At 44.5% G+C, this 115,343-nt stretch carries 87 protein-coding genes (1 of these 87 cut by a window edge); 44 read left to right on the top strand and 43 right to left on the bottom strand.

Features of this window, described 5'->3' with window-relative positions:
• The 8 genes from treY to QE390_RS23450 form a co-directional block, all read right to left on the bottom strand.
• Window positions 1–3,047, bottom strand: partial view of a malto-oligosyltrehalose synthase gene (treY, locus tag QE390_RS23485; protein ID WP_307144155.1) — the 5' portion only. 1,060 nt of this gene lie to the left of the window's left edge; the window shows 3,047 of its 4,107 coding nt (coding positions 1–3,047); its start codon is at window positions 3,045–3,047; the stop codon falls past the left edge of the window.
• A complete protein-coding gene (gene treZ, locus QE390_RS23480; RefSeq protein ID WP_307144154.1) occupies window positions 3,040–4,881 on the bottom strand; it encodes a malto-oligosyltrehalose trehalohydrolase in 1,842 nt (613 codons plus the stop codon). Before treZ (QE390_RS23480) ends, treY begins: the two co-directional genes overlap by 8 nt.
• A 2-nt stretch (window positions 4,882–4,883) precedes the next feature.
• Window positions 4,884–7,010, bottom strand: coding sequence for a glycogen debranching protein GlgX (glgX, locus tag QE390_RS23475; RefSeq protein ID WP_307144153.1), 2,127 nt, complete (start codon window positions 7,008–7,010; stop codon window positions 4,884–4,886).
• Window positions 7,011–7,194: 184 nt separating this feature from the next.
• Window positions 7,195–9,054, bottom strand: a complete 1,860-nt coding sequence (treZ, locus tag QE390_RS23470) for a malto-oligosyltrehalose trehalohydrolase (protein ID WP_307144152.1) — start codon at window positions 9,052–9,054, stop codon at window positions 7,195–7,197.
• Window positions 9,055–9,108: 54 nt separating this feature from the next.
• On the bottom strand, window positions 9,109–10,740 hold the full coding sequence (locus tag QE390_RS23465; RefSeq protein WP_307144151.1) for an alpha-amylase family glycosyl hydrolase: 1,632 nt from the start codon (window positions 10,738–10,740) through the stop codon (window positions 9,109–9,111).
• Window positions 10,741–10,778: 38 nt separating this feature from the next.
• The gene (locus QE390_RS23460) at window positions 10,779–11,477 is read right to left on the bottom strand and encodes a YetF domain-containing protein (protein WP_106635958.1); all 699 of its coding nucleotides are present in this window, start codon (window positions 11,475–11,477) and stop codon (window positions 10,779–10,781) included.
• 9 nt (window positions 11,478–11,486) lie between these two features.
• The gene (locus QE390_RS23455) at window positions 11,487–12,179 is read right to left on the bottom strand and encodes a DUF421 domain-containing protein (protein ID WP_106635957.1); all 693 of its coding nucleotides are present in this window, start codon (window positions 12,177–12,179) and stop codon (window positions 11,487–11,489) included.
• A 257-nt stretch (window positions 12,180–12,436) separates the two neighbouring features.
• Window positions 12,437–14,560 carry an alpha-amylase family protein gene (locus QE390_RS23450; RefSeq protein ID WP_307144150.1) on the bottom strand — a complete coding sequence of 708 codons (2,124 nt, stop codon included), beginning with the start codon at window positions 14,558–14,560 and terminating at the stop codon, window positions 12,437–12,439.
• A gap of 184 nt (window positions 14,561–14,744) precedes the next feature.
• Here QE390_RS23450 and QE390_RS23445 point away from each other — a divergent pair, with 184 nt between their 5' ends.
• A complete protein-coding gene (locus QE390_RS23445; RefSeq protein ID WP_106635956.1) occupies window positions 14,745–16,520 on the top strand; it encodes a glycoside hydrolase family 15 protein in 1,776 nt (591 codons plus the stop codon).
• An 82-nt stretch (window positions 16,521–16,602) separates the two neighbouring features.
• Here the strand turns inward: QE390_RS23445 and QE390_RS23440 are convergent, their stop codons facing one another.
• Window positions 16,603–16,902: a hypothetical protein gene (locus QE390_RS23440; RefSeq protein WP_106635955.1), complete on the bottom strand. Its 300-nt coding sequence runs from the start codon at window positions 16,900–16,902 to the stop codon at window positions 16,603–16,605.
• A 162-nt stretch (window positions 16,903–17,064) separates the two neighbouring features.
• On the opposite strand from QE390_RS23440, the gene QE390_RS23435 reads away from it, so the two are divergent.
• From QE390_RS23435 to cysS, 8 genes are all read left to right on the top strand, one after another.
• Window positions 17,065–17,544: a DinB family protein gene (locus QE390_RS23435; RefSeq protein ID WP_307144149.1), complete on the top strand. Its 480-nt coding sequence runs from the start codon at window positions 17,065–17,067 to the stop codon at window positions 17,542–17,544.
• Window positions 17,545–18,050: 506 nt separating this feature from the next.
• The gene (locus tag QE390_RS23430) at window positions 18,051–19,256 is read left to right on the top strand and encodes a GTP-binding protein (RefSeq protein WP_307144148.1); all 1,206 of its coding nucleotides are present in this window, start codon (window positions 18,051–18,053) and stop codon (window positions 19,254–19,256) included.
• Between the two features lie 62 nt (window positions 19,257–19,318).
• Window positions 19,319–19,840, top strand: a complete 522-nt coding sequence (gene dcd, locus QE390_RS23425) for a dCTP deaminase (protein WP_106638202.1) — start codon at window positions 19,319–19,321, stop codon at window positions 19,838–19,840.
• A gap of 12 nt (window positions 19,841–19,852) precedes the next feature.
• A complete protein-coding gene (locus QE390_RS23420) occupies window positions 19,853–20,266 on the top strand; it encodes a Fur family transcriptional regulator (protein WP_106638201.1) in 414 nt (137 codons plus the stop codon).
• Window positions 20,267–20,356: 90 nt separating this feature from the next.
• On the top strand, window positions 20,357–21,337 hold the full coding sequence (locus QE390_RS23415) for a GTP-binding protein (RefSeq protein WP_198555319.1): 981 nt from the start codon (window positions 20,357–20,359) through the stop codon (window positions 21,335–21,337).
• Window positions 21,330–21,728: a phosphoribosyl-AMP cyclohydrolase gene (locus tag QE390_RS23410; protein WP_106638199.1), complete on the top strand. Its 399-nt coding sequence runs from the start codon at window positions 21,330–21,332 to the stop codon at window positions 21,726–21,728. Before QE390_RS23415 ends, QE390_RS23410 begins: the two co-directional genes overlap by 8 nt.
• Before the next feature lie 7 nt (window positions 21,729–21,735).
• Entirely contained in the window at window positions 21,736–22,398 is a 663-nt protein-coding gene (folE, locus tag QE390_RS23405) for a GTP cyclohydrolase I FolE (RefSeq protein ID WP_307144147.1), read from the top strand.
• Window positions 22,399–22,404: 6 nt separating this feature from the next.
• A complete protein-coding gene (gene cysS / locus QE390_RS23400) occupies window positions 22,405–23,889 on the top strand; it encodes a cysteine--tRNA ligase (RefSeq protein WP_307144146.1) in 1,485 nt (494 codons plus the stop codon).
• 45 nt (window positions 23,890–23,934) lie between these two features.
• Here the strand turns inward: cysS and QE390_RS23395 are convergent, their stop codons facing one another.
• On the bottom strand, window positions 23,935–25,323 hold the full coding sequence (locus QE390_RS23395; protein ID WP_106638197.1) for an alkaline phosphatase: 1,389 nt from the start codon (window positions 25,321–25,323) through the stop codon (window positions 23,935–23,937).
• Window positions 25,324–26,126: 803 nt separating this feature from the next.
• Between QE390_RS23395 and QE390_RS23390 the strand changes: the two genes are divergently transcribed.
• The 3 genes from QE390_RS23390 (at window position 26,127) to QE390_RS23380 (ending at window position 29,584) form a co-directional block, all read left to right on the top strand.
• Window positions 26,127–26,894: a hypothetical protein gene (locus QE390_RS23390; RefSeq protein WP_307144145.1), complete on the top strand. Its 768-nt coding sequence runs from the start codon at window positions 26,127–26,129 to the stop codon at window positions 26,892–26,894.
• Between the two features lie 581 nt (window positions 26,895–27,475).
• Window positions 27,476–28,063, top strand: coding sequence for a hypothetical protein (locus QE390_RS23385; protein WP_307144144.1), 588 nt, complete (start codon window positions 27,476–27,478; stop codon window positions 28,061–28,063).
• A 192-nt stretch (window positions 28,064–28,255) separates the two neighbouring features.
• Window positions 28,256–29,584: a T9SS type A sorting domain-containing protein gene (locus QE390_RS23380; RefSeq protein WP_307144143.1), complete on the top strand. Its 1,329-nt coding sequence runs from the start codon at window positions 28,256–28,258 to the stop codon at window positions 29,582–29,584.
• A 176-nt stretch (window positions 29,585–29,760) separates the two neighbouring features.
• On the opposite strand, the gene QE390_RS23375 is transcribed toward QE390_RS23380, so the two are convergent.
• The 7 genes from QE390_RS23375 to QE390_RS23350 form a co-directional block, all read right to left on the bottom strand.
• The gene (locus QE390_RS23375; RefSeq protein ID WP_106638194.1) at window positions 29,761–30,186 is read right to left on the bottom strand and encodes a response regulator; all 426 of its coding nucleotides are present in this window, start codon (window positions 30,184–30,186) and stop codon (window positions 29,761–29,763) included.
• A gap of 557 nt (window positions 30,187–30,743) precedes the next feature.
• Window positions 30,744–31,163: a response regulator gene (locus tag QE390_RS23370; protein ID WP_106638193.1), complete on the bottom strand. Its 420-nt coding sequence runs from the start codon at window positions 31,161–31,163 to the stop codon at window positions 30,744–30,746.
• A gap of 230 nt (window positions 31,164–31,393) precedes the next feature.
• Window positions 31,394–31,840, bottom strand: coding sequence for a DUF2490 domain-containing protein (locus QE390_RS24800; protein WP_373424574.1), 447 nt, complete (start codon window positions 31,838–31,840; stop codon window positions 31,394–31,396).
• 48 nt (window positions 31,841–31,888) lie between these two features.
• Complete coding sequence (locus tag QE390_RS24795) at window positions 31,889–32,188, bottom strand: hypothetical protein (RefSeq protein WP_373424572.1); 300 nt, start codon at window positions 32,186–32,188, stop codon at window positions 31,889–31,891.
• Window positions 32,189–32,326: 138 nt separating this feature from the next.
• Complete coding sequence (locus QE390_RS23360) at window positions 32,327–34,720, bottom strand: GH92 family glycosyl hydrolase (protein ID WP_307144142.1); 2,394 nt, start codon at window positions 34,718–34,720, stop codon at window positions 32,327–32,329.
• 646 nt (window positions 34,721–35,366) lie between these two features.
• Window positions 35,367–36,116, bottom strand: coding sequence for an OBAP family protein (locus QE390_RS23355; protein WP_307144141.1), 750 nt, complete (start codon window positions 36,114–36,116; stop codon window positions 35,367–35,369).
• Between the two features lie 186 nt (window positions 36,117–36,302).
• Window positions 36,303–36,932, bottom strand: coding sequence for a response regulator transcription factor (locus QE390_RS23350; protein ID WP_307144140.1), 630 nt, complete (start codon window positions 36,930–36,932; stop codon window positions 36,303–36,305).
• Between the two features lie 368 nt (window positions 36,933–37,300).
• Here QE390_RS23350 and QE390_RS23345 point away from each other — a divergent pair, with 368 nt between their 5' ends.
• Entirely contained in the window at window positions 37,301–38,302 is a 1,002-nt protein-coding gene (locus QE390_RS23345; protein WP_307144139.1) for a glycosyltransferase family 9 protein, read from the top strand.
• Between the two features lie 155 nt (window positions 38,303–38,457).
• Complete coding sequence (locus QE390_RS23340) at window positions 38,458–39,591, top strand: hypothetical protein (RefSeq protein WP_307144138.1); 1,134 nt, start codon at window positions 38,458–38,460, stop codon at window positions 39,589–39,591.
• 109 nt (window positions 39,592–39,700) lie between these two features.
• Here QE390_RS23340 and QE390_RS23335 read toward each other — a convergent pair whose 3' ends face one another.
• The 7 genes from QE390_RS23335 to QE390_RS23305 form a co-directional block, all read right to left on the bottom strand.
• Window positions 39,701–40,306, bottom strand: coding sequence for a fasciclin domain-containing protein (locus QE390_RS23335; protein WP_307144137.1), 606 nt, complete (start codon window positions 40,304–40,306; stop codon window positions 39,701–39,703).
• Window positions 40,307–40,329: 23 nt separating this feature from the next.
• Window positions 40,330–41,067, bottom strand: coding sequence for an SDR family oxidoreductase (locus tag QE390_RS23330; RefSeq protein ID WP_307144136.1), 738 nt, complete (start codon window positions 41,065–41,067; stop codon window positions 40,330–40,332).
• Between the two features lie 13 nt (window positions 41,068–41,080).
• Window positions 41,081–43,300, bottom strand: a complete 2,220-nt coding sequence (locus tag QE390_RS23325) for a hypothetical protein (RefSeq protein WP_307144135.1) — start codon at window positions 43,298–43,300, stop codon at window positions 41,081–41,083.
• Between the two features lie 78 nt (window positions 43,301–43,378).
• The gene (locus QE390_RS23320; protein WP_307144134.1) at window positions 43,379–43,675 is read right to left on the bottom strand and encodes a hypothetical protein; all 297 of its coding nucleotides are present in this window, start codon (window positions 43,673–43,675) and stop codon (window positions 43,379–43,381) included.
• A gap of 56 nt (window positions 43,676–43,731) precedes the next feature.
• Complete coding sequence (locus QE390_RS23315) at window positions 43,732–44,646, bottom strand: zinc-binding dehydrogenase (RefSeq protein ID WP_307144133.1); 915 nt, start codon at window positions 44,644–44,646, stop codon at window positions 43,732–43,734.
• A gap of 19 nt (window positions 44,647–44,665) precedes the next feature.
• A complete protein-coding gene (locus QE390_RS23310; RefSeq protein WP_307144132.1) occupies window positions 44,666–44,905 on the bottom strand; it encodes an alcohol dehydrogenase catalytic domain-containing protein in 240 nt (79 codons plus the stop codon).
• Window positions 44,886–45,674: an SRPBCC family protein gene (locus QE390_RS23305; RefSeq protein ID WP_307144131.1), complete on the bottom strand. Its 789-nt coding sequence runs from the start codon at window positions 45,672–45,674 to the stop codon at window positions 44,886–44,888. The genes QE390_RS23310 and QE390_RS23305 overlap by 20 nt, the downstream gene beginning before the upstream one ends.
• 525 nt (window positions 45,675–46,199) lie before the next feature.
• Between QE390_RS23305 and QE390_RS23300 the strand changes: the two genes are divergently transcribed.
• A complete protein-coding gene (locus QE390_RS23300) occupies window positions 46,200–47,075 on the top strand; it encodes a manganese catalase family protein (protein ID WP_106638181.1) in 876 nt (291 codons plus the stop codon).
• A gap of 89 nt (window positions 47,076–47,164) precedes the next feature.
• Here the strand turns inward: QE390_RS23300 and QE390_RS23295 are convergent, their stop codons facing one another.
• From QE390_RS23295 to QE390_RS23275, 5 genes are all read right to left on the bottom strand, one after another.
• Window positions 47,165–48,157, bottom strand: a complete 993-nt coding sequence (locus tag QE390_RS23295; protein WP_307144130.1) for a glycosyltransferase family 9 protein — start codon at window positions 48,155–48,157, stop codon at window positions 47,165–47,167.
• Between the two features lie 89 nt (window positions 48,158–48,246).
• On the bottom strand, window positions 48,247–49,299 hold the full coding sequence (locus tag QE390_RS23290; RefSeq protein WP_307144129.1) for a zinc-binding dehydrogenase: 1,053 nt from the start codon (window positions 49,297–49,299) through the stop codon (window positions 48,247–48,249).
• Window positions 49,300–49,993: 694 nt separating this feature from the next.
• Window positions 49,994–51,556, bottom strand: a complete 1,563-nt coding sequence (locus QE390_RS23285) for an FAD-dependent oxidoreductase (protein ID WP_307144128.1) — start codon at window positions 51,554–51,556, stop codon at window positions 49,994–49,996.
• Between the two features lie 83 nt (window positions 51,557–51,639).
• Window positions 51,640–52,347 (bottom strand): hypothetical protein, encoded by a 708-nt coding sequence (locus tag QE390_RS23280; RefSeq protein WP_307144127.1) that lies wholly within the window; start codon window positions 52,345–52,347, stop codon window positions 51,640–51,642.
• Window positions 52,348–52,354: 7 nt separating this feature from the next.
• Window positions 52,355–53,020 (bottom strand): DUF6766 family protein, encoded by a 666-nt coding sequence (locus QE390_RS23275; protein ID WP_307144126.1) that lies wholly within the window; start codon window positions 53,018–53,020, stop codon window positions 52,355–52,357.
• 869 nt (window positions 53,021–53,889) lie between these two features.
• Between QE390_RS23275 and QE390_RS23270 the strand changes: the two genes are divergently transcribed.
• Window positions 53,890–54,156, top strand: coding sequence for a hypothetical protein (locus tag QE390_RS23270; protein WP_106638175.1), 267 nt, complete (start codon window positions 53,890–53,892; stop codon window positions 54,154–54,156).
• A 356-nt stretch (window positions 54,157–54,512) separates the two neighbouring features.
• On the opposite strand, the gene QE390_RS23265 is transcribed toward QE390_RS23270, so the two are convergent.
• Together QE390_RS23265 and QE390_RS23260 are read right to left on the bottom strand one after the other, a co-directional pair.
• Entirely contained in the window at window positions 54,513–56,975 is a 2,463-nt protein-coding gene (locus QE390_RS23265; RefSeq protein WP_307144125.1) for a PAS domain S-box protein, read from the bottom strand.
• Window positions 56,976–57,284: 309 nt separating this feature from the next.
• The gene (locus tag QE390_RS23260; protein ID WP_307144124.1) at window positions 57,285–62,414 is read right to left on the bottom strand and encodes a PAS domain S-box protein; all 5,130 of its coding nucleotides are present in this window, start codon (window positions 62,412–62,414) and stop codon (window positions 57,285–57,287) included.
• Between the two features lie 675 nt (window positions 62,415–63,089).
• On the opposite strand from QE390_RS23260, the gene QE390_RS23255 reads away from it, so the two are divergent.
• The 6 genes from QE390_RS23255 to QE390_RS23230 all read left to right on the top strand — a co-directional run bounded on the left by QE390_RS23255 (window position 63,090) and on the right by QE390_RS23230 (window position 68,193).
• Window positions 63,090–63,866, top strand: coding sequence for an SDR family oxidoreductase (locus QE390_RS23255; RefSeq protein ID WP_307144123.1), 777 nt, complete (start codon window positions 63,090–63,092; stop codon window positions 63,864–63,866).
• 25 nt (window positions 63,867–63,891) lie between these two features.
• The gene (locus QE390_RS23250) at window positions 63,892–64,236 is read left to right on the top strand and encodes a DoxX family protein (protein WP_307144122.1); all 345 of its coding nucleotides are present in this window, start codon (window positions 63,892–63,894) and stop codon (window positions 64,234–64,236) included.
• A 14-nt stretch (window positions 64,237–64,250) separates the two neighbouring features.
• Complete coding sequence (locus QE390_RS23245; RefSeq protein WP_307144121.1) at window positions 64,251–65,159, top strand: AraC family transcriptional regulator; 909 nt, start codon at window positions 64,251–64,253, stop codon at window positions 65,157–65,159.
• A 244-nt stretch (window positions 65,160–65,403) separates the two neighbouring features.
• The gene (locus QE390_RS23240; protein ID WP_307144120.1) at window positions 65,404–65,991 is read left to right on the top strand and encodes a Crp/Fnr family transcriptional regulator; all 588 of its coding nucleotides are present in this window, start codon (window positions 65,404–65,406) and stop codon (window positions 65,989–65,991) included.
• 106 nt (window positions 65,992–66,097) lie between these two features.
• Complete coding sequence (locus QE390_RS23235) at window positions 66,098–66,802, top strand: hypothetical protein (protein ID WP_307144119.1); 705 nt, start codon at window positions 66,098–66,100, stop codon at window positions 66,800–66,802.
• Between the two features lie 161 nt (window positions 66,803–66,963).
• Window positions 66,964–68,193: a multidrug effflux MFS transporter gene (locus QE390_RS23230; RefSeq protein ID WP_307144118.1), complete on the top strand. Its 1,230-nt coding sequence runs from the start codon at window positions 66,964–66,966 to the stop codon at window positions 68,191–68,193.
• 57 nt (window positions 68,194–68,250) lie between these two features.
• On the opposite strand, the gene QE390_RS23225 is transcribed toward QE390_RS23230, so the two are convergent.
• From QE390_RS23225 to QE390_RS23195, 7 genes are all read right to left on the bottom strand, one after another.
• Complete coding sequence (locus QE390_RS23225) at window positions 68,251–69,192, bottom strand: L-histidine N(alpha)-methyltransferase (RefSeq protein ID WP_307144117.1); 942 nt, start codon at window positions 69,190–69,192, stop codon at window positions 68,251–68,253.
• A gap of 126 nt (window positions 69,193–69,318) precedes the next feature.
• On the bottom strand, window positions 69,319–70,485 hold the full coding sequence (gene egtB, locus QE390_RS23220) for an ergothioneine biosynthesis protein EgtB (protein WP_307144116.1): 1,167 nt from the start codon (window positions 70,483–70,485) through the stop codon (window positions 69,319–69,321).
• Entirely contained in the window at window positions 70,457–72,028 is a 1,572-nt protein-coding gene (locus tag QE390_RS23215) for an ABC transporter permease/substrate-binding protein (RefSeq protein ID WP_307144115.1), read from the bottom strand. The genes egtB and QE390_RS23215 overlap by 29 nt, the downstream gene beginning before the upstream one ends.
• On the bottom strand, window positions 72,028–72,978 hold the full coding sequence (locus tag QE390_RS23210; protein WP_307144114.1) for an ABC transporter ATP-binding protein: 951 nt from the start codon (window positions 72,976–72,978) through the stop codon (window positions 72,028–72,030). The genes QE390_RS23215 and QE390_RS23210 overlap by 1 nt, the downstream gene beginning before the upstream one ends.
• Entirely contained in the window at window positions 72,975–74,357 is a 1,383-nt protein-coding gene (locus QE390_RS23205; protein WP_307144113.1) for a mercuric reductase, read from the bottom strand. Before QE390_RS23205 ends, QE390_RS23210 begins: the two co-directional genes overlap by 4 nt.
• 51 nt (window positions 74,358–74,408) lie before the next feature.
• Window positions 74,409–74,690 (bottom strand): DUF427 domain-containing protein, encoded by a 282-nt coding sequence (locus QE390_RS23200; RefSeq protein ID WP_307144112.1) that lies wholly within the window; start codon window positions 74,688–74,690, stop codon window positions 74,409–74,411.
• Window positions 74,691–74,905: 215 nt separating this feature from the next.
• The gene (locus tag QE390_RS23195; RefSeq protein ID WP_307144111.1) at window positions 74,906–76,018 is read right to left on the bottom strand and encodes an NAD(P)/FAD-dependent oxidoreductase; all 1,113 of its coding nucleotides are present in this window, start codon (window positions 76,016–76,018) and stop codon (window positions 74,906–74,908) included.
• A gap of 94 nt (window positions 76,019–76,112) precedes the next feature.
• On the opposite strand from QE390_RS23195, the gene QE390_RS23190 reads away from it, so the two are divergent.
• Window positions 76,113–77,078 (top strand): AraC family transcriptional regulator, encoded by a 966-nt coding sequence (locus tag QE390_RS23190; RefSeq protein WP_307144110.1) that lies wholly within the window; start codon window positions 76,113–76,115, stop codon window positions 77,076–77,078.
• A 49-nt stretch (window positions 77,079–77,127) separates the two neighbouring features.
• On the opposite strand, the gene QE390_RS23185 is transcribed toward QE390_RS23190, so the two are convergent.
• Together QE390_RS23185 and QE390_RS23180 are read right to left on the bottom strand one after the other, a co-directional pair.
• The gene (locus QE390_RS23185) at window positions 77,128–79,554 is read right to left on the bottom strand and encodes a TonB-dependent receptor domain-containing protein (RefSeq protein WP_307144109.1); all 2,427 of its coding nucleotides are present in this window, start codon (window positions 79,552–79,554) and stop codon (window positions 77,128–77,130) included.
• Window positions 79,555–80,994: 1,440 nt separating this feature from the next.
• Complete coding sequence (locus QE390_RS23180) at window positions 80,995–85,212, bottom strand: hybrid sensor histidine kinase/response regulator transcription factor (protein ID WP_307144108.1); 4,218 nt, start codon at window positions 85,210–85,212, stop codon at window positions 80,995–80,997.
• 181 nt (window positions 85,213–85,393) lie between these two features.
• Here QE390_RS23180 and QE390_RS23175 point away from each other — a divergent pair, with 181 nt between their 5' ends.
• The 15 genes from QE390_RS23175 to QE390_RS23105 all read left to right on the top strand — a co-directional run bounded on the left by QE390_RS23175 (window position 85,394) and on the right by QE390_RS23105 (window position 104,333).
• Window positions 85,394–87,313, top strand: coding sequence for a family 43 glycosylhydrolase (locus QE390_RS23175; RefSeq protein WP_307144107.1), 1,920 nt, complete (start codon window positions 85,394–85,396; stop codon window positions 87,311–87,313).
• A 282-nt stretch (window positions 87,314–87,595) separates the two neighbouring features.
• Entirely contained in the window at window positions 87,596–90,616 is a 3,021-nt protein-coding gene (locus tag QE390_RS23170) for a TonB-dependent receptor (RefSeq protein ID WP_307144106.1), read from the top strand.
• Between the two features lie 24 nt (window positions 90,617–90,640).
• Entirely contained in the window at window positions 90,641–92,278 is a 1,638-nt protein-coding gene (locus QE390_RS23165; protein WP_307144105.1) for a RagB/SusD family nutrient uptake outer membrane protein, read from the top strand.
• Between the two features lie 489 nt (window positions 92,279–92,767).
• Window positions 92,768–95,107: a glycoside hydrolase family 127 protein gene (locus tag QE390_RS23160; protein ID WP_307144104.1), complete on the top strand. Its 2,340-nt coding sequence runs from the start codon at window positions 92,768–92,770 to the stop codon at window positions 95,105–95,107.
• Window positions 95,108–95,118: 11 nt separating this feature from the next.
• Window positions 95,119–96,300, top strand: a complete 1,182-nt coding sequence (locus QE390_RS23155; RefSeq protein ID WP_307144103.1) for a glycoside hydrolase family 88 protein — start codon at window positions 95,119–95,121, stop codon at window positions 96,298–96,300.
• 511 nt (window positions 96,301–96,811) lie between these two features.
• Window positions 96,812–96,943, top strand: coding sequence for a hypothetical protein (locus QE390_RS23150; RefSeq protein WP_307144102.1), 132 nt, complete (start codon window positions 96,812–96,814; stop codon window positions 96,941–96,943).
• A 15-nt stretch (window positions 96,944–96,958) separates the two neighbouring features.
• The gene (locus QE390_RS23145) at window positions 96,959–97,528 is read left to right on the top strand and encodes an SDR family NAD(P)-dependent oxidoreductase (RefSeq protein ID WP_307144101.1); all 570 of its coding nucleotides are present in this window, start codon (window positions 96,959–96,961) and stop codon (window positions 97,526–97,528) included.
• 1,462 nt (window positions 97,529–98,990) lie between these two features.
• A complete protein-coding gene (locus QE390_RS23140; RefSeq protein WP_307144100.1) occupies window positions 98,991–99,359 on the top strand; it encodes an AraC family transcriptional regulator in 369 nt (122 codons plus the stop codon).
• A 91-nt stretch (window positions 99,360–99,450) separates the two neighbouring features.
• Window positions 99,451–100,206 carry an SDR family oxidoreductase gene (locus tag QE390_RS23135; RefSeq protein ID WP_307144099.1) on the top strand — a complete coding sequence of 252 codons (756 nt, stop codon included), beginning with the start codon at window positions 99,451–99,453 and terminating at the stop codon, window positions 100,204–100,206.
• A 75-nt stretch (window positions 100,207–100,281) separates the two neighbouring features.
• Entirely contained in the window at window positions 100,282–100,635 is a 354-nt protein-coding gene (locus QE390_RS23130) for a DoxX family protein (RefSeq protein ID WP_307144098.1), read from the top strand.
• Window positions 100,632–101,078 (top strand): hypothetical protein, encoded by a 447-nt coding sequence (locus QE390_RS23125; protein ID WP_307144097.1) that lies wholly within the window; start codon window positions 100,632–100,634, stop codon window positions 101,076–101,078. Before QE390_RS23130 ends, QE390_RS23125 begins: the two co-directional genes overlap by 4 nt.
• A 236-nt stretch (window positions 101,079–101,314) precedes the next feature.
• Window positions 101,315–101,749 (top strand): ion channel, encoded by a 435-nt coding sequence (locus QE390_RS23120; protein WP_307144096.1) that lies wholly within the window; start codon window positions 101,315–101,317, stop codon window positions 101,747–101,749.
• Window positions 101,750–102,766, top strand: a complete 1,017-nt coding sequence (locus tag QE390_RS23115) for a bestrophin family protein (RefSeq protein ID WP_307144095.1) — start codon at window positions 101,750–101,752, stop codon at window positions 102,764–102,766.
• Between the two features lie 32 nt (window positions 102,767–102,798).
• Window positions 102,799–103,536, top strand: coding sequence for a hypothetical protein (locus QE390_RS23110; RefSeq protein ID WP_307144094.1), 738 nt, complete (start codon window positions 102,799–102,801; stop codon window positions 103,534–103,536).
• Window positions 103,537–103,871: 335 nt separating this feature from the next.
• Window positions 103,872–104,333: a GyrI-like domain-containing protein gene (locus QE390_RS23105; protein ID WP_307144093.1), complete on the top strand. Its 462-nt coding sequence runs from the start codon at window positions 103,872–103,874 to the stop codon at window positions 104,331–104,333.
• A 78-nt stretch (window positions 104,334–104,411) separates the two neighbouring features.
• On the opposite strand, the gene QE390_RS23100 is transcribed toward QE390_RS23105, so the two are convergent.
• Entirely contained in the window at window positions 104,412–105,281 is an 870-nt protein-coding gene (locus QE390_RS23100) for a sugar phosphate isomerase/epimerase (protein WP_307144092.1), read from the bottom strand.
• A gap of 283 nt (window positions 105,282–105,564) precedes the next feature.
• Here QE390_RS23100 and QE390_RS23095 point away from each other — a divergent pair, with 283 nt between their 5' ends.
• Window positions 105,565–106,482, top strand: a complete 918-nt coding sequence (locus tag QE390_RS23095) for a cation diffusion facilitator family transporter (protein ID WP_307144091.1) — start codon at window positions 105,565–105,567, stop codon at window positions 106,480–106,482.
• 55 nt (window positions 106,483–106,537) lie between these two features.
• Here QE390_RS23095 and purL read toward each other — a convergent pair whose 3' ends face one another.
• The gene (gene purL / locus QE390_RS23090; protein ID WP_307144090.1) at window positions 106,538–110,194 is read right to left on the bottom strand and encodes a phosphoribosylformylglycinamidine synthase; all 3,657 of its coding nucleotides are present in this window, start codon (window positions 110,192–110,194) and stop codon (window positions 106,538–106,540) included.
• Between the two features lie 781 nt (window positions 110,195–110,975).
• Between purL and QE390_RS23085 the strand changes: the two genes are divergently transcribed.
• Complete coding sequence (locus tag QE390_RS23085) at window positions 110,976–111,683, top strand: class I SAM-dependent methyltransferase (RefSeq protein ID WP_307144089.1); 708 nt, start codon at window positions 110,976–110,978, stop codon at window positions 111,681–111,683.
• A 198-nt stretch (window positions 111,684–111,881) separates the two neighbouring features.
• Window positions 111,882–112,340 carry a hypothetical protein gene (locus QE390_RS23080; protein ID WP_106636001.1) on the top strand — a complete coding sequence of 153 codons (459 nt, stop codon included), beginning with the start codon at window positions 111,882–111,884 and terminating at the stop codon, window positions 112,338–112,340.
• Between the two features lie 432 nt (window positions 112,341–112,772).
• Here QE390_RS23080 and QE390_RS23075 read toward each other — a convergent pair whose 3' ends face one another.
• Window positions 112,773–113,141, bottom strand: a complete 369-nt coding sequence (locus QE390_RS23075) for a hypothetical protein (RefSeq protein WP_307144088.1) — start codon at window positions 113,139–113,141, stop codon at window positions 112,773–112,775.
• A gap of 124 nt (window positions 113,142–113,265) precedes the next feature.
• Between QE390_RS23075 and QE390_RS23070 the strand changes: the two genes are divergently transcribed.
• The 3 genes from QE390_RS23070 (at window position 113,266) to QE390_RS23060 (ending at window position 115,257) form a co-directional block, all read left to right on the top strand.
• Complete coding sequence (locus tag QE390_RS23070) at window positions 113,266–113,841, top strand: Crp/Fnr family transcriptional regulator (RefSeq protein WP_307144087.1); 576 nt, start codon at window positions 113,266–113,268, stop codon at window positions 113,839–113,841.
• 83 nt (window positions 113,842–113,924) lie between these two features.
• The gene (locus tag QE390_RS23065; protein WP_307144086.1) at window positions 113,925–114,287 is read left to right on the top strand and encodes a DoxX family protein; all 363 of its coding nucleotides are present in this window, start codon (window positions 113,925–113,927) and stop codon (window positions 114,285–114,287) included.
• 1 nt (window position 114,288) lies between these two features.
• Window positions 114,289–115,257: a zinc-binding alcohol dehydrogenase family protein gene (locus QE390_RS23060; RefSeq protein ID WP_307144085.1), complete on the top strand. Its 969-nt coding sequence runs from the start codon at window positions 114,289–114,291 to the stop codon at window positions 115,255–115,257.
• Window positions 115,258–115,343: the final 86 nt, after the last annotated feature.

Here is a 115,343-nt window from a genome sequence, read left to right as displayed (position 1 = left end):
TACAGCACAAAATCATCCAGCCATTCGGCTTCGTTTTGGCAAAAATTTTCAAACTCTCGTTTCAGTAAAGGCCGTTTTTGGTACTGGGCATAGGCCTGTTCCAGCAATTGATGCTTCAATGCCAGAGCCTGCTCAAAATCCGCCTCGGGCGTTTCCATAATTCGGTATTCCGATAAATCACCCAATAAGCCCTCGGCCTGTAATAGCTCAGGGCTAATCAGCATGGGGTTACCGGCCCGGCTGGAAATGGAACTGTACGGCGAAAAACCCTGGTCTGCTCCGGTTGGGTTAAGCGGTAATAACTGCCAGTACGTCTGTTTACTCTTGCTCAGAAAATCAGCGAATTTATACGCCTCAGGTCCTAAATCGCCTACCCCGAAAGCAGAGGGCAATGAAGTGACTGCCAATAATAACCCCGCCGAACGATCCCGAATGTCGGGCTGACCTTTGAGTAAGGCCAGCGGTAACTCACTGAATAAATCCTGAACGAGCCACTCAGAAGTGAGGGACGCCGAACCCAGCAGGTTTTGCCAGTTTTGAGGAGCGTCTTCGGGAATAATCACGCGGGTGTCTTTCCAGTCAATTTCCAGTACTTCATGAATGGAGCCAATCTGAGCCGCGTGCAGCGGAACCGCCACGACGTACCAGTTTTGCTTGTACCGACGGGCAAAAGCCAGCACGTGATCCTTGTAGGTACCTTCAACTGTTAAGGGCAGATAAAGTCCCTCGGTGAAAGTATCGACGTTTTCTTTGCGTTCCTGAAATAACGCATGCGTTAACCAAAGCTTGATTTGGCCCGAATAGCGGTGCTGCCATAAAGCCCGCCAATCGAGCGACTCGATGTCATTCAGGTATTGTTCCCGTAATGAATAGTCAACCGGACGGCGGTTATCAGGATCTACCAGACTTAAATCCCAAAGTTCCGTTCCCTGATATACGTCAGGAACACCGGGCGAAGTGAATTTCAGTAAGGTTTGCGAAAGTGAATTGACAATGCCCCAATCGCAAACGCTGCGATGAAATCCTTCGAAGGTCTTATAAAAATCGCTGGATTTGTTGAGTAAGGAAGACGCAAAATCCTTGGCTGCCTGCTCGTAATTTTCATTCGGTTGCGTCCAGCCAGAATTCACTTTTCCTTCCCGCAGAGCCTTAGGTAAGTATTCGTGCAAACGGTTTTCGAAATCATCTTCGTCCTGACCGGGCATGGGATGAGCTCCTACAACTGTCTGGTAAATCAGGTATTGATCGTTCGGTTCCAGTTTCGTTTGCGGGTGCATAGAAAACCAGTTACTAACGGTTTCAATCCATAGTTCTGGCAAATCCGTCAGGGCGTTGAGTCTGGCCCGTACATCTTCCCCGCGTTTCGTATCGTGGGTTGAGGTACCATTCAAGGACAGGGGCCAATGTTCCTGCCGATCCTGCATTAACTCGTGGTAGTGTTCGGAGGTAATCCCAAATTCCTCAACCGAATCACCCACTTCATTATGCCCGATGAAACGGGTATAGGTATACAACAACGTGTCTTCCACACCTTTCGCCATGAGAGGCCCGGAGAACTGCATGCAGCGTTGGTAAAAAGGCAACGCTTCTTCCAGGGCCAACGTCTTTTCGAAGGCACTAATCGAGGTTTTTTTCTCGGGATACTTTTTACGAATAGCCTTGAAAATTTCTTTGTTGGCTTGCTGTTCTTCTTCCCCCAGCGGCCAGGCATTTCCGTAATAGCGATATACCGGGCAATGAATGAGGTAAAGAGCAATGCTGTCTTTCAATGCCTCTTTTTCTAGCATCGGCAAGTTCAGGCTCTCATACAAACGCACCAGGTTATCCAGTTCCCCGCCCATGTGGTCGAGGAGGATCATGGCTTTTTTCTGGTGAATCTGTTCCTGCGTAAGCGTCTGATCACCCGTGAGCCGTTGGTAATACTTCGTAAAAGGTTTCTCAGCGGCCTTATTCGTGAACAGATTATTGACGTATGAAAGAAAATCATACCCCGTATTTCCCTGAATTGGCCAGCTTTCATTCAGTTTTTCGCCGGGTTCCAGAATTTTCTCAACGGTAATGTACGTTTTCGGTCCGGCTAAATCCCGAAGTTGTTCGAGGTAACTGCTGGGGTCATACAAGCCATCGATGTGGTCAATGCGTAAGCCCTGAAAAACACCCGTATCTACCAGTGTTTGAATGTATTTATGAAAATGCTCAAAAACTTCAGGCTTCTGAATATTCAAACAGATCAAACCATTTACCGTAAAAAAGCGGCGGAAGTTGATTTGCTTATCTGTTTCGGCATAATGACAAAGTCGAAAGAACTGGTTTTTAGCCAGTTCTAGCAACTGTTCCTTTGACTGGTTAATCTTTTTCAACTGGGCTTCAATGGCGGCCACGAGCTCTCCATCTTCCTGCAAAGGCTGAAGTAATAATTCACTCAACTGAACGCCATACAAACCATTGTCCGTAATGTCTTCGAGTTTTTGGAGCGAATCAAGTAACGTTTTTGCCGCCGGAATCTTCTCCAGAATACTGGCGTAACTGGCAGGATTAACCGGGAATTCTGATTCGTCGTATAAATTCCAAACCAGTTGACCTCGGCGATAGGCCAATTGCAACTGATTTTCCTGGATTACCTTTTCCAGCGTATCGCCCAGAAAGGGGGCCATGATCTGCCCGGGACTTACCGGGTTGTCCCAGTCAATGTCGAAAAAATCGGCATAGACCGAACGTTTGCCTTTTTGAAATACGTCCCAGATCCAGAGGTTAGCCGGGCTATAGGCCATGTGGTTCGGCACAATATCCTGTAACCACTGGAAACCTTCTTCGTGAATTTCCTGAGAAATGCGTTCAAAATCTGCTTCATTACCGATTTCCGGGTTAATGCGATGCGGATTGAGCCCGTCGTACCCGTGCGTGCTGCCGGGTGTGGATTCAAAAATGGGCGAAGCATAAATCGTGCTAACGCCCAGTTTTTTCAGGTAAGGAATAATCGCTTCGAATTCTTTCAGCGAAAAGTCCTTATGAAACTGAAAGCGGTACGTGGCGATGGGGTTATTCATGGGAATAAATTAAAATCGATTCGGGTTGAAGAGTTAATTCGCTACGGGCCTGAAGTTCATCGGGAGAAGCTTTCTCGCCACCCCATTGAGGGTCCGCAGAATCAAGACATTTTTTCCAAATGGGAGCCTGATCAGAAACGGTAATGACGTAAGGATCAGAAGAAAAATTCATGCAAATCAAAAGCTGTTGCGGACCTTCCCAGCGACGCACGACGATGACATCTTTGGCTTCGTCGACCGTAACCTCCATATTCCGTCGATCTGCTTTGCGAATCAGGGCATGGTCCTTGCGAATCTGGATGAGCTGCTTGTAATAGTTGTAAAGCGTGTGATGAATGTGATCCTGCTGTAAGCCCCACTCAAGTTTAGACTGATCGAACGTATCCTGAATGGTAGGGTCGGGGGCTTCTCCTTCGCCATGAAAGGCTGCGAACTCCCGCTTTCTTCCTTCGCGAACCGCCGTTGAAAGTTCCGGGTCGGTATGATCGGTAAAGTAGAGGAAGGGCCGGGATTCTGCCCATTCTTCGCCCATGAATAGCAAGGGTAAAAATGGACTTGTGATTACGGAGCCAGCCATTAACTTCAGCATCTCGAAATTCGTCAACTGACTCGACCGATCTCCATTCATGCGGTTTCCGATGTGATCGTGGTTTTGAGAAAAAACCACGAACTGATGACTCGGGAACGGGTCCGTTGGGGTACCAAACGTTTTATTTCTTCGGAAGGTGTATTCTCCTGTGTGTACGTAAGCATTCTGGTAGGCTTTGGCAAAGGCTGCCGTTCCGTCCATGTCGGCGTAATAGCCCGTACGCTCGCCTCCGGCTGATACCCGAAGGGCATGATGAAATTCATCACTCCACTGGGCGTCCATGCCGTAACCTCCCTTTTCAAACGAGTTAATGAACCGCGTATCGTTTAACTCCATCTCTACGATCAGGTAATGATTTCGGCCCGTTTGCTGGGAAAGCTCATTCACGTATTGCTTGATTTCTTTCAGAATATGCACCGGACTAAAATCCCGAATGGCATGAACCGCATCAAGCCTTAACCCATCGATATGAAAATCGCGGAACCACATCAATGCGTTTTCGATGAAGTAGTCGCGAACGCCATCGCTCCATTCATCATCGAAATTGATAGCTTCGCCCCAAGGCGTCAGGTATTGCTTGGTAAAGTAAGGGCCGTATAAAGAGAAGTAGTTTCCATCTGGCCCCATGTGGTTATAGACTACGTCCAAAACGACGGCAATGCCTTTTTCGTGACAGGCATTAACCAAATGCTTTAAGCCTTCAGCTCCACCGTAAGAATCCTGAACGGCAAAGGGATATACTCCATCATAACCCCAGTTCCGTTTACCAGGAAATTGAGCAACCGGCATCAATTCAATGGCCGTTATGCCTAAATCAACCAGGTAATCCAGTTTGGATTCAACGCCAGCAAAGGTGCCTGCTTCTGAAAACGTACCGACGTGAAGTTCGTAGAAAATGTAATCTTCGAGGTTTGGGTTTTTCCAGGACTGGTCGGTCCAGTCATACGAGCCAATGTCGAGAGCTCTGGAAGATCCGTGGACGCCGTAAGGCTGGCTGATGGAAGCCGGATCGGGAACGTGGCGACCGTCGTTGAGAACAAACTGATATAAATCGCCAGGTTTTAATTCAGGGGTGGTTAATTCCCAATAGCCAAATTTATCTTTCTGTAACGGATACATCGTCCGTGTTTGGTCCAGATAAATTTCTACTGATTCAAGCAGGGGGGCCCACACCACAATGTGGGCCTCTCCTGCCTGATTGAAATTCACCCCAAGGCTGCGAGCACTCAGGTCTATTTCTTTCATGGTTAATGAGTCGAAAGCGGGCTTTTCAGTACAACGACTGATCGGCCTTCTACGGTTATCTTTTCTCCGTTATCGTATTTTTCTCCATTCTCATCGACGTAGTTGTTGTAGCTATCCACCACTTTCACCCAGTTACCGCCCCATTTTTTTGATGGAATCTGGTATTCAATGGGTTCATAGTGAGCGTTGAAAAGCACGTAAAAACTGTCGTCAAGAATTCGTTCACCTTTGTCACTGACCGACTTAATAGCGTGACCACTCAAATACACGCCCAGTGATTTAGCGTAACCGTTTTGCCAGTCTTCATCACTCATTTCGTTGCCGTCGGGCAGGAACCAAGCAATATCCTCGCGATCTGTTCCCTGAACGGGCTGACCTTTAAACCAGCCTCTACGGCAGAATACGGGGTGATCCTGGCTAAACTTGATGATTTTCTTGGTGTATTCCAGCAGGTCCACATCCTGGTTATCCCAGTGGAGCCAGGAAATTTCGTTGTCCTGGCAGTAGGCGTTGTTGTTACCTCCCTGCGTACGGCCAAACTCATCCCCAGCCACCAACATCGCTACCCCTTGCGAGAGGAAAAGCGTGGTCAGGAAATTACGTTTTTGCTGTTGACGTAACTTATTGATTTCTTCGTCATCCGTTGGGCCTTCAACGCCACAGTTCCAGGAGCGGTTATGGCTTTCTCCGTCATTATTATCCTCACCATTGGCTTCGTTATGTTTGTCATTGTAACAAACCAGATCGTTGAGGGTAAAGCCGTCATGAGCGGTAATGAAGTTGATACTTGCCGTTGGGCTGCGGTAATCTTCACGGTATAAATCAGGGCTGCCCAGGAAGCGGCTGGCAAATTCGCCGAGCTTACTGTCTGCACCTCTCCAGTAATCACGCACGCAATCCCGGTACATGCCATTCCATTCGGCCCAGCCGGGAGGGAACTTACCCACCTGATAACCGCCTTCACCTACATCCCAGGGTTCTGCGATGAGTTTTGACTGCGAGATGATAGGGTCTTGATAGATGACGTCAAAGAAAGAATTCAGTTTATCAACGTCGTGTAAACCACGAGCCAGCGTTGAGGCTAAATCAAAGCGGAACCCATCTACGTGCATCTCCTGAACCCAGTAACGAAGGCTGTCCATGATTAAACGCAGAACGTTAGGTTGCATCACGTTGAGCGTATTACCCGTACCCGTGTAATCATTGTAGTAACGACCTTCGTGCAAACGGTAATAAGCCGCATTGTCGATACCTTTGAACGAGAGCGTTGGACCTTTTTCGTTACCTTCTGCCGTATGGTTATATACGACGTCAAGAATTACTTCAATGCCGGCCTTGTGAAGCTCTTTCACCATCGTTTTGAACTCGGTAACCTGCTCGCCGCGTACCCCTGAACTGGAGTATTCTGCGTCAGGAGAGAAGAACCCGATGGAGTTATAACCCCAGTAATTCTTCAGCCCTTTTTCAATCAGATGGCTGTCGTTAATGAACGAGTGAATGGGCATTAACTCTACCGCGGTGACACCCAGTTCTTTCAGGTATTTGATGGTAACAGGATGTCCCAGGGCTGCGTAAGTACCCCGGATTTCTTCGGGAATTTCGGGATGTAACTGCGTAAAGCCTTTTACGTGCGTTTCGTAAACAATCGTGTGGTTGTAAGGAATCTTGGGGAACGTATCGTCTTCCCAGTCGAAATTCGTGTCAATAACCACTGATTTAGGCACGTAAGGAGCACTGTCACTCTCACTGAAAGTCAGGTCTTCTTCGCCCATTTGGTACGAGAAAAGTGACTCGTTCCATTCGACGGTACCCGCTAAAGCCTTCGTATAGGGATCGATTAATAATTTGTTACGATTGAATCGGTGACCGTTTTCAGGTTCATAGGGACCGTCTACCCGATAGCCGTACAATTGTCCGGGTTTTAGTCCTGGAATGTAAACGTGCCAGATGTGATAGGCTCGTTCCAGTAAAGGAATGGTAGTAGTTTCAGACTGACCAGAAATTTCATCAAACAGACATAAATCAATTGCTGTGGCATTTTCTGCAAAAATGGCAAAGTTTACACCTTCACCATCATATGTTGCCCCTAGCGGAAAAGGAGAGCCAGGGTAAGTAGTAGTGGACTTCATTCGTTGGGTTTCGTATAGTTTAAGTTGACTATAAGATTAGCCTTGTTTGGTTGATTACGTTATAACAGGCATTTCCTAAGTACACTTTATTAGTTAAAAAACTAGTGGCAATAACCGCGTCAATCATAATTGTAGAAAATTGAGGAAAAATGGGTATGACCTCAGCGAACTTACCAAAAAGTTTCTAGTTTGTTTCTAGGGATTCACCCATGTATACTGCCACGCTCCAGGGTAATAATTGTATTGACGTATTAGCATATACGTTTTCTGGGAAAGTCTTTTCATGCGTGGATTCACTAAAACGAGTTTCGTAGGAGTGAACAAGCAAATCCCATTGTTCGCATCTATGCGGAACCTTTGCCTCTACTTGCTGATCGGACAGATTAAAAAAGGCAGTCAGGTAATGCGTACCCGATGAATTCTGACGAATTAACACAAAGCCAGATTCATCAATGGTTTGTACCTGGGTAGAACTCCGGCTGAAGTTTTGAAGAATGGGCTGGGTTTTACGAAGCTGAATCAGAGCCTGATACCACTCAAGCATTTGCTGATGTTTCCCTTCTTTTCGCTGATCCCAGTTCAATACCGAATCCTGAAAGGTTTTTTCATCCTGAGGATCGGGCGGTACTTGCTGTTTCCCTTCATTGAATGATTTGAAGTCTTCTTTACGACCCTTCTGTACCATTTCAATTAATTCCGGCTTGGAATGACTGATGAAGTATAAAAAAGGCGTTTGGGCGGCATATTCCTCGCCCATGAACAACATCGGAACGCAGGGGCTCAGCATCATGGCGGCAGCGGCTACTTTGAGTCGATCTGCACTTAGTAACATCGACAATCGTTCGCCGAGGAGTCGGTTTCCCGCCTGATCGTGGTTATCAATAAACGCGATAAACTGGTGCCCGGGTAAACTAACGGAGGAGGCTCCAAATCTTCGTTTGCGGACCTTATTGAATTCTCCACTGTGCACAAAACCATCGGTATAGGCTTTGGCTAGCTGGTCCATCCGGCCAAAATCAGGGTAACGTTTCAGTCCTTCTTTTTCATCAATGATGGAATAGAGGGAATGATGAAAATCGTCAAACCACTGAGCCGTGAAGCCCCAGCCACCCGTATCTACCGATTTTAATACTTTCGGGTCATTCAAATCACTTTCGGCAATGAGTACAACCAATCGACCCAGGCGTAGCTCCAGTTCATGAACTTTCTCGTGAAGCAATTGCCAGAAGTTAACCGCACTTTGATCGAAAATAGTGTGAATGGCGTCAAATCGCAGGCCATCTACGTGGAATTCTTCAATCCAGTATAGGGCATTCAAAATAAAGAATTCTTTGACGGCATCACTCCAGGCACCGTCCAGATTCATGGCTCCTCCCCAGGGCGTACAGTATTTGTCGGTGTGGTAAGGGCCAAATTCTTCCAGGTAATTTCCTTCGGGACCCACGTGATTATACACCACATCGAGGTAGACGGCAATGCCTTCCGCGTGGCAGGCATCCACCAGTTTTTTGAAACCCTCCGGCCCGCCGTACGTATTTTGAACGGCATACAGAAACACGCCGTCATACCCCCAATTGCGACCGCCAGGGAATTGGGCGATGGGCATAATCTCGATGGCATTAACGCCAAAAGCTTTTAATTCTTTCAGTCGTGGGATAATGGCTTCGAAGGTGCCTTCCGGCGTAAAGGTACCAACGTGTAATTCATACAGAATCACCTCCGGAAAAGGCACCCCTTTCCAGGTTTGATCCTGCCATTGGTAAGTACGATGGTTAATGACTTCGGAAGGACCATGAACGCCTTCGGGCTGAAATTGAGAAGCAGGATCGGGGTAATGATGCTTATTTTCAGGACGGAAAAAGTAACGGGCACCGGGTTCAATTTCCGAAAGAGTGAGCTCAAAATAACCAGATCGGGATTTAGTCATGGGCAGAATTTCTTCTTTCGGATGCACTAACTCCAGCATCATCTGCTCTTTCTCGGGAGCCCAGACCGTAAAGGTACACGAGCCATTGCCTTGATAATGAGAGCCTACTTTTTTCATAGGAAACAGTTGAAGAATTGATTATGGTAAGGTAAAGGAATAAAAAGTAAGGCGTTAATGTAAACGAATAATAATTCCCTGATCGCCGCTGAGAGCAAAGTAGCTGTCTACCTCCTGTCCTTCTTCTTCGGGAAGGGTGGAGAGGACGATGGTTCCCTTAAACGCATCGTGTTCGGGTTTGAAATAAGCGGGGCGGTGTGTCAGGTTTAGTACGATCAGAAAAGCCGGAGCATTTTCATGCGTTCGCTTATAGGCCAGAATCTGTTGATCTGAATAAACCGGAATGTAATCACCAGCGGTAAAAGAAAGTTCTTTCTGTCGCAGGTCAATCAGTCTTTTATAGAGGGTTAACATGGAGAAAGGGTTGTCTTTCTCTGATTCCACATTTAGACGTCGATAGGTACTGGAAAGCCGAAGCCAGGGTTTTTCGGAACTAAATCCAGCGTAGGTGGAGGCATTCCACTGCATCGGCGTTCGGGCAGGATCCCGGCTGAGGTTTTTATCGGGCATGTTCAGCCCTTGTGGGTCCTGTACTTCTGAAAACGGAATCGGAACATCCTGCATACCAATTTCGTCTCCGTAATAAATGGTCGGTGTACCCCGTAACGTCAGCAGTAACAACGCCGCTACCCGAGCCTGTTGCAAGCCTACGCGGCTGGTAATGCGGGGTTGATCGTGGTTCCCCAGCACCCAGTTTGGCCAGCCGTATTCGGGTAAGGCTCCTTCGTACTGACTGATGGCTGCCGCCAATTGAGTAGCATTCCAGGGGAGGTTAAGGAGCTGGAAGTTAAAGGGTAAATGGGCTCCCGAGCCGTTTTCCCCGTAATAAGTCACCAGTTTATGAACGGGCAGATAGATTTCACCGATCATCATTCGCTCCTCGTAAGCGTCCAGTACTTCCCGCATCTGGCGAACGATGTCGTGTACTTCGGGCTGGTCGGTAGAGTACACCGCTAATAACTGATCGACCGTAGCCTGATGCGGCTGATAGTCAGGGTTAATCGGATTATTACGGAAATGAGCGTCCTTCACCATGTGCCACATCACATCTACCCGAAAGCCGTCAATGCCTTTTTTCAGCCAGTAGTGCATGACATTCATCATGGCTTCCCGCACCTCGGGGTTTCGCCAGTTCAGATCAGGCTGTTCTTTTAAAAACGCGTGGTAGTAATACTGCTGAGTGGTTTCGTCCCATTCCCAGGCGGTGCCCCCGAACATAGCAAGCCAGTTATTCGGTTCCGAACCATCGGGTAATGCATCTTTCCAGATGTACCAGTCGCGTTTGGGGTTATCTCGGGAAGATTTCGATTCCAGAAACCAGGGGTGCTGATCAGAAGTATGATTAGGGACAAGGTCAAGAATCAGTTTCATACCCCGCCGGTGCACTTCTTCCAGTAATTGGTCAAAATCGTCCATTGATCCAAAAATGGGATGAATTCCCTGGTAATCAGATATGTCGTAGCCATAGTCGGCCATCGGTGAAGGATAAATAGGGGAAAGCCATACGGCCTGGATACCCAGCCATTTTAAATAATCCAGCCGATTAATGACACCTTGCAAATCACCAATTCCGTCGGCATTGCTATCCTGAAAAGAGCGGGGATAGATTTGGTAAATTATACCCGATTGCCACCATAGTTGCTGACTTTTCACTTGAGATTGGGAGGCCATTCCGTACGGAGTCATTTCATTCAAAGGTTGTTTTGAGCCTTATCGTAAAAAAACTATTCTTCCGTCTCGATGGGTGGTAACCAGTTCTGATCTCCACACTGGGGACATTTATCTTCCGTAGTAGATTTCTCGGGCATGTGGTTCCCGCAGTTTTTACACACCATAATGTCCTCTGATTTTTTCTGCTCATCTACTAACTTTTTGTCCCAGTTAGGGATTACGGAAAGCCCAGGAATGGGAGGCTCTTCCTTAATCAGCGTAAACTTGCCGTTTGCTTCCAGATAGAGTCGTCGAACCTGACCCAGATGTAAAAGCCCTTCCGAGCGAAGTTGGGCAAAGAGGCGTTCGCGGGTAATGCGACTTCTTCTCATCTGCTCCAGATTTAGGATGCCATTCTGTACCAGAATATCGATTTCATCCTGCGTAATGGCTTCAAAGCGTTCATTACGCGAAGCAATTCGGGCAATTAGCCGTTGCCCCAATACGATGATAATGGCGATGGCCACCGCCGGTAACAAGCCCCGGTCCGGGGATAACACCGGCATACCGATAGCCGCAGCCAGGGAGGTCAGGGCTGCCATTTCGTTACGGTTCATCTGAGAAGCCATTCGCCGACCCATGAAACGCATGGATACCATGAGCAGCAGGTACGTGAAAGCCATGCGGAGCAGGATTTCGAAAAAATAATCCACGGGCAGCTCGCCCATCAGAATCCGCATCCAGTCGGTAATGTGTATATCTTCGGGTTTCATGGCGAAAGTCTATAAAACGGCATCTGCCCAATCGCTGGATTGGCAGGTGGGGCAAGGGTTGGATTTCTCTGATTTAGGCACACTCTGTCCACAAAAGCTACAGGCAACGGTATCATCCAGCACGTTCTGAATGTTGTGTATTTCTTCGTCGGCTACATTGGGAGGTAAGGTAGACAGACCGGGTAGGGCTTCTTTTCGCTCATAAATGCTGAATAAACCCGAAGCTTCGAGGTACACCCGTTTCGCCTGTCCCAGATTATACACACTTTTTCGGCGAAGTTCCGTAAAAAGCTGTTGCCGGGAAACGCGGTTGCCCGCCAGGCTATCCACCTGAATAACCCCGTCAATCACCAGAACGCTCACCGTGCCCTGCATGATTTTTTCGATCTTCTTGTTATTAAACCCCCAGAGAGTCGTCAGCCGTTGATACACCAGAGCACAGATCATGGCAAATATTCCCAGGGCAATTCCCCGATCTGGAGCCTGCATGGAGGGAGAGATGATGGCCCCTGTAGTTAGCATTACGGCCATTTCCGTGATGGAAAGTTGCCCATTCATGCGTTTCCCGAGAAAACGCATGATGATCAATAAGAAGAGGTAAATGAATAAAGTACGGAACAGTACTTCAATGAAGAATTCTGGTGGGGCCATTCCCCAGAGAATTCGTTCCCAGTCGCTTAGATGAATCTCATCCTTTTTCATAGATAGTGCGGGCCGCCCGTGTGGGAGCAGAGCGGATGCTAAAAAAAAGGATGCCTATTTTATTGAGGCAGGTTGATGTACTATTATTTAATATGTTAACTTACTGATTACTAGTTAATTAAAGAAAACAATTTTCTATTACCTATTTTTTATGATAACCTCCGTCGCTATTGGGGTATAATAAGGTAAGTACTGCTTGTACTATTCAGCCTTCAACCTTTGTGTAAAAAGTCCCCCGAACAACCGGGGGACTTTTGTTATTTTGTGAGGATAATACCCGTAAATGCCTCTAGTTCAGGTAACACAAATTGAACGGTATCATTTGTATACGTAAAAGGAATGGCCTTACTTTTTCCAAGTTGCTGGATTTTGGAAGGTTTGAAAGATGCCTTTAGGCGGAACGTCAGATTTCGGACGGGTAAAGGTTCGAAGTAGGTATTTCCGCTGAAACCCGTCAGGTTAACCAGGTGTAAAATCAGCCCGTCCGTCGTTTTTTTGGTGAGAGCCGCAGGGGTGTTTTCCGTAAATTCCTGAAGTATCACTTCAACCCGATCTGGAGCATTGGTTTGGATAGCCTTACTCAAATGAGGGTCTAAATGATCAATAAGATCGAGTAAAATGTTTTTATGCTCCTGATAACCGTGCAGGTAATAGAGTCTTCCCAGGTTAACAGGTAACAGAGCATTGACGGCTTTTCCGTAAGGATGTAACCCTAAAGCGTAATAACCCGTAGAATCGTGGCCGCCAATGATTTCGGGTGGACCTGGGCGACCTTTAGCGAGTATGGGTAATTGTTTTTGCGTCTGTTCCGTCCAATCGTATTTTCCCAGATTGAACTTCCACATGATCATTTTCTGACCCGCCAGCCGCCTGAACATGGGTTGATGAACGGGAGTGAGGTAATAACCGCTTCCTTCGGTTTCCATCTGAGTCGTTTTCGCTCCAAATAATTCCCTTAGTGCTTCCGGGTGATCGGATAAACTCCGGTTCGTAGCCACTAAATGAGTGCCGTTGCGACTGAGTTCTTTTAGCACTTCCACCGAGGCGGCGGGCAAAAAGGTAATATCTGGCAAAAGGATCAAGGCATATTTCTTCAAATCTTCCGCTCGCTTCTGAAGCTGAGCATCCTCGATGATGTCATAAGACAAATGGGCTTCCTTCAGCATGAGCTGAATGCCCCGATACTCCTGCATGGGTAAGCCGCTGGGCCAGGAGCCCGGTGCAATCAGAGCAATTTTGGCGGTGGTTTTATACCTTCCAAAGTACTTTTCATGGGCTTTATGAAACCCGTAGACTTCCCGTATTACTTTATAGTTTCGCTCGTCTTCATAATCCTGCATATCGCCCATCATACTTAAATCGAGTCCTGACCCATTGGCGATGTTTTCATACAATCGAATCCTTACCTCGTTGGGCTCCACCGCATTATACCGCGATTGAAACGAAATCTGCTGGATACTGGCATTACTGATGGTGTGATGGGGAAAGGTATGAATAGCGTTATTCACATTATCAGAAGCGGAGTAAGGCCAATAAGGCAGGCTATTCGTCTGTGATTCATGGCGGATGATGTCTACATACTCATCCATATACGTGCAAAGAGCTACGTTTTCATTTTTGGATTTGATCAGCTCATGCAGGCGTTTGGTCCAGTCTTCAACGGTGTATTGCTTAAAGGCTAAATACTTCTGAAAAACCGGATCGGTCTTGTCCTCTTTCGTGGGCAGGGCGAGCCCTTTACTGTACTCCGCAAATCGTTTCTGGTCGTGCTCATTCTGATCAATGCCATGATATACCCCTTCGTAAGGATTATTCACCTGGTAACCCGGCATGTTCAGGAAAATTCCGTCGATGGGAAACGTATCCAGTACTTCCGCAATAATATCAAACGCCTTTTGCTGGACGTAAGGAGCATTGATCGAAACTACTACCATGTCCGTATTGTACACCCGCTCGCCTTTGGGAGAAAGGTAACACCAGTCTGGGTGAGCCTTGAAAATGCTTTCGTGAATACGACTAAAATCAAACCGAACCATAACCTTAATACCGGCAAGGTGACATTGGTCAATGATGTCTTTCATTACCGTTTCTGAACGCAGGTACGGGTTACGGTAATGAAAATCCAGTTGCGTGGGATAGAAAGCCATGATGCCGCCGATGTTAATAATCAACGTATTGGCGAAGCAGCGTTTCAGGTCAGCAACGACAGAATCGGCGTTCAAAGTGGCCGCCTCGGTGGCGGGTAAATTGAACTGAATGGTGCGAAGATTATTGATTTTCCACCAGGGGAAATCGGCAGGCCAGCTCTTCGGCGATTGAGCCATTAAGGCACTGGCCGTAAGTAGTATGGCCAGTACGGAGGTAATAAATCGACACATCATAAATCAGATTTAGAGAGAAGTTACGAAGGTAAAGGAAGGACTGCATTTCAGGGGATTTTCCTGAGAAAAGGAAATTAGAATTCAATGAGAATACCCAAAAACGGGGGGAGCTCGCATGATCCTTTTAAAGGAATAAACACTCAATAATTAACCCACCCGGTTAACGACCCATTTATTCATCCCTATGACGCAAGCTACTATTGATCAATATGGCGTGATTGGTAATATGAATACCGCCGCTCTGGTCTCCCACTACGGATCTATCGACTTTTTGTGTTTGCCCCGCTTTGATTCACCCTCGGTTTTTACGGCCATGCTGGATGCCGAAAAAGGGGGAAATTTCTCGATCATCCCAACCCTGAATGACCTATCTTATAAACAGATTTACTTAACGGATACGGCGATTTTAGTAACCCGATTTTTTTCGGATTATGGCATTGCGGAAGTAGCCGATTTCATGCCCGTCCACGAGGAAGGTTCCCGGATGACTCTGATTCGGAAAGTAACCGCCGTGCGGGGTAATGTAGAATTCAAACTTACCTGTCGGCCCCGCTTTAACTATTCCCAGAGCGAGCATCGTACTGAGTTCGTTGAAAAAGGAGTGAAGTTTACGGCAGAAAATGATCAGATTCTTCATCTCTACAGTGACATTGAGATGAAGCTTGAAGAAAATGATGTAATTACCCTTTTTACACTCAAAGAAGGTGAAACGCAGTGTTTTATCCTTTGCGATGGAAACGATGAAATCACGGATGGAGTAACGGATTTCTGTAAAAGCCATTACGATGATACCCACCATTTCTGGAAAGAATGGACGCAGAAATGTACATACAAAGGTCGCTGGCGGGAAATGGTCATTCGGTCAGCCATTACATTGAAGCTTCTTTCTTCGCATCAGTACGGCTCGGTTGTGGCTGCTCCTACGTTTGCCCTGCCCGAAACGCTGGGCGGTGAGCGAAATTGGGATTACCGCTACTGCTGGATTCGGGATTCTGCCTTTACCATGTTTGCTTTCCTTCGGCTGGGGTTCATCGACGAAGCCCGCACGTTTATGCATTGGGTGGAAACGCATTGCCTTGACGAACCGTTGCAACTGATGTATAAGGTGGATGGAACACGGCCTGATGATGAAGTGGAGCTCAAGCATTTCAAAGGATACAAGGATTCAAAACCTGTATTGATTGGAAATGGAGCCGTAGATCAGAAGCAAATGGATATTTATGGAGAATTAATCGACACGATTTATCTTTTCAATAAATATGGCGGACACTTAACCTACGAATTCTGGCAAAAACTATCGGTTGAAGTCGAATACGTATGTGACCATTGGCAAACGCCCGATCATGGCATGTGGGAAATTCGTGGCAAGGAGCGGGAGTTTCTACACTCTTTTATGATGTGTTGGGTAGCCTTAGACCGGGCTATTAAAATTGGCGAAGAACGTTCGTTTCCCTACCCGCGTGAAAAGTGGTATCACACCCGTAATGAAATCTACGATTACGTGTATAATGAATTCTGGTCGGAAGAAAAGCAGTCATTCGTGCAGTATAAAGGCGGCCATGAACTGGATGCTTCCGTTTTATTAATGCCAGCGGTTCAGTTTATTACTTCGAATGAGCCGCGTTGGCAGAAAACGCTTCAGGCCATTGAGCGAGAGTTAAAACTGGATGTTCTGATTTACCGCTATAACAATGCAGAATCGAACATTGACGGTCTGGACGGAGAAGAAGGAACCTTTACGATGTGTTCGTTCTGGTTTGTCGAATGTCTGGCTAAAGGCGGACAAGTAGAGCGGGCCAGTAACTTCTTCGAGAAGATTCTCGGTTATTCCAACAGCTTGGGTCTGTTCTCGGAGCAGATCAGTAAACGGGGCGAGCAGTTAGGCAATTACCCGCAGGCACTCACGCACTTGGCTCTGATTACCGCCGCCATCGAACTGGATCGCGTTATGACAGAATAGCCAATCTTCAGGCTGAGCTACTTCAAGTTAGTAGCTCAGCCCTATTTTTTGGTTCATTGATGAGTAGGGTAGGAGGGTTAACCTATTCTGCTTTTTTGAATTCCTCTAGAGCTTTCCGCAATTCATGATTATCCCGTGAAAGCGATTCAACCTGTGATTTAAGAAAAGCAATCTGGTGGAGAAGGGCATCAACCGTACGATCAGTTTCCTGCCAGGGTGCAGCTGTATCCAATGTATCCGCCTGATGCGAATAAGCCCGGCAGGTAGACGAACAGAATTTGGCGGTTGACCGAGAAGCAAAGAACGGCGTTCCACACCATTGACAGGTCTTCTCGAATACTTTAGCGTTATGTTTAAAACCTTCTCTTGATAAACGTGGCATAGTACGATCAGTTGAGGTAAAAATCTGGCGTAAATATAAATAGTTTTTGTAACGTTATTGTTACGTTATAATAATTATTTACAAATTTTTAGCAATTACGCTCATCTTATTGGTATATCTATTTATAACATATATTATTTCTAATCCTTATCTACTATTCCTATGAATTATAGCCCTGAATATATCCTTAACAATCTCATAGATAATCTGGAAGGAAGTAATGCTCATGTTACTTTTGAGGATGCAGTTGCGAATCTAAATCCGGTCTATCGTACAAAAATCTACGGTGAATTGCCTTATAGTATCTGGCAATTGGTAGAACATATTCGCATTACTCAGTGGGATATTGTAGAATTCAGTACTTCTTCGGCTCACCAGTCGCCCCAATGGCCGGAAGAGTACTGGCCCAATCCTACACCAGAAATCAGCGAACAGCAGTGGCAAACCTCGCTTCAGCAAATCAAGGATGACCGGAGTCGATTTATCGATCTCTTGAGAGCCAATCGCAATCATCTGTTTACTGCCTTTCCTTACGGTGACGGCCAGCATCTGTTCAAAGAGGCCGTATTAATCATTGATCATACCTCTTATCACACGGGAGAAATCCTGCTTCTCAGAAGGCTGTTCAACGATTGGGCTTAGCTATTCCTACTATTTACGATAGCAGGAGCACTGTTGTTTTACTTAACATAATTAAAGTTTTATGATAGAATGAAGACTACTGAATTTAGTATAAATAACTATCAAGTTATGCTTATAGACATGAAAATGAAAGTGGACAAGAGTATGATCTTAAAGCCCATTTTTTCAGAAGTTTTATAACTTAGTAATTAAATGGTTAGTAGAGTTGGCCCTCTTGATTAGTAAGGATACCTTGATTGTAAGCTGGGAACTGTACCACGGCTGCCTCAAGGGAATTTCCTGTTTCTACATCCCCTTACACGCACCCTTGGAGCCTGACTAATAGACTTACAACCCGATAGTTAACCCCAATAATTCACCAATCAATCTTTAACCATAGGTACTCTTTACTTAAAAGTACGGCTATAAGGGTGTTACTTTTCGTCATATTTGCAACATTGTTGCATTTAATCTTATATTTGCAACAACGTTGCATTTAATAAGTCGAGCGAAAAATTGCTGATCCGATGAGAAAACTTCCTGTTACCGTTTTAAGTGGCTTTTTAGGAGCCGGAAAAACCAGTTTGCTGAATTACATTCTTCATCACAAACATGGGTTAAAGGTGGCCGTGATTGTCAATGACATGAGCGAGGTGAACGTAGATGCCCAGACGGTGGCTTCGCAAAATGCCCTTTCGCGGACCGAAGAGAAGCTGGTGGAAATGTCAAATGGCTGCATTTGCTGTACACTTCGGGAAGATTTGATGATTGAAGTGGAGAAGCTGGCCCGTGAAGAGCGGTTTGATTATTTGCTGATTGAATCCACTGGGATTTCTGAGCCTTTACCCGTAGCTCAGACTTTTAGCTACGTGGATGACCAGATGGGAATCGATCTATCCCAATACAGTAAGCTAGACACGCTGGTGACGGTAGTAGATGCCTTCAATTTTGCCAAAGACTTTGGCTCAATCGATACCGTTCGGAGTCGGAAGCTGAATCAGGACGACCCGGAAGATACGCGTACAATTGTGAACCTGTTGACCGATCAGATTGAATTTGCGAACGTGATTGTCCTGAATAAAACGGATTTGGTAAGCCCCGAACGGCTGGGTGAATTGAAGGCTATTTTACATAAACTCAATCCACAGGCCCGAATTGTGGAAGCTAGCTTCGGACACGTCGAACCCGAACAAATCCTGAATACCGGACTGTTTAATTTCGAAGAGTCGGCGGAATCAGAGAACTGGATTGCAGAGCTGGAAAAGGGTCACCATACGCCCGAAACGGAGGAATACGGCATCAGCTCGTTCGTTTTCCGGGATTCGAGGCCTCTGCATCCGCAGCGGTTCTGGGACTATATTTCCGAAGAATGGCCTGCGGGAGTCATTCGGTCGAAAGGCTTATTCTGGCTGGCTTCACGTCCGACGAAGGCTCTGAGCTGGGGACAGGCGGGGGGATCGCTGCGAGCGGAACCCGCAGGAACCTGGTGGGCGGCCATTCCCGAAAAAGAACGTTTGTATTACCCAGCTTATCTGGAAAATGAGCTACTCATTCGCAAACGCTGGCATCCTGAGTTTGGGGATCGCATGAACGAACTGGTGATTATTGGGCAGGACTTACCCAAAGAGCAAATCATCCGGGAGCTGGAAAGCTGCCTTTGCACCGCGGCAGAAATTCGGCAAATGGAAGCAGGTGTTCGTTTTAGGGATCCTTTCCCAAAATGGGAAGAGTAATAGATACCTTGGATAGTAGCTGAAGCTGATTTAGCTACTATCCACTTATAAATAAAGAGCTTATGATTTTAAGTGGGTTAAGTATTAAGGAGAAGATGGGTAGTGAGATTTTCATTGAACCCTTCGATGAACACAAGTTAAACCCCAATAGCTACAATCTATCGCTTCATTCAGAATTACTAGTGTATGAAGAGCAGGTTCTGGATATGAAAAAGGTCAATGCTTATCATTCATTAACCATTCCAGCGGAAGGATTTATTTTAGAGCCACACCGATTGTATTTAGGACGAACCATTGAGCGAACACGAACTCAAGGTTTGGTCCCCATGCTAGAGGGACGTTCTTCGATAGGTAGGTTAGGTCTCTTTGTGCACATCACGGCGGGCTTTGGGGATGTAGGATTTGACGGCTACTGGACGCTTGAAATGTTTTGCGTTCAACCCATTCGGATTTATTCCGGCATTGATATCTGTCAAATTTATTATCACGAAATAACTACCCCCTTTGAACCTTATCAAAGTGGAAAATACCAGAGCAATCAAGGCATCCAGGCCAGTTTACTTTATCAGGACTTTGTCAGCTAAGCTCGTTTACTAATGGTATCTTGTAAGTCTTTGCTAGAAGAAAAGGGAATCAAACCTACGCAGAACCGACAAAAAGTATTGGATTGCTTTATATCTACTAATAAAGGTTTTTCCAATACGGATCTGTTTAAATCATTCGAATTAAAAATGGATCGGGTAAGCGTTTATCGGTGCTTACAGGATTTACTAGAGGCGGGACTACTTCAATGCATCATTGATTTTGAAGGTATTCGCATCTACTACTACGAAACACGGTCCGAGAAAGATCGTTTACAACCTCATTTTAAATGTAAAGCCTGTCAGCAAATTAGCAGTCTACCCGAGCTTCCTTCCAGTTACCGTCAGTTATTGGATGGGTTTAAAATTGAAGAAGCACAGTTTCTTCTGGAGGGGACGTGTCAGCAGTGTCAGCAAAAGCACGTATAGGTAACAAAAAGTAACTTCATTTTTGTAAATCATTAGTAATCTTCAATCTTTTAAGTACGCTTGATCATGCATCAAGCGTCAGTGTTATGTATGTCAAATAAACCACGTATCCAAGTATATATATTAACTGGTTTTCTTGGCTCGGGGAAAACAACCATACTGAATCACTTACTCTCTTCTTTAAAAGGATCTCGTGTTACTGTCATTGAAAACGAATTTGGAGACATCTCTATTGATGGGAGCTTGATTAATCAACAACTTAGTCAAGTTGTTGAATTAAGTAACGGCTGTATTTGCTGTTCCCTCGATGAAGATCTATATGATGTTCTCACTGAATTAGCTCAGTCGGAGTTGCCGTCGGAGAATTTATTTATCGAAACGACGGGTATTGCGGATCCTGGAAATGTAGCGTCTATCTTTAAACGGGAAGATGTTAGTAAAGTTTTTGAGTTAAAAAGAGTCCTTTGTGTAATTGATGCGGAGACGGTAGAAGATTATCTAAAGCAAACTAGCGAATTACACCGTCAAATCATTGGTTCAGATGTATTGATTATCAATAAAATAGGTTTAGTTGATCCCACGTACCTCTCCTCTTTACAAAAGATTTTAAATTCCATGAATCCCTTTGCGGATTTTGTTACCACAGAAGATGGCCAGTTTAATTTTGAATTACTGGAGAAGTCGCAAACAAGAATCGTTATACCTAAGCCAAAATGGTCTTTATTAGGAAGGTTTTCTCATCAAATCAGCACGACCTCTTTTAGTACACTTTTAGCCTTCGACGAACGGGAGCTGCTGCATGCTTTGACGGTAACCCTGATGTTGTATTACAAACAAGTATACCGAATTAAAGGATTTGTTCAAGTTAAAGGCCGCTCGGAAAAGTTTTTATTACAGTCGACGGGTCAGCGTCTAACCTTAGAGGCGATAGGCTCTTGGGATTCAGATCAACGGCTTTCGCAAATGGTTTTTATTGGAATTGGGTTACAACATCAAACCATTGAACGCATTTTAAGGCCAACCTTTGCTAACGGACTAACAAAAACTGATGTTAAGTTAGAAAATGAATAATGATCTATTGGAAGAATCCCAGGAACTGGATTTACAGTTTGAAAAACGGGATGGTCTCTTACCCGTAGTGATTCAGGAAACGACTACTGGTCAAATCTTAATGATGGCCTGGGTCAATAAAGAAGCTTTTTCCTATACGCTTACTCATCGAAAAGCAGCTTTTTGGAGTACATCTCGGCAAATGCTCTGGGTAAAAGGGGAAACCTCGGGAAATACTTTGCACGTAGATCATATCCTGATTGATTGTGATCAGGACGCACTCGTCTATCAGGTAACGTTAGACGAGGGTGGGGTCTGCCATACCTTTAATCGATTGGGTCAAAACCGAAAAGCGTGTTTTTATCGGAACCTTTGTTTAGATACGCATCGACTTTACTTTTTAGAAGAATAATGGACGCATGAATAAAGAAAAAGAAGTCTATGAATTAGAGGGGGAGTTGCACCGGATGCACTCGATTCGTACCCCCCTTCGTCCTGATGCTTTCGAAAAATCCGATACGAGCAAAATCGAAGCTATTGAAGGACATTTTAAAGCGATTATGGAAGAGCTTGGATTGGATCTTACCGATGATAGTTTAAAAGGTACACCTTACCGAGTCGCTAAAATGTACGTAAAAGAGCTATTCTACGGCCTGAATCCTACGTGCAAACCTTCCGTTTCAATTTTTCATAATTCGTATGGCTATGAAAAAATGCTTATCGAGCGGGATATTACCTTTCATTCGGCCTGTGAACACCACTTCATGCCCATTATCGGGAAAGCTCATGTCGGCTACATAGCCGGGCCCCACGTAATCGGCCTTTCCAAAATTAATCGTTTGGTGGATTATTATGCCCGCCGACCCCAGGTACAAGAACGATTATGCTTGCAAATTTTTACGGAGTTAAAGGATATTCTACAAACCGAGAACGTGATCGTAGTCGTCGAAGCTGAGCATTTATGCGTTTCAACGCGGGGTGTAAAAGATGCAACTAGTCGCACCATTACCCTCGAATTTGGGGGGCAATTCAAACAGCAGGCAATTCGGAAAGAGTTTTTTCAACTTATTGATTCGGTGTAAAAAGATATGGAATCGGAATTGGTGATTTACAATAGTCTAAGTCGAAAAAAAGAACGGTTTATTCCTTTACTGCCTGGTAAGGTGGGTATGTACGTCTGTGGTCCAACCGTATACGGCGATCCTCATTTGGGACATGCCCGCTCCGCTATTACTTTCGACACTGTTTACCGTTACCTCACTTACCTAGGATATCAGGTTCGTTACGTGCGTAACATCACTGATGTAGGTCATTTGGAAGATGAACAGGCGGAACAAGGAGAAGATAAAATTCTCAAACGTGCCCGTCTCGAAGCACTTGAACCCATGGAGGTAGCACAGCGATACACGAATAGCTATCGAAAGGCGATGCGATCTTTGAATGTAACGGAGCCCTCCATTGAGCCCGTAGCCTCTGGACATATCCTTGAACAAATTCAAATTATAAAAGAAATTCTAGCAAATGGATTTGCTTATGAGGTAGAAGGCTCTGTTTATTTTGATCTACATGCTTACACTCATATCTATCCCTACGGTCAGTTGACAGGAAGAAACATAGAAGAAGCACGAAACGGATCTCGAAATTTATCAAATCAACAGGAGAAAAAACATCCTGCCGATTTTGCTCTCTGGAAAAAAGCAGGACCTGAACACCTTATGAAATGGGAATCTCCCTGGAGTTGGGGGTTCCCAGGTTGGCATATTGAATGTACCGCCATGAGTACTAAATATTTAGGACTTCCTTTCGATATTCATGGCGGTGGCTTGGATCTGAAATTTCCTCATCACGAATCTGAAATTGTCCAAAGTTACGCAGCCTTTCATCAAGCTCCAGTGAACTATTGGATGCATAATAATCTAGTTACTCTGGAAGGCCAGAAAATGGCTAAATCCAAAGGAAATTTTATCACCCTGCAAGAACTATTCTCAGGAGATCATTTTCTGCTCGAAAAAGCGTATAGTCCGATGACTTTACGCGTGTTGATGTTACTAGCCCATTACTCGAGTCCCTTAGATTTTTCTAACCAAGCCCTAAAGGCTGCAGAAAGCGTTTATAAGAAACTCATGAACGGGCTTGCACTCCTACCTCAACTTCGTAGCAATGAAGATCAGGGTAGCAATGAGATAGATCAGGAAATACTAACACTTTGCCAGCGGTGCAAACAGGAGATGGATCACGATTTTAATACCGCAAGCACGATTAGTGTTCTGCTTGAACTAAATTCTTGGATGAACAAAATTTCGAAGAACGATCAGCTTAGACCTGCATTGGCAACAGTTGAACAGCTTAAAAATACCTACCATGCCTATGTTACTAATGTGTTAGGTCTTTTGCCCGAATCCCAGGCGGATGAGCGGCTGGCCTCAATACTTGATATTTTAATAAACCTTCGGAACAAAGCTAGACAAGAAAAGAACTACTCCCTTTCCGATCAAATCAGAGCGGAATTAGCTAACCAAGGGATTCAATTATTGGACAGCTCCTTGGGAGAAGTTCAAATCAAGTGGGAATAAATAGTTCTAAGGCCAGCGAGCCGTAGCTCCGAGCTGGCCTTATCCTTACTGAGCACAAACTCCCGTAGCCTTCAGCATGAAGAAATGTAAATCCGTATTCTTAACAAAAGCGGGCAAGGCTTCACTTCCTGGGCCCAGCATCGCTAGCTCGACAAAGTCGGCCGAGTGATCTTTGCCCGCCCAACCTACCGAGGTATGAGCGAATTGCATTTGAGCTAGCTTTTGAAAAGGTAATTGACGGGCATTATAAATACCCGTTTCGTCCAAATGAGTATAGCTTTCCAATAGACTTTTAGCCTCAGCAGGAGTTAATACCCAGTTTTGAAAAGCTCTAAAACGATCAATGACCTGAGCAGGTGTATCGCTTTTAGAGAGTTGATTGAGAATCCAGTCATTGGTATGCGTAAAGGTTTGGAGCAGATCAAAATGTTGATTAGCCTTACTGCCGGCAATGAGGCCTGGATTACTATTGCCATGATCGGTTGTAATAATGATCAGTGTATTTTGATCTTTTTCAGCGAAGTCTAATACTACTTTTAAGGCTTCATCAAAAGCCATTTGCTCGTAAAGTAACGAAGCAATATCATTGGCATGAGCTGCCCAGTCTACTTTTCCACTTTCAATTTGTAATACAAATCCTTCACGAGAGGTAGTAAGTAGAGCCAAGGCTTTCTCAGTCATTTCTTTTAACGTTGGAATGCGTACGCTCAAGGCTGCATCCTGCATTCGATCTAACGTATAGGGTAATGCGTCAGGATGAAATATGCCTAGAACAGGACTATGGTTTTTTAAATTGGCCAGTTCGTTTCTATTTTTTGCCACTTGAAACCCTTTGTCATGAAATTCCTGAAAAAGATCTCGTTTATCTTTTCGAGTGTCTTTATCAAAAAGCTCCGTTCCTCCACCCATCATGACATCGAAACGAAGATCCAAATATTGTAAAGCAATGTCTTCCATGCCATTTCGACTCTTGCTTGTTACGCAAAAACCAGCCGGTGTTGCATGGGTAATGGGAACAGTTGTTACGCAACCAACCTTTTTTCCTGCTGCCTTAAACTTTTGCAAAATAGGTTGATAGATTTCACCCCGAGCCCCTACGTTTAATGAGCCATTGGGAACCCGAACGCCCCCTCCCCAGGCGGAACTTGCCGCAGCAGAATCCGTTACCAGAGAACTTGCCGATGCCGTATCCATTAAAGCTCGTTTGATCCGGTTCTCCCGGTATAAGTTAATCCAATGACTACCCCTTCCTTCTTTCCGATTAAGGTATAAATCGGTCAGGTTTAAAGCCCCCTGACTCATCCCGTCGCTGACCATAAACACAATGTTTTTGGCTTGCTGAGAAGAACGAGTTAATCTCGGAATAGAGGCATCCGTAAGGGCTGTGCCTAGGGCGGCCAAGGAGCTTTGACGAAAAAAATCCCTTCGTTTCATGAAATTAGTACGTATAAAATAAAATGGGAAAAACAGTTAGTATGAAGACCTGAGGTTTGCAGAATATGAGATCGTAGTCCTCAAAGTTCTTGGGATGACGTTCAGTGACCAAGGCTAATCCTTTTCAAGGGATACATTCCATCAGGTACTGAGAGCAGTGGGGTATGACGACAAGATTTTCCTAGGTAGAGAGAAAGTGAAGCGAATACCGATCACAAGTCCTTGACTGAGCAGAGTGGTCATTGGTTGACAGGATTATTAAAATAGATTTTCAATGGTACTTAGTTTACCTTCCTTGCATATAATTAAATGAAAAACAGTATCCCTAAAAGGAATACTGTTCTAAGGCAACCTTTCGGGTTGTTTTCTGATTTCCACATCAAAAAATTATCCGTACTCCTTAGCCAAGAGAATACCTTCATATAATTTCGGTTCAGATAAAGCCTTCTCTTGTCTTGATTAGGAGGACCTGACAAAGATAAATGCTTTTTGCAACATTGTTGCAAAAAGCATTTATCTTTCTTATTGCTGAGTAAAATTGGTGTAAAGCAGGGAGTAGTGGATAAACCGAAATAAGATGCTATTGAGGAGAATAAGTTCTTATACTACTAGTGTAAGCCCAACGAATAACTGTTTACATATTAAAAAAGAAAGCATAGAACTCGTTTGGTCCGTTTCCAAAGGTATTCTATTTGCAACAATGTTGCAAATAGAATACCTTTGTTTTAAGATCATTGAGATCGGTAGGAGAGTCCTGCTTTCTAGGTAAGTTAAATAAAAATACTAACATCAAGATCCAATTTATGCTGATCAGAGATAAAGTAATTCAGCATTATCCGAATGCAAAAACGGGCACCGAAGTCACGGAAAAATATTTATCCCTCTTAGAAAAAGAATATCAAACAGATCTGGGGAGGATGCTTTTTGCTACTTCAGTATGCTCTGATGATGTGAATGTATCGACTGACTTCAGGCGAGTTCTAAGCCGCCCCTTTACCATGGGGGGACTCGGGGGTTTACCCTATGCCGGATTTACGGGAATGGTAGCTTTTTCTCATCATATCCCTGATGGTGGCGACGCCTTTGTATTCTACGGCCCTCATATTGGGATCACCGATGAAGGGGAACTGGGAAGAATGAGAAGGATTGGTCAGAAAAGGCTTACCAATAGCTGTGGGGCTTTAATGTTGGCTCTCGAACGCTTTCAGATTACTCAAGAAGCGGATCTGTATACGCCGCAAAATGTATATTACGATACCCAGCAATATCAGCTCGAACAGTCCTTAATGCCCTATAAGCATGACATCATCTATTCAGAAAATCCTAAGAAATCCATTACCGAATTCACTTATAAAGTGATCGATTCTCAGCTCAAAAAGATTATAGCCATGAGTGTAAATGAATTTAGCTGTGAACGCATTTTTTTACTAGGAGGCATAGTTATTAATACTAGTGAAGAGTATAATGACTATGTAGATGTTAGAAATTTTGAAGTAATTTATACAAAAGAATCATTAGATGAGTTTAATCCAATTTCTATTTTGAATTCTAAAGCATTCCGTGATCTGTAGTAATAGGCTAGTTTATATTAACCTGTTCCTTGAACAAGTTAAGCATTTTATACTTAACATAACTATAATTATAAAACTTTTATGTATACTATAATGCATTGCAAGTGCTTCAATACTGATTTAATACGATTACTTCACTTATCAACTACCCCCTTTTTACTCCTCCATATTTTTAGTAATACTTATTTAAACACAACTACTGGTTGATAATAAAATCAGAATACAAATATTTTCTAATTCACTTATACATTTTTCTATAAATCTACTACTCAACGTACCTTAATACCCGTTCAAATTAAATTTTCAAAAAAAAACGCAGAGCAAGTACATGATATTACTATATTATTATATTTACATCAAATAATTCAATTTAGATAAAGAACACTTTAACCAAACCTCCTATCTATATCAAGGAATGATTTGTAAAGATCATCTTTACAAACTAAGAACTTATTATTCTTCATAATAAACCTAAGAATAACTTATTATTTATAATCAGATAATTGTTTGTGTTATTTCACAAACAGCAAATCTGTTATGGCTATCCTGTAAACTTATTTCATAATAAACCTATCAAACTAATGAAAAATCTATTAAGAAATAAATTTGTCCTGAGCATTTATTTCATGATGATCTCCACCATCGCTTATGCACAAAACAATTGGGAGGTGCATTTAAATTTGCGTGGGATAAGTTATCTGCTAAAAGGGGATGACATGTCTATACTAGTAAAAAAATCAATCAATCAATCCCTATTTGCGAGAGCTGGATTAGGGGGATATTACCGACTAACAAAGTTTGATAATGCTACTACTAGAATATCATCATTTTCGATTAGGCCAAGTATAGGCATTGAACATAGAAAAACAATAAATTCAAAGTTCTATTTTATAAAAGGTGTCGATATGATTTGGGGATATGGTGGGTCAAACGATACCAATAGCCAAACTATTTATTACAAACAGAGAACCAATACTAAAGAGTTGAGCACTTTTATAGGAATTCACTTTCAAGCTACAAAGGATTTAGCAATTATGACAGAAACGCATTTAAGAGGTGTATATAATAAAAATATAAGCCTTTCTCCCAATGGACGTGTGGATAGTACACAGGAATGGAATTTCGACTTTACTCCTTTTCAGTACCTAACTGTTGCATTAACATTTTAAACTCTAATCACCATGAAATCTCACCTTTACAAACTCATCCCATCGCTTTTATTTCTTCCATTTTCTGGTTTAGGTCAGACCTATAACCTGGAAGCCGTTGACCCTTAATATCAGACTAGTGCCCCACCTCAGGAAAATAGCGGCACGGGAATTGAGTATAAATTAGTTCAACGAAATTCTTCAGGTACTGAGGTGGGCTACTCTTCTATCAACTGTAAGTTTACATATACAATTACGAAAGGTAAACAGTTTACGGGGAATAGTAATCCCACAATTGTAGGTAATAACACTATTTTTATTCAATGGGACAATACAACGGATTCTGGAAAATTAAAAGTCAGAATAGAGAAAAAAGAGAACGGTGTCACTTGTCCTATAGGGGAAGGCATCGAGCGAGAGTTAAATGTAAACATTCGCTATATTGGAGAAGGGAACCCGATCCAGTTAAACGGTTCTACGTTGCCTACTAACTCAATCATTAATTGTGGCACTTCAACACTTACATTTTCAACAACACCTGTACAGACACAATTTCCTGTAAATGCCAATGTTAACTACGCCTGGTCCATACCCAGTGGCTGGACTATCAATAGTGGACAAGGTAGTACTTCTATCAATGTAACTCCTTCTCTAAATACGGGTGGGCCTGTTACATTTACTGCAAAACGTACAGATCAAGGTTTTGTTACCAAACAGAAGCAAACAAATGTGACAAGGAATATACCAACTACGCCTGTCATTAATTCAAATGATCTCATCGTATGTAGTAATAAGACAATTACAGCCACATCTAACAATGCAACATCTTATATTTGGGGCAAAACAGGAGGTGCAAATATTGTTTCTACCAGTGGTAATTCAGCAACAATTAACGGCACTTCCGATGGTACTGTTTTCGTAGCTGCTTATTCTTCATTATGTAACATCACTACTCCTAACAGCAACTCCGTTAAAGTAATCGCTAGCCCCCCTACTGCTGATATTTCAATCAAAGATGATTTTGGCCAAAATGCACCAAATAGTATGAGTTGTGGTTATGGATTAACTTTACATGCTACTCACCCCAAGGCTCAAAATTATGTTTGGAGCTATAGTGGTAATATAGGGTCTGCTTATACAACTGATTATGGTAATGGTACGCTGTATTTTAATTCGTATGTAAATGACTGCTACGGTCTGACTGTTAATGCTAGTAATTGTTTTGGCTCTGCTACTAGTGGAGTAACCATTTGCATTAACGATTGCTATTCCGGTTTTTCGAGTTATTCAGTTTATCCTAATCCAGCCCGAGAAACTGTTAATATTCAATTCGATAACTCTGGGAAATCGCTTCCAGATCAGGTAGAGTTAATTGATGAAGTTTCACAAAAAGTAATCATGTCGAAACCCGGATCAAAAAACTCAGATAATGCTATGGTTTTAGACGTTCAAAAATTTCCTAGGGGGCGGTATATCTTACGCGTTATGCAGAAAAAAGACCTACAAAAACCTCAAACTGACTATCGCGTTGTATTACAATAAATATAAATTTTATTATTCTAAATTTTTCACTTAAAACAGTTGATCTCAAATAATAGATTCTTTCGTATAGCCAAAAGAAATTAATATTACGCATAACACTTTCCCCGAACAAAGGAGAAGCCCGGCGAATCGTATCCGCCGGGCCTCTCCTTTAATCAATTATCTACTTCAGTAACTTACATAGGCTTGTCGGGCAAGTGCGTTGCCTGTAACCAAAAGCTTTGTACGCTACTCCAGAAGTGTTTTAAGTCTTCGAAACTGCTGGGTTTAACCACGTATCCATTGGCTCCCAGACGATAAGCTCTATCAATGATTACCTGATCATCCGAAGTAGTTAACATCAGAATGGGTAAAGTCTTAAGTTTTTCGTCTTTTCTAATTCGTTCGAGCAAGGCCATACCATTCAGACCTGGCATATTAATATCGAGTAATAACAACGAAGGCCATTTACCCACCTGCGTTAATAATTCCCAGGCTTCTTCACCGTTCTTGGCAAATTCCAGGGTAAAATTCCGGGGTGATTCATCAAAAGATTCCCTAAGCAAGAAACGATCATCTTCGTCATCTTCTGCGGATACTATTAAAAATGAACTTCTTGGCATAAAGCAATTACTTGATATTTAATGAATTAGAATGCCGGCGTTGGGACCTATATCCTATCCAATGATGAAGTTTGGTTAACGCTTTAACGTATTTAGATGAAATTTTTTTAAGAAACTTAGGGCAATCAGGGTCATTAATGGAATGAATCAACCACAAAACAGATCTTTTCATTTATCTATTTAAGGGCCATCCCCCATTGCTTTGTGAAGCTTTCCACTTCAGCACCTTTTAACAAGGTATAAACCATTGCTGTACTTATGCTCAAAACAAGATTTCTGTTTTTTATAAAATCAGGTAGGAAGTACAAAGTCTACTTGCGTAATCAGTTTACGAAGCACACGAATGAGCCGGACCGTCTTTACCAATGACTAAGAGATTTCAAGATTCTTCTAGTATTCATAAGTACATACCTCTATTTTTCTATAAAAAAGCGTAAAGTTCTTCCCCAGATACTTTAACTGAAGTAATCAAAGGTATAGTAATAATAAGTCATTACCAAAGAGCAAGCCGACAATTAAATTGCCTATTCACTCTCACTTAACAATTAGAATCAGAATTAGTCATTAATACGCGGAACCTGAGCACTGTGGGACCAGAACATGGTTAGTGCGGACCAAAAGCTAAGCATTCCACTGAGGTCTTCGGGCTTGCTTAGATAGGCGTTAACTCCCAGTTTGTAAGCCTTGGTCATTAACTCATCGGTGGTAAACATAGAAAACATCAGCACCGGTACGTGGTTATACCGGGGCGATTCTTTGAGCTGAGAAAGTAACTCAAGGCCATTAATTCCCGGAAGATCATAATCCAGCAGAATTAATAAAGGGCGGTAAATAGGCTGCTCCAGATACTGCTGGGCCTGCTCAGCTGAAGAACAAAACTCAAACTGAAAAGCGGGACGGCTTCTTTCGAAACCTAGTTTTAATAGTTCCTGATATTCGGGATTATCCTCTACGATCAGTACAGTAGGTTTTGCCATGGCGTAGGTAAATAAAAAAATACTATAAAATGATTAATAGTAAAAAACTGTGCAAAAGTAACAGGAAACTATCTTTCTGAACTCATACGCGTTTTACATTCTTTACTAAAGATCAAATAACGCCGAATACGTAGGCATTAATACTGATGAACGACTCCTGGTTGTAAGTACTGTTCGTAAGATGTCATACCCTCTACAAATTAGCTTTCAACCATCACTAACGGTGCTTTTTAATGCTTACGCACGTTTTCCAGGTATACAAACACATGGATGGCATGGTTGAAGCGGTAGGTGCGTAACTGGTCGTTAGGTATACGCTGGATGGCGAACTGGTTTAAGTAGCCAAGTTCAACGCGGAGGTTCTTCCTAATGGATCTGCCGATGGCCAGGTACGTTCGGTTTTGATCAAAGTGAGTAACTGATGGGGAAATCACGACCATAGGCTCCACACTGAGATGGGTATACCATTGTTCGTGAAAGGGGTTAATCCAGCGAGCCATGCCCCGCAACCGAACGTTAAAGCGATCGGCTAATACTTCCTGCGATTCGCCATCAGAGAGAAATATGTAGGAAGTAGCCAGGGTATCGGTGTGGGAAGGCCAGCGGAATTCTGCCCGATAACGTTGGATAAATTCCCCCTTCTTTAAAGGTTTGGTGATTTGTAATTGGGGAATTATGCGAATTTCCTGAAAAAAGGTTATAGGCTGATACTGGTTGACTTTACCTCAGTTCCACCATAACCCAATGGGAGAAAGCGATACTCGAACGGGGTTTGAAAGTTGGTAATTAACCCAGGGCCGGAACACCTGCAAGAGGGGGTGTCGGAACACCTGTAAATCCCGGCCATTGTCGTCGGCCTGCCGTCGATACTGATGATCCAGTTGAAAACTCCACTTTCCCGAAGTCTTATAAACGTAGTTTAATTCCGTCCAGAATACCGCCCGGTGTCGTACTTCATTTGTATACGATTGTCCATAAGCCTGCCCTCCCAGGCAGCAAAACATCAGAAATAAATAACGAATCATTTTTTATCAGGCTATACCAGTCAAACCCTCCTACCTCACTACATAACCGGGGGTGAAGCATAAAGTTATGTAGTGAGGACTAGATAAGGTTTGAGCTCTATTCCTGAGCCTTTGTCTAAACTTGAGTCGTTTTTGCTCTTACTGAACCGAAGGCGGCGGCGTTGCGGTACCCCAATTTTTGTTAGGTTGGCTCCCCATGACAAACACTAAGGTCCCACCCTGCATCAGCTCATCCCGATAGAGCCAGCAATTGGTTAACGGTTTACCATTGAAAGTAGCCGATTGTACATATACGTGTTCAGCAGAATTCTGGCGGGCTACCACACGTAACTGTTTCCCATTCCCTAGTCGGATAGTTGCCCGATCAAAAGCGGGGCTTCCCAGCTCAATAATGGGTCTTCGGTCCGTAAACCCTTTGACGTCGAATAAGCCCAGAGAGGCCATTACGTACCACGACCCCAATTGCCCCTGATCCTCGTCCTGTCCGTAGCCATAGCCGTGAATAGGTTCCGTGCCGTAAAACTCGTCGCAGATGGCACGCGTCCATTTTTGAGTGAGCCAGGGTTTCTCTGAAAAGTTAAAAAGCCAGCTACTGTGCAGGTTAGGCTGGTTACCATGGTTATACATGGACTTGATTCCCGCGAAGGCATCGATTTCTTTCCCACCTCCAAACGCATTTTTCTGAGCCGTCGTAAAAATGCTGTCGAGTCGGTTATTGAATTCTTCTTTTCCAATGGTTTCAATCAGAGCTTTCGGATTTTGTGGCACAAAAAAGGTGTATTGCACGGCATTGCCTTCCTGAAATCCCCGCCAGGGTTGGTAGGGATCAAAAGCCTCGATGAACGTTCCATCGGCCTTTTTCGGTCGAATCAGTTTCAGTTTCGGATCATAAAGCCGTCTCCAGCCATTGGAGAGCTTTATCAATTGCTGATAATCCTGTTCTTTACCCAAAGCTTTGGCCAGTTGGGCGGCGGCAAAAGTACTGAAGCTATATTCCAGGGTATGAGAAGCAGAAAAGTGTGAACCCGTCGAATCGGTCTGGTCTTCGTCAAGGTAAGGTACGTATCCGCATTTCACAAAGGTCTCTACATCCCGCTTGCCCGCTCCGACGGGTCGGTTTCGTCCCAGCAGTTCATTCGCCTTAATGGCCTGATACGCCAACTGGGTATCGTAGTCGCGTATACCCGACTGATAAGCTCCGGCAATGGCCAGCCCTACAAAATTAGTCCCGACCCCCGAAACGAAGTTACTGTTGACGATTCCATCACCAAACCAGCCCCGTTCCTTGTAAACTTCTAGCTGGGTATGCACAAAATCGCTGTAACGCTCGGGATATGAAAGAGCCCATAGTTGCGTCAGATTCCAGTAAGCTCCCCAAATGGCATCGGTATTGTAAAAGTTATGACTGAATGTTCCGTTTTTATCGCGGGGTAACTGCCCTACGGTACCATCGTGACGGGGAAAAGAGCCGTTCACATCATTGGCAACTCCCCGACCGAGCAGGGCATGAAACAGACCCGTGTAGAATTTTACCTTGTTCGTTTCACTGCCTTCCACAACGATCTTACCTAATTCAGCCTGCCATGTATTTCTGGCTCTTTGACGAGCGGTTTCGAAAGAAAGTCCCGAAGCTTCCGCCGTGAAATTAGCCTTTGCATTCGCAATGGAGGTGTACGATAATCCTACTTTCACTTCAATAGCTTCTTTTTCAGTAGTGGCGTATTCCAGAAAAAGCCCGACTCCCTTTCCGGTAGCTCTTTGACTCTTCCGTTGAATGCCCGAGTCCGTGAAGGCTCCCACAGCGGTAGGCTTTTTACTCACTTCTCCCCAGAAATACATCGACACCTGCCCGTTAGGATCGTAGGTTCTTACGTATTTGGGGTAGGTGGTCACCAATCCCTCAAAATGGGTATCATCTATCATGCGAACCTCGGCCTTTCTGACTTCCCCGCTTTCTCCCTGTACATGTCCGACGTCTAAAATGATTCTTGACTGTTCGTGTTTAGGAAACGTATACCGATGAAAACCCACATGAGTAGTTGCCGTCAATTCGGCGGTGATGCGGGAATCTTCCAATAAAACCTTATAGTAACCAGGCTCTGCTACCTGATTTTTTCGATCAAATCTGGATCGATAGCCAGTGTCCGGGCTTTCCAGCTCGCCGGGCTTCACCTTTAATTCACCCGTAGTCGGCATAAAACTCACCCCACCCACCTGCCACTCATGAAAATGCACAAACCCTTCAATGGACTCATGCCGGGTATCGTAACCTACTGCTTCCCAGCCCTGCTTATTGCCATAGTGCCCATTGGTGGAAGGAGCCAGTTTGGCCATCCCATGCGGCAGAGCGGCGGGTGTATAAAAAAACCAACGGCTGTGGGCGGTTCCGATGTTAGCATCTACGTAGGCCAGGATCTTCGGTGCCTTTACGGCACAAGAGGTTAACAAACCTAACAGGGCAGCAATAACGAATGAGCGGAGGTAACTAACTCGCGTAATCAGCCGAGCCATTGAATAGCGTGTATGAGGCATACTTAATTTTTAGGTTTAGAGACGTTTCTAAAGGGAATAGAAGAAGTGCGGTTAAACGAACTCTCTTCATGGCTCATTAGGGATGATTACTAATGACGTTTATTTGAAGAAGAAAGGGCATAAACGCACTTCTGCCCCTGTCCGCTCGAACCAAGGGAGAAGCCTTCCTTGGAATGGAACGAACTTGACTAGAAGCTAATTAATGCTCACGTAAGAAGTGGTATCCAATGCGAAGTAAGGTTTTTCGCTTTGCCCTGCATGACAAAAGAGTAAAGCTAGTCCTGTGGCTTTGTTACCTTCAGCTTATTTCCATCTCCTGGCCAGACGCGATGAAGTTGCGTCTCTACCATTGAAGGGCCTTATTGTTCCGCAGTCGCTCGGCTCTAGCCGAGTGACGATCTAGTCGGGAAGGCCTCTGGCCGATGGTAGAAAGTGTCTTTTTGTTAAGGAAAGAAGTACCGGGACCAGTTATCAATTCGCCGCCTACCGGCCAGAGCCGAGCGATTGTGAGAGTAATAAGGCCCTTCGCTATGAGAATAACGGCAAGTAGGAACCTGCCGTTATCGCAGAAACGAGATGGGATCTCGCTCCAGGGTAATTCCAACTGCTCGTCCGCGACGCTCAGTGTTACTGCCGTCTTCTAAGACTAGTGATGAGATAATACACCTTTGTAGTCATCAGTAATGGTTAACTGCTTGATCTGATTTTTTTTCCAGGCATCGGCCCCGGGCAAAATGGGCGAAACAGGAATATCCTCTCGGTTTTGTTTCTTTTCGGCAGTTGAAATGCCAAAACGTTGATCCCTCTGGGTTAGCAGGCTGTCTTCCAGTTGCCCTTCTTCTGTGAAGCCCATCATTACCATCGGATGTCCCATGGGCAATACCAGATCTTTGTCGGTGTGCCAAGTATGGAAAGTCTTTCCGTAAGTAGTCACGAGTTTCTCCATCAGCTCATGCTCGGCTGCCTGAGGAATGCCCGGTGCTATCAGACTTCCCGACTTAACTTCATAGCGATGACTATGCCAGAGCTTACGCTCTTCCTGAGGCAGAGATTTAAAAATCCGTTCAGAAACGATGTATTCAATACCCATAATTTTAGCATCGGCATCGTTACCATCATAAATAATGCACTGAATTAATTCATCATTTACCTGATGGCAGTAATGATGAGCTTCCATCTGGCCTTTCATATTACCATTGTAAAAATGAAAGCCATTTAGATACATATTCAATGCTTTCAACGGTTTTTTATCCTGTAATAAATCAGCTCCTATTTCCAGAGCTTTATCTTTTCCTGTTTTTTCTTTACCAGGAGATTCTACGTTAGAAGATGTATTTTTTCCGCCGCAGGAAAAAACCGTAGCAATAATAAATAAACCAGGCAGGATGAATTTCATAAGCTTATTATTTTTTCTAATCAAAGCTGTAAAAAAGCATTCCTTATTGGTCAAAATAAATCAGAAGTAGTACATTAATTAATTAGGTTTAACTAGAATATAATTACTTCTAACTAAGCTTACAAACGATGATAATAATTAGATAAATAACTTATTACCTACCATCATCATTAAAACCTATTCTTATCAATTCACATAATATAACCCATGTTTAATGGCAAATACAATCAAATCAACCGTCCGATTTACTTTAAACTTTTTCATAATATTCTTATAATGTTCCTGGGCAGTATGAACACTTATTTTTAAGTGATATGCCGTTTCCTTAATCGTGAATCCGTTGCATACCTGGTTCAACACTTGTCGCTCTCGCGGAGTCAGGTGAAATACTATTTTCTCATCTACCAGAATATGATCTACCAGGCTTTTTCGAATATTAGTGCTTAAGTATTGACTATTAAGCATTACACTATCGATAGCCCGTTTGATCTCCACGAGTGATTCATCTTTTGAAACGTAAGCATCGGCTCCCAACCGCAATGCATAACGAATCGTATTCGCATCATTGAGAGCCGAGACAATAATAAACTTACTAGAATCAAATTCTTTTCGGTACTCGACCATGAAGTCCAGACCGGCCTGTTCAGGCATTAACAAATCCAGGATAATCACATCTACTTCACCGCGTCCCGTATCCCCCAAAAAATCAGCTGTTTTCAGGTAATAAGTAATCAGGGCATCCGTATAATAGGTTGATAAAATTATCTTTAATGACTCTCCAATAACGGTGTGTTCATCGATAATTGCTATAGTCATAAAGGGAACGTATATCTAGGAGTGTTAGCAAGAATTAAGTAAAGGTACACATCGTAATTAATTTATTAATATTTATTTAACTTTATTCAGTAGTGCTTTGACTCTTTAGGTTAATGGGTCCTATTTCATCCCCCCAAATTTAGGGGGATGAAATAGGACCCATTACGTTATTTTTATATAATAATTTAAATCCCATCTTTGTTGCAATTCAATAACATTGTGGGGCTTTTAAATAAATAACTGGCGGTTATACTTATTACACGAACTTCATAATGTTATTGAATTATTTTTTAAAGTGAATAGGGTGTATTTCACGTCATCCATTCTACTCTTGACTTATTAAAAAGATATTATCCAACCACTCCGCTATGAACAGCATTACTTCAATTCTAGGGTATACTCCCAAGAAGATAGGGGTATTCAAAACCGCTTCCATGGCTGATCTGCCAAACGACATTCGACTGTTCAGATCACTTAAATCCAGTTTTCCTGAAGCAACATTGGTCTGGATTTCTTCGAAAGATTCCAAAGAACTGGTAAAGCGATTTTCAGGGGTAGTGAATGAATACATCAACTGCCCTAACTACGCGAACCATAACCATTCTCATTTGAATTTCAGCTGGTTTACAGAAGCCATGCAACAGCAGCAATGGGACGTGATCATTCAAATTGATTCGAACAAACCTTCTGTAGATAAGTGGCTTGAACTCTGGAATCCAAGACTTTTAGTGAGGTATTCCCTGGAAAGTGCTTGTCCATTTAAGCATACCTTAGTACTGTCGTTAAAACCCGCTCTTGCTAAAGAGTGTGTACAAACGCATCTATTGAATTCACTGGGCATTCCGGCCAGTCCCAATGGATTCCAATTTCCTTCGACTGAATCAGATAAACGGGCCTTTACCCAATTGTACCCTGAACTTTTCCAGCACCCATTCGTATGCATTCATATGGAAAATCCGGCGGTGCAAACCTGGCCTATGTGTTATTATACCATGATTGCCTACTTATTGGCTGATCATGGATATAGTCTCGTTTTTATTGCTAATGAGAAAAAGCAAACCAGTATTCTGGAAATTTGCCAACACATTGAGTCTCCAACGTTCAGCTTTTTACGGGAAAACTTATGCTGGAGCAACCTGGCCTATTTAATCAATCAATCCTCATTAGTCATCGGTGATGATACAGACATGGCTCAGCTCGCCGTTCATCTGGACGTACCCAGCGTCTGGCTGAGCACCCGCGGACATCAGCTTCAGTTTCATGAATCCCGTTCAAAATCAGTGCACATCCTCAAAGAATCTCAACCCATTAAGGAAGTGATTCATGAAATCAGTACACTGCTTCATCTTAACCAGGAGAATTTCTGGTAATCATTACATTTTTTCCAACAGTCTTTTACTCTTAAAACCTTCCAGGTTCAGTGTAGCTATAGGGAACAACTTTTTGACAAAAGTAACAGTGGCTATACTCATGGATTAAATCAATACTTTGAATTCATCGAGGCTATTGATTTTTCTTTTACACCATGCAACCATCATTCGAAAAACAGCTTTCGTATATTATTAGCCGTCAGCATGAAATTGTAGACGCCTGGCATGAAACATGCTTGCAAGATTCTCAGTTTAGTCACCTAGTTAATCATTTTAATTTACAGTTCATCATGGGAGAATTAGTGGCTCGTCTTACTCAGCTTCCATCGAAAGCACCTATTACTTCTTCTTTAGTAATGAAAAGTTTAATTCCGCCTGAAAAGAGGAGTATCAATACCTGCCAGTCTTTTATCCGTCAGTTACATCATCTACAGAAAGTCATTATGCGTGAACTAGAATCCTACGCTTCTTCGCAAAGCTCGGAAGAAACTAATCAACGCTGGGAATTTCGTCAAACGGTTATGACTTTGATTGAAGAATGGATTGAAGAAACCTTACAGGTTTGTGCGGAAACCATGACTCAAAATTCTTCTAATTTTTTTAATCAATCGACTTTAACGGATGAACAGATTGGCATTTTGCGGGCATTCATTCATGATACGCGGGGTAATTTGGGAGCCATTAGTGGAGCATCCGTTTTATTAGGTACCGCAGACATCAGCGAATCTCAACGACAGATTTTCAATGAAGTTTTACAACGGAATGTAAAGGAAATTCAACTTGTGTTAAATGAGCTCTTTGAGTTTTGTAATGTAGGAAAGAAACCTTTACATCTGTCTTCAACCAATGTGGCCCAGGTAATTAAAGAAGTAGTAGCAGAAGTCCAAGTTAATAAGCCAACGCTTGCTATTCACACCTACGGTCCCGATTCGTTACTGGCAGTAACTGACGTAGAAAAACTAAGTACCATTTTGCACAGAACTTTACAGTTCATTTTATTACAAATGCCTAAGGGGTCAGTGAGTATTTCTTACGCCTCCGCAATCGAAGAAAATAGCTGGACTTTAAATATTCAGTTTTCAGAATCTGTAATTTCCTTTGATAATAGAGAAAAAATACTAAGTAAGATGGGTGATACTTTTGAGTTCACTGCTAACCTTTCCTCTCGTCAAAAACTAAGCTTATACATGGTCAGAATTTTAAGTACATTATTGAATGCTAGGCTGGCTATCGAAGATAAAAAATGGATTTACATTAAGTTCCCATTGTCTATCATTGGTGGATCTTAAATTAAAACAGAAGGGATTAACTCAATAAAAACTAAATCCTTGAGTTAATCCCTTCTAGTCTATATTAAGCTTTACTATCAAAATAATCTTACCTTTAAAGTAATTCTACTTAGGGCAATAAAACGGCGTTTACTACGTGAATAATACCATTTTTCTGCATTTGATCCGGTAAGTTAATAATCGCCTGCGTTCCTTTTTTATCCGTGAAAATAAGTTGCTTATTTTTCTCTACTACCATTACTATTTCGTCGGAAATGGTTTTTAATCTGGCTACGCCATTTCCCTTTGCAATGGCCTGACGGAGTTGTTGCGTTGTAAATTTACCGGGAACAATGTGCAGAGACATTACCTTCCTCAGATCGACGGCCTGATTTTCCTCCAGTAATTTTGAAACGTGAGTAGATCCATAAAAAGCAGAATCGGAAGGAGCAAAGACCGTGTAAGGCCCCGGTCCCTGTAGCGTTTGTACCAATCCCACTCCCCGAATGGCCGACATGAACATATAGAACAAATGGGAATTATTGATGTTCTGAACAATGTCTTTCTTCCCATCCATGGGTACCCGTTTCCGTCCCCCTAACTGACCCGTGGTGTCGTACGTGGCCTTCATGGAACGAGGGCCAGGCTTGGCCATTTGATTGGCTCGCTGGTCATGCTGCTGCCCGTAGGCCAGGCCCGCACTAGTGACCAGGATAAATAAGAATATTGTTTTCATGGCTAATCATGGTTTACCAGCTTTTAAATAAGCTGAAGGTGAGGTCTGATCTGTAGGTTAACGATATCACTGCGTAACGGTTGACTCAGGACAAACCCTACCGCCTGGGCAATGTCATCGGCGTGTAACATCTCTAGTTCCTGCTGTTTCTGCTTTTGCTCTTCCTCGGAAGCGGGCTGCATGGGCGTAGCTACGGCTCCGGGTTCAATCAGACTTACTTTTATACCCAGGGGATTTACTTCTTTTCGAAGGCTTTCCGTAAAACCCTGAATGCCAGCTTTGGTAGCCACGTAAACCGAGCTGCCTTCTTCCCGCACATCTGCACTCATGGAACCTATGTAAACCAGATGTCCGGCCCCTGTTTCCTTCATCCGTTTGATCGCTTCTCTGCTGCAAGCCAGGTAACCCATGAGGTTGGTTTCGATCACATACCGCCAGTTTTCCTCCTCCATGATTCCGCTGGCCGCCAAGGCCGCATTGTTAATCAGCACATCAATCCCCCCTAGCTGGCTGTCCACTTTTTTAAAGACAAGTTCGATGGCCCGGGGCATACTGACGTCTGCTACGCAACCATGGGCCGAATGGCCGCTTTCTTGAATGGCCTGTAAGGTTTCCTTTAGTTCATTTTCATGACGTCCTACAATGAGTACGTTGGCACCCTGAGCGGCTAATAAGACAGCCGTCGCCCGGCCAATGCCCGTAGTTCCGCCGGTAATCAGGATGCGTTTTCCTTCCAGAGAAGTAGGTTCGATGGTGTTCATAATGCATTCGTTTTTAGCTCCAATACGTAAGGGTTACTTCTGTTCCACCGCGTAATTCATATTCCCGAAAGGTGTGGGCGTGATCTTCGTTACAAGGCGTAACTTCGTTCTTGTCTTCACCCACCAGGCATTGGGTATAAGGTAGAATTCCTTTAGGCGATAAAAGGCGAAGTTTGCAAGTACCCAGGTCGCTACCACCGATCACCAGCGTTACTTTTCCTTCTTTGGATGATTCACTCAGAAAATCGGCCCGGAAAACGGGATATTCCACAAAGATTTGAAAGGGAACTTTCGGGAAAGAGTGGTAAGCGTAGCTAGTTAAGACAAAAGCCATTGCTGCTCCATACACTTCCTGGCCTACCTGTCCTGATTGTTGCCAGCCACTCCGCAAATCTTCAATGGGAATACTCAGGTTCCGCATGGTAGTCCCTTCTTTCGGTTGCATGCAAATCAGAGCCGGAGGAGTCTGATCAGGGTAAAAAAACTGGCCCCGGTGCAGAAGATATTTGCCGTATTCGGCCAGTAAGTAATTCAACTCGCGGGGAGCTACCTGATGCACTTCCTTGACATAAGCGGTTAACGCCGCCAGCGATTCCGCTTCTTCGTAAGAAGAGATATATTCGGCGTCTCGCAGAGGCGACAGCCCCATAAATATGGAATAGTCTTTCCCATACCCGAAGTCACATTCCCATAACCACATCTTGGCCAGTATATTCGCTACACAGAGGTAACTCAGTTCGAGATAGGTTCGATTATTAGTGATCTTCCAGAGCCGGGCCAGGGCTACTCCGCTCATGATGGTATTATTAGACTGATACAGCAGACTGAACTCCAAGTTTAGTAGTCGCTGGGCCGATTTTTCTGCTTCTTCAAGGTAGATTTCTTCTTTCGTAAACTCATAAGCCTGAAGCATTACGTGTATGTATAGACCCGGCACATCATGCTCACCGCCGGCTCCCGGCTCGGTTTCGGCTTTCATCACCGAGAAATCCTTCATGTAATAGAAAACCGGCCATTCATAATTGAAATGGTGAGCGGCTTTTATCAGGTAAGATAACGATTCAAAAAAAATGGAATGAGCGGCTTCATGCCCAAAACTTGCTAATCGCCCCGTGTTTATTAATATATGCAACAGATACCAGGAATCAATGATTTCAGGTTTTTCCTCCTCACTTAGCTCTTCGTCGGGTTTCTTGAATTTTACGCCGGGAAGCCAGCGGGTAAGCACCTTTAGTTCTTTCTTAAAAAACGTAGGTATACTCCGCATCAAATCCTGAGATAGAGCGTAAGAGGTGGTTTGCTTCCATTGTTCGTACTCCAGTAAAGGAATCAGAATGGCCAATTGAACCATACTTTCCGGTGGCTTCTCATACGAATCTACGTACGCATTGAGGTATACCTGTTGATTGATAATCTGTTTACAAGCCTTCGAACGGTTTAAGCTTATCAGGGTTCGCTGAGCTCGACCCGGCCAGTCTACATAACTGGTTAGGGGTTTAGGTAACTGGTCATAAATAAGAGCTAAGGATTCAATAAACTCCAGCGGTTTTGCCAGTTGTGTAGCTTCCGAAGCCTGATTAATCACCAGAAATGCATCCGAAAGCAGATACGTCTGATCGGCTTTCAAAGGGGTTTGACTAGGAGGTAAGGCAAAGCCTAGTTCCGGCCATTCTCCTCCCACGCAGTTAGTAGGCTCGGTGTGCGATGACTCAAAATAGGGATTTAACGAGGTAAAATTCTGTATGTACAGGGCACTGCCGGCCCCCGGTAGATCAAAATAAAGTAACCCGACAGCCGGTCCTTTCTGAGCAATTTTCACATCGACCTCCGACTGCGGATAAAGGTCTCTGGGTAAGGCACTTAAAAATAATTTCTGACGCGTCTTTAGCTGATTCGTGTAGCGTACAAGTCCTTTTTCGGGATCAATGATGGCAAAGCTTACCTGAAAAAGCCCTAAACTTCCCTGGATCGTAAAGCAGATCCGCTCCGTTGTATATTCGGTGATCTGACAGGATTCAAAACCTTGCGGATCAAAACAGGCCCGAATGGCAAACTGCGGGCCTTCGGGATAAGCATAAATGATCCAGAGTGAATTAGTATCGACCAGATAGGTCCATTTTCCCTTACTATAAGGGAAAGCCAGCACTTGCTGATTTTCACTTTCGAATACGGCTTGTATACCGGCGGCCCACTGGGAGACGCCGGAGGTAGTAGAGACGGTGGTACTTGTCATACGTTTATTAGGTTTAGCAGAAATCTTCTTGTTTATTTCAAAACGACGATGAAATAAACGGCTACTAATCAAAGACTTCTAAGCGTACTTTTGAATTTCTGCCCACAGATCCGGGGCATCGGCTTCGCTAAAGGGCAGGTATTGAACTTCCGTGAAATACGGTGTTCCCTGCCCCGAAGCGAAAACCGCATAATAGGCATTCTGGGTGTCTCGCATTACGCCAGCCCAGGTATCTTCGGCCAGTGGTAAGGAAGGTTTTTGAAAGTCTTCGGCTGTGGCTAGTAATTCCAGAACCTTTTCAGCGAAATCATCGATTGAACCTACCATCTTTTTATCATCAAAAAAGGTAGATCCTGAGCGTTGGATACGTTTCATACTAAAGAGCAGATAGGATTAAAGGCTGGACAGGAGATCAATCATGAATCAAAAGCTTAAGGAGTAAAAACGGCCCGCATGCAGTGATCGCGTTTTTCGTAAAACAGGTCATAGGCTTTCTGGCCTTCTTCCAGTCCTACCTGATGCGTAATAAGGTACGATGGATCTACTTTGCCGTCACGTACGTATTCCAGCAAGCGGGGAATGTATTTCTGAGCGTGCATTTGTCCCATCTTGAAAGTCAGTGCTTTATTCATGGCCGCTCCCATGGGAATTTTATCAACGAAACCACTATAAACACCAACGATGGACACCGTTCCGCCTTTGCGGCAAGCCATGATGGCTTCCCTTAAAACAATAGGCCGATCATTCTCCAGCCGCACCCATTGCTTCACGCGGTCGTAGTAATAGCCGGGTCCTTCGCCAAAGGCTTCCATTCCTACCGCATCTATACATACGTCAGGGCCTCGACCGCCCGTTAACTCTTTCAGGGCTTCCTGAATATTCACTTCCCGGTAATTGAGCAAATGCGTAGCTCCGGCGTGAGCCTGGGCAATGCGAAGTCGTTCGGGGTGACCGTCAATAGCAATGATGCGTTCGGCCCCTAATATACGTGCACTCTGTATGGCCATTTGACCTACGCCGCCGCATCCCCATACTGCCACCACCATGCCTGGTTTTATACCGGCCATATCAGCGGCCATGAAGCCCGTAGGAAAGGCATCGGAACAAAAAACAACGGATTCGTCTGAAAGTCCTTCCGGCACTAAAAAGGCTCCCTGATCGGCAAAAGGCACACGGATGTACTCGGCATGGCTACCAGCATACCCGCCGAAAGCATGAGAATACCCAAAAATGGCCGCTACCGAATCTCCATACATTTTCTCTAACAGATGAGCATTCGGATTGGTATTGTCGCATAAAGAGTAGGTCTGTTCCTGACAGTGCTGACATTCACCACAGGCAATCACCGAACCGACGACAACCCGATCACCTTTCTTTAGCTTTTGTTACTTCAGGACCTACTTCCACAATCTCCCCCATAAATTCGTGGCCTAATACATCCCCCGCCATTACCGTTGGGACATAGCCATTAATGAGGTGCAAGTCCGACCCGCACACGGAAGACATGTGGACGCGAACAATGGCATCGTGGGGATTAATAAGTTGAGGATCAGGAATCGTTTCGACTCTTAAGTCCCGAACACCGTTATAACAGAGGGCTTTCATAGGCAGTTTGATAGGTAGATGGTGAACCCGTCACGGACTTTCCGGACGGATGAGCTTCGCTAACAGGCAATTCTCCCGTTTCAAAGAATTGTTTAAACCGACGAATATCTTCCTTGACCATTTGCTCAAAAGCAGGGTTAAGCCAACCCGCCAGAGCGTGCCCTACGTAACCCACGGGTGGTTGGTAGGTAATGTGTACGTGTACTTCCGTGCCCCGATTGCCGGGTGCATCGGCAAAGTATACCTCACCCACGTGATCTACACTGGCCTCTGCAACCGATTGCCAGCGAAGCCATTCTCCCTCCGTTTCGCCGGTAATGTCGGCATCCCATTCAATGAACCCTACCCCGCCCGGCAAAGGTGCCTCCCAGTGCGAACGACGCGAGTCCAGGACCGTAACCCGACTCAGATGCTGCATAAAACTGGGTAGGTTTTCTAACTGCCGCCAGTAGGCATACACGTCCGCTCGGGGCCGATTAATGGTCAAACTTCGCTTAATGGTCAATGGCTTTGGATTGCTTTCAGCGGTATTTCGTCCCACGACTTTATTCACGGGACAAAACCCGGATAAGCCCCGAAAAAGCAGGTAAGCCCCTGCTCCCAATACAGCCCAGCGATTCAGAGGTTTGCGAAAGGCATACGTGGTAAGAAGAGCTCCACCGAAAGCGGAAACCATTCGTTCCGTAGAGCCGATGTTTACTTTACCAGATCCTCTAATGATAGGTTCCAGACGCTCTTTTTCAAAAGAATAATCATGAATTGAATTCATAATAGATTCAAATAAAGGGTTCACTTAAAAACATAACAGAGCGTTATATTTTTTAAATTACTGCAAGCCTAATTGAAAAATAAAGAGTACTGAATAATATTTATGTAGCAATAAATTTTTCAAAATAGTTATGCCATTAATAAATAAAACAAACTTTAAAATCTGTGTTATAGGATGGAATAACCACCAGCCACAATTAACCGTTAAATATCTGATAATAAGTAATCTATTTATTAAAATACTCTATACCCAAGAATTTATACAAGAATTATCATCAAAAAACCTATCCATACAATAACCCTTAAAATTAGGGAGTTCAGCAGTAAAAGTATTTACTCAATAAATGATATAACCAGATAAAAACCAGAATACAATATAGAAATAATTACTCTATATATTTGGGGATATTGGTCTTCATAATTTCCTAAATATAGACACGACATTACCAACCAGCGAATGGAATATAGTTTTAATAAAATATGCTGTTCGTATTTTTTATACATACTTATTATAACACTACTTGTTATGTTTTATCACGACAAAAAACTCCAGTATACGGTTCGGGTGGATCGTCCTAATCCAGCTTTTGCTCGTTTGTTACAACAGGCTATTGGCGGCATTGAAGGAGAAATCCGGGTATGTCTGCAATACCTCTTTCAATCCTGGGGCAGCCGGGGTCCGCAAAAGTATAAGGACATGCTTCTGGAAACGGGTACGGAAGAAATGGCCCACATTGAAATGCTGGCAACGGCAGTGGCTCTGAATCTGGAAGGTGCAACGAATGACCTAAAAGATCAGATGGTAGGAGAAAGCCCCATTTTATCGGGTATCATGGGGGGAATGGACCCTCGCCATTACCTGTCTGCGGGGCTGGCGGCGATGGCGGTTGATAGCAACGGGGTTCCTTTTAATGGCTCCTGGGTAGTGGGTAGTGGTAACCTGGCGGCAGACATGTACGCCAACGTAATGGCGGAGTCGACAGGCCGGGTGTTAGCAACCCGACTTTATGAAGCAACGGATGATGCCGGGATGAAAGATATGCTGTCCTTCCTCATTGCCCGTGATACCATGCACCAAAACCAGTGGCTGGCCGTTCTGGAAGATCTCGGCGGCGTGCAGAATGCCTTACCTATTCCCAATTCGTTCCCGATGACCAGTCAGCCAAACGAGTTTGCATATACGTTCATCTCAACGGATATTAATCGTCCTGAGGCTCCCGCTGCCCGTTGGGCATCGGGTCCTTCGATTGATGGAAAGGGCGAGTTTACCTATCAACATGCTCAGCCTATGGGGCAGGAACCCCAATTGGCTCCGCCCGTACCCGAAGGTTACGCTCAACAGGAGCAGATGGCAGCTGGCCCTGACGGCTTCATTGAAAAAGTAAAAGAAACCTTATTCTAGTTTAACTACCAACGGCGATAGAAGCCGTGCTTGAATAGCAGTAACTTAGCTATTCAAGCACGGCTTCTATCTTTTCCGAGACAAATTGATTAGTTATCTTTTAAAAGATTCATCAACGTACTGATAACCGTATTGAGATTAACGGCAGCCTGCTCTGATAGGACCACATGCTTTTCCGATTGCTCCGGTTTCCAATCATTCGTAATAACCACGCTGGGCACCTGTAAGGCCTTCGCCATTTGAGTGACTGCACAATTATTACTGACCAGTAGGGAAGACTGCTTGATGATCCAGCCCAGACTACCTAAGTCCGTTTGATCGATGATGACTGGAGCGGGTTCCTCTCCATCTTTCACCAGACGCTTGACTTCTTCCAGGGTTCGCTGTCGGCCATGTAAACCCGTTAGAACCGTCGGGTAACCCTCAGAGGCCAGCTTACGGGTAAGCCAGGCGTAATGGGAGGCTGGCCATTGATGCGACGTGTCTCCATCCGGGTGAATGCAGATAAAGGATTTCTGTTGCCATTCCGGCCAGGCTTGCCGAGCCTTCCCTTCATCTTCAGCAAAAAGCGGAAATTCAACCGCATCGTTTTCTACCGGAATACCCAGTGACGCGACGAGTTGTAGCGGAGAACTATTACTGGACGCAGTCAGAGCAAAAGGTATAAAGAACCGATCATCGGCCTCATACATTTCGGCTATTGAGGCCTCAAAATAGCCCGCCGTAAGTTTTGCTCCCGCTAACATAAGCATGTGGTTAACGGTACTTCCATGCTCTTGCAGCGAAAGAAGGACGTCCCATTTCCGCTGCTGCATAGCACAGAAAAAATGAACCACTTCACTTGCCTTTACCTTCCGACCAGATAAACCCGGATGGCCGGGGAAAGGGATAAACTCATCCACATAGGCCGCATATCGCTGACCTACTTCCTGGTATTCAGGAAAACTGATGAGACAAATCTGAGCTTGCGGAAAAGCCCTGCGGATCGCCCGAAAGGCGGGCACTGCCTGTAACAAATCTTTTAGTTCTTTAGCCAGAAACAAAGCTATTTTTTCAGGCGTATCATTTAATGTTTGAGTCAACTGGTCCATTACAAATACGATCAAACTTGTCCACGCAAGTCGTTAACTGGGTAAAGGAAACCCTGAGAGTGACTTCTCAGGGCAGTGTATTAAATCGTCAGGGCTACAAATACGGCGTGAGTCTTTTGTTTATCCTGTGCCGTTTCAAACGCTTCATTAATGGCATCCAGCGAGAAGCGATGAGTAATGAGCTTTTCAGCATTGAGTTTCCCCTTCGCCAGCAAATCAAGACACATTTGCATCTCCGGGTAAATCCCCCAATAAGCGTAACTGGCACTCGGTATTAACTTGATTTCTGACATCTGGATGCGTTGCCATTCGAGTTCAAGCGGCGTAGTGCCCGGATCAAAGCCCCCGACCATCAGTACTTTCCCCCCAATGCGGGTAAAGGTGGTAGCCTGAGCAATAGTCGTAGCAATGGAAGGTCCGCCGGCACACTCAAAAGCGATATCTACGCCACGATTATGGGTAAACTCCATTACTTTTTGATAGGCGTCTTCTTTCTGACTGTTTATGACCAAATCCGCTCCCAGTTCCCGGGCCAAGTCCAATGAAGATTCAACAATATCCGTGACGATGACATCGGCTCCGCAGGCTTTGGCAAGTTGTAATTGCCCTAAGCCAATCGGCCCGGCTCCGATAACGGCCACTGTATCATTGATTTTGATTCCACTGAGCTGAATGGCGTGCATGCAAACCGAGAAAGTATCCAGCAAGGTGGCTTCTTCAAAACTAACGTGGTCAGGCAGTTTGTAGAATTTCTTCGCCGGGCCTACCACGTAAGCAGCAAACGCCCGGGATACCGTCTCCATCCGCACCTCGTACAAATGAGGGCAGAGGTTATACTGCTGAATTTTGCACCAGTCGCAGGTATCATCGCCCAGCACCGTTTCTATAACCACCCGGTCGCCGGGCTTCACGTTTGTCACCTCGCTCCCTACTTCAATCACCTCGCCCGCCAATTCATGACCCATAATTTTATGCACTAGCTCCGGTTCTTCTTTCTTCCAGTGCCGCAGGTCTGTGCCGCAAATGCCAGCCACCCGCACGCGGGCCAGCACCCAGTCGGGCTTGGGAATTTTAGGTCTATCTACATCCGTTACTTCGAAATCTCCCTTTGCTGTTTTAAGAGCAGCTTTCATTTGATGGTTCATAAACGATCATTAGAACTGTGTAAGTAACTACTTCACCCGTCATCACCAGTGAATCAAAATCGGACTTATTGGTCCATTAGCAAGTGCTAGAGAATGCAGACCAGTTCTATACATCTGGCCCACGCCTTTAGTACTGAATTTAGATTTGCTTTCCAATCAGAATAATATAGTGCAGGTGAACTTGGTGGGTAGTACCGAATGAATCTCCGTAGCTACGGGCATAATAAGCACAGCATTAACGAAAATAAATATGCCATTTGAAGGATCTAATAAACTGCTAGGACGGCATAAAACCTACTATCAAATAAACATAAAGCACTAACTATCAGAACATTACAAATAATTAATTCTTCTTTTTTTAATACATTACCAGATTTTGAGGATCGGAATACCCCTTGATTTAGGGGAGCCATTTCTTTGCGTATACCCTGATGAATCCGTCAGCAATTTTGCCAGGATTTAGGCAACGAATTTAAAAGTGAGGAAATAGGTAGCCAATGGGAAGTAGAGATTTGCTTATTCTGTGTTTTATCTAATGTCCGTTCAAAGTCAAAGGTTGAACGCAGGTAAAGTATAACTTACTCTCATCTATATACGTTACTAGCTGTTTTTACTACTCATGCAAAAGAGCAGTGCTGGTGAACACTGCTCTTTGACGTATGGAATCAATCCTATCGTTTACTTAAGGAAGGTTTAGCTTTTCCAAATCTTTTCGGGCGGGGCCTGTTAATACTTCCCCTTGCGGTGAAAACCGGGCTCCGTGGCAGGGGCAGTCCCAGCTTTTCTCGGACTCATTCCAGTTTACAAAGCAATGGGCGTGTGGGCAAACGGGACTCAGGGTATGAATCTCTCCGGTAGGGCTTTTGTAAACGGCTACCTTTTTACCGCTGATTTTGGCAATCATTCCCGTGTCGAAGGGCACTTCTTTCAGGGAATCCAACTCTTCCGTAGACAATCGATCCGCAATGAAATGATAGGCTACGTCAACGTTTTCTTTGACTGCTTCAGGCGTTATCGCTAACGGTTTTACTCGACGGGGATCAAATAAATCGGCGTAAGCATTGTCTTTCCCAGCGATTAAATCACTCAGGATCTTACCTGCAATGGTACCTAGAATCATGCCATTCCCATTGTAACCCGTTGCTGTATAAATGCCCGCTGGACTTCCCGGCATTTTCCCAATGTAAGGTAAGCCGTCTGAGGGAACGAAGTATTGCGAAGACCATTGATAGGCAACTTCTTTGACTTTAAAGTGCTGACGGGTGTAATGTTCTAACGCTTCAAAAGCCGCCTGAGGGTCGTCATGGCCTGTTTTATGATCATTGCCGCCAATTAATAAATACCGTTGCCCCTCAATCACGTGCGACCGAAAATAATGATAGGGCTCCTGCATGTCGTAGATTAAAGCATCGGGATACTTTTCATCTTCTAAAGTTACGGCCAACACATAACTTCGGTAAGGGGCATTCAGAAAATGTAAGGCATTGATGCCCCCGGGAGGAATGTGCGTAGCATAAATAACGGCTTTGGCCTGAATCATCTGATCCCCACTTCGAGCCTTATGAAGATCATTTTCCTGTTCAATTTCCTCAATTCTGGTGTGTTCCAGCACCATGCCCCCCAAAGCTTCAAACACTTTTCGCAGGCCACCTATGTATTTTAATGGATGAAACTGAGCTTGGTGCGGAAAGTGAATTACCTTCAACGCAGGTATGTTCAAAGGAGACTGCGAAACGGTATGGGCCTCTACTCCCGCCCGCAAGGCACTTTCATACAGGCTATCGAGTTCTTTCCGCTGAGATTCATCTTCGGCATAGACATAAGCATCTTTAGATTCCAGATCACAATCCATGCGATAGGTTGCTGCATTCGTTTTGATCGTAGTAACGGCTTCCTGGATGGCTTTCGCAAATAACTGGGCGGATTCCTTACCAAAATCCTGCTCCACTTCCGCATAGGTAGTATCGGCAAACGTATTAATGTGGGCACTCGTTCCGCCCGTGGTTCCATAACCGATGGTATGCGATTCGGCTATTACTACTGCTTTTCCCAGCTCCTGCAATTGCACCGCCGCCGTTAATCCGGTAATGCCACCCCCCACAATCAGTACGTCAAAAACTTCATTCTGGCTGGAGTACTCCTTTGGGGGAGCCGGTTGAAAACCTGGCTGCCAAATACTTACATTAGCACCATCCCGCGAACTTGCTCGTTCGTGGAGTGGCTTTGGTGTGTTCAGCTCGTTCATATTCTTGTTTACTAAAGGGTTGGATAATAGGCACTCACGAATCATTCATCGATCAATACTTCTGACATCAAGCCTAATTCTTTTTACTTAGGCGTATAGGTTAGCTGCACCACCAACGCCTGACTTCCGTCCTTATTAGAACGCCGCCATCCTACCGCAAGCGGAAGGTGCTGCGTCAGGTAAACTTCTGCTCCTAATACGAGTTGTCCGTAATCGTGGGCATTACTGGCCCAGTCACCGAGCAGGTGAAATTTCTGATAAAAAATCCCCGCATCAAATCCTGCATGAAAGCCTACGTTCGGTCCTTCACCCAGAAAACGGGCATTCCCCGTATACGTCCCAGCAACCACCTGATAATGATCTTCGTGAAAATGTCCTTCTACGTTAGCATAGAAAAAACCTACCCAGGAAGCAGGCCGGGTTCCGTTCAGATTCGCTCCGGTCTGCAAGCCCACTCCTGCCTGCCAGTGCTCATTAATCTCCACAATTTTCTGAGCATTTACCAAGAGCAGGGGAGCGTAGGGAATTTGCGTGGTGGTGTCATTACGGATCCAGTGATGATCCTGACGCATCACATTATAGAGGTTGAACCCGACTTCCCAGTGCTTTCCTAACCCGTAGTTAACAGTAGTCATGGAGCGAAATTGCTCCCGATTCAGATCAATCTGCTGTTGAGCCAGGATTTTATGTTGCGGGGTAATGTCCGAGGATGGTACGTTAAAAATGGTCTGCTGGGCATGCAGACTCATGCTGCTCAGCGTGAGCATCAGCCCGATGAATAACTTTTTCATGATTCATTTAATTACCCGTTTCCGAATGCGGTGCATCCACGGGTTTGGATTCCGGAGAACCCTTTTGTCGCAGGAAAATAGAAAGAACAACGATAGATAGTACCGACAAAAATTCGCTCTGCCAGTTTTGAAACGATTGGAACCAGAATTCGCTCGTCCCCATAAATTCCCCCAAACTCAACACTTCGGACGATCCTTTCATGCTTTCTTCTGCATTATGCTGCCTGACTCCGCCTAATGCATGCAGGAAAAATGACAAACCGAAAAGAATAAAAAAAGCCAGACTCAGCGAATGCTGATATAACTTGAGTGCCCATCCCCCCCGACGAACGGCCCAGGGAGCATTTTTGCGATTGGGGTCAGGCTCTCGATCTACCTCTTCAGAAGCGTCAGGGTCTTTGGATTCGGAGGAGCCTCTTTGGTATAAAGTGACGGTCAATACCACGTAAAGGCCCATTTGTAGAAATTCGCTTTCCCAGTTTTCAAAAACAGATTCTACACAATGCCCGGTAAAAAGGTATTCACCGAAAGACAGAGCCGCTAAGTGGTACTCTTCCCGCTCCTGATTATAGTCATTCCAGCCCGTTAATAAATGAGCGGTCAATGTCAATAAGGTAATCACAATTAGCACAATAGACAGGCCATTGTACTTTCCTATTTTCTTTAAGTTCATCCTAAAATAGTGTATTAGATTTCAGTAGGTTGTCGAAGGAGTCACGAGCGTATTCCTCAACTTTACCATAAAAAATAATACCAGTATCAGGAAATCGCAGAATGATAACGACAATACCTATACGTTATGCGATACATAGGTGAAAGCTATATTCATGAGGCGATTCATTGCTACCAGCTTTTTGGCTAGTAATCACTAACGGCAAAATCCGCTACCACTGCCAGCTTTTTTCGCTGGCAGCACTAACCCAGGCTATGCAATACAATCATGAAGCAAGTGGCTGCTATCAGCAGAAAAAGCTGGTCGGGCCACGTTGGTTGCAACATAACTTACTTATTAATTCAACAAAAACCGGATGGTTTTTTCTACCACTGTCAGTGTAGTCCGGCCAGCTTTTTGGCTGATAATCACTAACGGCAAAATCCGCTACCGCTGCCAGCTTTTTCGCTGGCAGCACTAACCTAGGCTATGCAATACAATCATGAAGCAAGTGGCTGCTACCAGCAGAAAAAGCTGGCTTTGCCTCATGAAAAAGGCTTGTCCAGTATTAACTTAACAAGCCTTTAGTATACACAAGCGGTTATCTAATCAGTTACGGGGTACGTAGGCAGGAACTTTGTCAGCTAATCTGTAGTATCCCCCTATCAAACTAACTGACAAAGCAGGTTCAAACCCGACAAAGTAAAAACCTGTCCCACCCGCATGGACGTATAACGCTCATGCCCGTAACAAATACATTGTAAATGTAGACTATACGTTAATGGCAGTCAATCCTATAATTAAGGTAGATTGAGATACCTAAAGTTGAGGGGATGAGCTGAGTTTTTACTCAATAATCTCAGCGTCATTCAGAATGAACGGATTTGGTTATGGAAAATTTCCGAATCCTTAATCCGTCCCAGCCTATAGAAGGTCTTTCTCTTCATTCGGGAGGACAGAGCAGAGAAGTAGCGGTCATCCAGAGCGAAGCGAAGGACCTTATGACCTTTGCGGGCTTACTTGGTTTTAGGAAGGTTTTGTGGTTTGTCAATGGCTTGAGATTCAATGGATTGAGATTTCTGATTTTTATCCGTTTTCTTCCTCGGATTTCATCCGGGGCTATTCGTATTCAACCCCTCCGGGGTTATTTGTTTTAAAACTATTTTGGTAACAACTCCAACAGGATAACCTCAGGCTGAATAGCCCCAAATGAAACCCAGGAGCACCGTTGGTATTTACCACTATTGGTATTTACCACTAATAGTTACTTCACCATCATAATCCGTCTTCCAGAGCGAAGGACGTTATGAACTTTGCGGCCTTGTTGCTCCATCAGGAAACTTTATTAACCCTAGCAACGTCCATTCTATAGAAGGTTTCTCACTGCGTTCGAGAGGACAGAATGAATCTATCCTCTTGAGCAACGGAACGCGTTTGCCTTCCCTGTGAAGGTTTCAAAAACTACAACTTGCATTACTATGAGCCTGAGCGATCGCTTAAACTAGCTAAGATTTTAAAATTCAGGCAAATAGATGTAAAACTTCGCTCCCTGATTGGGTGTCCCCTGGGCCACAATCATACCATCGTGGTTCGTTACTACTTTCTGACAAATCGCCAGCCCAACCCCGGTTCCTGCGAACACATTCTTGCTATGAAGCCGTTGAAAGACCCCAAAAATTCGTTCAGCGTAGGTTTCTTCAAAGCCAATGCCATTGTCCTCAATAACGATCTGATGGTAACGAGCATACTTGTCCCTGTTTTCAGGATTGAAGGGTAACTGATTAGTGGCAAGGCTTTGGTAACTAACACGTATAGAAGGGACCGTAGCATTGCCAAGAATATCCTTACTGCTAAACTTCAGGGCGTTGGAAATCAAGTTTTGGAATAACTGTTCAAACTGCCTTTGATCTCCCTGAATCTCCGGCAACGCCATAACTTCAATGGATGCTTTGCTTTCTTCAATGGCTACCGATAGGGTATCCATGACCTGATTTAACACCGACGACAGATTAACCCGCTCCCGGTTACTCTTGCCAGTCGATAATTGAGAGAAGGTCAACAGATCGTTAATTAAGTTACTCATTCGCTGGGCCGACTCCTGAATCCGGTCCAGCAGGCGATTATCTTCTGCTAAACTAGCCCGGTGACGCAGGCTTAGCAGGTCACTGAATTGTTGAATTTTTCGGAGGGGTTCCTGTAAATCATGGCTGGCTACGTAAGCAAACTGCTCCAGGCTCTCATTTGAGCGTATCAATTGCTCGTTAAGCTCCGCAAGATTTTCATTAGAGGAGGTTAATTCTTCATTGGTCGCTTCCAGTTCTTCCGTTCTTTCCTGCACCAGAAATTCCAAAGCAGCCTTCGCCTCGTAATGACTGGTTACATCCCTGATCAGTCCATCTACGTGCGTAGGCTGTCCTTCTAAATTTCTCCTGACCTGTCCTACGGTTTGCAAAATTCTCCTTTGACTAGTCTGGGAATGAATGATGGTGTATTCCACCCGATAAAAACCGCTTGAGCCGGGGAGTAATGCGTCTTTATAGATTTGAAATACACGATCCCGATCACTTTCGATAATGACATCCAGGGAAGCAAACACATCTGTCACTTCAGGAAGACCATACCAACTGGCTACTTTGGGTGATTTCACTAACTTCTGACTAGCTAAATCAACCGTATAAGTACCAAGTTCGGCTAAGTCGATCATCGACTGTAAAATATGCTGACTTTCTTTGAGAGCCTGCTTTACTTTTGCCTCGCCTGTAACGTCCACGGCAATATCCAGAATGGCATATACCTTTCCTTCTTCGTCAAAAACGGGGCTGTACGTAATGTTGTAAATGTTATGGGTCATGACCCCATTTTGCACGATTTTGACCTCAGAGCCGTATGAGTGAAATCGCTGGCCAGTCGTAAAAACGTCGTCCAGAATTTGCAGGAAAGGTTGGTTTTGTTCAATCAATTCAGGCATCACTTCCCGCAAAGGCTTGCCAACGATGTCCGGGCCTTTCCCGACAATATCAATAAAGGTCTGGTTCGGATTTTCGACGATTAAATCCCGACCCACAAATAGACCAATAGCTACAGGAGCCGTTGAAACAATGGAACGCAGCTTGGCTTCGCTAGCTCGCAGGCTTTCCTCCGCCAACTTTTGTTCGTGTATGTCAATTACGGTGCCAATCATGCCGAGGTAATTCCCTTCCGCATCAAACCGGGGGCTTCCTTTATCCATCGCCCAACGGTAAGTGCCGTCGTGCTGACGTAGGCGATATAGCAAATGAAAGGGAATGTGCTGTTCGTTCGCCTCCAGAAACTGCTTGCTGGAAGCATTCTTATCCTCGGGGTGGGTAGCGTCAAGCCAGCCAAAACCTTCGGCCTGAGCTTTGGTTTGTCCGGTGTACTCGTACCATTGTTTGTTTAAGTAACTACAGCTTCCGTCGGGCTTAGTCGTCCAGATGATCGCCGGAACGGTGTCTGTCACCTGTCGGTCATACGTCTCACTCTCCTGATTTTGATCGGAAGGCTGAACAAATGCTGTTGCCGTCGACAGAACCCCAGTGATCACGCCATTTTCATCCGTAACCGGGCTAAAGTTCAACAGGTATCGTTGGTTTTCAAAGGAATCTACTGATTGATAAACAAAGGGTTCGACCGCCTCTGCATTCCAGACCCGCTCTAGCAAAGGCTGTACTAAAGGCCATGATTCATGCCTAATACGTGCGGCTTTCTGATCGGAATGAATCGGGTTATCTAGGATAGCAGCATAAGCATCATTAGGAAAAAAGAGAAAGTCTTGTCCCCAGAATAAAGCCATTTTAGTAGAAGCCCCCAGCACGGTGCCAAGGGTAATTTTCAGGCTAACAGGCCAACCATCGGGGTTACCCAAAGCAGAGTTACTCCAATCCTGTGAAGCCAGGAATTGCCCCATCTTTCCTTTATTCAGAAAGAAAGGGTAGGTATTGTAATAAAAAGATTCCAATGGTATGATACAGGTTGCTAAAAGGTGGGACAAGAGCTTTAACGAACACGCTAGTCATCTAACTACTTACTCTAGTGAAGTGTTTAATGTCACAGTAGATGTATAGCTAAAAGATACCCCAAATGTTAGTCCAAAAGTCTTTCGTTTTTACTTATCTATAGCTAACAAACTAATAATGAACCCATTATTAGTTGTCCTAAATTTTTATTTCAACAAGTATAAACCACTAACGTACTACCCTATAGGTATAGTAATTTAACAATTTTTGTATCTATCTATTTAGGTAACCCTTTGCTTAGCATAAGCGATTTAAAACGTAGAGCGATGCCTAATGATTTGCATCAGAGACTCCAGGTCCACTGGTTTGGTTACATGCTCATCGAATCCCGCTTCCCTGGCTTTTCGCTTATCGGAGTCTTGCCCGTAACCAGACACGGCGATGATGAACGTCTGGGGCCCCCTTGGGTGCTGGCGAATCTGACGGCAGGTTTCGTAGCCATCCATTTCCGGCATACCGATGTCGAGTAAAATCACTTCGGGTTTCAGAATATCCAAGGCCTCCAGGGCTGCCATCCCACTATCCCGCGTGTAGACTTCATAGCCTTTCAATTCCAATAGCACACTTAAGGTGAATGAAGAATCTGAATTATCATCCACAATCAATATACTGGTCTGGCGTATAGAAGTAAGCTTTGTGGACGGGTCCATTTCATTCCTACCCCTCGGTAACGCAGGTAGATGTACCACAAAGGTACTTCCCTTATTCAGTCCTTCGCTTTGGGCTTCTACGCTGCCTTCGTGAAGTTCGGCAATCTGTTTGACCAGGGTAAGCCCTAAGCCTAGCCCTCCCTGCGAACGGGCCAGTGAATGGTCTACCTGCACAAACAGCTCAAAGATTTTTGAAAGTTGGTCCGTCGCCAACCCAATGCCACTATCTGTGACGCGAATGATCGCTTTATTTTCTTCCTGGCTCAAGCTTAACTCAATGGCTCCCTGATTAGGAGTATAACGGCTGGCATTGGTTAATAAATTCATCATTAGCTGTACCAGACGAGTCGCATCTCCCTCTAACTCAATTGTTTCAATGGGTATGTTAACGCGAAGCTTTTGTTGCTTGTGCTCAACTAACATCTGTACAGATTCGAGGGCCTGATGAACCAAATCATTCAGATGAACCCGTTCTTTTTTGAGTTCAATTTTTCCCTGACTGATGCGGCTCACGTCCAACAGATCATCAACCATTCTTACCAGGTGATCGGTCTGACGAGTCATTCGGTCTATCACTGTTTTAGCCTGAGCGTTGGTAGCTGCCGTGATCGATAAGATTTGCAAACCACTCCGAAGCGTGGCCATTGGATTACGAAGTTCGTGAGCCAGCATAGCCAAAAACTCATTTTTCCGCTGGTTTGCTTCTTTTAAATCATCTTCTGCCTGCTTCTGGCTGGTTAAGTCACGCATTACTTTCAGAAGACCGATGATGGTACCGGCTTCGTTGAGTAAAGGCGTAGTTACCCCCGAACCAAAGAAACGGGTACCGTCTTTTCGCATATGCCAGCGTTCGTTCTCGGCCCGGCCTTGTAGCAGAGCCATATCCCTTTCTTTTTCCGGAGCACCCTCCGCCCGATCTTCTGGAACAAAAAAGATTTCTCCGGGTTTTCCTACGATCTCCGGTTCTGAATAGCCGAGCATGTACTCAGCACCCGCGTTCCAGTCCTGAACTTTCAGGTCTAAATCAAGCGTTAATATGGCGTAATCGGTTGCACTTTTCAGCATAGCGTCCTGACGACCTTTCATATGTCGTAAATCTATTTCAGCCTGCCTGCGAGCCGTAATATCAAGCATTACCCCGCTCATGAGGAGCGGTTGTCCTCCCGATTTTTCCATTACCCGACCGTATCCGCTCATCCATCGTTCCGTTCCGTCTTCCCGTAAGGCACAAAATTCAGTATCAAAATCCGTTTCACCCGTCAGAGCCTGACGCAACAGTTCTTGGACTCGCCCGCGATCATTCGGATGCACATGTTCAAAAAATACATTAGGGTGAACCGGACCTATTTGAGGTTCGAGACCGAATATTCGAAAGTGGTGTTCGTTCCAGAATACTTCATTGGTCTGAAGATCCCACTCCCAGGTAGCCATGTCTGCGGCTTCAACCGCCATGCGGGTCCGTAACTCTAACTTTTGCAGGGCCATTTCAGCTTCTTTACGCTGGGTTAAGTCAGCAGTAATGGCCAGCACCGTAGTGTCCTGACTAGCTTTGTGATGTAAAAGTGAGACGGAGCTATTAGCCCAGACAATTGTACCATCGGGTTTTACATACCGCTTATCAACGGATGCTACCTCTCCAGTCAATAGCAGTTGTTGCAGCACCTCATAGCTTTTAGCAATGTCCTCTTCAAAGGTTACCTCTGAAATAGTATGGCCTATCAATTCAGAGGCATTCCGGGCCAGCAATTGACAAAGTTTGTCATTGACTCGCAGAAAGTACCCTTCGGTATTGAGTTCAGAAATGCCCACCTGAGCCGTCTGAAAAATAGCCAGCAGGTGCGTTTGACTTCGCTGGAGGTCTTGTTCGGCCTGCTTAAGGTCATTAATGTTGGAGATAATAACCATGTGTCCGGTAGCCTGGTCATGCCCATTTTTAATAGGAACGGCAGAAACATGCGTCCAGATTGTACTTCCGTCGTCCTGCGTATATCGCATCTCAATGGGCGGCAGTACCCGTTCACCTCTCAAGGCTCTGGCTCCTGGAAAGTCCTGAGGTTCTATGCGGCGACCATCGGGATAATGGCCTAACCATCGATTGGGGGTTTCTTTATCCATGGAAGGCATGATGCCTGTGGGAATAAAGCGTTCCATTTCTTTGTTGGAGAGAATAAATTTCCCTTTTGTATTCACCACGCCAATAGCTACGGGCAAACTTTCAAAAATAGCGGCCAGGTGAGCTTCACTTTCCCGCAGGGCTTCTTCCGCTCTTTTGCGAGCAGTAATATCAATGACTAGGGAAACCCCCGTCTTCCCCTCTTCCAGCACAGAGCCGGCAAAAATACCCCACCGTAATTCGCCACTGGAATGATAAAATTGTTTTTCGTAAGGCTGGATTGCTCCCGTTTGCTTGAATTCTTCAACCGCCTGCCAGGTTCTGGGTATCCAATCTTCGTGCGTATAGACATCCCAGCGGACTTTTTCTGAATGCAGTTCCTCCTTTGTTACGCCCAGCATCGTCAGAAAAGCCTCGTTGGCTTCCAGAATAGATCCGCCAATGTCAAAAAAAGCAACAGACACCAAACCGCTTTCACTCAAACGTCTGAATTTTGCTTCGGATTGACGCAGGGTATCTTCGACTTCGGCCCGTTGTACGGCTGCCCAGGCACGTTCAGCCGTTTCCTGCAAAATTTTTATATCATTCCTGGTCCACTGACGCGGGTCACGATGATCGACGGTGAGTACCGCAATAAGACTTCCTTCTCTGATTAGCGGTACAGAAATACTAGCCCCAATGCTGGATTGAATCAGACTGTCTTTTTCCTCGGCTGATAACCAATCCGTTTTACGTACCTCCTCCATGACAAAGTTTTCTCCCCGAAGCAAGACCTCCATGACTGATCCAAAACTGCTTGCAGAGAAATTACTCGTTAATTCAGCACCTCCCTCGCTTACATACTCGGCATCCGTACTTCTGTCTTTATCACTGAGAGTAGTAAAGTACGCATGGTCTGCCTGTAGCTGCGGGCCTAATAACTGCACAGACTTCCGCCGGATTTCGATGGGGCAGGTAGGTGAACGCAACGCATCGCTTAATTTCAAAAGATATTCCTGTAACTGCTCGCCGTGCCTACGTTCGGTAATATCTTCAAAAACGTTAGCAATTACCCGGTTTTCAGGCCCGCCTATTCTTGACGTATGCGTCTGATACCATTTATGATTATCCTCATCGTAATGCTCGTACCGGATTGGTTCACCCGTTTTAACAACCCGGTCATAGGCTTCCAGCCAGTAGAATTGAGCAGGCATAAAGTCACTGGCTAATTTTCCTGCCACTTTCTCCAGTCCGGTTATTTTTTCAAAAGCTGGATTTACTTCCAGCCAGCGAAGATCTACTGGATTCTCTTTTTCATCGTAGATCATCTCTAAAATAGCAAGGCCTTCGCCTATGGTATTAAACAGGGAATAATACCGATCCGTTGCTTTCTTCGCTATTGCATCTTTCAAACGAAGGATCTCCTGCTGGCTTCTCTTCTTTTCTGTAATGTCTTCGGTATTCATCACGAAGCCATCATTCATTTTGATCAACACCTGATGATACCAGCCATCAAACTGCTCATAACCATAATATTTCTCCTGTTCAATGGATCTCCCGGTTTCCGTTACCTCCACAAACTGAGCAAACAGACCCGTATCTACAACCGCCGGATTTTTTTCCAGCAGACTTTTACCAATTACCTCGCCGTTCTGAATAATGCCTTTCTCGTTATTCATCGTCCAGATGAAATCAATAATGGCCCCATTTTCATCCCGCTCGGCTCGGAAAGCCTGAACGATGTAAGGAGAGCTGTCTAAAATGGTTTGCAAATGCTCTTTAAGAGTGGCCAGTTCGTGTTGCGTTTGCTTCAGTTTCGTAATGTCGGTGGTGGTGGTAACTAGGCCATCCTCAAGCTTAACCGTAGACTGATAAAACCAGCCATTGAATTGCTCATGCACATAATGGCGTTCACTCTGATCGGCCACTCCCGTCTCACATACCTGTTTAAATGTATCGAAGATGCCAATCTGTTTTACCCCAGGGTTCATTGCCAGCAGACTTTTGCCAATCACATCGCCATAATATTTTTCAATGGCATGATTGTTCAGCGTCCAGACGAAGTCAATGATTTCACCCTGCTCATTACGCACGGCTTTAAACGCCTGAATCATTTCCAGCGTACTATCTAAAGTGCCCCGAAGAAGCTGTCTGCTTTCCTCTAATTCCTGCGTGCGTTGAGCAACCTGAGCTTCAAGCTGAATTTCATAGTATTGCTGAGCCTCCAGTAGAGCCTGCTCTGCGTCTTTCTTATCCTGAATGTCAATATTTATACCCAGCCATTTTTTTATGGAACCGTCTGGGTTAAGGATGGGCGTGGCTTTAACGTTGGTCCAGCGATAACCACCGTTGGGTCCCTGAAGTCGAAACTCCGCATCTACCCGCTTTTTCTGTCTGCCAGCCTCCTGCCATTGCGAAAGGGCATAGTCTTGATCATAGGGATGCACAGCCGCTACCCATCCTTCCCCCATCCATCCTTCTCGTGACTGGCCCGTATAAGCTCGCCAACTGGGTGAGTCATTGACAACCATACCCTGTCCATCCGTTTCCCAGAAAGCTTGGGCAAAGGAAGAAATCAAGGTATGATATTCTTCGGCCGTAATCGTTGAAGACGGTTGTGTAGATTCCTCATTTTGCATAGAGCATAACGTTTACTAAAGGTTGCAAGGCAACCGATAAAGCAGAGGTTAAGAGAGTTGGCAATGATCACTCGGAGCTTATCATTTTTAACTCCCGGTTAATCCATTGAATTGAAAAGAAGCGTACCCGAACTTGTTTTATAAAAAAGAAGAATACCTTATTACTAGTAATTCCTACAATACTACCTTTATCAATATTGTTTTGATTACCAGCATACTAATTTATATACGATCCCTTTATTTCTGATTTTATTACTCAACTGTATCATCAAATTTCCCCTAAAATGAGCGTATCTTTACTTTATACGTAGAAGAATTCAGGTATGTATTCTCGGTTTAATCGCTTGGAAACAGAGTTATTAATCTTGGCTATCTAAGAATAACCCATTTATTATTTTCTCTCGTGTAGAAGCTTTGCAATGCCTCCAGAGTAGTTCGATTATACCCCGTCCCCTTTTACAATAAGGTCTCTTCCAACATTTGAGACAGGTATGAGTTAACCTCAGCTGCGATATTCTATCTAGTTCCTAAACTAACGACAGGTTCCTCCTGCCTTCCAAACCCTCCCTGATTTACCAGCAATAACTTCCTCTCTTTTCACTTCAAGATTGTCTTTTTTGGCTACATCCGTTGCCTGAACCAGATCGAACTTTGTCCCAATCAAACAAAGAGACCATGGTACTACAAAACAACACCATCCTTATTACGGGCGGTACAAGTGGATTTGGCTATGAATTCGCTTCCCAGCTCCTGGCTATGGGAAATACCGTTATCATTACTGGCAGAAATTCAGAAAAGTTACAGGCCGTAAAGCAAAAACTTCCTGATGTCCATATCATTCAAAGTGATGTGAGTAAGGTGGAAGACATCATTGATTTGCATGAGCAGGTGATCCGCCAATTTCCGAACCTAAATATGCTCATCAACAACGCTGGTGAGATGCGGAAACTTAGTCTTCACCAGCCTCAGACCCTACTGGATATTACCCGTGAAATAGAAATCAATCTGATGGGGCCGATCCGAATGGTGCAACAGTTTTTGCCCCACCTCAAACAACAGCCCCACGCGGCTATCATGAACGTTACTTCTGGTATTGCATTGCTAGCATTACCGATTTCACCCATCTATAGCGGCAGCAAATCAGGATTACGTGCCTATACACTGGCTCTGCGGGTGCAGTTAAAAAACACCAGGGTCAAGGTAATTGAATTGGTAGCTCCGGGATCGTCCACACCCCTAAATGATCAATTCAAGAACGAAGACGGCTTTGATTCCAGCTTACTGATGGCTCCGGAAAAAATTGTGGCCGCGGGCATCGAAGGCATGCGGAAAGATAAAGATGAGGTTTTTCCCGGTCTGTCTAAAGTAATCCGAATTCTTAGCCGATTGGCTCCCCGATTCATCATTTCTCAGCAGGCCAGGATGGGGGCATCAACCATGTACGGAAATTAGTTTCTCAATCTTTTACTATTCTTGTATGAAAATAATTAGCCTATTACTCCTGCTTGTTTCCGCGTTTTTAAGTATTAAACACGGATGGGATTCTTTCCAGGCTACCAGTCCTGAGCAAACCGAGATGATGACACAATTGGGTATTAACAAAACCATTCTTCCATATTTAGGCGTATTTTCGATCGTGGTAGGGTTGATGCTGTTTTTCCCGCCAACCTTTTTCCTTGGTAATAGTTTGAATGCTATTAGTATCGTTTTACTCATGGCTTTTGCCTTAAATGCCGGGCAAAGTCGCTTTGCTTTGATGGAAATCCCCTTTCTTGCCCTGCCGTTGGTTCTCATTTGGCTAAAACATCCCCTCGAACCTTAAAATGAAACCTCATTATGGCTCTTGAAAAACCCTACCGAATTAAATCCATATCTGAAATCCACCACCTGTTAGGCCTGCCCAAGCCTCATCATCCCCTGATTGGGATTATTGATGTATCTGGATTTAAAAATCATTCGGATATCCGGGCGGTTCTGCTTGATTTTTACGTCGTGTCGCTTAAAAGAGGCTGTGACAAACTCCTCTACGGTCAACAGAAATACGACTTCGACGAAGGGTTGATGGCGTTTATGTCTCCCGGACAAATTCTGCGGGGACAGGACGAAAGTATACCGGTGAATCTGGAAGGATGGATGTTGTTTATTCACCCCGATTTTCTGTGGAATACGCCTTTAGCCAAAAAAATCAGGCAATACGAATATTTCGCTTATGCGGCCCGTGAAGCTTTGTTTCTGTCAGATAAGGAAGAAACCATCATTAACGGTATTGTAGATCATATTCGAAGTGAGTATCATTCAAATATCGATAAATTCAGTCAAGAGGTTATTATAGCCCAACTGGAATTGCTCTTCACTTATGCCCAACGATTTTATGAGCGTCAGTTTATTACCCGAAAAATTAGTAGTCATAAAACGCTGGATAGACTGGAAGAAGTATTAACCCATTATTTCGATAACGACGCTTTACTCACGAAAGGATTACCCACCGTTCAGTATATCGCAGACAAGCTTCAGATGTCTCCTAAATATTTGAATAGTTTATTAAAGCAACTAACGGGCCAGACCACGCAGCAACACTTGCACAATAAACTCATTGATAAAGCGAAGGAAAAACTATCCACCACCGATCTGACGGTTAGCGAAATTGCGTATGACTTGGGTTTTGAGCATTCACAGTCCTTCAGTAAACTCTTCAAAACTAAGACAAAACAGAGTCCTCTGGAATTCAGGCAATCGTTTAATTGAGCAACTAGATGTACCTTTTTCACTGGCAGCCATAACGTATTTCTTTTTTCTTCTTTAATCTGCGTTTGCAACCCTGAGCGTCGCAGACGAGCCCTAGGAGTGGGGTTTACCGTTTGACGATTATGAATTGTTAGAAAGCATCTGCAAGCTTCCCCCTCACTCAAGTGAATAGATCATAATTGAAACCTGACCAAGAGTAGTTAATATTGGCAACCAAAATCGGTACGGTACCTCAGGTTCATTCATGACTACTCAACTCCTCAAACACTACTGCCAGCAATTTGTCTCGTTAACCTCTGAAGAACTTGCCTTACTAGACACGTATTTTGTGCCTCTGCACCTGCAACGCCATGAATTTCTCTTACAGGAAGGCCACGTCTGCCAGTTCATTGCTTTCGTTAACGAGGGGATTGTTCGCCATTTTCATACCAAAGAGGGCGTCGAGAAAACCTGCGACTTTTCGTTTCAGCATAGTTTTTTGACCGACTTTACTAGCCTTACCCACCGCGTGCCCAGTATTTTTTCGTTACAGGCGTTGCAGGAAACAGACCTGTTGCTGATTAAAAGAGAAAACCTGCTTCAGTTATACCAGCAATGTCCCAAATACGAAACCTTTGGGAGGTTAATGGCTGAAATGGTTGCCCAACGAGCCACCGAAATTGCTATGTCGCTGTCGTCCGAGAAGCCCGAGGAGCGGTATAAGAATCTCCTAAAAAAGCACCCCGATCTGTTTCAGAAAGTACAACAGAAGTACATTGCAAACTTTTTGGGAATTAGCCCCGAAAGTTTGAGCCGAATTCGGAAAAGAATTGCCTTGCAGGAACGAAGCTAACTTAAGTCAACGTCTGGAGCCTAATGAGGGGCTGACCTTTGTGCCATCTTAACACACAAAGACACTCCTCATGGCAGCTACCCATTTAAACCCTCAGCTTCTTACTTTGGAAAAGGTTAGAAGTTACGAACAACAGTTACAGGACGTCATCGAAATCATTGACCACACTTACCTGAAGGAAAAACTAGTGGCGGTTGAGCAGGAAGCCACCCGTCATCCAAATGAACTTACTAAAGTCCGGCTCGGGGTGGTTTATCACGAACTAGCCCTCAATCTGTCGTTTTTGTCCAAAACCAGTTACCGGGGCTACGCTCAGAAAAGCTTCGATCTACTTACGGCATTGGCGGAAAATTCTGATGCGACGCCTGAATTGCTCCCGGTTATTTTGGCCTATCGTGCCTCCGCTCTTTCGCTGGCAGGAGCCGAGACGAAGAAGTTAATTCTGCTCAGCAAAGCATTTGCTTTATTTGATGAAGCGGTTCGTGCTTATGCTACGGTATCCAGTGCTCCTGAATTTCTGCGGGGAAGTGTGGCGGAGAATCTGCCGTGGTTTTTCTTTAGCAAACGCAAAGTAGCCCGGCATGATTTCCAGTCGATCATTGAAAAATACCAGCAGAATCCTATCTATGCAGACGCCAAAACGATGAGTTTTACTTACTGGGCCTGGGCCAATCAGCATCAGTCGAAAAAGTACCGACCGCAATCGCTGGAATACCTGGAACTGGCCATCAAACTTGATCTTCATTACGAGGCGGGCCGGGAGCGGGCTGAAATTTTAAAGCAGAAGTTAATGGGCAACGTTACTTCCTAACTGCCTGTAACCGATTCCCCAGAGTCGTTACTAAAGAACAGATTTGGTTGAGTTCAGCCCTAATTTTGGGGTATTTGAAATTATTACTTCCGTTTTATTGTATAGTAATTATCAAACTTAATCCTTCTTCATTAGCTGGGGTCTTTACTCTTTCTTTCCTAATGTCTAAAAAAACGTATTTCTTTTTAATTCTGATTTTGGGCAGTCTTACTGCGTTAGGTCCTTTTTCCATTGATATGTACCTTCCGGGTTTTCCGGCCATTGCCAAAGCCCTGAACACAACCGCTGCCAAAGTCTCGCTTTCCCTATCCGGCTTTTTCATTGGTATATCCGTGGGACAATTACTCTATGGTCCTTTACTCGACCGCTTTGGCCGAAAAAAACCATTGTTTATTGGACTGGTCATTTACATCCTGGCTTCCGCCGGTTGTGCGTTTGCCGATGATATCAATGCTCTCATCTTCATGCGGGTTATTCAGGCTATTGGCAGTTGTGCCGCGGCGGTGGCATCGGTTGCCATGGTACGTGACTTATTTCCCGTACAGGATAATGCCAAGGTATTTTCTCTCCTTCTGCTGGTCGTTGGGGCTTCCCCCATGATTGCCCCCACCGTGGGTGGCTATGTCACCTCGGCTTACGGTTGGGAAATGGTATTTATTATTCTTACGGGCATGGGAATAGCTATCTTACTAGCCGTTTTCATGTGGCTACCAGACAGTTACAAGCCCGATTCTTCGATTTCGCTAAAGCCAAAGCCTATCCTGCTCAACTTCTGGAAGGTCTTACGGGAGCCTCAGTTTTATACCTATGCTTTCACCGGAGCCATCGCTTTTTCGGGACTTTTTGCCTATGTCTCCGGCTCACCCATTTTGTTTATGGAGGTTTTCCATACCGATGAAAAAGTCTACGGCTGGATATTCGCCTTTCTTTCTGTAGGTTTTATTGGCTCAAGTCAGGTAAACACCTTATTACTTCGTACCTACAAAAGCGAAAAAATTGTAATTGTAGCTCTGACTAGTCAGGTGATCATTGCCTTTACTTTCCTGTTTGTAGCCATTAGCGGCTGGCTGACGCTGCCCATTACCCTGGTCTTCCTGTTCTTATTTCTGAGTTGCATTGGTTTTACGAACCCTAACGCAGCGGCTTTATCGCTGGCTCCCTTTACCAAGAATGCAGGAAGTGCGTCGGCTCTGATGGGAGCGTTACAAATGGGTATGGGTACGCTGATATCGGTATTGATGAGTCAGTTTGAAGAACCTTCTGCTTTGCCGATGGTGACAGGTATGGCAGGATCGGCCAGCATTGCTTTGCTGGTATTGTTGGTCGGAAGAAGAACGATTACCCGACAGATAGACGTGCAGCAGGATTCTGAGGCTGCTCTTTTCCATTAATCAATAAAAAAGGAGTGGTATCCAAACATAAATACCACTCCTTTTTTCTAAAAAGCCTTACTTCACCCACAAACTATCGGTAAAGTAATGTTTACAATCCAGAAAATGATTCACTACTTTAAATCCATTTTTTCTGGCTACCTGCTCTATTTCAGCAAACGTATATTTACGGGATAACTCCGTCCAGATGAGTTCATTCTGATCAAAATGGAAGCTGCGTTCCAGATCTTCGATGTACACGTCCTGGCTTTTTAAGCTTACCAGATAACTTCTTACCTCACCATTTTTAGGATTGTAATCGCAATAAAAATCAAATTGATCCGGTAAAAACATACCACCCATTTCGCGGTTGATGCGGTGTAATAAATTGATATTAAAAGCTTTCGTTATTCCCTGTGAATCATCGTAAGCCCGGCGAATGGTAATTGGGTTTTTCTGTAAATCGAAACCCGTCAGTAATTTATCTCCGGGTTTCATTTGCTCGTAAAACTGGCTTAACAGATCATCCACTTGCGGGGCTTCGTAGTTACCAATGTTGCCCCCCAGAAATAAAAACAGACATGGAATGTCCGATTGAGCCAATACTTCCATCTGCGTGAAATAGTCTCCTACCAGTGATTTAATGGATAAAGAAGGTAATTCACGGGACATGTTTTCTTCCAGAGCCTGAATGGCCTCTGCCGAAATATCAATTGGGACATAATGAAAATAGGCCCCCAATTCCGTGAGTTTACGAAGCAGTTGAAGCGTTTTGATACCATCTCCCGCCCCTAATTCCACGATATTGAAAGGCTCGGAAAAATCCAGTTTATTAATGATTTGTAAAGCCTGAAATGAAAGGATTTCAAACTCACAACTGGTGGGATAATACTCAGGCATTCGCATAATGTCCTGAAAAATCCGGCTTCCCTGGTCATCATAAAAAAACTGGGAAGAAATGTATTTACTGGAAGCGGATAGACCCTCCTCAATTGCCTGATGAAATGCCGTAGTAACCATTCGTGTGAGGTTGTTCGTGTTTGGGTTGATGTTTTTTGTTTTCTGGCGGTTGGTTTCTCTGGTTGTTAGTTATTAGTGGTTGGTAGATAGCATAGAATTAATAACTAACAACCAACCACTAATAACTCATTTCACCAGACGAATGCCGGTGAACTGCCAGCGTTCGGGTGCGTGGAAAAAGTTACGATAGGTTTTGCGACTGTGTTTGGGAGAAGTAGCAACGGAAGCCCCGCGGAGCACCATTTGATTCACCATGAATTTTCCATTATACTCGCCCACAGCTCCTGCCGCTTTCGTGAAACCCGGATAGGGTAAATACGCACTATTCGTCCACTCCCAGCGTTGCCCCCAGTCAAGCTGGTCGGCGGCTACTTCCCACTCAAACTCGGTAGGCAGACGCAGGCCTTTCCACTGAGCAAAAGCAGCAGCCTCGTAATAACTAACGTGACTCAATACGGCTTCAGGATCTAACTTCTCCAGGCCCGCTAATGTATACGTATGCCATCCCCCGTTAATTCTATGCCAATACATAGGGGCTTTTATTTCATTTTCTTTAACCCATGACCATCCCTCGTCCAGCCACAGATTAAAGTCTGTATAGCCTCCTGCCTGCATAAATTCCAGGTATTCGGCATTTGTAACTAGCGATTTATTGATTTCGAAGGGTTGTATGTAGACCTTATGTCGTCCTAATTCATTATCGAAACAAAAGCCATCACCTGCATACCCTACGTTATATACGCCTTCCTCTACACTTAGCCAGCCGCTTTGCTGATTTCTGGCGTCCGATAACGATTGTTCGTAGGAATACACCGGGAAAGTAGGGTTATGGCCCAGAATGTATTTAATATCCGTAACCAGCAGTTCCTGATGTTGCTGTTCGTGGTGTAGCCCCAACTCAATCAATTTCAATGCTTCGGGGTCTTCCAGCGTATCCAGCAAATCTTCCATGTGCTGATCGACATACTGGCGGTAGGCGTAGACTTTTTCAACGGAAGGGCGGGTCATGTTACCGCGATCCGTTCTCAGCACCCGATCTCCTACATTGTTATAATAGCTGTTGAAGAGGTAGTTAAAGTCATCGTGGAAAACCTGATAATCAGGCTTGTAATTTTTCAGAATGAAGGTTTCAAAAAACCAGGTAGAATGAGCCAGGTGCCATTTGGGCGGACTCACAAAAGCCACGGGTTGCGGAACATAATCCTCAATTTCAAGCGGTTCGCAAATCATTCTGGAGTAATCCCTTACTTCCAGATAGGCTTCCTTAAGGCTGGAGATGGTGGTTGGAAACATAGGTTGATAAGTCTGATATGGTGTGTATGCCAAAGGCCTGAGCCTGCGAACGCCGCATCATGAGTGCGTACGCATTATTAAATCCAATGGGACTAAGCCACTGTAACTCGTACTTTTTCTGAAACTCTTTCTGAACAAAAGCATAGACCCGGTCGCGGTTGGGTCCGAGCTGCTTCTGTTGAGCGGTCGAGGCTTTTAAAATGGTTAATAAACCCGTTCCTGTGTACTCGGGATAGAGGTCAATTTCTCCGTGAGTGAGGGCATCAAAGCAGATTTTCGTACCGCCCAAACCCGTTTTCAATTCAACCGATAACGGCGTATACCCTTCCAGCAACAGTTTATACATATGTACCAGAATGTACTGCTCGCCAAAAATTTTAGAGCCCAGCCGGATTTTTCCTTCTCTAGAAGTTTCCTGATTTTTCAACAACCCTTGGCTTTGTAGAAATTCGCGGGCTACCTGTTCGGGTAACTGTTTACGATAATCCACCCGATAATTGAGCTCGGTCATGACGGAGTCATTGATTTTCCCGGCCAGCAGGTTAAGCGTCGGCTCCACCTCTGGATAGGTTTTTAACACCTCCACCCGCACCACTGGAGCCGCATAATACGGCGGAAAAATACCTTTGTCGTCGGTTAAGGTTACCAGATCATAAGCCTTCAGGCGGCCATCGGTGCTGTAGCCACTGATGACATCAATTTTTTGCTCGAAGGCCGCTTTATACATGACCGCATCGCTGATGACTACCGTCGGAATGTCGAGTTTATACACAGAAGTAAGTCCCAGATACCCATCCTCGCGGCCCATAAATTCGGGAGTAAACCCAGCCAACATCTTTTGCTGGGAGCTGGGAATAACGTAAGCCGAACTACTTAATAGCAAGATCGCAGGAATAATCCATACCGCTTTGCGAAGGCGACGACTCGACAGTTTCTGGACGAAGGACAATACCACATCGAAAGCCAGAGCCAGCAAGGCCGCTGGAATGGCTCCCGCCAGAATCATGTGGGTATTATTAAGGGAAATTCCGCCAAAAATGAATTCGCCCAGCCCACCCGCAGCAATGTAAGCCGCCAGGGTAGCTACGCCGACGTTGATCACCGCCGCCGTACGGATACCCGCCAGAATTACGGGCAGGGCCAGAGGTATTTCTACCTGAGTTAACACCTGCCAGGAATTCATCCCCAAACCCCGAGCAGACTCGGTAATGGCAGGATCTACTCCGGTAATGCCCGTAAATGTGTTCCGAATGACGGGTAATAAAGCATACAAAAACAGGGCAGTAATGGCAGGGATAGCCCCAATGCCCAGCAATGGAATCAGAAAACCCAGCAGAGCAATGCTGGGAATGGTTTGTAATATACCCGCGATACCCAATACCACTCCGGCGGCTTTGGGTTTCCGGGCGATGAATATGCCCAACGGCAGGGCTACCAGTACGGACAATAGCAGTGACATACAGGTTAACCCGGTATGAGTCAGCGTTTGTTGCCAAAGCTTGGGAGCCTGCTGCTGCATGAATTGCCCTAAAGTCTGCTCCATTAAAACTGGTCTTTATACTGCTGATACGCGGTTTGAAGAATCGGTAAACTGAGGGTTTTTAAGGAATTCGTTAACTCATTTTTCACCACTGCGGGCTTCTTTTCTGCCAACCATTCCATCGCCTCCCAAAGACTTTGTTCACTCTGAAGGGTTGGCGTAATTAACTCCTGACTATCCGAAAGAAAAGGCCATATCTCCTTTAGTTTCAAGGCTTTTAACTCAAGCTGATACCGCTGGTGCTGAAAGAAATCCTTGACGAAGTCACTTGCGGGTCTGAACATTAGTTCTTCCGGTGTTCCTAGCTGCCGGATCGTTCCCTGATGCATCAAAGCGATCTGGTCGCCCAGTTCAAAAGCCTCTGTCATGTCGTGAGTTACCATGACTACGGTTTTGCGTTGTAGTTCAGGTAATTCTCTAAATTCCTGGTGGATAGCCGAGCGGGTCAGGGGATCTAATGCTCCGAAAGGTTCGTCCATTAATAACAGGGGTGGGTCGGACACCAACGCTCGGGCCAGGGCCACGCGTTGTTTTTGACCTCCACTTAATTCATCAGGATATTTATGAGCGTAACTCCGATAAGGCAGATTCAACTGGTCCAGAAGGCTTTCGGTCCGTTGCCGGGTTTTCGACTTTTCCCACTTCAATAAGCCGGGAACTACGGCAATGTTTTCGGCTACTGTCAGGTGAGGAAACAGCCCATTATTTTGGGAAACGTACCCCATGTTTCGGCGTAGTTCTTCGGGTTTTGTTGAGAAAATATCTTTCCCCTGAATCCATACCCGCCCCGAATCCGCTTCGATCAAACGGTTCAGCATTTTCAGCGTGGTGGTTTTCCCACAACCGCTGGTGCCCAACAAAATCATCGTCTGGCCCTCTTTCACCTCAAAAGACACGTTATCAACGGCTTTCAATCCATCGAACGCCTTGGTTAGCCGCTCAGCAACGATCATTCTTCAAGTTTTGTAAAAAGATTATTTAGCGATTCGGCATAGGTAGGATGAGCAAAAACGCCATTTTGCAATTGCTCATACGTCAGATTACCCATCATGGCTATCTCTAAAAACGACATAATTTCCCCGCCTTCCGAACTCAGAATGGCTGCTCCGAGGATTTTACCCGTTTCCTTTTCCAGCACCACTTTCCACAGGCCACGGGTCTCGCCCACTTCCTGCGAACGGGCTACACTTTTGGCCTCCATTTTAGCAATCTGAATAGTCAATCCTTTTTTGCGGGCCTCCTGTTCGGTTAACCCTACCCGACCTAATTGCGGATCGGTAAACATGCAGTAAGGAAAAGGACGATCACTGGTAGAGCGGTTTCCTTGGTTGAGTAAGTTTTCGGACACGATTCGGTAATCGTCATACGCGATGTGGGTAAAGGCGGGACCGCCGTTGGCTTCCCCCAGAGCGTAAATGCCGGATACTGATGTTTCCAGGGTCTCATTCACTTGGATATATCCTTTTTCATCAACCTTAATGCCTGTACTTTCCAGCCCTAAATCAAGGCTGTTGGGCTCGCGACCTACGGCAATCAAAACATGAGAAGCAGATACCTTTTTTCCACCCGAATCAGACGACAGACTGGCTTCAATGGAAGCATCTTTTTTCGATATTGCTTCTAGTTTATAGCCTTTCAGAATCGTAATTCCTTCGTCGGTCAATATGCTTTCCAATGCATCAACCACGTCCTCATCTTCCTTGGATAGCAATCGTTCGGAAGATTCTACAATGGTAACTTCACTTCCAAACCGACGAAACATCTGGCCAAATTCCATACCAATGTAACCTCCGCCAATGATGAGTAAATGGTCAGGAACTTCGGTTAATTCCAGAATGGATTTATTGGTTAAATAGTCAACCTCAGAAAGTCCTTCGACATCAGGAATGGAAGGCCGCGTTCCCGTATTAATGAAGATCAGGTCCGCCGTTAATGCTTCTTCCTTTCCCGATTTTCCCGTTACGACTAAGGTCTTATCACCCGTAAATTTTGCGTTACCGTAGACCAGATCCAGATTTTCCAGTTCTTCGAGCTTTTCTTCCGAAGCCGAACGTTTCATCGTTACCACTTCCTCTTTCCGATCCCGAATCTTAGTCATATTGACCTGATAGCCAGAAATATCAATCCCCATCTCGGCACCGTGAGCTACCTTGTACGCCAGTTGAGCAGAGGCAATCATGGTTTTGGTAGGCGTACATCCATAATTAACGCAGGAGCCTCCCACTAATTCTTTTTCAATCAGGGCTGTTTTTTGTCCAGCTTTCGCATATTTCATGGCTAGGGGAACGCCCGCCTGTCCGGCCCCAATAATAATGATATCGTACTTTTTCATGTAAAACACTAAGAAAACTGAAGAGGTATGATGAATAAATGAAGGAAGGAATCAGGCTTCGATTCGAACGCCTTTCCAGAAAGCTACATAGGCTTTGATTTCAGCCGCCGCAGGTTTAGGGTCTGGATATACCCAGGCGGCATCTTTATTTTCCTTACCATCCACAAGCAAGGTAAAATAAGAGGCTACTCCTTTCCAGGGGCACACGGTATGCGTTGGGGAATCAATGAGCCATTGCCGATGAATGGACTCAGGAGGGAAGTAATGGTTACCTTCGATCACAATGGTTTGATCGCTTTCTGCAATCACCTGATCATTCCAAATGGCTTTCATAGTTGTTCGTAAGTATGCATAACCATTTGTTAAAAAAATTATACCTATACTCACGTTAAACCAGGCATTAATCAGAGAGATAATGCCTTAATAGTTAGCTATCAAATGAAGCAAGAGCGTCTCACTTATCTATATAACCCAATGCTGCCAGCGTTTTGCTGGCAGCGGCTAGACTCGATGGTTATTCGAAACATAAGGTTCTGACTGATAAAAGATCAGCAAAAAGAGAAAGTATCAGCAGTCATCATTCGCTCGTTCTCGATGGATTCCTGTTGGGCCGCCGAAGCATAGATCATCATTCGTTCTTCGTAGTTCTGAATGGCGGCTTCAATGCTTTCGAATTCTCCGTTCGTCAGATTATGGGCTAATAACAAGGCATCCTCCAAACCCGTGTTGACGCCTTTACCCGCAAAAGGAGGCATTAAATGGGCAGCATCTCCGATGAGCGTAATGGGTAAAGGACGATTGGTTTTCCAGGGTGTGGTTAAGGGTAATTTTCGAATAGGTAACGCCCAGAAAGAAGAAGTAGCCCGGAATAATTGCTGGTAACATTCCCCCCAGTGGCGGAACCTTGAAGAAAGAAAAGGCATGATATCATCCCGAAAGGCCGGGCCGGTACTAAACGCCCAGTCATCGGGTTTTTTAGCTATAATTCCGTACGTTAAGGCTCCCTTATTATTGGGGTTTACCACCAGCACGTTCCCCTGATACGAACTCATCAGAATCGTATCATTGCACAGTCGGTAGAATTCGGGGCAATGCTTTTCCGGCTCAACGATTTCTCCCTGAATGATAAGACTTCCGGTTTCCTCTACTTCTGCATCAGTTACCAGCCTTCGAATGCCGGACATTCCCCCATTGGCAACTATGACCACATCGGCCTCCGCCTGAATTTGATGTTCAAAGGAAAATAGCCATTTTCCGTGGTGCTCTTCCAGCCCCGTACATTTTCTGTCCCAAACGACGGTATCAGTCGCTAAACTTTCGAGCAACATTTTTCTTAAATCGTTTCGATTTATTTCAGGGTTATCGAATCGATTTTCGGGCGTGGGTTCAGTAACAGCCAACACTTTCCCTTTTTCATCAACGATGGTTCTTCCCATGGGTCGGGCCTGGGCGTAATAACTTTCCAGTAACCCCGCTGCTTTCATGGCTTCCTGACCGGAATTTTTGTGTAAATCCAGCGTGCCACCCCAGATTCTTGCCTCCACGTAGGCATCCCGCTCGTAAACGGTTACGTCGATGTGGTGTTGCTGGAGTAATCGGGCCATGGTCAAGCCTACGGGGCCCGCTCCAATCACTGCTATTTTTTTATTGGTAAGAATCATGATTTTGCGTTTGTTAATAACTATACAAAAGTCTATGATACTTTACGGGTAAAATAGCTACTTTACACCAAAAAATAGTCGTATAAGACATTTCATGCCCGCAGAAACATTTCCTACGATCCCTAAGGTATTAGCCTCACTGGCTCACCGTTTAAACACGGAGGTAAAGAACCATAGCGTTGAAATCCCGGCAGACCGGGGTTCCGGGTACTGCACAGGCTATGTCTTTACGGAACATCTTCGATTATTGATTCTGAATTATGAGTTGAAGGAAGATCTGATTCTGGAAAATCCAGACGTAGCTTCTACTACGCCAACGATTCTTTTCAAGTTTAAGCATGTGCTGGTCAAAACGGGCTCACACTCCTTAAGAAAGCGGGTTCCTAGCGTATTAATTGCGACGAGTCAACTGCATACCGAAAGTGTCATTTCTATTCACTCCAATACGGAAGTGATTAACATTGAAGTCGATGCTCATTACCTGAAGGGTCTTTTCACTGCATCTGAAAAATCGCCGATTTTACGAAGCTTGCTCACGAATACGCAACCTCTGATTTTTGAAGAATTGGTTCATCCCCCTATTCAAAAGATTATCGACGAACTCGTGAATCAACCCATCAGCGAAACCTTCGAACTGCTTTGGGCCCGAATCAAGGCGGAAGAATTGATCTGCCAGTTGTTAATAGCACTGGAGAAGCGAGAGGAGAAACAGGTATATGCCCTGAATAGTCAGGATGTGGAAGCCATTTACCGGGCTAAAGAACACATGCTGGCACACCTGGGTACGCCGCCCGTCATTAACGAACTGGCTTTAGCCGCACACATGAGTCCAACCAAGCTGAAGCGTTTATTCAAACAGATTTTTGGGAACAGCATTTTCAGTTATTACCAGGAATTCCGAATGAAAGAAGCCGCTCGCTTACTACATGCCGAGCAACGCTCGGTTTCTGACGTAGGTTATGCTCTGGGTTTTACCAACCTGAGTCATTTTTCGAAAGTTTTTTACGAACACATCGGGACAAAGCCGAAACAGTTTAGTCGCATCAAGCCTAAGGAATGACCTCAGCCAGGCGGTTAGATTCGCCCAGCTAAGGTTATTACTGCTTTGTTTAACGGCCTCCCCCGTCATCATTACTGATTTTTCGGCCCTGTTTTCCAGAGGTGGCCATCTTGCCAAATCGCCACTCGAAAGCTAAACGAGCCGAACGGTTCACATAAAACGAGCGGGTAGTTGACTCAAATGTGGGAGAGAACTGCTGATAGGTTTGTCGCATTCCCCGGTTGAAAGGGTTATTGACCCCCAGCGTAAGGCTGGCTTTTTTCGCCCAGAATTCCCGTTTCAGGGCAAAGCCGTACCAGTAATATCCAGTACCCCGGCCCTGTAAATTGATCCAACCAGTGCCTACGTTCGCATTGGTCTGAAAAGTGATATTATGCGGAAATTTGTAGGTGCTGTTGACACTGAAATTGCTTATACCTCCCGAATTGCCCTGCTGAAGAGCCGGACTGTAGATATCAATGTATCGAAAATCAACGCTACCGTTTAAAGTCCAGTTTTTCCTTGCCTGTCCCGATACGTTGATGTTCAATCCCAGCGATTTGCGTTGACCCATATTCTGGGGCTTGCTTATGGCTACACCAGTGGCATCCACGGTTCGAAAATATTCAATGGCATTATTTGTCGTTCGGGCGTATAAAGCAGTATTAACGGATAATCCGGCTTTGGTAGACATGCTATGCCCCACTTCCAGAGCATGATTGAGTTCAGGCTTCAGGTAAGGATTACCCGTTTCCAGATTTTGCGGATCGCTGGCGTTTACCCAGGGATTCAAATACCAAAGCATGGGTCGTTGAATACGTTGGGTGTAACTGGTTTTAAAGGTCTGTGTACCTACCTTCTTTGCAATAGTAATACTGGGAATCAGATTATTATACGCATTCGCTAAATGCGTTTGCGTACTTTGGAAATCACCATCAATGACGGTGCGTTCCAATCGCGTGCCCAAGTTGAAGCTAAATTTGGACTTAGTTTCAGCCCGCAAAGCCACATACGCCGAATAGACGTTTTGCAGATAAACAAAGTTGTTGGATTGCGTCGGGTCAGGGATCAGCGGAGATTGACCATCCACGGATTGTTCGACATTGAACTCACTGCCAATATCCCGGCGAATGGCTTTCAAGCCCAATTCTAATTTCAGGCGAGTGGTATCCCGGCTCGTTCGCCATTGGAAGGGATGCGTATAATCTGCCTGTAAAGTGAATTCTTTGTTTCTACTGTAATTCATACTTTTCTGCCGAAAAATAAGCTGACCCTCAAAGTTATAGCGATCAGTGTCGTAGAAATAGTTATCGGGCATTCGACTGAATTGCGTCAGAAAAGAAAATTCCTGTTCGGGTTTGCGAAATGTTTTTGTGTATCCTAAATCAAACTGGCTATTCCCGTACGGATTTCGAAAACGGGTTTCATTGCGAAACGTTTGTAGGGGGGTATGATTCGCATCAGATAATTGATTAATTACTACACTGTTTTTAGGATATGAACCACCCCAGGCATTGATTGAAAAATTAATATGATTGGTTGAATCAGGATCATAATCCAGACTCATTTCAGTATAACCACCCGTTCCGACGTTATCAGCCTTGCTTTTCTGATTTAAATAGCGGGACGGATTTCCATCCACCAGCGTCGTCCGAATTAGTTCTGATTCACGAATATTCCGAAACTGGTTACCATTGGCTGTTAAAGCAAACCCAAGTTTATTCGTCTTTAAGGCTAGTTTCGTGTTTATACTGCGGTTTAGCGTACCCTGAGACGCCATGACCGACCCGTTAAAGCCCTTCAGTGCTTTCTTGGTAATGATATTAATGACTCCCGCCGAGCCTTCCGCATCATATTTCGCTCCCGGGCTGGTGATTATTTCAACCGAGCGAATGTTATCCGCAGGCATTTGGCGGAGGGCATCGGCCAGATTCCGGGCCATCAGAGCCGAAGGTTTTCCATTGATCAGTACCCGAATGTTACTGTTTCCCCGCATCTGAACCGTTCCATCAAAATCTACACTTAAACCCGGCACTTTTCGAAGCATATCCGCCGCCGAGCCGCCCACGTTAGAAATGTCTTTTTCCGCATTATAAACCAATCGGTCTCCTTTTTCTTCAAACAGAGCCTTTTGAGCCGAAACGGTTACTTCGCTCAGCGTGCGGTTTTCCGAAATTAATGCTAACGTTCCCAGCTCAAGCTTAGGTTGATGATTGCTTAATACCACTTCCAGACTCCGCTTCAGGTAACCGACGGAGGATACGGTAAGCGTATACTTTCCCAAGGGCAGTGACTGGATCAGGAAAATTCCTTCACTATCCGTGGTAGCTCCCGTGATTAAAGTGGTTCCCTGATAAAGAGCGGCGTTAGCAAAGGGAATTTTCTGGCGGGTCGTAGAATCTACCAGCGAACCCGTCAGGCTGCCGGGATGCGTGGATTGGGCCAAAGTATTTCCAGCCCATAAAGCCAATATGGCTATGGAAAGTAAAAATCTCATCTTAGGAAAATGTTTGAAGGTTCTATCCGCAAAAGCTCGCGGACTGAAAGGACATAAGGCTTAGAGTCTCGTTGTTTTTACCAAAGAGTAAGGAAAAATGAAAATGTTGCAAGCGGAGGATAAAGTATACAAAAAATAAGTTGTCGGCTTTTACTCAGGGAAGATGACTCTACGTTAGTCCGCGTTTTCAACGCGGATTTTGGGGGAAAGCGTTTGTAACGCTGAGCGTCGCGGACGAGTCCCCGGATTTCATCCGGGGCTACTTGTGTTCAACCCCTCCGGGGTTATTTGCCGTAAACCTATTGTAATAATTTCAACAACAACCCCAGCGGGGTTGAATATTACTAGCCCTGGATTTCATCTGGGGACACCGTTGGTAATGATAACTTAAATGATTCATCACTACTTTATCATCAGCATCTGTCATCCAGAGCGAAGCGAAGGATCTTATGACCTTTGTGACCTTACTTGGTCTTGGGGAAGTTTCTGTTGCTTCCCCGGATTTCATCCGGGGCTATCCAGCCTGGGGCTATTCATATTCAACCCCGCTGGGGTTGTTTCCGCAGTCGCTCGGCTCTGGCCGAGTGACCACCTAGCTCTAGGCCTCTGGCCGGTAGGATGCAAACCCATATCTGATTAGAAACATATTTCCCCAACAAAAACAGACTTGCTAATACCGGCCAGAGGCCTACCAGATTACTTCGTCACTCCGCTAGAGCCGAGTGACTGCGAGGGACCCCAAATTCTCTCACTTCGTTCGAGAGGACAGGTGAAGAAATAAGCCTGCTACTCACTGGTGCGAGATTCTATCTCGTTCCTACCCTAAGGCAGGTTCCAGCTGTCGTTATTCATCAAGCCTAGCATCCACAGCGAAGAAACGCGTTTCGATTCATGTCAAGGTCTTCAATTACACATTTCAGACCGCTTTTTAAGACTTACGAATCGATATACCTATCTATTTAGCAGAACTAGCTACTAATTGAGCCACCCTATCAATTTTGACCCCTATTTGAAGCGAAAAAGACACCCTCTTCCGAGCGAGTTCCTACCTATTATTGTATAAAATTATCAGTAAGCATGAAGTCCAACTATCCAACCCAACGTACCAGTCGTTTTCAACAGTGGCTTATCATCGGCTTAGCCGCTTTAATTGTCAGTCTAAGTCTGTTTGTAATTTATACCTTTTGAGGACTTACCTAAGTTAGTACCCCCTTTACTGGCCATGCAAAACGAAGGACCTTAGCTAGAATTGGGAATGGTTTCTAAGAGAGGCTACCTTTCCCTACGTTCGAGATGATAGTTGTAGGAGTAACCCAATGGTTACTCCATCTGTCATTCAGAGCGAAGCGAAGAACCTTCCGAAGTATTGGGAAATGATTTCATAAGAAGGAAGTCATTAGCCCTTTAACCCCGTTAGAGACAAGTGTAACTCATTTAGAGTCAGAGCTCCGACAAATCATCCACTACTTCCGTCGTTCGAAATTGTCTGGCGTATTCTGAAGGAGGAACATTATAGAGCTTCTGGAACATCTTCCTGAAGTATTTTACATCCTCAATTCCTACCTGATACGCCACATCAGACACGCGGATGTTCGTGCTGGCTAGTAACTGAGCGGCTCGCTTCATTCGTACATCGCGAATGAATTCGACCACGGTTTGTCCGGTAATACTTTTGAGTCGGCGATAAAAGACCGACTGACTCATACCCATTTCCTGAACCAGTATTTGCACGTTAAAGTCTGGTTCCTGGAGCTGGCTTTCAACAATCTGCATTGCTTTTTCCAGGAATTGCTTGTCGGCATCAGGAATCACTACTTCACCCGGTTCGAGCAGAATCTGACGGTGATAATACTCCCGCAGCTTCATTCGGTTTTGTAGCAAACCCGTAACCTTGGCGACCAGAACTTTCGGATGGAAAGGCTTGGAGACGTAATCGTCCGCTCCCGTTTCGAGTCCTTCCAGTTCATACAAAGCCGCCGCCCGGGCCGTAAGTAATACGACTGGAATGTGAGCAGTTTTGGGGTGCTGCTTTACTTTCCGGCATAACTCCAACCCATCGCTTCCAGGCATCATAATATCACTGACAATCAAGTCGGGCAAATATGTTAAAGCCTGACTCCAACCTTCCAGCCCATCTTTGGCAGTTATTACTTCAAAATCATCAACGAATAATTGCTGTAAATACGTCCGCACTTCCTCGTTATCCTCCACAATTAATAATCGCAGAGAGTTAGGCAACCGGCTGGGTGGTAAAAGGGGTTCTGCCAGGGTTTCCAGATTTTCGGGGGTTATGGACGTATCGATTACGGGCTCTGCCGTACGTAAATCGCCTTCCTGTAAATGAGCCGGACCAAAAGGCAGACGAACGGTAAAGGTGGTTCCGTTGCCGGGCGAGCTGATAACGCTAATTTCTCCCTGATGCCGCTCAACCCACTGCTTCACCAGCGAAAGGCCAATCCCGGAACCCATCACTCGCAAGGTTTCCGTGTGTGAAGCCTGGTAATAAGGATCAAAAATATGCTCCAGTTCCGCTTCCTGCATCCCCGTGCCCCAGTCACGCACGCGAATTTCCAGGTAATGATTCGTGAGATGACCTTTGGTAAACACGCCGTTCTGGTGATAATCTCCAACTACCTCCAGGTAAAAACGAACCTTCCCTTTAGATGGCGTATATTTAAAGGCGTTAGAAAGCAGATTGGTCAGGATGATTTCCAGTTTGTCACGATCAAAGTAAAGCGGAATGGATTCCTGCGGACTTATCAACTCATAATCCAATTCTTTCTCTTCGGCTTTTAACTTGAAGATGAGGAATAACTCGGTTACAAAACTGATAATGTTTTCCTTGCTCGCTTTCAGGCTCAAATGGCCGGATTCCACTTTTCTAAAATCGAGTAACTGATTGACCAAATCTAGCAGCTTACGGGTCTGACCGTGCATGAGCACTACCTTTTCCTTAAGGCCCGGCCATTGATTTCTACTTGATAACAGTTCTTCTATAGGTCCTAGAATCAAGGTCAAGGGCGTTCTCAATTCGTGCGAAACGTTCGTAAAAAACCGCAGTTTCAAATCCGTTAATTCCTTCTCTTTTTCGTTCTGGAATTTTTCAAAAGCCAGCTTATTTTTCAGATCCTGCTGAGCCGTAGCAATACCTCGATACACGAATAACGCACCACTGATTACCAATGCATAGATTACGTAGGCCCACCAGCTTTTCCACCAGGGCGGCAAAACGGTAATAGGTAAGCTCAGCGAATTCGTAGACCAGACATCGTCTCCATTCGTCGCCCGAACGCGGAAAATATAGTCTCCGGCCGGTAAATTGGAAAAACTGGCCGTCCGCTGTCCGGCAGGTAATTCCACCCAATCCTTCGTGTATCCTTCCAGTTGGTAAGCGTATCGCTGTTTTTTAGGATTGGCGTAATTCAATCCAACGAAGGTTAAGGAAAAATCGTTTTCTGAGGCATACAGCTCCATTTTTGGCGAGTCGGCAAAGGATTGACTAATCAAAACCCGCCCATTCAGGGTATCGCCAGCAGTAACTGACTGATTGTGAATTCTAAGATCCGTGATCTGAACCAGTGGTGGATACGGATTCGGGCGAATGTCGGCGGGTTTGAAATACGTAATTCCATTGATTCCACCCATGTAGAGCGTCCCATCATTTGAGCGAAAAGCCGCTCCAACTTTAAAGGAATTACTCTGTAAACCATCCGTCACATCATAATGTAAGAGCTGGTTCTTCTGCGGATTAAATTCGTATAAACCCGCTCCTCCAATCCAAAGGTTACCCGACTCATCCATCAACATACTCTCTACGTCCTTTTCTGGAACTCGTCTGTCGTATCGCTCAATAGTTTCGTTCTTTGCTGAAATTCGATGCAAGCCCCCGCCAATGGTTCCTACCCAGATATTCCCCTGCCGGTCTTTTACTAAAGGCCAGGCGTAATTAGTTTTCAGGCTGTGAATATTTTCCGGCTGATGTCCAAACTCTTTCAGTACTTGTAATTTACTGCCCGTAATTTTCAGTTTCAATACGCCGCGATCTCGGGTGCTAGCCCAAAGAACGTCTTGCGAAGGATCGTATAATAAAGAAGTAAACTGCCGGGTTGGCATCGTTTTATTCTGCGACGAAAAGGCCTGTAGAAAGGTGCCGTCTTCGGCATAAGCCAGAATTCCGGCGTTGAATGTGGCTATCCAAATAATACCGTGACGGTCCTGCGTGATGTTTTCAATACTGACAGAATTCCAGCCGGAACTCATCGGCATAGCAGGCAGAGAAAACAGATCGCCCGTACCCGTCAATCGCATCAGACCCCGGTAACGGGTTCCAATCCAGAGCGTTCCTTTTCGATCCTGATAAAAGGTAGACACATCTACGCCATTATCCTGACCAAAAGTCGGACGATTCAGGTAGTCACGATAGGTTTTAGTTTTCAGGTCATAACTCGCAAAACCGTTCCGGGTTCCCATCCAGAGCCGCTGGGCTTTTTCGTCTTTATAAACGGCGTTGATATAGTTATGAGCCGGGGTTGTTGATCCTAACATTTGCCGACGAAGTAGCCCAAAGGCTTTCGATTGAAGCTTCAGCAAATTCAAACCGCCCGCCGAGGTTGCCAGCCAGACATTATGGAAACGGTCTTCCATCATGTTATGCACCCGAACCGAGTTAATACTATGAGGATCATTGTCATGGGGAAGAAAAATATGCACCTGCTTTTCATCCACCGGAACGCCCGCAAGCGTACCGGCATTCACTAGCAAAAGCCCATAACTCGTGCCAATCCAAAGTCGGTGAGCGGAATCCAGATACAGGCTTTCAATTTCTGCAAAACTCCGTTTTAAAGCTTCAGGCTGGATATTTATCCCGTTCGACAAAGATTTTGAATCGACCCAAAAGACCTGGCCTCCACTGCCAATCCATAAATCACCACGACGGTCGAGATGTAAGGCCCGGATGTTGGCATCTTTAAGGACCTTCACCTGAGTAGCCATCGTAGAAGTGCCGGGACGATTCAGTACCCATAACCCATGATCCATCGTACCAATCCATAATTGCCCCCGCTGATCCATGCTGAGGCGGGTAATGGTAGGTTCTGATAGGCCGGGTAAATCAATTTTCCGGATATACTGAATGGCTCCTTTGGGAGTAAACTGAATACAGAAAAGCCCTAGCTGATGCGTAGCAATCCACATGCGATTGGAAGCATCGGAGGCCATGGCATTGATATTGACCCGAGCAAGTTGCTGAACAAGTAGAGGATGCGAGTGGGCACCGGGCCGTTCCCTGATGCTGAAAAAGCGGTCATAATCGGCATTATACCAATAGAGTCCCGCCCGCTCAACACCGGTCCAGAGATGGCCTTTCTGGTCAATGTGTAAGGTACGGATACGGTTGACTGCGGTTCCCGTCTGATCATTGAGGGGTAATTCGTATTTCTTCAGCTCATGTCCATCGTAACGATCCAGTCCTTTGTTTGTTCCGATCCAGATGAAACCTAAGGGGTCCTGCGTTACGCACATAGCATCGCTGTGAGAGAGGCCCTCATTCACGGTAATGTGCTCAAATCGAAACTGTCCCGTCTCAGACTGAGCTGAGCTCAGGAAAGGAAAAAGGGCCAGGCCCCAGAAGAAAAAGACGTATTTGTAAATGCCCTGCATACCCATTAACTAAAATGCACCTCTGTTTTGACGAATTCTAGCCTGTCTTCCCATTAAAACTGAATGTATTTTTGCCTACTAATAAATCACTTAGTGAATAAGATTTACGCAACCAGGGTATTATAAGTTGACCTAATTCTTTTTCATTTACAAGTAACCATTCACATATTTCCCTAAATCTATGATTTTACGTTTGCAGTGGCTTTCATTCGTTCTGTTCATGCTGATCGGCTGTCTGGAGCCAACGTTAGCCAGTACTCCCCCGAGAAAAGAACCTAATTCAGCTTACCTGTTTGTCTATTTCATTGGAAAAGGAAATAATCAGGAAGCCATTCGTTTTGCGGTTAGCAAAGATGGTTATAACTACAAAGCTTTAAATTATAATCAACCTGTCATTGCTTCGGAGGCAATTAGTGCAACGGGCGGTGTGCGGGATCCGCACATTCTTCGCTCGGAAGATGGCCAGTCCTTTTACATGGTGGCAACGGATATGCACACCGTTAAATACGGCTGGGGGCCGAATCACGGCATGGTATTACTCAAGTCAAAGGATTTGGTAAACTGGGAATCCAGCAAAATTGACATAACCAAAACTTACCCCGAGTTTAAAGACGTAAATCGCGTTTGGGCACCCCAAACCATTTACGACCCTGTTGCGAAAAAATACATGATCTACTGGTCCATGCGTTTTGGTCAGGATGCGGATAAGGTCTACTATGCCTACGCTAATGCTGATTTTACGGCTTTGGAAAGTGCCCCTAAGTTACTCTTTACCAACCCACAGGGCGGTTCCTGCATTGATGCCGACATTATTAATAAAGATGGCGTGTATCATTTGTTTTATAAAACGGAAGGCAGTGGTAACGGAATCAAGCAGTCTACAGCGAAGAATTTAACGGGCCCTTACACCCAGCATGACGAGTATTTGCAGCAGACCAAAGATCCCGTTGAAGGCTCGGGTGTTTTCAAGCTTAATAATTCGGATTCGTACATTTTGATGTACGATGTTTATACGAAGGGTCGCTACGAGTTTACGACAAGTAAGGATCTGAAGAAATTCACGAAGGTCGATCATGAAATTTCGATGAATTTTCTGCCTCGCCACGGTACGGTTCTTCCCATTACCAATGCTGAGTATCAGGCATTGACTCAGAAATGGCCCTTAGCCAACAACCCCGTCCTGGGTGGTTATTATGCTGATCCTGAGATCTTATACGCTGAAAAAACGGGTAAGTTCTACCTGTATCCCACTAGTGATGGTTATCATTCCTGGTCAGGAACTTCTTTCAAAGTATTTTCTTCGGGTAACCTCGTCAACTGGCATGATGAAGGCGTCATTCTGGATTTGCCCAAGCAAACTACCTGGGCCAACCGTAACGCCTGGGCACCGTGTATTGTGGAGAAAAAGATTAACGGCAAGTATAAGTACTTCTATTTTTATTCAGGAGCCCAGAAAATCGGATTAGCTACGGCGGACGAGCCCACGGGTCCTTTCACGGATTTCGGGAAGCCATTTATTGATAAACATCCTAAAGGGGTAAATGGGGGTCAGGAGATTGATCCAGATGTATTCACTGATCCAAAAACCAACAAGAGTTACTTATACTGGGGGAATGGCTATATGGCCGTTGCTGAGCTTAGCGATGATCTGCTTTCGATGAAGCCCGAAACTGAGAAAGTTATTACTCCTGACCCTACCTTCCGGGAAGGCACCTATGTCGTGTATCGGAAAGGGACGTATTACTTCTTCTGGTCGGAAGACGACACTCGTAGCGAAAATTACCGCGTTCGTTACGGTACCTCCAAATCACCTTTGGGTCCTATTACGATTCCTGCGAACAACATCGTTATTGAAAAAGATAAAAATCTGGGCATCTACGGAACGGGGCATAACTCCATCATTCAGATTCCCGGTAAAGACGAATGGTACATCGTTTACCACCGTTTCCATTATCCCGACGGAATCACGATGGGTGATGCGGCGGGCTACAATCGCGAAACCTGTATTGATGCTTTAACGTTTAACGCCGACGGCAGCATTAAGAAAGTTCAACCCACGTTTAATGGTATAAAACCCGTCTCTTTGAAAAAGAAAAAATAAGTTCAATAGTCTCCAATCGTATCGAATCAGCTGGTGCATCTGCGTCAGCTGATTTTTTTTTGGTGGTAAATTCATTTCAGCCCGTACAATTCTCACTCAAAATTTAATGATCTGATCCTGAATTGGATCGAATCAAATTTACCCCCGCTTTTTGACGAATTTTTCCCCTACTCTTCTCCATCCGCCCCTCTACTTTTGGACTATTCAAGTAATAAGTTTAACCAATGTCCTTCTATTGAACATTAATTCTACAAATAGTTAGACACCCCTCCTGTACATTCTATGAAATTCAAATGGCTACTCATTTGTGGAGCGATTTTACACCAGCCAGGTGGATTATTTGCTCAGCCCTGGACCGGCCAGTCATTGGTACCTTCGACCAATAACCGAAGTACTCAGGCGGCTATCATTATCACTGGTAAGGTGACCGATGCCAACGGGCAGGGGATTCCCGGTACGAGTGTTTCACTCAAAGGAACGAACCTGGGTACCAACACGGACTCCGACGGGAACTTCAAACTCCAGATTCCTGACCGGGCAACAAACCCCATACTGGTATTCTCTTACGTAGGGTATGCCACTCAGGAGGTAGTCGTAGGTTCTCAAACGACCCTGAACGTACAGCTTAAAGACGACAGCAGGGCTCTGAGTGAGGTGGTCGTTGTGGGTTATGGTACACAGAAGCGATCGGACATTACAGGGGCGGTTGCCTCCGTACCTAAAGCTCGTTTGTCGCAGTTGCCCGTTACCAACGTATTGCAGGCCGTTCAGGGCTCGGTAGCGGGGGTAAACATCTCCCAGCCTTCCTCTGTACCCGGTGCAACGCCTACCACCATCGTTCGGGGGCAAAACTCGATCAATGCCAACTCGGGCCCGTTTGTGGTAGTGGATGGTATTCCGCTGAGTAAAACCGGAGGTTCGCTTAACGACATTAACCCCAATGACATCGAGTCGATGGAAATCCTGAAGGATGCCTCTGCCGTAGCTATCTACGGTACGAATGGAGCCAACGGGGTTATCCTGATTACCACCAAACGTGGAAACACGGGCAAGCCTACCATTCGTTACAACAATTACGTAGGGTTTGAAGAGTTTGCTCACATTCTTCGTCCAAGAAACGGAGCTGAATACGTACAGAAGTACGCTGATTTTATCACACAAACGGGTCAGAAAGCTCCTTTCCCGGTTCCTAACTACGACGAGCTTCCTAACTACAACGCTGGTATTACTACCGACTGGATTAAGGAATCTACCCAAACGGGCGTTTTACAGGATCACAACCTGAGTATTTCGGGTGGTTCTCCCAACGTTCGGTATTTTGTTTCCGGGGAATTCCTGGATCAGAAAGGCGTAGTTAAGGGCTATCAGTACAAGCGGGCCAGTTTCCGTTCCAATCTGGACGTTACCCTGACGGACTTCCTGACCGTTGGAACTTCACTTTTCATTGCCAATAACAACCGCGATGGCGGTCGGGCCAATTTGCTGAATGCTTCGGCCATGAGCCCTTACGGGCAGATGTACAATACCAACGGGACTTACAAGATTTTCCCCATGTTCCCTGAGCAGTTGTACGCTAACCCCTTGCTGGGCCTGACGACAGACCGACTGGATCGCAATACTAACCTGAACGGTAACGGATACGTGGAGGTGAAGTTACCCGGTAAACTGGAAGGTCTGAAATACCGCATGAACATTGGTTATTCCTACATTCCAACCCGCTTCGGCAGCTATAGCGGACGAGCGGCCAATGACTTGTTGGGATCGGCGTACACGTCTTACTCGGAAACCAACAGTTTCACGCTGGAAAACATCATTTCCTACAGCAAAGACTTCGGTAAGCACCACTTCGATTTTACGGGTCTGTACAGTGCTCAACAACGGAAGTACGGTACTACAACGGGTTCGTCTACGGGTTTTGTGAATGATCAGCTTTCGTTCAATAACCTGGGTGCCGGAGCCACGCAGTCGAGCACCTCGTATGCGGACCGTTATGCCCTGAATTCTCAAATGGGCCGGATTAATTACTCCTACGATAGTCGGTATCTGTTCACTGTTACTGCCCGAAATGACGGCTCGTCGGTTTTTGGAGGTAACACTACGAAATATGGTTTGTTCCCCTCGGCTGCTTTGGGCTGGAATATCAGCAATGAAGCATTCATGAAAAACCAGAGCATCGTAAATAACCTGAAATTGCGTTTCTCCTACGGAAAAACAGGTAACGAAGCCATCAGTGTATACCGAACCATTACTACTTCCAGCACAGGTCGCTCGCCTTTCAACGGCATCAGTACCATCGGCACCTTCCCCGGTAACCTGGGTAACAACAACCTGCAATGGGAAACGACGGTGAGCCAGAACTTAGGCGTTGATTTCGGACTTTTCAATGATCGCATCAACGGTAGTGTGGAGTTATACAAGAACCGCACCAAAGGCCTGCTTTTACTGCGGAGTTTACCCATCATGACGGGCTATTCCAGCGTATTTGATAACCTGGGCGAAACCTCCAACACAGGGGTTGAAGTAACGCTGAACACTCGTAACCTGACCGCCTCAGATTTCAAGTGGGAAACGACACTGGTATTTGCTTCGAACCGGAACCGCATCGTGGACCTGTACGGAGACAAAAAAGATGACTTAGGAAACCGCTGGTTTATTGGCAAGCCCATCAGTGTCATCTATGACTACAAAATGGTTGGCGTATGGCAACAGGGCGAAAACCCAGCCGATCAGGATCCAAGTGCCGTAGCTGGAGATTTGAAATTTGCCGATCTCAATGGCGATGGCAAGATTACACCCGATGGCGACCGGATTATTCTCGGACAAACGGCTCCTAAATGGACGGGCGGTTTAACCAACACCTTCCATTACAAAAACTTCCACCTGAGTGTGTTCCTGCAAACTGTACAGGGGGTAACTCGTAACAACGCCGACCTTACCTACGCCGATGAAACCGGAAAACGGAATACGCCTATCGCCGTAGGCTATTGGACGGCTGACAATCAGAGCAACACCCGGCCTTCGCTGGCCTACCGCAATACGCGGGGATATGGTTATGCTTCGGACGCCAGTTATACCCGGATCAAGGACGTAACGCTGAGCTACAATCTGAACCAGAATCTGGCGAATAAATTAGGTCTCGGTAGTCTCACGGTATACGCCAGTGGTCGGAACCTGTACACCTTTACCAACTGGATTGGCTGGGATCCCGAAGCAGTACAAAGCAGTCGAGGCTCTGGGGATTGGACAAATAACTATCCATTGACCCGCTCGCTGGTACTAGGCTTAAATGTTTCGCTTCGTTAATACGCGACCCTAATCTTGATCATAATGAAAAAAATATATGTAAAGCTGGCTGCCCTCGCGGCGGTGGTACTGGCAACTTCTTCCTGTCAGAAAAGCTTTCTTGACGAAAAACCTTACTCTTCGTATACCCCCATTACGTTAAATGACTCCCTAGGTCTTAATTCATCGCTGGTGGGTCTTTACAACCATACCAGTACGTATTACTCTTGGTCTGGTCAACAAGGCTGGCTTAGCGTCTGGCAAGTAGGTACGGACGTTGCCAATGCAACGCCCAATCAGCAAGGGATCGAAATTCCGTATTACAACTATACCCTGCTAACGCCTACGGACGGAGCAGCAAGTTATTTCTGGAACCGGAACTACATCATGGTAAACCTCACCAATACGATCATTAATTCTGTTGAGGACCCCAGTTTAACGGCAATCAGTCAGGGAGGTAAGAATCGCATCAGTGCTGAAGCCAAGTTTTTCAGAGCTTACGCCTATAACAACCTGGCAACCTGTTTTGGTGGGGTTCCAGTTATTACGAAAGCTCTGTCCGCACCTAAAACAGACTTCGTACGGGCTTCACTCGATGAGGTAAATAAAGTGATCGTAGAAGATTTGACCTTTGCAGTAAATAACTTACCCGACATTGAAAGCGTGGGGAGTAACACCAAAGGGAAGCTTTATGGCCGGGCGAATAAATTCATGGCTATGCAACTGCTGGCGGAAGCCTACCTGCGAATGGACAAACCCGATTTGGCAGAGGCTCAGTTGCAGAGCATTATCAACAGTGGTCGATTCAAATTAGTGAAAGGTCGCTACGGCATTCAGTCGACGCAACCCGGTGACTATTACCACGACATGTTCATTTACGGAAACCAGCGTCGGGTACAGGGTAACACGGAAGCGATCTGGGTACTGGAGCAGGAAAACCCCAATACCGTTGTTGGGGGTATCACCGATAACCCGCAACAACGCCGGGTATGGGGAGCGGCTTACCACAACGTACCGGGTATGGCTCTCTCCGATTCTACGGGAGGTCGGGCACTGGGTCGTCTGCGATTGAGTAACTGGGTTCTTTATGAACTTTATAAGCCCGGAGACATTCGTAACTCACCCTACAACATTCGTCGCCGATATGTTTATAACGATGCCAGCAAGCCATCGACCTTCGGCAAACCCGTTCCCTACGCAGGAGCAGATACGGTATTTAACCTGGCACCGCACACGACCAAATGGTATCAGTTCGATCCAAACGATACGTTTGGCTATGCAATGATCAAGGACATGGTACTGATGCGTCTCGGTGAAACTTATTTGCTACTGGCTGAAGCTCAGGTAAAACAGGGGAAACTCGAAGCAGCCGCAACCAGTATCAATACGCTTCGCGAGCGGGCCTTCCCAGGTTATCCGGGTATAGGTAAAGTTTCTTTTTCAGAGATGACCCTTAATTTTGTTTTGGATGAACGCGTTCGGGAACTGGTTGGGGAGGAAAACCGCCGGATGACACTCATGCGAACCAAAACGCTGGTAGAGCGTGCCACGCGTCTGAACGGAAACAATGGCTTTAACCCGACTCGCGGTCTGAGCAATACGCATTTATTAATGCCTATTCCTTTAACGGAAATTCAGCTTAATAAAGATGCCGTACTGGAACAGAACCCTGGGTATAATTAATGATTCGATGAAAAGTCCTGGCTGGGTTACTCCAGCCAGGATTCTTGTGTTTTATTGGGTTTTACTAAATACTGCCAGCAATTTTTCTGAGAAGGTCAAGCGACTGTTTAAGTTCATAATCATCAAATGGCTATACGTGCGAATCATGGCTTTTGAAACCTTTTGTAGTTGAGAGCCAGAAGGTACTCTGAAACAGTACCTCGTTCGTTCACGTTTATAAAGGTTAGGATTCGAGCCTACTTTTAGAAAGTAATACCGGGCATACCGCTGCCAGCTTTTCGCTGGCAGAAATACGTATCTCTGCGTTCCATAAAGACAGTTCTTTTCTATGACTATTACGAAACAGTCATCCACTCGTAAAAAGGTCAACTGGCCAGCGTATTAAATCGGCATTTAATAATTAAATTCTAAAATGAAGGTTATCTTTCAACATTAACCTCATATTAGAAAACGTTAACCTCATAATAGAAAAGGAATTTCTGGTATTACATGAAAAAGTTAAGCCTCAAAACCCTCGGATCAGCACTGACGCTTTCGCTCGTGTTCAGCTCTACTCAGGCCCAGCAAGTCGAAACATTCCCTCTTTCATCCGTCCGACTACTACCCGGCCCTTTCCAGCAAGCCCAACAAACCGATTTAGCGTACATCCTTAAACTGAATCCCGAACGCCTTCTGGCTCCTTACCGCCGGGAAGCTGGACTTTCGTCAGCGGTTAAAAGTTATGGAAACTGGGAAAATACGGGTTTGGATGGTCACATTGGCGGCCATTACCTCACGGCTCTGGCTCAAATGGTTGCGGCAACGGGAGACAAAGACGCAACTCGCCGACTGAATTACATGGTCAGCGTACTGGATTCCTGTCAGCGAAAAAATGGCGATGGTTATGTCGGGGGTGTTCCGGGCGGAAAGGTCATCTGGGCCGAGATTAAAAACGGGAAAATTGACGCGGGTACTTTTTCACTCAACCACAAATGGGTACCGCTGTACAATATTCATAAAACCTTCGCAGGCTTAAGGGATGCGTACCTTATTGCGGGCAATCAACAAGCCAAAGGAATGTTGATCGCGTTAACTGACTGGATGCTAAACCTTACGGCTTCGTTGAGCGATGAGCAGATCCAGCAGTTATTAATTTCCGAACACGGTGGTCTGAACGAAGTTTTTGCCGATGTAGCGGCCATTACGGGGGATAAAAAATACCTGAAGCTCGCCCGGCGTTTTTCGGATCAATCGACACTCCAACCACTTTTAAACCAGAAAGATCAACTCAACGGTCTGCATGCAAACATGCAGATTCCTAAAGTCATTGGTTATTTACGCGTAGCTCAGCAAGATCAGGACGCCGCCTGGGCCAACGCAGCGGATTTCTTCTGGCAAACGGTAGTACATCATCGTACGGTTTCCATCGGTGGAAATAGCGTGCGGGAGCACTTTCACCCCGCTACCAATTTCACGTCAATGGTAAATTCCGTGGAAGGCCCCGAAACCTGCAATAGTTATAACATGTTGAAACTGACGGAAGATCTATACCGCCGTCAGCCCTCTTCAGCCTACGTAGATTATTACGAACGAACGTTATATAACCACATCCTCTCCTCGCAAAACCCTGAGAAAGGCGGATTTGTGTACTTTACGCCGATGCGTCCACAACATTACCGCGTGTACTCCCAGCCGCAGGAAGGCTTCTGGTGTTGCGTGGGTTCGGGCATGGAAAACCACGGCAAATATGGCCAGTTGATATATGCTCATGATGCATCCAGCTTATACGTGAATCTCTTTATTCCTTCGGTCTTAACCTGGAAAGAGAAAGGATTAACCTTAACCCAACAAACGCGTTTTCCCGAAGAAGAACAGAGTCGGCTAAGCTTCAAAGTAACAAAGCCTACGCGATTGGCTTTGCACCTGCGTCAACCCCTCTGGGCCAAAGGTTTTCAGGTAAAAGTGAACGGAAAACCAGTAAACGTTTCGGCGGATGATAAAGGTTACGTAATCATTGACCGCACCTGGAAAACCGGCGATCAACTTAGCCTGAACTTGCCCATGACCACCACCGCCGAAGTGTTACCTGATTCCTCGGCCTGGGTATCGTTCGTACACGGCCCCATCGTTCTGGCAAGTGCCACGGGCAAGCAGAATCTAGCTGGATTATATGCCGATGACAGCCGGATGGGTCACATTGCCCACGGACCTATGACGCCTTTAGCCCAGGCTCCTTTGCTGATCCAATCGAATCCAAATGATTTAGTGGCCAGTATTAAACCCGTTTCCGGTCAGCATTTACGTTTCCGTCTGACGGGACAAGCGGCTGAACTACAACCTTTTTATCAAATTCATGAAAGTCGGTACATGATTTACTGGCCTTATGCCTCTCCCGAGAATCAGAAAGCCCGACTGAAAGAACTGGAGAAAAGCGATGAGTTAACGCTGAAGCTGGAAAACTCGACGGTAGATAAAATTGCTACGGGTGAGCAGCAACCCGAATCCGATCATGGCTTTCAGGGTGAGAAAACAGATATTGGCGTACACGAAGACGTGCATTTCCGTCGGGCCAAAGGCTGGTTTAGTTATTCACTAAAAAACAAAAATCAGGCCGCCCGCAGCTTGCAGTTAACGTTCCATTCGGATGATGCTCCGCAACGTTTTCACCTGTACCTCAATGGTGCCCTCCTAGAAAAGGTACAGCTAGAGAAAAATGACGGTAAAGGTTTCTTCACGAAAACCTATGCCTTACCCGAAGCAGCTCAGAAATCGGATACCCTTCTCATCAAATTCGAAGCTCCAGCCGGCTCAGAAACCGGGCCAATTTATGAAGTCCGCCTATTAAAGTAAATTCCAAATTCATGGGAAGAGCTCCTCTTCCCATTCCATTACGATCTCCCATGATTAAAACCACTTACCTCAGCATTGTTCTGCTGTGCGGCACGCTTGTTACCTACGCCCAGAAGAAGCCTTCGGCCAAGGCCGTTTTACAGGACATTGAAAAAGCAAATGACTACTGGCAAACGAAAAATCCGAAACAGGGTCGGGCTTTCTGGGACAATGCTGCGTATCACACGGGAAATATGGAGGCGTATTTTCGTACCGGAAACGAAAAATACCGTCAATACTCCGAAGCCTGGGCCGAACAAAATGAATGGAAAGGAGCTAAATCAACCCAGCCTGAAAACTGGAAATATTCTTATGGTGAGACGGACGATTATGTATTGTTTGGAGACTGGCAGATTTGCTTCCAGACGTACATAGACCTGTATAACCTGAAACCCGAACCTTATAAAATTGCCCGAGCGAAAGAAGTGATGACTTACGAAATGAGCACACCGAAATCGGACTACTGGTGGTGGGCGGATGGGTTATACATGGTAATGCCCGTCATGACAAAGCTCCATAAAGTGACGGGAGACAAACAATACCTGGAAAAACTGAATGAATACTTTTCTTACGCCAATACTATCATGTATGATGCGGAAGAAAAACTCTATTACCGTGATGCCAAATACGTGTATCCCAAGCATAAAAGTGCGAATGGGAAAAAAGATTTCTGGGCTCGGGGCGACGGCTGGGTCTTTGCCGGATTAGCCAAAGTTTTGCAGGATTTACCTAAGAATGATCCGCACCGGAAAACGTATGAAACCAAATTTCTGGGACTGGCTGAAGCCATTCTAAAAGCTCAGCAGAAAGAAGGCTACTGGACCCGCAGCATGCTCGATCCCGAGCACGCTCCCGGCCCCGAAACCAGCGGAACGGCTTTCTTTACCTACGGCATGCTTTGGGGAATCAATCACGGCTATTTACCTAAAAAAACCTACTTACCAGCGGCTCTCAAGGCTTGGGAGTACCTTTCAACCGTAGCTTTACAGCCCGACGGAAAGATTGGTTACGTGCAACCCATTGGCGAAAAAGCCATCCCCGGTCAGATTGTAGATGCCCATTCCACCACCAATTTTGGAGTAGGAGCTTTTCTGCTGGCGGGTTGTGAATTACATCGCCATCTCACTAAAAAGCCTGATCCGGTTAAGCATTAAATGGTTGCGGGTGACGTTCTTTTATCATTCATCCATGCTTAGAAATGGGATGGGTTACTAACCTAAGCAAGTCCCCGCTTTGCCTTGACTGACAGATTAGTATAAAAAACTCCAAAAAAGTAAAGTATCCAGAAAATCTGGAATGGCGAAAATTTTCCGCAGGCTCATAGCAGAAGTAATAAGAGAGAGTCCAAAAAGACAGGAGTTCCAGGTAAATAACCTGGAACTCCTGTCTTTTTGGAGAATGACAAAATTAAACACGCCTAAACCTGTCCAGTAGAGAACTCTCTGCATAATAGTTACAATAGGAACAGGTTGCTAAGCAGGTTCATGAGATGAACCTAGTCTGACCAAACTAGAAAAACTTCTAGACTTACAAATTTTATCTAGTAATATATACCCATAAAACAGGACTATTTTTAATAATTACTAAGTATTTTATTAGTTATATACTAGATAATTACCTTTATTTGAGACCAAGAGACGATTGCACAAGATTCAACCAACTAACATGAAAAAAGCAGTTGTTATAGGAGCTACATCCGGCATTGGCAAAGAATTAGCTCGACTTATAAAGAATGATAATTATCAGGTAATCATAACAGGTAGAAGAAATATGTTGCTAGACGATCTTCATGCCTAAGATACACAAGCCTATTTGCCGTTAGAAATGGATGTAGATAATATTGAAGAAACAAAATCAAAACTAGAACACCTTACTCAGACAATTGGCAAAATAGACTTAATGATTTTCTGTGCAGGATTAGGAGGAGATAATGAGCAGCTTAATACTGAACGAGAAATAGAAATTGTTAAAACAAATATTACTGGGTTTACTTTTGTTCTCAACTGGTTTTATCATTTTTTCGATAAACAACGCTATGGTCATATTGTCGCGATAACGTCTGTTGCCGGACTTAGAGGCAACAGAATCTCACCAGCCTATTTTGCCTCCAAAGCTTTTCAAATAAATTACCTGGAAGCATTAAAACAAAAATCTTATAAAACAAAAAGTAATATTACAATTACCGATATCAGACCAGGATTTGTAGCGACTACTATGCTCTCCAGAAAAGATTTACCCTGGACGGTAGAGCCAACTGAAGCTGCACAGAAAATAGTAGCAAGTATAAAAAAACAAAGAAAGATAGTTTACATTACAAAACGTTGGTTACTGATAGCAATGTTGCTAAAAATAACGCCATCCATAATCTATAATAGGCTGTAAAATGCAACCAAAAGAATATGTGAATATACATAACGATCAACATTCATAATACGGGCATTTGTATTCAATCAATTTAATTATCTAAACTCAAAATAACTCCTTCTAAAATCGATCAAGATAAATTCAACTAATTCATTATACTCCGCAGTCGCTCGGCTCTGCCGAGTGACCGCATAACTGTAGGCCTCTGGCCGTCTGAAGAAAAGAAATAGACCAGAAACCAATAGTCTTGCCTACCCTAAAATGTTTTGCCTACCATCGGCCAGAGGCCTGCATTCCATTGCGTCACTCGGCAGAGGCGAGCGACTGGGGGAGTCAGCAGCAAGCAACACTACACTTAGCAATAGTAAACCTAAAACTATCATCTCGTACGTAGAGAGAGACCTTACTTAGAAACGGAGCAGTACTAATCTAGGCAAGTCCCCTTCCCCGCAGTTGCTCGGCTCTGCCGAGTGACCACATAACTGTAGGCCTTTGGCCATCTGAGGAAAAGAAATAAACCAGAAACCAACAGACTTGCCTAACCTAAAAGCTTTGCCTACCATCGGCCAGAGGCCTGCATTCCTTTTCGTCACTCGGCAGAGCCGAGCGACTGCGATAGGTTCAAAAAAAGACTAAAAAAGAGTTCCACTAATCCAACCACAACTCAAAACGATCGCCAGTTCTGGCTAGCCAAAATGGATCAGATGGTGCTCCAGTGATGTACTGACAGTCTGCGTATCATGATGCCAAAGGTCACTTCCAAACGCATCGACAACCGCGGACACCGCATTCAGGTTCAATACGTTGAAGTGTTAGAGCAGTATTGCTCTATGGCATCAGGGAGAAGACGATTTTCAGCGAAGGGCTTTCCAGGTACGCTTACCCGGAAAGCCTTTCGTTTGAGAGACAATAAAATTATCCCTAATCTGTCATTCCGAATATCTCGAATACGCTTAAAGAGCTTCTGATACGAAAGTAAAAACATCAAAAGGGCAATATGATTACTTATACTTACATTTGAACACCAATTATGATTGTTTGTTAATGCTTTTCAATACCTAAAGCTAGGTAGATACTGGATTATTACTTTTATTTGAGAAATACAGAAAATCGAGCAGAACTTAAACAAAAGCAATTGTTATAGAAGAAACATCTGGTATGAAAGAAATTCACCTCAGCTTATATAAATAACAACAATTAAATAGCTATAAATATTTAACTACTTAATCTTCATGGCATTAGACCAGAATTTATTTCAACGAAAAGCTGATGCACAAGAAGTCGTAAACCAAATAGTGATACGTATAAAAGAAAATAGCTCACACTCTAGAATGGGTGTAATTAATGAAAGTAGAACTAAAACAGAATATTATTAACAAATTCTGACAAGCTCTAAAATATAGAATTTTGTTTATTGAATAATATAAATTATATGTATACTATTTTAGTAAAATTTACCTTCAACATATTATAAATAATTATGGCTGAAAGCAAGATTAAACGGAGCGAAGAAATTACCAATCAATATTTCGCCTTTCTCGATAAACATATTGAAGACGTGGTAAATGGTCAGTTTGACGATTTTTTAAAACTCAATCAGATTGCTCAAGAATTGTATGTTTCACACTCCCATCTTTCCGATACAATACAGCAAACAACCGGGCATCATCCGTGTCATTTTTATGACCTTAAAATTTTAGATAAAGCAAAATCCCTTCTGCTAGAATCCGATTTATCTATCGCTGAAATAGCTCAAAAACTAACTTACGATCCCTCCAATTTTGGTAAGTTTTTTAAAAAATTTACCGGGCAAACCGCTGGTGAATTTCGGAAAGACTACAAAAAATAACTTCCTCTATAAAAGTTCCGAAAAGTTCACCATGAAATAGACCTTCCGCTTCTTGACCTTTGCAGGGTTAACATTTAATAATACTCCTACTATGTCAAAGAACGATTTAAACGGAAAAGTGGTAATCATTGCAGGCGGTGCAAAGAATCTGGGTGGTTTGTTGAGTAAAAGTATGGCCTCAAAAGGTGCAAAAGTAGTAGTTCATTACAATAGTGATCAAACGAAAGCGGAAGCAGAACAAACCCTGGCAGAAATCAAAAACAAGGGTGGTGAAGCGATTCTGGTTCAAAGCGATTTAACCAACATTGCCAATATCACCAGTCTTTTCGCTAAAGCAAAAGAATCGTTTGGTGGAGTAGATATTGCCATTAACACCGTTGGAATGGTACTTAAAAAGCCGTTTACTGAAACTACGGAAGAAGAGTACGACACCATGATGGACGTAAATGCAAAGCAAGCCTATTTCTTCTTACAGGAAGCAGGGAAACACCTGAATGACCAGGGCAAAATTTGCACCATCGTGACCTCGTTGTTAGCTGCCTTTACTGGCTACTACTCTACGTATGCGGGTGCCAAAGCTCCCGTAGAACACTTCACCAGAGCCGCTTCTAAAGAGTTCGGCGGACGCGGCATTTCTGTTACCGCGGTTGCACCCGGCCCCATGGATACTCCCTTCTTCTACGGACAAGAAAGCGAAGAGGCGGTTGCTTACCATAAATCTGCGTCGGCTTTGGGTGGCTTAACTAAAATTGAAGACATCGCCCCATTAGTAGAATTTTTAGTTACGGATGGCTGGTGGATTACCGGGCAAACCATCTTTGCCAATGGTGGCTACACCACCCGATAAACGTTGATTTAATGATTCTTGCAAAGGCAAATGGCATCCGTCGTTTGCCTTTGGCATTAACATAAACCTTTCGTTATGATACTAAAAATCATCAACTCAATCCTGATTCTTATCGCTGTATTCATGGGTATGAAACAGGGCTACGCAATGTTTTCAGGAAAAGCCGAAATGCTGGAAATGTTCGGCAATTGGAATTTTAGCAAAACAGCTATCATGGTCAACGGATTAGTTACCATGATAGCAGCCTTATTAATCTTATTTCCTAAAACATTTGTATGGGGCAATTTTCTGATGGCAGCAGGTATTTTAATGATTATTTGTTTGCATGCATTAGACAAAGACTTGAAAGGGGTAGCTATAGAAGTACCTTTTTTATTACTGAATTTAATTATTATTTATTTGCAGCATCCGCTTACTAAAACGGTATGAAAAATTTATATACACTTTTTATCATACTAACTACAAGTAGCTTCGCTGCTTGTGGGCAAAGTAAACAGGTAATCCCAACTCAAAAATCAGAAGTACAAAACCTTCAAATTATTAATAAAATGGACACTAATAAATTAACTAACGAAACGGTAAAAAAAGCATTTGATGCCTTACAAAGTGGAGATAAATTAACCTTTTATTCTTTCTTCACAAAAGACCCCATTTTTACAGATGATGGCAGAACTTTGAACTTTAAATCATTTTTTGATAATGCTTTCAATCATAAAGAAAAATTTCTGAGCATTGACAAGGTAGAGAATGAAGGTAAAAGCATTTATGGAGACTTCTTCGCAGGGCAATGGGGGACATTCAAAGTATTCTTCAAATTTCATCAAAACGCTGAGGGTCAATTTGATAGATTGGACATTGGACAAGGAAAATAAGTATGTGTGAGTTAATAAGCAGGTTACAAAAACTCAAGTACGAATTTTTGCTTTTCGCGTTGGTTCAACATCTGTTTATCGGAATTTTCATTACCGATTTAGATTTCTATACCACAACCATCTGGCCAATCAATATGCTGGTATTGGGACTAGGAAGCATTTTTATGTTTACCGGTAAACGTAGTTGGCGGCATTGGTTCAGAAACCTGCATTTTATAGTTGTGTTAGTACTACCCATGGGCATCCCATTTTTTAAGGGGGTGCCCTGGTATTTTACTTTTCTCAACATCAACTACGTAGTGTTTTTTGTATTTATGTTTCTGGAACTGCTTCGGTTCTTATTAAAACCCAGTTACATCAATAGCGACGTCATCACCGCATCCATTTGTGGGTACTTACTACTGATAGAAATCTCTGTTTTTCTGTTACAATATTGCATGTATCAAAACTTACAGTCTTTTAAAGGGATTGATACTTCTTCGCCAGCGGCTATCTATATCGACCTTGTCTATTTCTGTTCCATCACCTTTACCAGCATAGGCTTTGGAGACATCACCCCCAATCATCACATTACTAAACTCATCACTGCTTTTATTGGGATTGCCGGGCAATTCTACACAGTCGTTTTAGTAGGTATTCTTTTGAGTAAATTTTCATCCAATACAAAATAAATGAACATAGCCAGCCACTATAAGCTCCTGCACTTCATTCCTTGGACGAGAACCAAGATTTACAAAATGCTTTTACTAAGCACCATTCCCACCGTACTCTTTTACTTCCTGGATATAAAATGGTTGGCTATTCCGTGGGTACCGGTTGCTTTGTTAGGTACCGCAACAGCCTTTATTTCAGGATTTAAAAACACACAAACCTATAACCGGATGTGGGAGGCCCGGCAAATTTATGGGGCTATTATCAACAGCAGTAGGGCATTGGGTATCATGGTAAAGGATTTTGTACGCACTAGCGACAAAGTAGAACAGGCCGCTTTACACAAAGAAATCATTTACCGTCATTTTGCGTGGCTTACCGCCTTGCGTTTTCAACTAAGAGAAACAAAGAGTTGGGAAAATATTAAAACAAAAAGTTACAATAAAGAATACCTGCAATACTACCAAGTGCCTGAATGGGAAAGCAATCTGGATGAAGAATTGAAAACTTTTTTAAGTGCAGAAGAACGTCAGTACATCCTTTCTACTAAGAACAGAGCTACACAAACCATTGCCCGGCAATCCTCACAACTAAAGACGTTGAATGAACGAGGTATCATTTCAGATTATAACTATGTGGCTTTAGCCAATCAGTTAAAAGATTTATACGATCAGCAAGGCAAATGCGAAAGGATTAAGAACTTCCCTTATCCGCGTCAGTTTTCGAGCATTAACCTCTACTTTACAAACTTGTTTTGTATACTGCTCCCACTCGGCTTTATAGGTGAATTTTCAAAATTGACTGAAAAATTTGGCGAAAGCATGGTATGGTTAACCATTCCATTCAGTATCATTTTAGGCTGGGTTTTTCTCGTGTTAGAACAAATTGGCGAAAGTACCGAAAATCCATTTGAGGGAGGAGCGAACGATATTCCCATTACGCAGATAAGCCGAAATATAGAAATAGATTTAAGAGAAATGCTAGGTGAAAAAGATTTACCACCTGCCATCTCAGCCCAACATACCATTGTGCTTTAAGCAGTTATTGAGCAAACAAAACAAATCTTTTGATGACCAACCTAGAAACTGTACAGAAGTGGTATCCAAACGCTAAGACAACCGAAGATACCGTAAACCAATTACTCGACGTGATTGAAAACGAATTAGGATTAAAACCTAACCAGCTCATGCACGCCGATAGCATGTGTTGTGATGATGTCAATGCGATTCAATACCCACCCAGGGCTTATGAAATGCTAGGGCCTTTTCATATGGGAGGTTTAAACGGCTATCCTTTTGCAGGAGTTACCGGAATGAATGCTTTTGCCCACCACGTTCCCGAAGATGGAGCCGTCGTTGTATTTTATGCCCCTCACATTGGCATAACCAAAGATGGGACTATTGGTGAAATTCATCGAATAGGGCAAAGCGAAAATTCAGCCTGTTGTGGGGCTGCGAAAGGTGCATTGGGGAAGCTTTTGAATAACCAGATCGAAGCCGGCAACGTCACTGATTTGGATTATCAGATGAACACCATCGAACAAATCTTTTTGAAAAAGGCTGATCGAATAAAATCTGCTGCTAATCAACTATTTGAAGCGACAGAAGTCATGTACGAAGCCATTAACGAACGTATTGAAACATTAGTGAGTAAAACCAATTATCCCTGTAAATACGTGATTCTTATTGGTGCAATCTTTATTAATGGCGATAAAGATATGGGCTCTTTCTGCTCTTACAAGCGTTTCGATTGCCTTGATTTATCTACCCAAAAACAAATGAGTTTAATGGATAAGTTTTATCAATAGCTACTAACAGGCGTTTGCGGTAAGTTCTTTGAAGTAACCTATCCTAAGAAAACGGATTGATTAGTACCTTTTGCAGATTGAGAAATGGTTACAGAGCATTGCGTTTAGCATTGTTGATGCCCAGTCAACCCTTTGAACCTCATTCAATGACCTTCATAGAATAGTTTGATACTTGTAAATAACGTTCGCTACTCCTGACACAGGGTTGTCACAGGAGCCTTCTACTTTTACAACGTGATCTACAGAAGAGGGTCATCAGAAGCTTGTACAGGTTTATTCTTCTATACAACGCTTCTGTCGTTCATCACTCAATCTTAAAAAATCCATTCAAAGCAATGAGTAATCAAACCATTCAGGAATTTTATGTAATCGGGATTTCAACGAGAACAACCAATGCAAACGGACAGTCTGCCAAAGACATTGAGGCACTATGGGGCAGATTTTGGGGTGAAGACATCCAAAAGCAAATTCCTAACAAAGTCAGTGACGATATCTATGCTGTCTACACCGACTATGAAACTGACTTTACCGGTTCTTATACTACCCTTATTGGTTTACCCGTGCGTTCCTTAGAAACGATCCCAAAAGGTTTTGTAGGAATGACCATCGAAACTTCGGTGTATCAGAAATTCATATCCAAAGGAAAAATGCCCGAAGCTGTTTTCAATACCTGGGTAGAAATTTGGGGCAATAAAGACTTAAAACGGGCTTATAAGGCTGACTTTACGGTTCATGGGATAAAATACCATGACGGAGACCAGGCCGAAGTAGAAACATTTATATCTCTACAGGACTAGAATCGTTATACTGATTCAGTTTTTTATACAAGAAAGGGACAGCGAGAGCTGTCCCTTTCTTGTATAAAAAACTGAATCTTAAACACTAAGTTTCTTCATGTACTCAGCGTCTTTTTTCAGACTTTCCATGGGTGAACTCGGGTATTCTTCCTGCTCAACCAGGAAGTATTTGATACTGCTGTTATCAAGTACGCTCCGCAGGGTTTTCTTGAAATTCACTGCTCCTTCACCGATGTCGTTTTGTACGGGTCTGCCCCCCTTCACGGTGTAATCTTTGATGTGGCAGAGTTCGTAACGTTTGCCATATTTCTTCAGGTGCTCGGCGGTGTCAACACCTGCCACGTCAATCCAGCAAAGATCCAGCTCAAACATTACGTTTTTAGGATCCGTATTTTCGAGTAAGAACTCCTGTGGTAATTTACCATCGAGGGGCTTGAAGGAATAATCGTGGTTGTGGTAACCAAACTTCAAACCGCTTTTCTTTACTTCTTCACCTACTTTATTAAAATTATCGGCGATTTTCTTCCAGTCATCCCAGCTCTTTTGTGCACCGATGTAAGGACACAACAGGTAACTCAGGCCCGCCCCTTTTGCCATTTCGATGTCTTTTTTCAGTTGATCAGAGCTATTGGCTGCTTTACCGAAATCGAAATGTGTAGAAACCATTTTCACGCCTAAATCACCGAGGAAGGTTTTGATTTCTTTGGGTTCCATGCCCCATAAGAAACCTTTAGGACCACTGTAGCTTTCGAATTGCTTGTAACCGAATTGAGCCAACTGGGTCATGATACCCTTAGGATCTTTAGGAAGTACGTCACGGGCACTGTATAACTGAACACCGAACGGACTAATCGTTTTAGAGGGGGCAGCCCAAAGCTTGGACTGTTGAAGCGTGAAGGCACCGGCAGCAAGAAGACCGGATTGTTTCAAAAAATGACGACGTTGCATGTTAATGGATGGTAAAAGCCTGTTCAGAGAAAGGCAAATGTGCGTAAATCATATGGCCTATCCAACCTTCACCAGCAGAATCTATTGTTAATAATTCAAAACAGCTCTTTTCTAATCCCTCTTCCACTTAAACTGTTCCTAATTTAACTTAAACTGATACTTTTTCAACTATTTAAAATTGAGTCCTGAAGGTATCTTTGCTGTATTAAGTATTTGTAAATATTTCAAAAGAACCTAACTTCTTCGCTTCCCTTTTGGTTAGTTAGTATATGCTTCTATAGTCATGAACCCCCGCCGCAAAAAACTCAAAGCACGAAAGTTGATAAAACTTTCCATTGCCATTGGCTCCCTATTAACCGTCTGGGCAGTAGCCATTGGTATTCTCGGCGATTCAAAATCCATTATTTTTGATGCACTCTTTTCGCTGGTCGGGATCAGTATGTCCGGGGTTTCGTTGTTTGTCACCAACTTTGTCCGCAAGCCCGACGACGATAACCTACCTTTTGGCCGCTCGCAGTTTGAACCACTTTATATCTCCGTTCAATCGCTCATCATCATTTTCCTGTGCCTCTATTCCTTCGCCACTTCCATTATTGACATTCTGAACGGCGGACGAAAAGTAGAATTAACCATTGCCTTTCCTTACCTGATTACCTCGATTATCGTTTGCATTGGTTTGGGATTATACTTCCGTAAAAAAGCCCGGCAATTAAAGTCGGATTACGTTTTGATTGAGGCGAATGAGTGGCAACTGGATGCCTTGCTGAGTTTCGGCGTTTTAGTCGTGCTCTCGCTGAGCTACTTTTTAAAGGATACAAGCTTCTCCAGCCTTATTCCTTACTTAGATCCCATCATTGTTTTGATTATTTCGCTGTTGTTCATGCGAATTCCGGCTCGTACGTTCTGGAAAAACATCAAAGAGTTACTTCAGTTTGCTCCCGACGACGAAGTAGAAGACAAGATTCACGAAGCTTCGGAAAAAATTGCCCAACAGTATCGTTTTACAGATTTACTGGTTCGCGTCGCTAAAACGGGCAGCAGTTATACCGTAGAAATTGACTTCCTGTTACCTAAAGATCAGGCTCAGAAGCCCCTGATTGAACTGGATCGGATTCGTCAGGAGTTGTATGACCTAATCAAAGGCGATTACCAGATGTGGTTAACGATTTCTTTCACCACCGAGCGTAAATGGATGTTATAAATGCAAAAGCGGGCCCACTTTCGCAGGTCCGCTTTTACTATCGAATAATTACCAATTATTGTTTCTCTACTAACCAGTTTTTCGCATTGACAAAAGCTTCCATCCAGGGAGAAACTTCATCTTTACGACCCGCAGGATAATAAGGCCAGTGCCACTGCAAGGCCGAACGTTCGGCGTGAGGCATCATCACCAGGTGGCGACCCGTTTTATCGCACATCATTGCGGTATCAAAGCTGGAACCGTTGGGGTTAGCCGGATACGTGTGATAGGTGTACTTCGCCGTGATCTGGTATTCGCTTTCGTCGTAAGGAAGCTCAAAACGACCTTCACCGTGCGAAATCCAAACCCCGAGTGTGCTACCCGCCAATGTTGAAAGCATCACGGAATTGTTTTCCTGAATCGTTACCGAAGTAAACAAGCTTTCGTGTTTGTGGCTTTCGTTATGTTTCATTTTAGGCTTCACTTCATGGTCAGGGTTAATTAATCCTAACTCGATGAAGAGCTGACAGCCATTACAAATCCCTACGGAAAGGGTGTCTTCGCGTTGGAAAAACTTCTCAATAGCCTGTTTCGCCTTTTCGTTATACAGGAACGAGCCAGCCCAGCCTTTAGCCGAACCTAGTACGTCGGAGTTAGAGAATCCACCTACTGCACCGAGGAACTGAATGTCTTCCAGCGTTTCCCGACCCGAAATCAAATCCGTCATGTGAACGTCTTTCACTTCGAAGCCCGCCAGGTATAAAGCATTTGCCAGTTCGCGTTCGGAATTACTTCCTTTCTCCCGAAGAACGGCTGCTTTCGGGCGGTAGCCTTCGATTACTGGTTTTTTACCCGTGAACTGCGTAGGGAAATGGTATTGCAACAGGTGATTTTTATAATTCTCAAAACGCTCTGTTGCTTTGGCCACACCACTTTGTTTCTGATCGAGCAGGTAAGACGTCTTGAACCATACATCACGCAGGTGATCGACGTTTAGTGACCAGCTTGCGTCCTGATCTTTGATCGTTACCGTAGCTTCAGCCGTTACTTCACCAATTTTATGGAAGGTCACTCCTTTGGCAGTCAGAATCTCCTCAACTGAAGCATCTGCCTGGAATACGATACTAATATTTTCAGCGAACAGTTTCGCTACGCTATCCTGCTGCCCTAAGGAAGTCAGGTCCAGGGTAGCTCCGAGGTTGCGATCCGCAAAGCAAAGTTCGAGTAAGGTCGTAATCAAACCACCGCTGCCTACATCGTGACCCGCCTGAATTTTTCCGGCTTTGATCAATTCCTGAATGGCATCGAAAGCGGTTTTGAACGCTTCGGCATTTACTACGTCCGGGGTTTCGTTACCAATTCGGTTTAGAATCTGAGCCAGCGAAGAACCACCCAGCTTGTATTGGTCGCCCGAGAGGTTAATGTAGTAAATCGAACCGCCGTCTTTTTGTAAAACGGGCTCAATCACGCCACGCACGTCATTACAGGGGGCACCTGCGGAGATAATCACCGTTCCGGGAGCAATCACATCCGCGTTGGGATATTTCTGCTTCATGGACAGCGAATCTTTACCCGTTGGAATGTTGATTCCTAAACTAATCGCAAAATCAGAACAGGCTTGAACGGCCTGGTATAAACGAGCGTCTTCGCCCTTGTTCTTACAGGCCCACATCCAGTTAGCCGATAGCGAAACGCTTTTCAGACCTTCTTCAAGTGGAGCCCAGATGATGTTTGAAAGAGCTTCGGCAACCGCATTACGACTACCCGCTGCCGGATCAATCAGAGCCGAGATTGGGGCGTGACCGATGGAAGTAGCAATCCCGTCTTTACCCTGAAAATCCAGAGCCATTACCCCAACGTTATTGAGGGGTAAGTGCAGGGGACCGACATTCTGCTGTTTCGCTACGCGACCACCTACACAACGGTCTACTTTATTGGTTAACCAGTCTTTACTAGCCACCGCTTCGAGTTGAAGAACGGCCTCCAGATAGGTTTCTAATTCATTCACATCATAAGTAACGGGCTGATAGGTACGTTCTACCGTTTCGTCAACCATGATGGTTTTGGGAGCACTGCCAAACATATCAGACAGTGCCAAATCCATCGGTTTCGCGTCTTTTGTGTGAGACGCAATGGTAAAGCGATGGTCGGCGGTTACTTCACCTACGTTATACATGGGAGCCCGCTCACGTTCAGCAATGCGTTGCAGGGTTTCCACATCAGCAGAGCCAATCACTAAGCCCATCCGCTCCTGCGACTCATTACCTACAATTTCTTTCGCTGAAAGCGTAGGATCGCCCACGGGTAACTTATCCAGATCAATAGATCCGCCCGTATCTTCAATCAATTCGGACAGACAGTTCAGGTGTCCACCGGCTCCGTGATCGTGAATCGAAACGATGGGGTTGTTATCACTTTCCACCAATCCACGAACGGCATTAGCGACGCGTTTCTGCATTTCAGGGTTTGAACGCTGAATGGCGTTTAACTCAATCCCTGAACCGAATTTCCCCGTATCAGCCGAAGACACCGCCGCACCGCCTAAGCCAATGCGATAGTTATCTCCACCCATTACAACGATCTGATCGCCCTGTTGGGGCTGGTGCTTAATGGCTTGCTCGGCTTTGCCGTAGCCAATTCCACCCGCCTGCATGATTACTTTATCGTAACCCAGCGTGCGACCGTCTTCTTCGTGTTCAAAGGTTAATACCGAACCCGTAATGAGGGGTTGGCCGAATTTATTACCAAAATCGGTGGCACCGTTAGACGCTTTAATCAGAATGTCCATCGGCGTTTGGTATAACCATTTACGCTCGGCTACACCCTTCTCCCAGGGACGATCTTTTTCCAGACGAGAAAGAGCCGTCATGTAAACCGCCGTTCCCGCCAGAGGAATGGCTCCCTGACCACCGGCTAAGCGGTCACGAATTTCTCCACCCGAACCCGTAGCAGCACCGCTGAAAGGCTCAACCGTCGTTGGGAAGTTATGCGTTTCGGCTTTCAGAGAGATGACTGAGTCAAACTCTTTTACCTCGTAAAATTCGGGAACGTCGGGACGTTTCGGTGCAAACTGCTGCACGCGAGGGCCCTTCACGAACGCCACGTTATCTTTATACGCCGAAACAATACCATTAGGATTGGTTTCCGACGTTTTACGAATCAGCTTGAACAGAGAAGTAGGTTTAGCTTCACCGTCAATCACGAAAGTGCCATTGAAGATTTTGTGACGGCAGTGCTCGGAGTTAACCTGCGAAAAGCCAAATACTTCGGCATCGGTAAGCTTCCGACCTAATTTTTCTGAAAGATTATTAAGGTATTCTACCTCTTCATCACTCAGCGAAAGACCCTCCTGTTTGTTATAAGCGGCAATATCATCCAGCTCGATAATCGGTTCGGGTTCGATGTTGATGGTGAAGATTTCCTGATTGAGTTCCTCATATTTCTGAGAAACCATCGGATCAAAACCGGTGAAATCAGCCGCTACTTTCGTAAACTCTTCGATTCGGCTGATTCCCGTAATATTCATATTCTGGGTAATCTCTACAGCATTGGTACTCCAGGGGGTGATCATGGCTGCCCGCGGGCCCGTAAACACCTGATTGATCGTAGTTTCTGGCAATAAGGATGAATCTCCGAAGAGCCAGTTCAATTTAGAAATGTCCGCGTCAGTCAAAGACTGCTGGGTTTCAACCGCGTAAACAGTAACCTGATCGGCAGAAAAGAAATAAATCATGTTTGGAGTCGTAATGCTAGATAAAAGCTTAGTACTTGCTACAAAGGTAGCGTGATTCGACCGTTTTTCAGAAAAAAATCCAAGTTGAAGGAAGGAGCATGAAAAATGAGTGATTTCACACCCCTTTTCTGCTTAAAATTACATTTGCCCACCTTTCCGAACCCCAAACGCGGGCTGAAAGCGTGTTCATCTGATTGGGCAACACAAAAACTCAACGGATCATTCCGACCAAATTCTTTTTAATAGGAAGGGGTTTTCTAATAAATGGAATTTTAATAAAACAGGGAGGTCGTGAGTAAACCTTTCTTCTTTGGAGCGAGATTCCATCTCGTTCCTACTCGATAAGGCAGGTTCCTACCTGCCATGAGGCCCCAAGCATTCCCCGCAGTCACTCGGCTAGAGCCGAGTGACCACTTAGCTCTAGGCCTCTGGCCGATAGCATGCAAATCAGAAGCTGGTCAGAGAACACCTTATCCTAAACGAAATTAGGCTTGCTCCCATCGACGCTTGCCGAACAACGAAGCCAGTCCCATTCCAGAAGGTCTTTCCTTACGTTCGAGATCACAGAGAGCGGCTTCGTTTCTCGCTCATCCGGAGTGATTCCATTCGTTTCGTGATCAGTAAAGATTTCAAAACCCATGATTCGCATTAATAATGCTAACGATTAGACATTTTAAGCAGTCTTCTGAAGCCATTACCAATGATCCCAAATTTTTATTACCTGTAGCGTTCGCTTTTATATTTGTGCACCTGTACAAACCAAATATTATTAAGTCATTAGATGCCAGATATTTACGAACCTGATTACGTTAAAGAACTATTTAATCAAATGTCCGGCTCTTATGAGCGGATGAATTACATTACCTCGTTTGGGTTTTCTATTCGCTGGAGAAAACAGTTTTTACGGAAATTAGGAGCCTCTCAGGAACCCATACAAATCATTGATTTACTTTCAGGATTGGGTGAAAACTGGGAATTTCTCCATAAAAATTTCCCCAAAGCAGACATCTGGGCGTTGGACTTTTCAGAAAAAATGGTTCGGCAAAGTCAGCTGAAAAATGCCAGAAAATTTGATAATAAAATACAGATTACGTGTCAGAATATTTTGGCTAATCAATTACCCACTGGTTTTTTCGATTATGTTTCCTGTGCCTATGGTTTGAAGACCTTTAATCAGGAGCAGCTTCAAATCCTGGCCAAAGAGGTAACCCGCATTTTAAAACCAGGAGGTGTGTTTACTTTTGTAGAAGTATCAAAGCCATCCAATAAAATGCTCGCTTTGCTTTACAAATTTTACTTAGGAAAAGTTATTCCAATCCTGGGAAAACTTTTTCTGGGAAATCCCGAGGATTACCGAATGCTCTGGATTTATACTGAAAAGTTTAAAAATACTTCCTACGTAAAACAGGTATTTGAAGAGGCTGGACTGGAAGTAAGGCATGAGCCCTATTTTTTCGGTTGTGCCAGTGGTTTAAGTGGCCGAAAATGAGAAGATTTTAAATACTTTCTTTGCAATCAGCCAACGAATCTGGATTATCAGCTACTGTTAAACTTTCATCGCAAACCAAGTCTATGAAAAGATTTAGCAACAACCGGGGTTATAATTCTGTTTAGAGAAAAGCTGCCTTTGTTCATTTTACGCTCGCTTATGAAATCAACCTTTATACTAATATTCTGCCTATTGATAATGGGTGTGGCTTCAGGTCAAACCTATCCTACCACTTTTGCAAGTTTATCTCAACACAGCGTATACGTCGAAGCGGGTGGACCTGGGTTATACGGTTCTCTGAATTATGAACTACAGCTAACGGATAAGCCTAAATTTGGTCTTCGGGCAGGCCTGGGGTATTACCATCACAACGCCAAATACCTCACTATTCCATTGGGAGCCAACTACTTGTTTACGTTAGAAGAAGAAAAGTCTTACATTGAAATGGGCGTGGGCGTTACCTTTGCCCGGGCAGATGGCAAACTTCGTGGAGCCTCAACCAACCCGGATGCCGACCATTTCACGAGTTATATTCCCAGCATTGGTTACCGTCGCCACACCTATGATGAGTGGATTTGGCGGATCATGCTCACTCCTATCATCAACAATTTCGGATTAAGCCCCTGGCTGGGTGTTTCCTTCGGAAAACGATTTTAACCATATCGCACAAAAAAGGCCCATGATTGAACATGTGCCTTTTTTATTGCTTAATGTCTCCTATCGTTCCTAGCTATGCTATTATTCTTTTATTTTTTCCTGTCATTCAGAGCGTAGCGAAGAACCTTATTCCCTTTGGTGAAGTGCTTGGTCTTAAGGAAAACTAGCCTTCACACAGTCGCTCGGCTCTAGCCAAGTGGCTACTAAGCCTCTGGCCGGTAAGATGCAAACTAGTAGCGGATAAAAAAAAACCTTTCTTCAGCAAAAGATCCTTGCAATCATCGGCCAGAGGCCTACTACACTATATCGTCACTCGGCAGATAGGCTCTAACTGAGCGTTAGTGCGTTTATCCAAACCATTGTCAGTATTGAGCTTGCAGAACGACACCCTAACCGCACAGATAGTAAGTTAGAAAAACAAGTTCTTTATCCCTATTCGGAACTTTGGTACAATGATACCTTCTCTGCTAAGATAAAATCATTGTCGTTTTTATCCATAATGAGTTCTTCATTGGTTGGATCAAATGAGATATAAAATAAATTTTCATTTTTAAAAAATTTATATATTTCAATAGTTGAGAAAGAACTATCAGCTAAATAATAGAACCCATATTCTTTGATTGCTTCAAATTCAAGATAAATAGATTTGTACTTTTTTGAATACATTAATGTTATATCTAAACCAATAAATAAAATATTGCTCTTAATTTGTATACTAATTTTTTTGATAGTACCACTTATCAAACTCTCCTTATCCGATAAGAAAGAAATAACCTCTTCATTTTTTGCTAATAATTTCATACTCTATTGATTATGAGTTAAAGTCTTTCTCCAGGTCGTTGGTATAAAGCATAACCATCTACAAATTCATAATTTATGCTACCTGCTGCATTATACATTCATCTTTCCCAAAATGCAACCATCTATGTTAGAAAAGCTGAAAAACATACTGCCATTTGACGATAAGCAGTGGAATCAGTATGCGAGTTATTTCAAAAGAATACAGGTTCCTGCGAAAACGGTGTTGATACAGGAGGGCGAAATCTCAAAAAAGGCGTTTTTCATTGAAAAAGGATGCATTAGGGTCTGGTTTAACAACGATGGAAAAGACATAACCTTTCAGTTTTTTTTCGAGAATGAAAGAGTATCATCCGTAGAAAGCTTCAAGAAGAATATTCCAAGTATTGTAACCTTGGAAACCATAGAGCCCAGCACTTTATGGGTCATCGATAAGCAAGATATGGATCAAATCATGCGTGACGGCTTTGAAATCCCTAAAGTACGTGAAAAGCTCATCGATACCTTATTTGACCGGAATATCCATTACATGAAACATTGCCTCTCCTTCATAAGAGACACACCGCAGCAACGCTATCTTCATCTTCTAGAAACCCAACCCCAAATCATTCAGCGTATCCCGCAACATTACATTGCTTCTTACCTGGGGATTACTACTGTCCATTTAAGTCGGGTAAAAAGTAAGCTGCTGAAAGGAAAATAGCAGGTCTGAATTTGATAACATATGTTATCGCTTGCCTGATAGGCCTCCGAATAGTTTTGCATTGTACTCAATGACAATGTAAAATGAAGTCTCAAAAAATAATTTACTGGATATCGACGGGTCTTTTTGCGGTCTGGATGTTGGCAAACGCTAAGGCGTATTTAACTTCCGAAGAAGCAAAAAGACTTTGCGTTCATTTTGGCTTTCCCGATTACTTCCGGGTAGAATTGGCTATTGCCAAGATTTTAGGAACGGCAGCTTTGTTGCTTCCTGTAGTTAGGAATAACCCGAAAGAATGGGCTTACGCAGGTTTTTTCATCACGGTTGTCTCGGGGTTCATTGCCCATCTTGCCTCAGGCGATTCGCTGATCTCATCTTCTTCTGCATTACTGGCATTGGCCCTCTTACTCACTTCGTACTTCACTTACCATCATTTAAACCAATAAAATGAAAGCAGCAGTAATTTTCCAGCAGGGCGAAATGCCCCAATACGCCGATTTTCCAGAACCAGGCGTAAAAAATGACGACGAGTTAGTAATCTCTGTAAAAGCAGCAGCCATCAAAAATTTCGACAAAGGCAGGGTAAAAGGCACTCATTACTCAGCCGAAGCCGAAAGACAGAACGCGATAGTAATTGGCGGCGATGGGGTCGGTTTGCTGGCAGACGGCACCAGAGTCTATGCTTTGGGCGAAGGTATGATGGCAGAAAAAGCCATTGTTGATAAAAGAAAAATAGTAAAGGTACCCGATGGAATGGATGACGCTTCGGCTTGTGCCTTACCTAATGCGGTTGCGGGCTCGGCAATGGCTCTTCGTTTCAGAGCAGCTATAAAACCAGGCGAAACCGTTTTAATCAACGGAGCAACGGGATTTACCGGTAAAATTGCCATTCAGGTGGCCAAGCATTACGGAGCGAAAAAAGTAATCGTTACGGGCAGAAATCAGGCCTCGCTCCAATCCTTAGTAGCATTAGGGGCCGGCGAAACGGTTTTGACGACACAAACCGATGAAGCGTTTATCACCCAGCTGAAAGCCATACACAATAATACGCCCATAGATATCATCCTGGATTATTTGTGGGGCCACACGGCTGAACTTTTACTTGCGTCTCTAAAAGGAAATGGCTCCTTTACCCACAAGACCAGATTTATTTCCATCGGTTCGGTAACAGGCGACAAAATTCAGTTATCAGCAGAGAATTTACGCAGTGTGGATCTTCAGCTTTCAGGATCAGGTTTAGGAAGCTGGACAAGAGATGAAATGAAGCTGTTATTTACAGAAATACTTCCAGAAATGTTTCAACTGGCAGCTGATAACCAGCTCAAAGTAGAGACCATAGAAGTGAAGTTATCGGACATTGAAAAATTGTGGGAAATGGAGGTGTCAGATGGGAAACGTTTGGTTGTTACCATTTAATTAGTTGATAGTTTTTGGTTGTTAGTCGATCGTTTGATAGTCAACGTTTTACAGCCGAACCAGTATAGTAGTATGCTAGCAAAATC

This window comes from Siphonobacter sp. SORGH_AS_1065, assembly GCF_030818595.1.
Lineage (GTDB): Bacteria > Bacteroidota > Bacteroidia > Cytophagales > Spirosomataceae > Siphonobacter.
Note: the sequence above shows the minus strand (reverse complement) of the source record. Positions and strands in the feature narration are given on the sequence as shown.

What these genes read in the sequence shown, in the direction of transcription:
- QE390_RS23445 (WP_106635956.1), top strand. Translation starts at nt 14,745, where the DNA reads ATGACGCAAGCTACTATTGATCAATATGGCGTGATTGGTAATATGAAT.
- QE390_RS23345 (WP_307144139.1), top strand. Translation starts at nt 37,301, where the DNA reads ATGAACAGCATTACTTCAATTCTAGGGTATACTCCCAAGAAGATAGGG.
- QE390_RS23110 (WP_307144094.1), top strand. Translation starts at nt 102,799, where the DNA reads ATGACCAACCTAGAAACTGTACAGAAGTGGTATCCAAACGCTAAGACA.
- QE390_RS23305 (WP_307144131.1), bottom strand. Translation starts at nt 45,674, where the DNA reads ATGAATTCAATTCATGATTATTCTTTTGAAAAAGAGCGTCTGGAACCT.
- QE390_RS23280 (WP_307144127.1), bottom strand. Translation starts at nt 52,347, where the DNA reads ATGAAAAAGTTATTCATCGGGCTGATGCTCACGCTGAGCAGCATGAGT.
- QE390_RS23080 (WP_106636001.1), top strand. Translation starts at nt 111,882, where the DNA reads ATGGGTGTGGCTTCAGGTCAAACCTATCCTACCACTTTTGCAAGTTTA.
- QE390_RS23140 (WP_307144100.1), top strand. Translation starts at nt 98,991, where the DNA reads ATGGCTGAAAGCAAGATTAAACGGAGCGAAGAAATTACCAATCAATAT.
- QE390_RS23450 (WP_307144150.1), bottom strand. Translation starts at nt 14,560, where the DNA reads ATGATGTGTCGATTTATTACCTCCGTACTGGCCATACTACTTACGGCC.
- QE390_RS23335 (WP_307144137.1), bottom strand. Translation starts at nt 40,306, where the DNA reads ATGAAAACAATATTCTTATTTATCCTGGTCACTAGTGCGGGCCTGGCC.
- QE390_RS23310 (WP_307144132.1), bottom strand. Translation starts at nt 44,905, where the DNA reads ATGAAAGCCCTCTGTTATAACGGTGTTCGGGACTTAAGAGTCGAAACG.
- QE390_RS23190 (WP_307144110.1), top strand. Translation starts at nt 76,113, where the DNA reads ATGCCCGCAGAAACATTTCCTACGATCCCTAAGGTATTAGCCTCACTG.
- QE390_RS23215 (WP_307144115.1), bottom strand. Translation starts at nt 72,028, where the DNA reads ATGGAGCAGACTTTAGGGCAATTCATGCAGCAGCAGGCTCCCAAGCTT.
- QE390_RS23180 (WP_307144108.1), bottom strand. Translation starts at nt 85,212, where the DNA reads ATGCAGGGCATTTACAAATACGTCTTTTTCTTCTGGGGCCTGGCCCTT.
- QE390_RS23125 (WP_307144097.1), top strand. Translation starts at nt 100,632, where the DNA reads ATGAAAAATTTATATACACTTTTTATCATACTAACTACAAGTAGCTTC.
- QE390_RS23060 (WP_307144085.1), top strand. Translation starts at nt 114,289, where the DNA reads ATGAAAGCAGCAGTAATTTTCCAGCAGGGCGAAATGCCCCAATACGCC.
- QE390_RS23105 (WP_307144093.1), top strand. Translation starts at nt 103,872, where the DNA reads ATGAGTAATCAAACCATTCAGGAATTTTATGTAATCGGGATTTCAACG.
- treZ (WP_307144154.1), bottom strand. Translation starts at nt 4,881, where the DNA reads ATGAAAGAAATAGACCTGAGTGCTCGCAGCCTTGGGGTGAATTTCAAT.
- QE390_RS23275 (WP_307144126.1), bottom strand. Translation starts at nt 53,020, where the DNA reads ATGAACTTAAAGAAAATAGGAAAGTACAATGGCCTGTCTATTGTGCTA.
- glgX (WP_307144153.1), bottom strand. Translation starts at nt 7,010, where the DNA reads ATGAAGTCCACTACTACTTACCCTGGCTCTCCTTTTCCGCTAGGGGCA.
- QE390_RS23150 (WP_307144102.1), top strand. Translation starts at nt 96,812, where the DNA reads ATGAAAAAAGCAGTTGTTATAGGAGCTACATCCGGCATTGGCAAAGAA.
- QE390_RS23255 (WP_307144123.1), top strand. Translation starts at nt 63,090, where the DNA reads ATGGTACTACAAAACAACACCATCCTTATTACGGGCGGTACAAGTGGA.
- QE390_RS23460 (WP_106635958.1), bottom strand. Translation starts at nt 11,477, where the DNA reads ATGAAACCCGAAGATATACACATTACCGACTGGATGCGGATTCTGATG.
- QE390_RS23195 (WP_307144111.1), bottom strand. Translation starts at nt 76,018, where the DNA reads ATGATTCTTACCAATAAAAAAATAGCAGTGATTGGAGCGGGCCCCGTA.
- QE390_RS23325 (WP_307144135.1), bottom strand. Translation starts at nt 43,300, where the DNA reads ATGACAAGTACCACCGTCTCTACTACCTCCGGCGTCTCCCAGTGGGCC.
- QE390_RS23245 (WP_307144121.1), top strand. Translation starts at nt 64,251, where the DNA reads ATGGCTCTTGAAAAACCCTACCGAATTAAATCCATATCTGAAATCCAC.
- QE390_RS23200 (WP_307144112.1), bottom strand. Translation starts at nt 74,690, where the DNA reads ATGAAAGCCATTTGGAATGATCAGGTGATTGCAGAAAGCGATCAAACC.
- QE390_RS23390 (WP_307144145.1), top strand. Translation starts at nt 26,127, where the DNA reads ATGCTGATCAGAGATAAAGTAATTCAGCATTATCCGAATGCAAAAACG.
- QE390_RS23155 (WP_307144103.1), top strand. Translation starts at nt 95,119, where the DNA reads ATGGGAAGAGCTCCTCTTCCCATTCCATTACGATCTCCCATGATTAAA.
- QE390_RS23250 (WP_307144122.1), top strand. Translation starts at nt 63,892, where the DNA reads ATGAAAATAATTAGCCTATTACTCCTGCTTGTTTCCGCGTTTTTAAGT.
- purL (WP_307144090.1), bottom strand. Translation starts at nt 110,194, where the DNA reads ATGATTTATTTCTTTTCTGCCGATCAGGTTACTGTTTACGCGGTTGAA.
- QE390_RS23455 (WP_106635957.1), bottom strand. Translation starts at nt 12,179, where the DNA reads ATGAAAAAGGATGAGATTCATCTAAGCGACTGGGAACGAATTCTCTGG.
- QE390_RS23075 (WP_307144088.1), bottom strand. Translation starts at nt 113,141, where the DNA reads ATGAAATTATTAGCAAAAAATGAAGAGGTTATTTCTTTCTTATCGGAT.
- QE390_RS23340 (WP_307144138.1), top strand. Translation starts at nt 38,458, where the DNA reads ATGCAACCATCATTCGAAAAACAGCTTTCGTATATTATTAGCCGTCAG.
- QE390_RS23330 (WP_307144136.1), bottom strand. Translation starts at nt 41,067, where the DNA reads ATGAACACCATCGAACCTACTTCTCTGGAAGGAAAACGCATCCTGATT.
- QE390_RS23095 (WP_307144091.1), top strand. Translation starts at nt 105,565, where the DNA reads ATGAACCCCCGCCGCAAAAAACTCAAAGCACGAAAGTTGATAAAACTT.
- QE390_RS24795 (WP_373424572.1), bottom strand. Translation starts at nt 32,188, where the DNA reads ATGATTCGTTATTTATTTCTGATGTTTTGCTGCCTGGGAGGGCAGGCT.
- QE390_RS23465 (WP_307144151.1), bottom strand. Translation starts at nt 10,740, where the DNA reads ATGACTCCGTACGGAATGGCCTCCCAATCTCAAGTGAAAAGTCAGCAA.
- egtB (WP_307144116.1), bottom strand. Translation starts at nt 70,485, where the DNA reads ATGTTTCCAACCACCATCTCCAGCCTTAAGGAAGCCTATCTGGAAGTA.
- folE (WP_307144147.1), top strand. Translation starts at nt 21,736, where the DNA reads ATGAATAAAGAAAAAGAAGTCTATGAATTAGAGGGGGAGTTGCACCGG.
- QE390_RS23395 (WP_106638197.1), bottom strand. Translation starts at nt 25,323, where the DNA reads ATGAAACGAAGGGATTTTTTTCGTCAAAGCTCCTTGGCCGCCCTAGGC.
- QE390_RS23065 (WP_307144086.1), top strand. Translation starts at nt 113,925, where the DNA reads ATGAAGTCTCAAAAAATAATTTACTGGATATCGACGGGTCTTTTTGCG.
- dcd (WP_106638202.1), top strand. Translation starts at nt 19,319, where the DNA reads ATGATTTTAAGTGGGTTAAGTATTAAGGAGAAGATGGGTAGTGAGATT.
- QE390_RS23375 (WP_106638194.1), bottom strand. Translation starts at nt 30,186, where the DNA reads ATGCCAAGAAGTTCATTTTTAATAGTATCCGCAGAAGATGACGAAGAT.
- QE390_RS23360 (WP_307144142.1), bottom strand. Translation starts at nt 34,720, where the DNA reads ATGCCTCATACACGCTATTCAATGGCTCGGCTGATTACGCGAGTTAGT.
- QE390_RS23170 (WP_307144106.1), top strand. Translation starts at nt 87,596, where the DNA reads ATGAAATTCAAATGGCTACTCATTTGTGGAGCGATTTTACACCAGCCA.
- QE390_RS23230 (WP_307144118.1), top strand. Translation starts at nt 66,964, where the DNA reads ATGTCTAAAAAAACGTATTTCTTTTTAATTCTGATTTTGGGCAGTCTT.
- QE390_RS23270 (WP_106638175.1), top strand. Translation starts at nt 53,890, where the DNA reads ATGGAAAATTTCCGAATCCTTAATCCGTCCCAGCCTATAGAAGGTCTT.
- QE390_RS23440 (WP_106635955.1), bottom strand. Translation starts at nt 16,902, where the DNA reads ATGCCACGTTTATCAAGAGAAGGTTTTAAACATAACGCTAAAGTATTC.
- QE390_RS23420 (WP_106638201.1), top strand. Translation starts at nt 19,853, where the DNA reads ATGGTATCTTGTAAGTCTTTGCTAGAAGAAAAGGGAATCAAACCTACG.
- QE390_RS23350 (WP_307144140.1), bottom strand. Translation starts at nt 36,932, where the DNA reads ATGACTATAGCAATTATCGATGAACACACCGTTATTGGAGAGTCATTA.
- QE390_RS23320 (WP_307144134.1), bottom strand. Translation starts at nt 43,675, where the DNA reads ATGAAACGTATCCAACGCTCAGGATCTACCTTTTTTGATGATAAAAAG.
- QE390_RS23300 (WP_106638181.1), top strand. Translation starts at nt 46,200, where the DNA reads ATGTTTTATCACGACAAAAAACTCCAGTATACGGTTCGGGTGGATCGT.
- QE390_RS23085 (WP_307144089.1), top strand. Translation starts at nt 110,976, where the DNA reads ATGCCAGATATTTACGAACCTGATTACGTTAAAGAACTATTTAATCAA.
- QE390_RS23165 (WP_307144105.1), top strand. Translation starts at nt 90,641, where the DNA reads ATGAAAAAAATATATGTAAAGCTGGCTGCCCTCGCGGCGGTGGTACTG.
- treZ (WP_307144152.1), bottom strand. Translation starts at nt 9,054, where the DNA reads ATGAAAAAAGTAGGCTCTCATTATCAAGGCAATGGCTCGTGTACCTTT.
- QE390_RS23370 (WP_106638193.1), bottom strand. Translation starts at nt 31,163, where the DNA reads ATGGCAAAACCTACTGTACTGATCGTAGAGGATAATCCCGAATATCAG.
- cysS (WP_307144146.1), top strand. Translation starts at nt 22,405, where the DNA reads ATGGAATCGGAATTGGTGATTTACAATAGTCTAAGTCGAAAAAAAGAA.
- QE390_RS23415 (WP_198555319.1), top strand. Translation starts at nt 20,357, where the DNA reads ATGTCAAATAAACCACGTATCCAAGTATATATATTAACTGGTTTTCTT.
- QE390_RS23100 (WP_307144092.1), bottom strand. Translation starts at nt 105,281, where the DNA reads ATGCAACGTCGTCATTTTTTGAAACAATCCGGTCTTCTTGCTGCCGGT.
- QE390_RS23240 (WP_307144120.1), top strand. Translation starts at nt 65,404, where the DNA reads ATGACTACTCAACTCCTCAAACACTACTGCCAGCAATTTGTCTCGTTA.
- QE390_RS23225 (WP_307144117.1), bottom strand. Translation starts at nt 69,192, where the DNA reads ATGGTTACTACGGCATTTCATCAGGCAATTGAGGAGGGTCTATCCGCT.
- QE390_RS23185 (WP_307144109.1), bottom strand. Translation starts at nt 79,554, where the DNA reads ATGAGATTTTTACTTTCCATAGCCATATTGGCTTTATGGGCTGGAAAT.
- QE390_RS23385 (WP_307144144.1), top strand. Translation starts at nt 27,476, where the DNA reads ATGAAAAATCTATTAAGAAATAAATTTGTCCTGAGCATTTATTTCATG.
- QE390_RS23410 (WP_106638199.1), top strand. Translation starts at nt 21,330, where the DNA reads ATGAATAATGATCTATTGGAAGAATCCCAGGAACTGGATTTACAGTTT.
- QE390_RS23205 (WP_307144113.1), bottom strand. Translation starts at nt 74,357, where the DNA reads ATGAAAAAGTACGATATCATTATTATTGGGGCCGGACAGGCGGGCGTT.
- QE390_RS23435 (WP_307144149.1), top strand. Translation starts at nt 17,065, where the DNA reads ATGAATTATAGCCCTGAATATATCCTTAACAATCTCATAGATAATCTG.
- QE390_RS23355 (WP_307144141.1), bottom strand. Translation starts at nt 36,116, where the DNA reads ATGAAATTCATCCTGCCTGGTTTATTTATTATTGCTACGGTTTTTTCC.
- QE390_RS23160 (WP_307144104.1), top strand. Translation starts at nt 92,768, where the DNA reads ATGAAAAAGTTAAGCCTCAAAACCCTCGGATCAGCACTGACGCTTTCG.
- QE390_RS23120 (WP_307144096.1), top strand. Translation starts at nt 101,315, where the DNA reads ATGGGCATCCCATTTTTTAAGGGGGTGCCCTGGTATTTTACTTTTCTC.
- QE390_RS23175 (WP_307144107.1), top strand. Translation starts at nt 85,394, where the DNA reads ATGATTTTACGTTTGCAGTGGCTTTCATTCGTTCTGTTCATGCTGATC.
- QE390_RS23070 (WP_307144087.1), top strand. Translation starts at nt 113,266, where the DNA reads ATGTTAGAAAAGCTGAAAAACATACTGCCATTTGACGATAAGCAGTGG.
- QE390_RS23290 (WP_307144129.1), bottom strand. Translation starts at nt 49,299, where the DNA reads ATGAAAGCTGCTCTTAAAACAGCAAAGGGAGATTTCGAAGTAACGGAT.
- QE390_RS23135 (WP_307144099.1), top strand. Translation starts at nt 99,451, where the DNA reads ATGTCAAAGAACGATTTAAACGGAAAAGTGGTAATCATTGCAGGCGGT.
- QE390_RS23285 (WP_307144128.1), bottom strand. Translation starts at nt 51,556, where the DNA reads ATGAACGAGCTGAACACACCAAAGCCACTCCACGAACGAGCAAGTTCG.
- QE390_RS23260 (WP_307144124.1), bottom strand. Translation starts at nt 62,414, where the DNA reads ATGCAAAATGAGGAATCTACACAACCGTCTTCAACGATTACGGCCGAA.
- QE390_RS23210 (WP_307144114.1), bottom strand. Translation starts at nt 72,978, where the DNA reads ATGATCGTTGCTGAGCGGCTAACCAAGGCGTTCGATGGATTGAAAGCC.
- QE390_RS23430 (WP_307144148.1), top strand. Translation starts at nt 18,051, where the DNA reads ATGAGAAAACTTCCTGTTACCGTTTTAAGTGGCTTTTTAGGAGCCGGA.
- QE390_RS23115 (WP_307144095.1), top strand. Translation starts at nt 101,750, where the DNA reads ATGAACATAGCCAGCCACTATAAGCTCCTGCACTTCATTCCTTGGACG.
- QE390_RS23130 (WP_307144098.1), top strand. Translation starts at nt 100,282, where the DNA reads ATGATACTAAAAATCATCAACTCAATCCTGATTCTTATCGCTGTATTC.